General features: G+C 47.2%; 122 protein-coding genes and 1 tRNA gene (1 of these 123 cut by a window edge). 74 read left to right on the top strand and 49 right to left on the bottom strand.

Going from position 1 to position 111,714, the window contains the following annotated elements:
* Window positions 1-512 precede the first annotated feature (512 nt).
* From Q0224_RS09330 to yaaA, 3 genes are all read right to left on the bottom strand, one after another.
* Window positions 513-893: a CrcB family protein gene (locus tag Q0224_RS09330; RefSeq protein WP_297943998.1), complete on the bottom strand. Its 381-nt coding sequence runs from the start codon at window positions 891-893 to the stop codon at window positions 513-515.
* A 357-nt stretch (window positions 894-1,250) separates the two neighbouring features.
* On the bottom strand, window positions 1,251-1,982 hold the full coding sequence (locus Q0224_RS09325) for a sulfite exporter TauE/SafE family protein (protein ID WP_297944001.1): 732 nt from the start codon (window positions 1,980-1,982) through the stop codon (window positions 1,251-1,253).
* Between the two features lie 798 nt (window positions 1,983-2,780).
* Entirely contained in the window at window positions 2,781-3,512 is a 732-nt protein-coding gene (gene yaaA, locus Q0224_RS09320; protein ID WP_297950832.1) for a peroxide stress protein YaaA, read from the bottom strand.
* Between the two features lie 126 nt (window positions 3,513-3,638).
* On the opposite strand from yaaA, the gene Q0224_RS09315 reads away from it, so the two are divergent.
* The 7 genes from Q0224_RS09315 to Q0224_RS09285 all read left to right on the top strand — a co-directional run bounded on the left by Q0224_RS09315 (window position 3,639) and on the right by Q0224_RS09285 (window position 11,964).
* The gene (locus Q0224_RS09315; RefSeq protein ID WP_297950830.1) at window positions 3,639-5,321 is read left to right on the top strand and encodes an anthranilate synthase component I family protein; all 1,683 of its coding nucleotides are present in this window, start codon (window positions 3,639-3,641) and stop codon (window positions 5,319-5,321) included.
* 315 nt (window positions 5,322-5,636) lie between these two features.
* Window positions 5,637-7,250: an anthranilate phosphoribosyltransferase gene (gene trpD, locus Q0224_RS09310; protein ID WP_297950829.1), complete on the top strand. Its 1,614-nt coding sequence runs from the start codon at window positions 5,637-5,639 to the stop codon at window positions 7,248-7,250.
* Window positions 7,251-8,372 (top strand): DNA adenine methylase, encoded by a 1,122-nt coding sequence (locus Q0224_RS09305; protein WP_297950828.1) that lies wholly within the window; start codon window positions 7,251-7,253, stop codon window positions 8,370-8,372.
* Window positions 8,356-10,107, top strand: a complete 1,752-nt coding sequence (locus Q0224_RS09300) for a hypothetical protein (RefSeq protein WP_297950826.1) — start codon at window positions 8,356-8,358, stop codon at window positions 10,105-10,107. Before Q0224_RS09305 ends, Q0224_RS09300 begins: the two co-directional genes overlap by 17 nt.
* Before the next feature lie 62 nt (window positions 10,108-10,169).
* Window positions 10,170-11,018, top strand: a complete 849-nt coding sequence (locus tag Q0224_RS09295) for a hypothetical protein (RefSeq protein ID WP_297950825.1) — start codon at window positions 10,170-10,172, stop codon at window positions 11,016-11,018.
* Between the two features lie 42 nt (window positions 11,019-11,060).
* Window positions 11,061-11,381, top strand: coding sequence for a hypothetical protein (locus tag Q0224_RS09290; RefSeq protein ID WP_297950823.1), 321 nt, complete (start codon window positions 11,061-11,063; stop codon window positions 11,379-11,381).
* Between the two features lie 127 nt (window positions 11,382-11,508).
* A complete protein-coding gene (locus Q0224_RS09285) occupies window positions 11,509-11,964 on the top strand; it encodes a hypothetical protein (RefSeq protein WP_297950822.1) in 456 nt (151 codons plus the stop codon).
* 297 nt (window positions 11,965-12,261) lie between these two features.
* Here Q0224_RS09285 and yedE read toward each other — a convergent pair whose 3' ends face one another.
* From yedE to Q0224_RS09240, 9 genes are all read right to left on the bottom strand, one after another.
* Entirely contained in the window at window positions 12,262-13,323 is a 1,062-nt protein-coding gene (yedE, locus tag Q0224_RS09280; protein ID WP_297950821.1) for a YedE family putative selenium transporter, read from the bottom strand.
* 302 nt (window positions 13,324-13,625) lie between these two features.
* A complete protein-coding gene (locus tag Q0224_RS09275; protein ID WP_297950820.1) occupies window positions 13,626-14,768 on the bottom strand; it encodes a hypothetical protein in 1,143 nt (380 codons plus the stop codon).
* Between the two features lie 10 nt (window positions 14,769-14,778).
* A complete protein-coding gene (gene trpA, locus Q0224_RS09270; protein ID WP_297950819.1) occupies window positions 14,779-15,525 on the bottom strand; it encodes a tryptophan synthase subunit alpha in 747 nt (248 codons plus the stop codon).
* Window positions 15,518-16,699: a tryptophan synthase subunit beta gene (gene trpB, locus Q0224_RS09265; RefSeq protein WP_297950818.1), complete on the bottom strand. Its 1,182-nt coding sequence runs from the start codon at window positions 16,697-16,699 to the stop codon at window positions 15,518-15,520. The genes trpA and trpB overlap by 8 nt, the downstream gene beginning before the upstream one ends.
* 248 nt (window positions 16,700-16,947) lie before the next feature.
* A tRNA-Arg gene (locus tag Q0224_RS09260) sits at window positions 16,948-17,024 on the bottom strand.
* A gap of 13 nt (window positions 17,025-17,037) precedes the next feature.
* Window positions 17,038-17,418 carry a response regulator gene (locus Q0224_RS09255; RefSeq protein ID WP_005869488.1) on the bottom strand — a complete coding sequence of 127 codons (381 nt, stop codon included), beginning with the start codon at window positions 17,416-17,418 and terminating at the stop codon, window positions 17,038-17,040.
* 14 nt (window positions 17,419-17,432) lie between these two features.
* Window positions 17,433-21,986 (bottom strand): ATP-binding protein, encoded by a 4,554-nt coding sequence (locus tag Q0224_RS09250; RefSeq protein WP_297950817.1) that lies wholly within the window; start codon window positions 21,984-21,986, stop codon window positions 17,433-17,435.
* A 165-nt stretch (window positions 21,987-22,151) separates the two neighbouring features.
* Window positions 22,152-23,954: an excinuclease ABC subunit UvrC gene (gene uvrC / locus Q0224_RS09245; RefSeq protein ID WP_297950816.1), complete on the bottom strand. Its 1,803-nt coding sequence runs from the start codon at window positions 23,952-23,954 to the stop codon at window positions 22,152-22,154.
* Window positions 23,935-24,345: a hypothetical protein gene (locus tag Q0224_RS09240; RefSeq protein ID WP_297950815.1), complete on the bottom strand. Its 411-nt coding sequence runs from the start codon at window positions 24,343-24,345 to the stop codon at window positions 23,935-23,937. Before Q0224_RS09240 ends, uvrC begins: the two co-directional genes overlap by 20 nt.
* Before the next feature lie 27 nt (window positions 24,346-24,372).
* Between Q0224_RS09240 and Q0224_RS09235 the strand changes: the two genes are divergently transcribed.
* The 6 genes from Q0224_RS09235 (at window position 24,373) to Q0224_RS09210 (ending at window position 30,457) form a co-directional block, all read left to right on the top strand.
* The gene (locus Q0224_RS09235) at window positions 24,373-24,573 is read left to right on the top strand and encodes a hypothetical protein (protein ID WP_297950814.1); all 201 of its coding nucleotides are present in this window, start codon (window positions 24,373-24,375) and stop codon (window positions 24,571-24,573) included.
* 54 nt (window positions 24,574-24,627) lie between these two features.
* On the top strand, window positions 24,628-26,163 hold the full coding sequence (gene guaA, locus Q0224_RS09230) for a glutamine-hydrolyzing GMP synthase (protein ID WP_297950813.1): 1,536 nt from the start codon (window positions 24,628-24,630) through the stop codon (window positions 26,161-26,163).
* A gap of 54 nt (window positions 26,164-26,217) precedes the next feature.
* Window positions 26,218-27,936, top strand: a complete 1,719-nt coding sequence (locus tag Q0224_RS09225) for a DUF262 domain-containing protein (RefSeq protein ID WP_297950811.1) — start codon at window positions 26,218-26,220, stop codon at window positions 27,934-27,936.
* Between the two features lie 35 nt (window positions 27,937-27,971).
* A complete protein-coding gene (locus tag Q0224_RS09220) occupies window positions 27,972-28,574 on the top strand; it encodes an NAD(P)H-dependent oxidoreductase (protein WP_297950810.1) in 603 nt (200 codons plus the stop codon).
* Window positions 28,575-28,704: 130 nt separating this feature from the next.
* Window positions 28,705-28,905 (top strand): hypothetical protein, encoded by a 201-nt coding sequence (locus Q0224_RS09215; RefSeq protein WP_297950808.1) that lies wholly within the window; start codon window positions 28,705-28,707, stop codon window positions 28,903-28,905.
* 265 nt (window positions 28,906-29,170) lie between these two features.
* Window positions 29,171-30,457 (top strand): hypothetical protein, encoded by a 1,287-nt coding sequence (locus Q0224_RS09210; RefSeq protein ID WP_297950807.1) that lies wholly within the window; start codon window positions 29,171-29,173, stop codon window positions 30,455-30,457.
* A gap of 387 nt (window positions 30,458-30,844) precedes the next feature.
* Here Q0224_RS09210 and kcuS read toward each other — a convergent pair whose 3' ends face one another.
* The gene (kcuS, locus tag Q0224_RS09205; protein ID WP_297950806.1) at window positions 30,845-31,072 is read right to left on the bottom strand and encodes a KCU-star family selenoprotein; all 228 of its coding nucleotides are present in this window, start codon (window positions 31,070-31,072) and stop codon (window positions 30,845-30,847) included.
* A complete protein-coding gene (locus tag Q0224_RS09200) occupies window positions 31,059-33,128 on the bottom strand; it encodes a carbon starvation CstA family protein (RefSeq protein WP_297950805.1) in 2,070 nt (689 codons plus the stop codon). Before Q0224_RS09200 ends, kcuS begins: the two co-directional genes overlap by 14 nt.
* Before the next feature lie 558 nt (window positions 33,129-33,686).
* Here Q0224_RS09200 and Q0224_RS09195 point away from each other — a divergent pair.
* The 6 genes from Q0224_RS09195 (at window position 33,687) to Q0224_RS09170 (ending at window position 39,276) form a co-directional block, all read left to right on the top strand.
* A complete protein-coding gene (locus Q0224_RS09195) occupies window positions 33,687-34,655 on the top strand; it encodes an iron ABC transporter permease (protein WP_297950804.1) in 969 nt (322 codons plus the stop codon).
* The gene (locus tag Q0224_RS09190) at window positions 34,652-35,419 is read left to right on the top strand and encodes an ABC transporter ATP-binding protein (RefSeq protein ID WP_297950803.1); all 768 of its coding nucleotides are present in this window, start codon (window positions 34,652-34,654) and stop codon (window positions 35,417-35,419) included. The genes Q0224_RS09195 and Q0224_RS09190 overlap by 4 nt, the downstream gene beginning before the upstream one ends.
* A gap of 2 nt (window positions 35,420-35,421) precedes the next feature.
* Window positions 35,422-36,204, top strand: coding sequence for an ABC transporter substrate-binding protein (locus Q0224_RS09185; RefSeq protein ID WP_297950802.1), 783 nt, complete (start codon window positions 35,422-35,424; stop codon window positions 36,202-36,204).
* A complete protein-coding gene (locus tag Q0224_RS09180) occupies window positions 36,205-37,419 on the top strand; it encodes a radical SAM protein (protein ID WP_297950801.1) in 1,215 nt (404 codons plus the stop codon).
* Entirely contained in the window at window positions 37,416-37,919 is a 504-nt protein-coding gene (locus Q0224_RS09175) for a flavodoxin family protein (RefSeq protein ID WP_297950800.1), read from the top strand. The genes Q0224_RS09180 and Q0224_RS09175 overlap by 4 nt, the downstream gene beginning before the upstream one ends.
* 670 nt (window positions 37,920-38,589) lie before the next feature.
* Window positions 38,590-39,276, top strand: a complete 687-nt coding sequence (locus Q0224_RS09170; RefSeq protein WP_297950799.1) for a hypothetical protein — start codon at window positions 38,590-38,592, stop codon at window positions 39,274-39,276.
* Between the two features lie 445 nt (window positions 39,277-39,721).
* Here the strand turns inward: Q0224_RS09170 and Q0224_RS09165 are convergent, their stop codons facing one another.
* The 21 genes from Q0224_RS09165 to Q0224_RS09065 all read right to left on the bottom strand — a co-directional run bounded on the left by Q0224_RS09165 (window position 39,722) and on the right by Q0224_RS09065 (window position 60,042).
* Window positions 39,722-39,961: a DUF333 domain-containing protein gene (locus Q0224_RS09165; protein ID WP_177388543.1), complete on the bottom strand. Its 240-nt coding sequence runs from the start codon at window positions 39,959-39,961 to the stop codon at window positions 39,722-39,724.
* 418 nt (window positions 39,962-40,379) lie between these two features.
* Window positions 40,380-41,456, bottom strand: a complete 1,077-nt coding sequence (gene serC / locus Q0224_RS09160; RefSeq protein WP_297950798.1) for a 3-phosphoserine/phosphohydroxythreonine transaminase — start codon at window positions 41,454-41,456, stop codon at window positions 40,380-40,382.
* A 10-nt stretch (window positions 41,457-41,466) separates the two neighbouring features.
* Window positions 41,467-42,633, bottom strand: a complete 1,167-nt coding sequence (xseA, locus tag Q0224_RS09155; RefSeq protein ID WP_297950797.1) for an exodeoxyribonuclease VII large subunit — start codon at window positions 42,631-42,633, stop codon at window positions 41,467-41,469.
* Complete coding sequence (ubiE, locus tag Q0224_RS09150; RefSeq protein ID WP_297950795.1) at window positions 42,626-43,354, bottom strand: bifunctional demethylmenaquinone methyltransferase/2-methoxy-6-polyprenyl-1,4-benzoquinol methylase UbiE; 729 nt, start codon at window positions 43,352-43,354, stop codon at window positions 42,626-42,628. Before ubiE ends, xseA begins: the two co-directional genes overlap by 8 nt.
* A gap of 9 nt (window positions 43,355-43,363) precedes the next feature.
* The gene (locus Q0224_RS09145) at window positions 43,364-44,782 is read right to left on the bottom strand and encodes a CHAD domain-containing protein (RefSeq protein ID WP_297950793.1); all 1,419 of its coding nucleotides are present in this window, start codon (window positions 44,780-44,782) and stop codon (window positions 43,364-43,366) included.
* 48 nt (window positions 44,783-44,830) lie between these two features.
* Window positions 44,831-45,241: a Fur family transcriptional regulator gene (locus Q0224_RS09140; protein WP_005869540.1), complete on the bottom strand. Its 411-nt coding sequence runs from the start codon at window positions 45,239-45,241 to the stop codon at window positions 44,831-44,833.
* Window positions 45,242-45,306: 65 nt separating this feature from the next.
* A complete protein-coding gene (dxs, locus tag Q0224_RS09135) occupies window positions 45,307-47,136 on the bottom strand; it encodes a 1-deoxy-D-xylulose-5-phosphate synthase (RefSeq protein ID WP_297950791.1) in 1,830 nt (609 codons plus the stop codon).
* Window positions 47,126-48,235: a histidinol-phosphate transaminase gene (gene hisC / locus Q0224_RS09130; RefSeq protein ID WP_297950789.1), complete on the bottom strand. Its 1,110-nt coding sequence runs from the start codon at window positions 48,233-48,235 to the stop codon at window positions 47,126-47,128. Before hisC ends, dxs begins: the two co-directional genes overlap by 11 nt.
* Window positions 48,235-49,311, bottom strand: a complete 1,077-nt coding sequence (gene pheA, locus Q0224_RS09125; RefSeq protein WP_005869547.1) for a prephenate dehydratase — start codon at window positions 49,309-49,311, stop codon at window positions 48,235-48,237. The genes hisC and pheA overlap by 1 nt, the downstream gene beginning before the upstream one ends.
* Entirely contained in the window at window positions 49,295-49,729 is a 435-nt protein-coding gene (locus tag Q0224_RS09120) for a hypothetical protein (RefSeq protein WP_297950787.1), read from the bottom strand. Before Q0224_RS09120 ends, pheA begins: the two co-directional genes overlap by 17 nt.
* Window positions 49,726-51,216, bottom strand: coding sequence for a diaminopimelate decarboxylase (lysA, locus tag Q0224_RS09115; protein ID WP_297950786.1), 1,491 nt, complete (start codon window positions 51,214-51,216; stop codon window positions 49,726-49,728). Before lysA ends, Q0224_RS09120 begins: the two co-directional genes overlap by 4 nt.
* A gap of 45 nt (window positions 51,217-51,261) precedes the next feature.
* Window positions 51,262-52,308 carry an LptF/LptG family permease gene (locus tag Q0224_RS09110; RefSeq protein WP_297950785.1) on the bottom strand — a complete coding sequence of 349 codons (1,047 nt, stop codon included), beginning with the start codon at window positions 52,306-52,308 and terminating at the stop codon, window positions 51,262-51,264.
* Window positions 52,305-52,862 (bottom strand): aminoacyl-tRNA hydrolase, encoded by a 558-nt coding sequence (pth, locus tag Q0224_RS09105; protein WP_291938222.1) that lies wholly within the window; start codon window positions 52,860-52,862, stop codon window positions 52,305-52,307. The genes Q0224_RS09110 and pth overlap by 4 nt, the downstream gene beginning before the upstream one ends.
* An 8-nt stretch (window positions 52,863-52,870) precedes the next feature.
* Complete coding sequence (locus tag Q0224_RS09100; RefSeq protein WP_177388523.1) at window positions 52,871-53,407, bottom strand: 50S ribosomal protein L25/general stress protein Ctc; 537 nt, start codon at window positions 53,405-53,407, stop codon at window positions 52,871-52,873.
* 249 nt (window positions 53,408-53,656) lie between these two features.
* Entirely contained in the window at window positions 53,657-54,874 is a 1,218-nt protein-coding gene (locus tag Q0224_RS09095) for a type IV pilus twitching motility protein PilT (protein WP_005869553.1), read from the bottom strand.
* Entirely contained in the window at window positions 54,874-55,881 is a 1,008-nt protein-coding gene (locus tag Q0224_RS09090) for a transaldolase (protein ID WP_297950783.1), read from the bottom strand. Before Q0224_RS09090 ends, Q0224_RS09095 begins: the two co-directional genes overlap by 1 nt.
* Complete coding sequence (gene serB, locus Q0224_RS09085) at window positions 55,874-56,497, bottom strand: phosphoserine phosphatase SerB (protein WP_297950782.1); 624 nt, start codon at window positions 56,495-56,497, stop codon at window positions 55,874-55,876. The genes Q0224_RS09090 and serB overlap by 8 nt, the downstream gene beginning before the upstream one ends.
* A 31-nt stretch (window positions 56,498-56,528) precedes the next feature.
* The gene (locus Q0224_RS09080) at window positions 56,529-57,263 is read right to left on the bottom strand and encodes a metallophosphoesterase (protein WP_297950781.1); all 735 of its coding nucleotides are present in this window, start codon (window positions 57,261-57,263) and stop codon (window positions 56,529-56,531) included.
* 42 nt (window positions 57,264-57,305) lie between these two features.
* A complete protein-coding gene (gene argC / locus Q0224_RS09075; RefSeq protein ID WP_297950780.1) occupies window positions 57,306-58,313 on the bottom strand; it encodes an N-acetyl-gamma-glutamyl-phosphate reductase in 1,008 nt (335 codons plus the stop codon).
* Between the two features lies 1 nt (window position 58,314).
* Complete coding sequence (gene greA, locus Q0224_RS09070; protein ID WP_177388511.1) at window positions 58,315-58,806, bottom strand: transcription elongation factor GreA; 492 nt, start codon at window positions 58,804-58,806, stop codon at window positions 58,315-58,317.
* 48 nt (window positions 58,807-58,854) lie between these two features.
* Window positions 58,855-60,042, bottom strand: a complete 1,188-nt coding sequence (locus tag Q0224_RS09065) for a DUF354 domain-containing protein (RefSeq protein ID WP_297950779.1) — start codon at window positions 60,040-60,042, stop codon at window positions 58,855-58,857.
* 68 nt (window positions 60,043-60,110) lie between these two features.
* Here Q0224_RS09065 and Q0224_RS09060 point away from each other — a divergent pair, with 68 nt between their 5' ends.
* The 10 genes from Q0224_RS09060 (at window position 60,111) to Q0224_RS09015 (ending at window position 67,483) form a co-directional block, all read left to right on the top strand.
* The gene (locus Q0224_RS09060) at window positions 60,111-60,611 is read left to right on the top strand and encodes a hypothetical protein (protein ID WP_297950778.1); all 501 of its coding nucleotides are present in this window, start codon (window positions 60,111-60,113) and stop codon (window positions 60,609-60,611) included.
* Between the two features lie 387 nt (window positions 60,612-60,998).
* The gene (gene surE, locus Q0224_RS09055) at window positions 60,999-61,778 is read left to right on the top strand and encodes a 5'/3'-nucleotidase SurE (protein ID WP_297950777.1); all 780 of its coding nucleotides are present in this window, start codon (window positions 60,999-61,001) and stop codon (window positions 61,776-61,778) included.
* Complete coding sequence (locus Q0224_RS09050; RefSeq protein WP_297950776.1) at window positions 61,771-62,439, top strand: tRNA threonylcarbamoyladenosine dehydratase; 669 nt, start codon at window positions 61,771-61,773, stop codon at window positions 62,437-62,439. The genes surE and Q0224_RS09050 overlap by 8 nt, the downstream gene beginning before the upstream one ends.
* Before the next feature lie 175 nt (window positions 62,440-62,614).
* Window positions 62,615-62,794, top strand: coding sequence for a hypothetical protein (locus tag Q0224_RS09045; protein WP_297950775.1), 180 nt, complete (start codon window positions 62,615-62,617; stop codon window positions 62,792-62,794).
* A 322-nt stretch (window positions 62,795-63,116) separates the two neighbouring features.
* On the top strand, window positions 63,117-63,614 hold the full coding sequence (locus Q0224_RS09040) for a nitroreductase family protein (protein WP_297950773.1): 498 nt from the start codon (window positions 63,117-63,119) through the stop codon (window positions 63,612-63,614).
* 2 nt (window positions 63,615-63,616) lie between these two features.
* The gene (modD, locus tag Q0224_RS09035; protein ID WP_297950771.1) at window positions 63,617-64,468 is read left to right on the top strand and encodes a ModD protein; all 852 of its coding nucleotides are present in this window, start codon (window positions 63,617-63,619) and stop codon (window positions 64,466-64,468) included.
* Window positions 64,469-64,583: 115 nt separating this feature from the next.
* Entirely contained in the window at window positions 64,584-65,285 is a 702-nt protein-coding gene (modA, locus tag Q0224_RS09030) for a molybdate ABC transporter substrate-binding protein (protein ID WP_297950769.1), read from the top strand.
* Window positions 65,282-65,950 carry a molybdenum ABC transporter permease gene (locus tag Q0224_RS09025; RefSeq protein ID WP_297950767.1) on the top strand — a complete coding sequence of 223 codons (669 nt, stop codon included), beginning with the start codon at window positions 65,282-65,284 and terminating at the stop codon, window positions 65,948-65,950. Before modA ends, Q0224_RS09025 begins: the two co-directional genes overlap by 4 nt.
* A gap of 66 nt (window positions 65,951-66,016) precedes the next feature.
* On the top strand, window positions 66,017-66,562 hold the full coding sequence (locus tag Q0224_RS09020) for a superoxide dismutase family protein (protein WP_297905600.1): 546 nt from the start codon (window positions 66,017-66,019) through the stop codon (window positions 66,560-66,562).
* Window positions 66,563-66,949: 387 nt separating this feature from the next.
* Entirely contained in the window at window positions 66,950-67,483 is a 534-nt protein-coding gene (locus Q0224_RS09015) for a DUF1104 domain-containing protein (RefSeq protein WP_297950766.1), read from the top strand.
* Between the two features lie 624 nt (window positions 67,484-68,107).
* Here the strand turns inward: Q0224_RS09015 and Q0224_RS09010 are convergent.
* Together Q0224_RS09010 and Q0224_RS09005 are read right to left on the bottom strand one after the other, a co-directional pair.
* Window positions 68,108-69,181, bottom strand: coding sequence for a type I restriction endonuclease (locus Q0224_RS09010; protein ID WP_297950765.1), 1,074 nt, complete (start codon window positions 69,179-69,181; stop codon window positions 68,108-68,110).
* A 22-nt stretch (window positions 69,182-69,203) separates the two neighbouring features.
* Entirely contained in the window at window positions 69,204-69,932 is a 729-nt protein-coding gene (locus tag Q0224_RS09005) for a S24 family peptidase (protein ID WP_297950762.1), read from the bottom strand.
* 82 nt (window positions 69,933-70,014) lie between these two features.
* Between Q0224_RS09005 and Q0224_RS09000 the strand changes: the two genes are divergently transcribed.
* From Q0224_RS09000 to Q0224_RS08915, 18 genes are all read left to right on the top strand, one after another.
* The gene (locus tag Q0224_RS09000; protein WP_297950760.1) at window positions 70,015-70,197 is read left to right on the top strand and encodes a hypothetical protein; all 183 of its coding nucleotides are present in this window, start codon (window positions 70,015-70,017) and stop codon (window positions 70,195-70,197) included.
* 1 nt (window position 70,198) lies between these two features.
* Window positions 70,199-72,493: an integrase gene (locus tag Q0224_RS08995; RefSeq protein WP_297950758.1), complete on the top strand. Its 2,295-nt coding sequence runs from the start codon at window positions 70,199-70,201 to the stop codon at window positions 72,491-72,493.
* Window positions 72,494-72,553: 60 nt separating this feature from the next.
* Complete coding sequence (locus Q0224_RS08990; RefSeq protein WP_297950756.1) at window positions 72,554-73,420, top strand: AAA family ATPase; 867 nt, start codon at window positions 72,554-72,556, stop codon at window positions 73,418-73,420.
* A gap of 13 nt (window positions 73,421-73,433) precedes the next feature.
* The gene (locus tag Q0224_RS08985; RefSeq protein ID WP_297950754.1) at window positions 73,434-73,616 is read left to right on the top strand and encodes a hypothetical protein; all 183 of its coding nucleotides are present in this window, start codon (window positions 73,434-73,436) and stop codon (window positions 73,614-73,616) included.
* A 65-nt stretch (window positions 73,617-73,681) separates the two neighbouring features.
* On the top strand, window positions 73,682-73,852 hold the full coding sequence (nrdD, locus tag Q0224_RS08980) for an anaerobic ribonucleoside-triphosphate reductase (RefSeq protein WP_297950752.1): 171 nt from the start codon (window positions 73,682-73,684) through the stop codon (window positions 73,850-73,852).
* A 136-nt stretch (window positions 73,853-73,988) separates the two neighbouring features.
* Complete coding sequence (locus tag Q0224_RS08975; RefSeq protein WP_297950750.1) at window positions 73,989-74,264, top strand: sigma factor-like helix-turn-helix DNA-binding protein; 276 nt, start codon at window positions 73,989-73,991, stop codon at window positions 74,262-74,264.
* Entirely contained in the window at window positions 74,261-74,569 is a 309-nt protein-coding gene (locus Q0224_RS08970; RefSeq protein WP_297950748.1) for a hypothetical protein, read from the top strand. The genes Q0224_RS08975 and Q0224_RS08970 overlap by 4 nt, the downstream gene beginning before the upstream one ends.
* A gap of 139 nt (window positions 74,570-74,708) precedes the next feature.
* Window positions 74,709-75,017 carry a hypothetical protein gene (locus Q0224_RS08965; protein WP_005872523.1) on the top strand — a complete coding sequence of 103 codons (309 nt, stop codon included), beginning with the start codon at window positions 74,709-74,711 and terminating at the stop codon, window positions 75,015-75,017.
* Between the two features lie 19 nt (window positions 75,018-75,036).
* Window positions 75,037-75,807, top strand: coding sequence for a DUF2303 family protein (locus Q0224_RS08960; protein ID WP_297950747.1), 771 nt, complete (start codon window positions 75,037-75,039; stop codon window positions 75,805-75,807).
* A gap of 62 nt (window positions 75,808-75,869) precedes the next feature.
* The gene (locus Q0224_RS08955; RefSeq protein ID WP_297950745.1) at window positions 75,870-76,223 is read left to right on the top strand and encodes a DUF4406 domain-containing protein; all 354 of its coding nucleotides are present in this window, start codon (window positions 75,870-75,872) and stop codon (window positions 76,221-76,223) included.
* A 7-nt stretch (window positions 76,224-76,230) separates the two neighbouring features.
* Entirely contained in the window at window positions 76,231-76,383 is a 153-nt protein-coding gene (locus tag Q0224_RS08950) for a hypothetical protein (RefSeq protein WP_297950742.1), read from the top strand.
* Window positions 76,343-76,735 (top strand): hypothetical protein, encoded by a 393-nt coding sequence (locus Q0224_RS08945; protein WP_297950740.1) that lies wholly within the window; start codon window positions 76,343-76,345, stop codon window positions 76,733-76,735. The genes Q0224_RS08950 and Q0224_RS08945 overlap by 41 nt, the downstream gene beginning before the upstream one ends.
* Window positions 76,722-77,210 carry a host-nuclease inhibitor Gam family protein gene (locus Q0224_RS08940; protein WP_297950739.1) on the top strand — a complete coding sequence of 163 codons (489 nt, stop codon included), beginning with the start codon at window positions 76,722-76,724 and terminating at the stop codon, window positions 77,208-77,210. The genes Q0224_RS08945 and Q0224_RS08940 overlap by 14 nt, the downstream gene beginning before the upstream one ends.
* Before the next feature lie 12 nt (window positions 77,211-77,222).
* A complete protein-coding gene (locus Q0224_RS08935) occupies window positions 77,223-77,366 on the top strand; it encodes a hypothetical protein (RefSeq protein WP_297950738.1) in 144 nt (47 codons plus the stop codon).
* Window positions 77,367-77,657: 291 nt separating this feature from the next.
* On the top strand, window positions 77,658-78,077 hold the full coding sequence (locus Q0224_RS08930; protein ID WP_297950737.1) for a YopX family protein: 420 nt from the start codon (window positions 77,658-77,660) through the stop codon (window positions 78,075-78,077).
* Between the two features lie 96 nt (window positions 78,078-78,173).
* A complete protein-coding gene (locus tag Q0224_RS08925; protein ID WP_297950735.1) occupies window positions 78,174-78,692 on the top strand; it encodes a hypothetical protein in 519 nt (172 codons plus the stop codon).
* Window positions 78,689-78,880: a hypothetical protein gene (locus tag Q0224_RS08920; protein WP_297950734.1), complete on the top strand. Its 192-nt coding sequence runs from the start codon at window positions 78,689-78,691 to the stop codon at window positions 78,878-78,880. Before Q0224_RS08925 ends, Q0224_RS08920 begins: the two co-directional genes overlap by 4 nt.
* Before the next feature lie 51 nt (window positions 78,881-78,931).
* Window positions 78,932-79,729: a hypothetical protein gene (locus Q0224_RS08915; protein WP_297950733.1), complete on the top strand. Its 798-nt coding sequence runs from the start codon at window positions 78,932-78,934 to the stop codon at window positions 79,727-79,729.
* Between the two features lie 54 nt (window positions 79,730-79,783).
* Here the strand turns inward: Q0224_RS08915 and Q0224_RS08910 are convergent, their stop codons facing one another.
* The 5 genes from Q0224_RS08910 to Q0224_RS08890 all read right to left on the bottom strand — a co-directional run bounded on the left by Q0224_RS08910 (window position 79,784) and on the right by Q0224_RS08890 (window position 85,150).
* Window positions 79,784-80,335: a phage virion morphogenesis protein gene (locus Q0224_RS08910; RefSeq protein WP_297950732.1), complete on the bottom strand. Its 552-nt coding sequence runs from the start codon at window positions 80,333-80,335 to the stop codon at window positions 79,784-79,786.
* A gap of 114 nt (window positions 80,336-80,449) precedes the next feature.
* Window positions 80,450-81,694: a phage minor head protein gene (locus Q0224_RS08905; protein WP_297950730.1), complete on the bottom strand. Its 1,245-nt coding sequence runs from the start codon at window positions 81,692-81,694 to the stop codon at window positions 80,450-80,452.
* Entirely contained in the window at window positions 81,684-83,045 is a 1,362-nt protein-coding gene (locus Q0224_RS08900) for a DUF935 family protein (protein ID WP_297950729.1), read from the bottom strand. Before Q0224_RS08900 ends, Q0224_RS08905 begins: the two co-directional genes overlap by 11 nt.
* Before the next feature lie 129 nt (window positions 83,046-83,174).
* Window positions 83,175-84,686, bottom strand: coding sequence for a phage terminase large subunit (terL, locus tag Q0224_RS08895; RefSeq protein ID WP_297950728.1), 1,512 nt, complete (start codon window positions 84,684-84,686; stop codon window positions 83,175-83,177).
* Window positions 84,683-85,150 (bottom strand): DUF1804 family protein, encoded by a 468-nt coding sequence (locus Q0224_RS08890; RefSeq protein WP_297950726.1) that lies wholly within the window; start codon window positions 85,148-85,150, stop codon window positions 84,683-84,685. The genes terL and Q0224_RS08890 overlap by 4 nt, the downstream gene beginning before the upstream one ends.
* Window positions 85,151-85,323: 173 nt before the next feature.
* Here Q0224_RS08890 and Q0224_RS08885 point away from each other — a divergent pair, with 173 nt between their 5' ends.
* From Q0224_RS08885 to Q0224_RS08840, 10 genes are read left to right on the top strand one after another with little or no spacing between them, the layout of a single operon-like run.
* On the top strand, window positions 85,324-86,106 hold the full coding sequence (locus Q0224_RS08885; RefSeq protein WP_297950724.1) for a phage protease: 783 nt from the start codon (window positions 85,324-85,326) through the stop codon (window positions 86,104-86,106).
* Window positions 86,106-86,969 (top strand): Mu-like prophage major head subunit gpT family protein, encoded by an 864-nt coding sequence (locus Q0224_RS08880; protein WP_297950723.1) that lies wholly within the window; start codon window positions 86,106-86,108, stop codon window positions 86,967-86,969. The genes Q0224_RS08885 and Q0224_RS08880 overlap by 1 nt, the downstream gene beginning before the upstream one ends.
* 40 nt (window positions 86,970-87,009) lie before the next feature.
* Entirely contained in the window at window positions 87,010-87,315 is a 306-nt protein-coding gene (locus tag Q0224_RS08875; RefSeq protein ID WP_297950721.1) for a hypothetical protein, read from the top strand.
* Window positions 87,316-87,331: 16 nt separating this feature from the next.
* Window positions 87,332-88,060 carry a hypothetical protein gene (locus Q0224_RS08870; RefSeq protein ID WP_297950719.1) on the top strand — a complete coding sequence of 243 codons (729 nt, stop codon included), beginning with the start codon at window positions 87,332-87,334 and terminating at the stop codon, window positions 88,058-88,060.
* A 10-nt stretch (window positions 88,061-88,070) separates the two neighbouring features.
* Window positions 88,071-88,379, top strand: coding sequence for a hypothetical protein (locus tag Q0224_RS08865; protein WP_297950717.1), 309 nt, complete (start codon window positions 88,071-88,073; stop codon window positions 88,377-88,379).
* Entirely contained in the window at window positions 88,336-88,572 is a 237-nt protein-coding gene (locus Q0224_RS08860; protein ID WP_297894561.1) for a hypothetical protein, read from the top strand. The genes Q0224_RS08865 and Q0224_RS08860 overlap by 44 nt, the downstream gene beginning before the upstream one ends.
* A complete protein-coding gene (locus Q0224_RS08855; protein ID WP_297950715.1) occupies window positions 88,569-88,757 on the top strand; it encodes a hypothetical protein in 189 nt (62 codons plus the stop codon). Before Q0224_RS08860 ends, Q0224_RS08855 begins: the two co-directional genes overlap by 4 nt.
* Before the next feature lie 3 nt (window positions 88,758-88,760).
* Complete coding sequence (locus Q0224_RS08850; protein WP_297950713.1) at window positions 88,761-89,063, top strand: hypothetical protein; 303 nt, start codon at window positions 88,761-88,763, stop codon at window positions 89,061-89,063.
* Window positions 89,060-89,401 (top strand): hypothetical protein, encoded by a 342-nt coding sequence (locus Q0224_RS08845; protein ID WP_297950711.1) that lies wholly within the window; start codon window positions 89,060-89,062, stop codon window positions 89,399-89,401. Before Q0224_RS08850 ends, Q0224_RS08845 begins: the two co-directional genes overlap by 4 nt.
* An 8-nt stretch (window positions 89,402-89,409) precedes the next feature.
* Window positions 89,410-89,664 (top strand): hypothetical protein, encoded by a 255-nt coding sequence (locus Q0224_RS08840; RefSeq protein WP_297950710.1) that lies wholly within the window; start codon window positions 89,410-89,412, stop codon window positions 89,662-89,664.
* A gap of 242 nt (window positions 89,665-89,906) precedes the next feature.
* On the opposite strand, the gene Q0224_RS08835 is transcribed toward Q0224_RS08840, so the two are convergent.
* Window positions 89,907-90,200 (bottom strand): hypothetical protein, encoded by a 294-nt coding sequence (locus tag Q0224_RS08835; protein WP_297950709.1) that lies wholly within the window; start codon window positions 90,198-90,200, stop codon window positions 89,907-89,909.
* A gap of 47 nt (window positions 90,201-90,247) precedes the next feature.
* Here Q0224_RS08835 and Q0224_RS08830 point away from each other — a divergent pair, with 47 nt between their 5' ends.
* The 11 genes from Q0224_RS08830 (at window position 90,248) to Q0224_RS08780 (ending at window position 99,544) form a co-directional block, all read left to right on the top strand.
* Entirely contained in the window at window positions 90,248-93,277 is a 3,030-nt protein-coding gene (locus Q0224_RS08830) for a hypothetical protein (protein ID WP_297950708.1), read from the top strand.
* Window positions 93,274-93,642, top strand: a complete 369-nt coding sequence (locus Q0224_RS08825) for a hypothetical protein (protein WP_297950707.1) — start codon at window positions 93,274-93,276, stop codon at window positions 93,640-93,642. Before Q0224_RS08830 ends, Q0224_RS08825 begins: the two co-directional genes overlap by 4 nt.
* An 80-nt stretch (window positions 93,643-93,722) precedes the next feature.
* Entirely contained in the window at window positions 93,723-94,304 is a 582-nt protein-coding gene (locus Q0224_RS08820; RefSeq protein ID WP_297950706.1) for a hypothetical protein, read from the top strand.
* The gene (locus Q0224_RS08815) at window positions 94,297-94,644 is read left to right on the top strand and encodes a hypothetical protein (protein ID WP_297950704.1); all 348 of its coding nucleotides are present in this window, start codon (window positions 94,297-94,299) and stop codon (window positions 94,642-94,644) included. The genes Q0224_RS08820 and Q0224_RS08815 overlap by 8 nt, the downstream gene beginning before the upstream one ends.
* Entirely contained in the window at window positions 94,638-96,014 is a 1,377-nt protein-coding gene (locus Q0224_RS08810) for a hypothetical protein (RefSeq protein ID WP_297950703.1), read from the top strand. Before Q0224_RS08815 ends, Q0224_RS08810 begins: the two co-directional genes overlap by 7 nt.
* A 2-nt stretch (window positions 96,015-96,016) precedes the next feature.
* Complete coding sequence (locus tag Q0224_RS08805) at window positions 96,017-96,631, top strand: hypothetical protein (protein ID WP_297950702.1); 615 nt, start codon at window positions 96,017-96,019, stop codon at window positions 96,629-96,631.
* A 1-nt stretch (window position 96,632) separates the two neighbouring features.
* The gene (locus Q0224_RS08800; RefSeq protein ID WP_297950701.1) at window positions 96,633-97,793 is read left to right on the top strand and encodes a hypothetical protein; all 1,161 of its coding nucleotides are present in this window, start codon (window positions 96,633-96,635) and stop codon (window positions 97,791-97,793) included.
* Window positions 97,790-98,143: a hypothetical protein gene (locus Q0224_RS08795; protein WP_297950699.1), complete on the top strand. Its 354-nt coding sequence runs from the start codon at window positions 97,790-97,792 to the stop codon at window positions 98,141-98,143. Before Q0224_RS08800 ends, Q0224_RS08795 begins: the two co-directional genes overlap by 4 nt.
* Window positions 98,131-98,289, top strand: a complete 159-nt coding sequence (locus Q0224_RS08790) for a hypothetical protein (protein ID WP_297950697.1) — start codon at window positions 98,131-98,133, stop codon at window positions 98,287-98,289. Before Q0224_RS08795 ends, Q0224_RS08790 begins: the two co-directional genes overlap by 13 nt.
* A 21-nt stretch (window positions 98,290-98,310) precedes the next feature.
* The gene (locus tag Q0224_RS08785) at window positions 98,311-98,727 is read left to right on the top strand and encodes a DUF5675 family protein (protein WP_297950695.1); all 417 of its coding nucleotides are present in this window, start codon (window positions 98,311-98,313) and stop codon (window positions 98,725-98,727) included.
* 22 nt (window positions 98,728-98,749) lie between these two features.
* A complete protein-coding gene (locus Q0224_RS08780) occupies window positions 98,750-99,544 on the top strand; it encodes a DNA adenine methylase (protein ID WP_297950836.1) in 795 nt (264 codons plus the stop codon).
* A 29-nt stretch (window positions 99,545-99,573) separates the two neighbouring features.
* Here Q0224_RS08780 and Q0224_RS08775 read toward each other — a convergent pair whose 3' ends face one another.
* Window positions 99,574-99,789 (bottom strand): hypothetical protein, encoded by a 216-nt coding sequence (locus Q0224_RS08775; protein WP_297950693.1) that lies wholly within the window; start codon window positions 99,787-99,789, stop codon window positions 99,574-99,576.
* A 252-nt stretch (window positions 99,790-100,041) separates the two neighbouring features.
* Here Q0224_RS08775 and Q0224_RS08770 point away from each other — a divergent pair, with 252 nt between their 5' ends.
* The 5 genes from Q0224_RS08770 to Q0224_RS08750 all read left to right on the top strand — a co-directional run bounded on the left by Q0224_RS08770 (window position 100,042) and on the right by Q0224_RS08750 (window position 103,606).
* The gene (locus Q0224_RS08770; protein ID WP_297950649.1) at window positions 100,042-100,359 is read left to right on the top strand and encodes a hypothetical protein; all 318 of its coding nucleotides are present in this window, start codon (window positions 100,042-100,044) and stop codon (window positions 100,357-100,359) included.
* Entirely contained in the window at window positions 100,359-100,763 is a 405-nt protein-coding gene (locus Q0224_RS08765; RefSeq protein ID WP_297950648.1) for a hypothetical protein, read from the top strand. The genes Q0224_RS08770 and Q0224_RS08765 overlap by 1 nt, the downstream gene beginning before the upstream one ends.
* A gap of 1 nt (window position 100,764) precedes the next feature.
* On the top strand, window positions 100,765-101,637 hold the full coding sequence (locus tag Q0224_RS08760; RefSeq protein ID WP_297950647.1) for a site-specific integrase: 873 nt from the start codon (window positions 100,765-100,767) through the stop codon (window positions 101,635-101,637).
* 190 nt (window positions 101,638-101,827) lie between these two features.
* Window positions 101,828-102,490, top strand: coding sequence for a response regulator transcription factor (locus Q0224_RS08755; RefSeq protein WP_297950644.1), 663 nt, complete (start codon window positions 101,828-101,830; stop codon window positions 102,488-102,490).
* A gap of 18 nt (window positions 102,491-102,508) precedes the next feature.
* Window positions 102,509-103,606: a HAMP domain-containing sensor histidine kinase gene (locus Q0224_RS08750; protein ID WP_297950834.1), complete on the top strand. Its 1,098-nt coding sequence runs from the start codon at window positions 102,509-102,511 to the stop codon at window positions 103,604-103,606.
* A gap of 1,066 nt (window positions 103,607-104,672) precedes the next feature.
* Here Q0224_RS08750 and Q0224_RS08745 read toward each other — a convergent pair.
* The 4 genes from Q0224_RS08745 to Q0224_RS08730 form a co-directional block, all read right to left on the bottom strand.
* Window positions 104,673-105,269, bottom strand: a complete 597-nt coding sequence (locus tag Q0224_RS08745; protein ID WP_297950641.1) for a phosphoesterase — start codon at window positions 105,267-105,269, stop codon at window positions 104,673-104,675.
* Between the two features lie 82 nt (window positions 105,270-105,351).
* Window positions 105,352-106,845 (bottom strand): RNA ligase, encoded by a 1,494-nt coding sequence (locus tag Q0224_RS08740; RefSeq protein WP_297950639.1) that lies wholly within the window; start codon window positions 106,843-106,845, stop codon window positions 105,352-105,354.
* A gap of 553 nt (window positions 106,846-107,398) precedes the next feature.
* Window positions 107,399-108,439 carry an isoaspartyl peptidase/L-asparaginase family protein gene (locus tag Q0224_RS08735; protein WP_297950637.1) on the bottom strand — a complete coding sequence of 347 codons (1,041 nt, stop codon included), beginning with the start codon at window positions 108,437-108,439 and terminating at the stop codon, window positions 107,399-107,401.
* A gap of 455 nt (window positions 108,440-108,894) precedes the next feature.
* Window positions 108,895-109,332: a DUF417 family protein gene (locus Q0224_RS08730; RefSeq protein ID WP_297950635.1), complete on the bottom strand. Its 438-nt coding sequence runs from the start codon at window positions 109,330-109,332 to the stop codon at window positions 108,895-108,897.
* A 214-nt stretch (window positions 109,333-109,546) separates the two neighbouring features.
* Here Q0224_RS08730 and Q0224_RS08725 point away from each other — a divergent pair, with 214 nt between their 5' ends.
* The gene (locus Q0224_RS08725) at window positions 109,547-110,656 is read left to right on the top strand and encodes a PQQ-binding-like beta-propeller repeat protein (RefSeq protein WP_297950633.1); all 1,110 of its coding nucleotides are present in this window, start codon (window positions 109,547-109,549) and stop codon (window positions 110,654-110,656) included.
* 201 nt (window positions 110,657-110,857) lie between these two features.
* Here the strand turns inward: Q0224_RS08725 and Q0224_RS08720 are convergent, their stop codons facing one another.
* A protein-coding gene (locus Q0224_RS08720) for a thiamine-phosphate kinase (protein ID WP_297950631.1) crosses the window boundary here: on the bottom strand, window positions 110,858-111,714 show its 3' portion. It continues 415 nt past the right edge of the window; only the last 857 of its 1,272 coding nucleotides appear in the window; its start codon lies beyond the right edge, outside the window; the stop codon is at window positions 110,858-110,860.

Here is a 111,714-nt window from a genome sequence, read left to right as displayed (position 1 = left end):
GAGGGCGAGCAGGTCAATGAAATTTGCAGAAATGAAATTAAGAGGGCTCGCAGCCGCTTGCGATAAATCTAAGATAGTGCTGCAGGATTTGACACATAAGATCGTGATTTCGGCGCGCTTTAATTTAGCTTCTAAAATTTACGTGAGAATTTTAAAATTCTAAGCTTCAAGCTTTAAAATTTGTCCGCGGAGGTTTTAAAATTTATCTGGATTTTGCCAGCCTGCCCGACGCCGAGCACCATTATTTAGCTACAATCCCTCTTGCTCGCTTTACTTTTCGCTCGTCTTACGATTTGCTCGTCTTATAATTCCTGCTTGATATTGCACTTTGCGAAACTACTTGCTGCGCGCCCTTTCGCAAAACTGCACGGCATATGGGATTGCGCCCATCGCTCGCAGATTTTGTAGCATATGCGCGCGATAAAATTCCGTAGCGCAGGCACTTTCAATAAATTTTGATTTAAAAACACAGACGCAGAGGCGTTTAAATTTAAAGCTCATGCGCTCCACGGCTAGCCTGCAAGCGCTCTGCCCGCGAGCAGCCCAGCGTAGCAAAAAAGCATACAGGCGCATACGCTTAAGACCGCGTTTAGCACACCGATAGCAAATTCTCGCGCCAGCAATAATTGCAGCGTATCGTAGCTGAACGTAGAAAATGTCGTAAAGCCGCCCAGCGCGCCTGCGATAAAAAATACCCGCACGCTCTGCGTTAAATTTAGTGCGAGTAAAAACCCTATCAGCAGGCTTCCCAGCGCATTCACGCAAAAAGTAGCGATCGGAAACGCACTCCAAAATCCGGCGCGATCCATTGCGCGCGCGATCGCTCCACTTAGACCTACTCGCGCCATCGCGCCTACACAGCCGCCTAGCCCCGCTAAAATCAAGTTCGTCAATCCAAGTCCTTTTAAAATTTGTAAATTTTATTTCGCCATCTAACCTCCATAGGATGAAAGATGTGCGACTTCGCTATTTTAACGCGGTTAGTTAAAATTCCGCTTTTAAAATTTGCTCGCACTTTTTGAAATTTCGTTTTAAAATTTTACTAGCGCGACGAAACGCGACGTTTTACGCGCCGCCGCAAGACGGAGACCAAACACGCGCAGTGTAAGAGGACGGCAAAGCAAAAAACTACGAGACGCAAAAGGGCGACGTAGCAAAACAGCGCGAACGCTTAAATCGCGCTTATAGCAAAACCGAGGCAAGGGCAAAACTATAGCGCGACAATCGCTGCAGTGCTACTACAGCAGGCGCTACTGCAACACCTTTTTTAGCGCCAGCGCAAATAGCACGACGTAGAGGACGAGCAGCCATTTTTTCTGAGTTTCGCGCTTTGCACGGCGAGCCTGAGAGGTGCCGAAATATACGCCCAAAAGCCCGCCCACGGCTAGCAGCGCGCCGCGTTCGTAATCCACATGGCCGTTGTACGAAAGGCTCAAAAGCGCGCTAAATGAGCCGAAAACGATGAAAAATAGCCCCATGCAGACCGCTCTTTTGATATCAACGCCCAAAAATCCGACCAATACGGGCGTTAGAAATACCGCGCCGCCCACGCCCATGCTAAGCGCGATCGCGCCGATAGCAAAGCCGATGAAAAACAGCACCGCCCCGTGGGGATTTGCATTGCCGCCGCTTGCTACATTCGTGCTAAAGAGTTTAAGAAATGAGATCGCAAGCGTCAGCAGAAGACCGATCTCAAGCACGATTTCTGGCGAGTATTTTACGATGAAGCCCGATATGCTCGCGCCGCACAGCCCTCCGAGCCCCACCGCGATACCGCTATCTAGGCGGAGTCTACCCGCGCGGTAGTTCAGATATGAGCCAAAAAGCGAGACGATGAACATCTGCATCACCGAGATACCCGCGGCGGTCTTGACGTCGTATCCCAGAGCCATCATCACGGGCATTACAACCGTACCGCCGCCGATACCGAAAAAGCCCGATATGAAGCCCACGACGACGCCGACAAAGGGGAGTTCTAGCATTTTTGATCCTTAAAATTTGAAGCGAAGTTTATAGCTTTAAAATTTAAAGCTCGCTAAATTTGCGGAATTTTGGATTTGAAAGCGGAGGATTTGCGGGATTTCGAGGCAGGGAATTTTGATAGTGGGATTTCGGTTTGAAATTTATGCCCCAAATTTCGGTTTGAAATTTTATCTGGAGTCGGCTTGGCTTGAAAGTTTGCAGGCGAGATTTTAGCTCGAAATTTCAGCGCGCGATTTGCAAAATTTTAAAATTTACGGGATTTTAAGGTGTGGAATTTCGGCTTGAAATTTTATGCAAATCAGCCCGCCTGCGTTTGTTCGTATTGCGGCTTGGCAGCGGATTTTAAAATTCTGCGCCCAGACTGCGGCGGTTTAGCGTAAATTTTAGATAAAATTTCACGTTTTAATCGCAACGCAGTATTTTTTGCCGCGATTAAATTTTCGACAGGATTCTATCGCGGCGAAATTTCATACGGCAAAATTCCGCACAGTAAAAATTTAGACAAAATTTTGCGGCAAAATTTCCGCGCTCTATATTCTGAAAATTGCCGCAAAACCGGTGCAAAGTCACGACAAGATCGGCGTAAAATTTTATGCGGAGTGGGCAAACGCAAAGAGCGTAAATTTTGCTCTGAAAAATCCTTACGGTAAAATTTCGCCTGCAAATTTCTCGGGGTAAAATTGCTTTGGATGGGGCGGGACTTGAACTCGCGGCAAATTTTCCGGGCTAAATTTTACGCAAAATCCGCATTAAATCTGCAAAATTTATTGTAAATTTCTCCGAGCGGTTTTCGCGCTTTATGAAATTTCCAGCACGATCTCCTTTTTTAGCCCGATCTGTTTGATCTCGAGCACGGAAGCGCCGCTCAATCGCAGCGCAAGCACCTCAGCCTCGCTGCAAGCGCGAGCCTGTGTGATTTCGCGTAGCACCTTGCCACGCCAGGCCTTGGCGTAGTGGCTCAGCACCTTGCCGCCTTTGATGAAACTAAAACTCAAATAGTCGCGCTTCATCTCATAAAATTTTTCGTAAAATCCCGCGCGCAGATCCACGATGCACTCATCCGCCAGATACCGATCCAGCGCGGCGGAGAAGCTATCGCGATAAAATTTTGCCGCGTCTATGCCGCCGAATTTTTCGCCCTGCTTGAGTTTGTAGTTCGGCAGCGCGTCGCCACCCAGCACGGGGCCGAAAAGGTTTGAAAAAATTATCGTGTTTCGCTCCGCAAACTCCTGCGCGCCGGGGCTTAGCGACGCGTAGCCTAGGGCGCGATACGCGGTGCCCGTGTAGCGCAAAAGCGCCTTCGCGCAGCCTTTTTCAAAGATATTTTCGCGCAAAGAGGCATCCCATTTTTTCAGCCCGAAAAGCTTGCAAAGCTCCGCCTCGCTTGCTTTATCCACAAAATCCGCGTAGGCGCGCAGCATCTGCAGGCGCTTTTCGTAAAGATCTGCAAAGATGAAATTTTGCTTGCAAATGCGCGTATCGCCGCCCAACTCGCTTTTCATCTCGCTTGGGGAAAATAAAATTTTCATACGCTCTCCTTAAAATTTGCTCATTTTACTAAAATTTTGCTTGCATCAAGCCCGCCTAGGCTCGCGCCGCCCGCTCAAATTTAAGCTAAGCAGCGTATAATGGCGCTAAAAATTCCAAGGACGAAAATGCTTTTAGAAGAGCCGCTGTTTTACTACCGCGAAATTTTAAAGACGCATCCGCAAAGCTACCTCGCAGAGGACGACGCCCAGGTCATCATCGGCATCGATTGCGATTATTTCGACGGATTTAAGATGAGCTTTGAGGCACTAAAGCTTAAATTCGATGAGGTAAAAAGCGCAAAAGAAGGCGCGAGCGAGTTTAAAAACGCGAGCTTTGCAGGACTTTTCGGCGTTTTGGGCTATGACATCGTGCGCGCGTTTGAAAATATCGGCGCGCCAAAGCAGGCGCTGTATGACTTCCCGCCGTTTTTTTACGCTGACGCCGCAAATTACCTGCACTACGATAAAATCAGCAAAATTTACGATTTTTACGGCAAAGATGCCCAAATTTACGAAAGCCTGCGCGGGCTTAGCCCGCAGGCTTCGCAGCAAGTCGCCGCCGAAGCGGAAGGCGCGCCGCAGAGTGCCGCAAAAGCGGACGCCGCGATAAAAATAGGATCGAAATCGCAAGGCGCGTCTGAGCCGGAGCCTAAGAAAAAAGAGCTTAAATTTAAAATTTTAACCGATCTGGGCGCCGAGGAGTCACATTTTAGCGCGATGGTCGAGGCCGCAAAAGAAAAGATAAAAAGCGGCGACGTATTTCAGGTCGTGCTGGGCGAAATTTTAGAAGTCGGCATGAATCTGGGCAGCCTGGAGTTTTACGAGCGGCTCAAAAAGAATAATCCGAGCCCCTATATGTTTCACTTCCCGACGCCGTACGGCTGCGTCGCGGGCTCTAGCCCCGAGCTGATCATGGAGATCAAAAAGGACGAAATTTTCGTCGCTCCCATCGCGGGCACTCGCAGTAGAGGCGCGAATGCCGAGGCCGACGCGGCGCTTGAGCGCGAGCTTTTGAGCGACGAAAAGGAGCTTGCGGAGCATCGGATGCTGATCGATCTAGCTCGCAACGACATCGGTAAATTCGCCGCGCCCGCCTCAGTGCGGGTGCAAAACGCGATGCGCGTCGTGCGCTACGAAAGCGTGATGCACATCGTAAGCGAGGTTTACGGCACCAAGCCGCGCGGGGTAAGCGCGTTTGAGGTGCTCGGCACTATCTTTCCTGCGGGCACGCTAAGCGGCAGCCCGAAGATTCGCGCGATGCAGATCATAAATGAGCTGGAGCGCTACGAGCGCGGCATCTACGGCGGCGGAATCGGATTTTGGCGCTTTAACGGCGATGTGATGCAGGCGATCTTGATTCGCTCGGCGATCTTCGTAAATCGCGACGCGCAAGATTCCTGCTCGGACGGGGATTTTAAACGAAATTCCTGTTTAAATTTAGACGCTGCTTGCGGCAGTGAAAATCCCGAGACGACGGAGTTTTGCGGTGCTGCGGCGCAAAAGGGCAGCGGCGGGACGCAAAATTTAGCTCGTGCAGGCGAGCGCGACGCGAGATTAAATTTAAAAGCTCGCGCGGGCGGCAGAGCACTAAATTTAGAAAACGGGTCGAGCTTTGGCCGCGCGATACGGTTTGAGGCTGCTAAATTTAACGCGGAGAATTTCGGCTGCGAAGGGCTAAATAATCTCGTATTTATCGGTGCGGGCGCGGGTATCGTTTACGACAGCTCGCCAAAGAGCGAATACGCAGAGATCTGCAAAAAGCGCAAAAGCCCGCTCAAGGTGATCGAGGAACTATGCGAGGAAGTTTAGACGCTTTAAATTTAGCTAACCGGGGGCGCACCGCTTTTCGGTGCGAGTTTGATTCGGCTAAATTTAAAACGCGTCGCCGCTAAGACGTTAAATTTAACGGCGAGCTTCATTCGGCGCCGCAAAGCCGAGATACATATCGGCTGCAAAGCAGCGTAACGTCGCAGCTGATGTAGTAATGCCGCAGCCGCGGGCGAAATTTTAAATTTAGCCCGCAGCGGCGCTAAAACGGCGCTAAATTTAGCCGCCGCAAAGCGGTTAAATTTAAACTATTTAGAATTTTAAAGAGGCGCAAACGCCCTAAAAAAGGATAAAATTTTGATTTTAATGATAGATAATTACGACAGCTTCGTTTTTAATATTTATCAATACATTTTGGAGCTAAGCGACGAGGAGGTGCGCTACTTCCGCAACGACGAGATAACGCTGCAGCAGGTGCGCGAGCTTGCCCCGTCGCACATAATCCTAAGCCCTGGGCCAAATCACCCAAAAGACAGCGGCGTCTGCCTGGATATTTTGTGCGCGGATTTGGATGTGCCGATTTTGGGCGTGTGCCTTGGGCATCAGGCGATCGGATACGCGGCGGGTGCGCAGATAAAGCAGCTGGATGTGCCGCTGCACGGCAAGAGCTCGACGATCGAAATTTTCAATGACGGCGTGCTTTTTAGCGGGCTGCCGCGAAAATTTGAAGTGATGCGCTACCACTCGCTTTATGTGGACGAAGCTACGCTGCCGCGCGAGTTTGAAATTTTAGCAAAGAGCGAAAACGACGGCATTATAATGGCGATGAAGCACCGAAGCAAGCCTGTTTTCGGCATTCAATTTCATCCCGAGAGCTTTTTTACCCAATACGGCAAAAAGATCATCGAAAATTTCATCAATTACGGCAAAAAGATAATTTTAAAGGAGAAACTCGTGGTAAATTTCGCCCCGTTTATGTTGAAGCTACAAAAGGGCTTCCCATTAGATAGCGACGATTATGCGGTCATTTGTAAGGCGCTTTACGAGCAGGATTACGACATCGTGCAGCTTGCGGGGCTGCTCGTGCTGATCAGCGAAAAGTCGCTCTACCCAAGCAGCCTTACGGCGCTCGTGCGCAGTATATTAAAATACTCGATCACCTACGACGATCCGAGCCCGATGTTTGACATCGTAGGCACGGGCGGCGATAGGCTAAAGACGATCAATATCTCCACGACCGTGGCCTTTATCGCGGCAAGCTTCGGCGTGCGCGTCGCCAAGCACGGTAACCGCGCGATTACCAGCAGATCGGGCAGCTCCGATGCGCTGGACGCTCTGGGCGTGCCGCTACTTAGCGATCTGGCGCAGATTAGAGCGCTGTTAGATCGCACGGGGCTAGCGTTTTTTCACGCGCCGTTTTTTCACAAGATCACTGCCGAGGTCAAAGAGGTTCGCAACCGCCTAAAAATCGGTACCGTCTTTAATATAATGGGGCCGCTGCTAAATCCAAATTTAAGCCTCAGCAATCAGATCGTGGGCAATTATCTGGAGGAAGTAAACGGACTCATCGCCGAAACGCTGATGATTTTGGGGCGCAAGCACGCTCTGGTGGTGCACGGCATGGACGGCATGGACGAGATCAGCCTATGTGACGAAACGCTAATCCACGAGGTCAAGGATGGCAAAATTTTAGAATACCGCGTAAATCCCGAGCAGTTCGGCTTTAAACGCGCATTTCACGGCGATATAGAAGGCGGCGACGGCGAGGCTAACGCCGAAGCTTTAAAACAAATTTTAAAAGGCGAGCTTAGCGGGCCGAAATTTGACATCGTCGTGCTAAACGCGATGTTTGCGCTATACTGCGCCGATGTCGTGTCAAGTCCTGCGGAGGCTAAGCCGCTCATTTTAGAGGCGATCAGATCGGGCAAGACGTGGAAATTTTACGAAAACTACGTGAGGGCGAGAGCTTAGATGGCTAGCGGCGAAAAGAGGGAGTTTTTAAGCGAGCAGCTCATCAGCTATCTGGGCAACAAGCGCTCGCTGCTAGCGCCGATAGAGCGTGCGATCTGCGAGATTAAGGCGGAGCTTGGGCAGAGCAAGATCAGCTTCGCGGACGTCTTTAGCGGCAGCGGCATCGTCGCGCGACTGGCTAAAGCGCACTCAAACCTCGTTATCGCAAATGACCTAGAGAGCTACTCGCGCGCGATAAACTCCTGCTATCTTTCAAATTTTAGCGACGAGCTGTGGCGAGACTTGAGCGAGCTGCACGCTGAAATTTTAAGAAATTTTACGCCGAAGGAGAGCTTTTTTAGCGAGCTGTACGCGCCGAAGGACGACCTGGATATCAAGGCGGGCGAGCGCGCTTTTTACACGCGCCGAAACACCCTGATTTTGGGCGGGCTTTGCGAGCAGATTAGCAAAATCCCGCAAAAATTTCGCGATTTTTTTACAGCGCCGCTGCTTAGCGAGGCGAGCATCCACTCAAACACGGGCGGCGTTTTTAAGGGCTTTTACAAGGACAAAGCGGGCGTGGGAAAGTTCGGCGGCAGCGGCGAAAACGCGCTAGCCCGTATAATGGGCGAAATTTCTCTGCGCCTGCCAGTGCTTTCAAATTTTGCCTGCGAAAGCGCGGTTTTTCAAGAGGACGCCGCGCGCTTTTCGCAGAGTACGCGCGAGCGCTTTTCGCAGCTTGACGTCGCGTATTTCGACCCCCCTTACAATCAGCATCCCTACGGCTCGAACTATTTCATGCTAAATTTGATCACGGATTTTATAAACGAGGGTAAGAGCCCAAATGCTGCGGAGCTTAGCAGGGTTTCTGGGATCCCCGCAGACTGGAACCGCTCGGCGTATAATAAAAAATCAAGTGCTGCGGAGGAATTTTTCGCGCTGCTGGCGGAATTTCCGGCGAAATTTTTAATAATCTCTTTTAATTCCGAGGGCTTCATTTCGAAGGCGGAATTTTTAAAAAACCTCGCACACATCGGCTCCGTGCGCACGATAGAGATCCGCTATCCGACTTACCGCGCGAGCAGAAATTTAAACGCGCGCGAGCTTTACGTGACTGAATTTTTATATGTCGTACAGAAGTAAGATCAAAATTTGCGGCATCAAAAGCGCCGCCGAAGCTCGCGCGGTGCTGGCGTGCAGCTCGGCTTTATGCGCAAATTTAGAGTGCACGGACGGCGCCAAAAATTTACCGCAATCGGGTAGTGAGAGCTTAATAAAAAATTCTAATTTTTGCGGCGAAAATTCTGAGCGGAATTTTAATTCGGATGCCGAGAATTTTACGCGAAATTTCAATTCTGACGGCCAAAATTTTGCACAAAATTTTAATCAGGACGGCGAAAATTTCACCTACCGCGCACAAAATCATGCAAATTTTACGTCCGAGCAAAATTCCGATTGCGATAAAAATTTCGGCGGCAGTTCGCGAAATCTGGGCGATGGCTCGGGCGTGCGCGTGGAGTTTTTAGGCGTGATATTCGTATCAAGCTCCAAGCGCCGCGTGAGTATAGAGACAGGGCGCGAGATCGCACGCATCGCGCACGAAAACGGCGCAAAGTGCGTCGGAGTTTTTGCTTTGAGCTCCGAAAAACACAGCGTCGCCTCGTGCGAATGTAAAAATTTTAGCGGCAAAACTTGCGGCAGCAATAGCGGCTTAGAATTTTATGAAAACGAGCGCGAGGATTTGAGCGTAAATTTAAACGCAAGCCGCACCGCGTCTGCTTCTGTAAAAGATCTAAATTTTGAAATTTTAGACGCGGAAGCTTTAGACGAGGAGCAAATTTTAAAAATTTGCAGCCTTTGCGAGCTAGACTGCGCTCAGATTTATGGACACATAAGCGCGGATTTCAAAGCGCGCCTCAACGCAGCAGGCATAGAGGCGTGGCAGGTGCTAAGCATTGGCGCTGAGATTCCGCCACTTAAGGGTTTGAGCTGCGACCGGATCTTATTTGACGCCAAAGGAGCGAGCCTGGGCGGTAACGGCGTGAGCTTCGACTGGGATCTGTTACGACGCGTAGGGCTTGGCTACGAAGGGCAATACGACGCGACGCGTGATGAAAAATACTGCGCGGGCAGCACGATTCAAAGCATAGGCGACACAAAATGTGACTCGGCTAGCGGGCGCTGCGATACGCAAAATAACGCAGTAAGTGGCGAAAAAAAATGCTATGTAGCGGGCACCGCTCAAAGCTCAAACGGCGCAAGGAGCCATCTTAAACACAGCGCGATCTGTAACAGATATAGCGAGGGGAATTTAAAGCGCGACAAAAACAACGGCTACAACAATTCCTGCGTGGAGCATAGCGAAAACGGAAATTTAAATCTCGAGAAAGCAAGCAACATGTGCTGTGCCTCTAATAGCAATGAAGCGAGCGAGCGCGCACATGATATTGTTCGATCGAGCAATACGAAACAAGAAGCGAGCGCCGATCGTCGCGCCGCAAAGAATGACGATGAGTGCAAATTTAGCGCGTGTGCTACCGCGCGGCTGAGTGGTGTAAGACCCGCAAGCGAAGGCGTCAATGATCAAGGCGCAAGCGACTATAAGGCGGGCGCGCCAAATATTTCAAATGACGGCGGCGAAGTAGGCAAGCTGGATGCCACAAAAGATGATAGCGCGAATAAGCATGACGCTTCTGCTAAAAACGGCACGATCTCTTTCATTCTTGCTGGTGGTATCGGTGCGCAAAATATCCTTGAAGCGCTCGTGCTGCGTCCTTACGCAATCGATCTAAACAGCCGCATGGAGGACGCGCGAGGCATTAAAGATCCACAAAAGATAAGCGAAATTTTGCAAATTTTAAAAAATGCGCAAGGCTGATCTCTGCGTGCAAACTCGCGCGATAGTTATATCTAAATCAAGCGCGTATAAGGAGGAACCAAATGCGTAAGGACGAAATTGCTAGGTTTGGCATAAGCAAAACGCGGTATGATAAAAATATAAAGGATTTCTTACAAGATAAAAATTGCGATAAGCGAAATTTGGCGGGCGGCGGGCTAAAATTTACGAGCGATGGCAGGCAAAATTCTATAAATGCCAGCGAGCAAAATTTTACGAATGTCGTTGAACAAAAATCGCAAATCGATCTCTCTTGTGCCACTGATACACCTTTGCAAAATTTTAAAACTCAAGCAAGGGATTACGACAAAGAGCCGATAATCATAAAAGATAATTCAATAGAGATGATTAAATTTTATTCGCCATTTCTGTATTTTCTTAATTTCATAGATTTTGGAACAAGGCAAGACTCGCCAAGATCCGTTAAACGCTGGCTAGAACTTTCGGATAAATTTGGCACCTGCTATATAAAATTTAAAAATTCAGTTATCGAATATTATTCAGAGAAAAAGAGGGCGACTCTATACTCTATAAATTTATCCGAAATAATTGCAATAAAACGCACCTTTGGACCGTCTACTTTAAAAATGACGGAAAAAGGTAAAATTTCAACATTTTTTGTCGCGTTCGGGTGGATAATCTTTTTATCTTTGGTAGTAACTTTTAAAAATAAAATTTCTTATGGAATTTTAATTGTGCCGATCTCCTTATTTTTGGCGTTTGCGCCCTTAATCATATTTAGATTTAAGAAAAATTTGGGATTTGATATAGGAAACGACAGCCTTATTTTTATGAGCAACGGTAATTATATCGAAGCAAGCATACTAACAAGTAAAGAATACGGGGAGCTAAAAGCCTATTTTCTATTGAAAACGGGAAAAAAATTTAGATAAAATCCCGCCACAAATTTTTGTGTAGGCTATAAAGAATAAAAGATGGATAGAAAACAGAGGCTTGAGAAGCCAAATAAAATTTTAAATGAACGGCGTCAAAATTTAGAGCGGGGTTCAGGGCGGAATTTTGATGCCGAAAATTCTGACAGTAAGAATTCTAAATTTGAAAAACTCACAGATGACTCTACGATAAATACAAACGAAAAGCCTAATAAATTTGAACAAAATTCGAGTTGCACTCGTGATTACAATAAAGAGCCTTTAGCGCTCAAAGATAGGACTAGTTTTTATATAGTTCTTGCTACGGCATGCACGCTTGCGATTATGATTTTTATGTATTTCATACGAACCCAATCAAACTAGATATAATCAGCTTTTTATAGTATTTCCATTTTTCGGATTGCCTATCATAATGGAATATTTTACAAATTTTTACAATAAGAAATTTGTAAAATTTTATAATGATCGAGTTGCTTATTATACAAATAAAATGCCCGAAAAAACTATATTCTTAGATGATCTTAAGGATGTAAAAAGAGCCTATTTTGCAAGAGATAATGAGTGGCTTAGGAGGCAAGGCGCTTTTTATAGATTTTTCTTAAAATTTGATCCGTATGCTACGATAATCGCTTTTTTATTGATCTGCATATTGGTATTAGCTATCGGCGTAAGAAAATATATAGAAACAGGTAGTTCCAAAGTAATTTTTATATTAATATTGACGTTTTTGTTTTTATTCATCTCAAAATTTATGTATTTTTTGGTTTTTAAATTTCAACTTAGACGTATATTCTACGATAATATAATAATCCGAGGCAAGGATAAAGATATCGCCTTTACGATAGAAACTATGGACGACTACGTCAGGATAAAAGAATTTTTTATAAAGAGAAAAGGTATTGATTTGGATAAGACTCAGCGCCACGTATGGCTGGATTTTAATTAGCAATTAAAGAGCTTTAGATGAAAAAGTCTCAAATGGCGAAGCCTTTAAATTTTTAAAATTTAAAGGCGCGACTCTTAAAAATTGATCGTAATCTTTCTTGCGCGGAATCTATTTTATCATTTGCTTTATCGCGTTATGAATACGGCTGCAAATTTTTAAATTCCATCTCTAGCTGCTTGCGCCAATCTTGCAGCGAGCGCTCTGCGCTAGCGGCGTATTTCTTTATAAGTACGCCGCCAGAGCTTGACTAGATACACCGCCTCTGTATAGATTGATCTCTGAGATTAAATATCAGCCTTAAGCGGCGCGTCTTTGAAAAATCCCCACGTAAAGCGCGAAAACAAAACCGATCGCGACCGCGTAAGGAGCGAACTCGGTGATACCTTTGGCCGAACTTGCAAGCAAGAAATTATGCGCGATCGCGGCGCCCGCCGCCATGCCGATGACGAATATGCCCGAGCTTAAATTTCCCGTCCCGGCCTGCACCAGATGCTTGCCCGGGCAGCCCTCGCTAAGGCTGAAGCAAAGTCCTGCGAGCACCATGCCTAAGAAATTCCAAACGAAATCGTTATGAGCGATAGGCTGGCCGTCAAAGCCGAGCTTATATTGACCAAACGCGATATTTGCGATACTTGCAAACACGATGACGCTTAGCACGCCCCAAAACATCGAGAAATCGCCGCGGAAAATTCTACCGAACGCGCCGACGCTGCAAAATTTGCTTCTATGCATCACCGCGCCCACGATAATGCCCGCAGCCAGCGAGATGCCTACCGCAGCATGTTGCGCGCCGGGGCCTTTAGAGGAGATAAAAAGCGCGCCGCCCTCGCCCGTTTTGAGTCCGAAAACCAAGGCCGCAAGCAGCGCAGCGCCCAGTAGCACGGGCAAAATTCCGATCGCGCCGCTAAGCCTTGCCTCTTTACTCGCCTCATAGCCGCGCTTTTTAAGCAAAAACCCAATGAGTACGCCGCAAATCAGACCCGCTAACCCGGCTAACGCGGTCAAATCGCCGCCGCCTAGGCGCAAAAACGCGCGCCACGGACATCCCAAAAACACAAGGCAGCCGATCATCGCAAAAATTCCTAGGAAAAATTTCGCAAACGGCGAGCTGCCGGTAACCGGCGCAAACTCGCGCGTCCAAAGCACGCTTGCTAAAAAGCCGCCGAATACGAGCCCTATGATCTCAGGGCGGATGTATTGCACCGCGCTAGCTCGGTGAAAGCCCAGCGCGCCCGTGGTATCGCGCAAAAAGCAAGCAACGCAAACGCCCATATTGCCCGGGTTTCCCAAATGCACCAGCGTCGCACCCAGCACGCCTAGCACGGCGCCTGCGATGATGTACCATTTAACGTTATTCATGAAAAAGTCCTGAAATAATCTAGATCGACCGATCTCTTAGGCACGATTTTATCCTTTGTAAAATAAAAAGCAAATAAATTCCGATCTAAATTTTAAAAAGTAAGAATCCTATCCATACTTAAAAATGACTAAAAATAGAATTTAAAAAGTAGTTAAGACGGGGTTCGGACATACGAAGCCAGTCTTAACTATAGAATTTTACTTAAATATAAATAAACCAGCCTTAATTTCTCGCACGAAGTCGGAAATTCTATTTTTACATACGGCCACAAAGCCCGCAAGTTGCGAAATTTCTCGTCTCATCAATCGATAGCGTTGGAGCTTTTTAGTACCACTAGATGTTTTTTGCCCGCGAAGCTTAACACTACGGCAGCATTATTTTCGTCGATTTCGCGCACCAGCTCTACTCGCACGTCGCTAGGTCTTGCGGTATCCGAGCTAAGCAGCTCATTTTCTAAAATGCTTCTAAATGCCGAAACCTTGGGCTCTTTTGCATCCGATCTTTCCTTTGCTCCCTCGCGAAATTCCATCGTGCCACTCTCGGCAGGTCTTACTTTAAGCGGCGAAATTTTATCCTCTGCTCTTATATTCTCGGCGCTCTCAGAGCTTTCGTCCGCCTCCGTAGCTTCCGAACGCTCGGCACGCGCAACCTCATCGTAAAATTTATCGCGCATGCTCTCTTCGCTCACGTTCTCGCCTCTTAAAAAATCTGCACCATCTACGTTTTTTGAGTCGTTAGAATTTTTTAAATTTAAAGCGGAGGCCTCATCTTTTTTCGCAAACTCTTGCGCGTCAGAATAATTTGGGTTCTTTGATCCGCTCTGATTTTTAAAAGAGGAGTCGTTTAAAATTTCATCTATGCCCGCTTCGTCCACGTCGGCCTCCTCTATGCTAGCGTCGTCTTCAAAAACCCGCCATGTCTCGTCGATACTTTTTTGCGGCTTGTGTGATAAAAATTTTCGCACGCCGACGAAAGCCGCAGCCGCAAGTAGTAGCGCTACGATTATCGGCATCACGGAAACCCCGCTGCTACCGCTTTGCGCCGTCTCACTCGCCTCGCTCTTTACGCTCATCTTGCTCTGATCGAAAGCGGGGTTTTTTACGCGCAAAATGAGCTTTAAATTGCCGTCTTGAGTAAGAGCATCGACCGATAGATCGGCTCCGGTGGGGAAATTGATCTCGATATCCTTGCCTTTGGGCGCTATCGTAAAGCTTTTTAAGACCTTTTGATTGGTGCGCATTTCGTTGAATTTCTCATCGCCGCCAAGCCCTTTTAAAATAAGACTCATCGACTGCCCGTCGACGCGGCGCACGATGTCCGGCTTGTATGCGGAGTCAAACGCCAAGGCGATGTCTACGCTATCGTCGTGGTTGAAAAGATCGTATTGCATCAGATTGGCGCCGAGGCAAAAATTTGCGATTAAAATCAAAAATATCTTTTTCATGCTTTTTCCGTTAGTTAAAAAGTTCGGCGATCTTATTTTGCAGCTCGCGCCCGCCGTAGTTAGCGCATAAATTTACGATCGCAGTGCCGATGATAGCGCCGTCTGCGTATTCTTTCGTAGCGCGAACATCGCCGGCAGTGCGGATACCAAAGCCGATCGCTACGGGCAGATCGCTCATCTTTTTAAGATCTGCGACCATATTTTTAAGGCGCGAGATCGGAGTTTGCTTGCTTCCGGTCACGCCGATAGCGCCCACGCCGTAGATGAAGCCTCGTGCGCGGCTCAAAACTCGCGTGGCGCGGTGCTCGCTCGTAACGCTAATAAGCGGGATGAGCGCGATACCGAACTCTTCGCAAAGCGCGAAAATTTCCTCATTTTCCTCATACGGCAGATCGGGGATTATTATTCCGCTGATGCCGTAGCGCGCCGCCTGTGCTACAAACTCGCGCACGCCGTAGGCAAAGATCACGTTGTAATAGACCAAAAACACGAGCGGCTTGCGCGTTTGCACCTCTTTTAAAATTTCAAATACCTTCTCCGCGTTTACGCCGTTTTGCACCGCGGAAAAGCTCGCCTTAAAAATTTCGGGACCGTCTGCGAGCGGATCGGAATACGGGATGCCGATCTCAAGCAGATCGATCGCGCTTTCGTCTAAATTTGACAAAAACTCCTTCGTGTGCGCGGGGCTCGGATATCCCGCCACGATATAGCCGATGTTCGCCTTTTTGCCCGCAAAGGCCGCTTTGATCTTATCCATAAATCGTTCCTTTTTTGTAATTCATCACGGTATCCATATCCTTATCGCCCCTGCCGCTTACGTTTACGACGATCGTTTTTTTGCCTTTTAACTGCGGGCAGAGCTTTTCCAAATACGCTAACGCGTGCGCGCTTTCGATCGCGGGGATGATACCTTCGAGCCTGCAGAGCAGTTTAAGTGCCGTGATGCACTCATCGTCGGTTACCGCTTCGTATCGCACGCGACCCGTCTCATGCAGATGCGCGTGCTCTGGACCTACGCCGGGATAATCAAGCCCCGCCGAGATGCTGTGTACGGGCTCGATCATGCCGAATTTATCCTGCAGTACGATCGTTTTCATACCGTGGATGATGCCCGCGCGCCCGTTGGTAATGGTCGCTGCATGATAAGGGGTATGCGCACCCAAGCCGCCCGCCTCGATACCCAAAAGCTGCACGCTAGGATCGTCCACGAACGCGCTAAAAATTCCTATCGCATTGCTTCCGCCTCCTACGCAGGCCAGGACATAATCGGCCTTGATCCCCTTGCTCGCAAGCTGCGATTTGGTCTCGGTGCCGATGACGCTTTGAAAATCCCTAACCATCTTAGGATACGGATGCGGTCCGACCGCCGAGCCGATGACGTAAAATACGCTCTCGATCTCATTCACCCACGCCTGAATCGCCGCGGTGGTCGCCTCTTTGAGCGTTTTAAGACCGGTGCCGATTTTGATTAAATTTGCACCCAAAAGCTGCATCCTAAAGGCGTTGAGCTGCTGGCGCGCAGCGTCGGTCTCGCCCATATACACGTCGCATTCAAGCCCAAATAGCGCCGCTGCCGTCGCCGTCGCCACGCCGTGCTGGCCTGCGCCGGTTTCTGCGATGACCTTTTTTTTACCCATTTTTTTGGCTAGTAGCGCCTGCGCAAGGGCATTGTTGATTTTATGAGCGCCCGTGTGGTTAAGATCCTCGCGCTTTAGATAAATTTTATGCCCATAGTGCTCGCTAAGGCGCGCAGCGTGATATAGCGGCGTCGGACGCCCCGCATATTCGCACAGCAAGTAGCCCAGCTCATCTTTGAATTCCTTCGTCTGCGCTATGGTGTTGTACGCATCCTCCAACTCCTCGAGCGCAAACATTGCCGTCTCCGGCACGAACTGCCCGCCAAAACTCCCGAAATACGCCTTTTTATTCATCCTATCTCCTCGCATTAAATCGTAGGATTATATAAAATTTCGCGTTAAATTTCGCTTTTTTGACGGCACCTTTTGCGACGCTATTTTAAAATTTATTGGATATGCAGCCGCAAAAACGCGCGGCGCAAGATGGTAAATTTTAAAATTTACAATTCAAGGTTTCACGGACTACAAGCAAATTTTATAACGTGACCCTATATGGAATATGAGGGCTTAAATTTGAAAGCAAAATATCTCAAAAAGAGCAATGGTGTCCCCGACAGGATTCGAACCTGTGGCCTCAAAATTAGGAATTTTGCGCTCTATCCTACTGAGCTACGAGGACAAAAATCGGCAATTTAATCGCCGATAATATTCATAACGTCGTCTAGTTTTTTGTGAAGATCTTTGTCATTGATGGGCTTTGTCATAAAGTCATAAGCACCTTTATTTAAAGCCTCTCGTTTAGCGGTCTCGTCCGTCGTAAGGACAATGACGGGGATATGAGCTATACTTTCTCTAGCGTGAAGATTATCTAAAAATTCCAGCCCATTCATCACAGGCATTACGATATCTAATAAAATCAAATCAACGGGCTGAACTTCGAGTACGGCAAGAGCGTCCAAACCATTTTTGGCTTGGAGTATGGTTTGGAATTTGCCGTATTTTTTTAGCATAACTTCAAGTAGCTTTAAATTTATAGCGTCGTCATCAACCGTTAAAACTTTCAAATCTCTCATTTAAGACCTCATCCTTATATATATTTTTGTGCGAGTTTCTCAAGACCCGACTTGGTAATATTGTAACTAGCGACTTCGCTAAATAGTGGATTTTCATCGTTGTCGTTAGAAAACAGAACTAGCTTGGTCGCAGATGCTTTTCGGCGCAAGCTCTCTAACGCCGCTAAGTCTAGCCCCGCTAGCTTTTTATCAATCAAAACAAGCTTATAGCTGCCCGTAGCCGCCATAGAAATAAGCTGATCGAAATTGCCCGCAATTTCTACGTCTTTATACTGGTGTTTTAATATGCTGGCAAAAATTTTACTTTCCATAATGTTTGCCTTGCATATAAGTATATCTTTTGTCGGCACTCGCGCACCCTTAGCTTTCACTACGTCATCGGAAACTATGCTTTTTTTAGGAACTAGCTTCATTATCGTCTTTGGCACTTTGACAGTTTTAATGACCGTCTTAGGCACCTGGCGTTTGACAAGCTTTTTAACCAGCTTCTTTGTAGTTCCACCGGCGGGCGCTGCATCAGATCGTTTATCGCCGATAAAATTATCTAGCATTTGAGCTAAGATATCCTTTTTGATCGGCTTGGTGCAGTATTCGTCAAGTCCTGCTGCCATAAATTTCTCTCTATCGCCCTTTAGCGCATTGGCAGTAACAGCCACGATCGGGATGTGGCGGAGATTATTCTCATGCTCGTATTGCTTGATCTGCTTTGTGGATTCGATACCGTCCATAACAGGCATCGAAATATCCATAAATATGAGATCATAGTCGTTATTGGCTTTTCTGGCTTCCAGCGCCAAAAGTCCGTTTTCGACTATCGTCAAATTCATATTAAAGCTATTTAACGTATGCTTCATAAGCTTTTGATTGATCTCATTATCCTCCGCAATAAGGATTTTGGCGTTATATTTTCTATTGACCAAAGGTACATTTTCATCGGCAGGATTTCGCTCTACCGGCACTTCAACCTCTTCTTCGACTTCGACATCCTCTTCGACCATAATAGTTTCTTCCTGTTGCTCGTCTTCGTATACGGTGACGGGCACCTCGACCATCTCCTCTTCCTCAGGCTGCGGGATAACTACCGGTTCGACTTTTACGCTAACAGGCTCAATCTCGGGCTCTTCGACATGGACATTTTGAGTAGTAGGCTCCACCTTCGGAATATCTACAGGCTCCGGCTCAATACTCGGCTCTTCGGCAGGAATATTTTGAACCGCTGGTTCTACTACTGGCGTTACCGGTTCAGGCTCGATATTTGAAGGTCCCTGTTTAACCTCTTCAAGTTTTGGCTCGATAGGCTTTAGTTCAGGCTCAATTGCTACCGGCTCTGGCTCAACAGCGATAGGTTCTGGTTCAATTATCTTTTCAGCTATACTTTCAGGTTCTGAAAGTTTAACATTTGAAATTTCATCTTCATGAGCAGAAACACTTGAAGTATCAGGCTTCGAAGCTTTAGCGATAGGAATTTCAGGCTCGGTTTTAATGGCTACCGGAATTTCTTCTTCTATGCTTGGAATTTCAACCTTTTTGGCAGGCTCTTGCACCTTGGCGCTCGGTTTGATATCCGAAAGATCAATATCTATATCAGGAATTTCAATCTCAGCCTTAGGCGTCTCAACCTTAGCCTTTGGAATTTCTACTTTCGCAGGCTCAGCCTTTACTTCTTCTTCCTCTTTCTTAATCTTAGGAAGCTCTATTTCGATATCGGAAAGATCAATGCTAGGAGTTTCGGCTTTAGGAGCCTGGGTCTGAGTCGCATGTGTTTTGAGCCCCACAAAATCATCAGGGATTTCCAAAGATATAGGCTCATCGATATCGGCCTGGGCATCCTTTGTGCTTGAAGGCTCTACCTTTGGCTTTTCTGTGTGCGGGATTACTATTTCAGGAATATCAATATCTATCTTTGGCGATTCAGGCTCTATCTTTTCAATCTTAATATCACTCATAGGCTCGATGTCTATAGGCTTAATGACCGGTTCTTCTGCTTTAGAAGCTTCTTTTTTGAGCTCTTGAGCGATACTAGGCTTACTAACAGTTTCATCTTTATGCGTAGAATGAGCCTCGGCATCATGCGTACGTCTTCTGCTTTGCAAGATAGCGCGTAGCTCGTCTGCCGACGAAGTAGTAGCATGTCGTAATTCATCGAGCTTATTGATGATAGGTCTTTCTTTTACTACCGGTTCCTCCATAATCATTTCATCAGCGACAATAGGCTTTTCTACCTCGGCATCCAGCTTAATCTCATGCGTCTGTGGAGCAAAATCCGATCTACTTAGAGCAATTCCGGATTTTGAAATTTTATCTAGCGTCTTAACGAATTTAGTTAAGTTAAAAGGCTCTGTAAGGGTAAAAATTTTAGAATTTGAAATACTAATACTTTGAAGCTCTTTTGGCTTAAGAGTCAAAATCGTAGGCATACTCAATATATCGCTAACCTCGCCGTAATTCTTAAATCTAGTGATAAGGGCGTCATATTTGTTATTATTTTGCGCTGAGCGGAACTGCGCGTTCGTATTAAATATCGAAATTTTACCGCCTAGCTTGCTGATGTAGTTTTTAACGATATCATTATACATCGTATCGGCGCTATCGGCTAAAAGCGCAAAATTTAGCCCTTTGATACTTTCAAATACTGCGTCTGCATCGGTCTTTTGCGTCTCTTTAAAAGCAAGAGTGAAATAAAATCTAGTACCCTTTCCTACGGTAGATTTAACCTGAAGCTTACCGCCCATCATCGCTACGTATTTTGACGAAATCGTAAGTCCAAGACCTGTTCCGCCGTATTTGCGCGTGATTGTAGAGTCAGCTTGAGAGAAGGCGTTAAATACATTTGCGAGCTTATCTTCAGAAATTCCAATGCCGGTATCTTCTACGCTAAACGTTACGATCGCCTCTCCTGGAGCTTTGCTAGGCTCCCTTAAAATTTCAACTACGATAGTGCCGTGCTCAGGCGTAAATTTAACAGCATTTGACATGAGGTTGATAAGAACCTCTTTGATCTTCGTAATATCGCCGTATAGATGATGCACTAGTGTAGGATCGATGTAGAGCAGGATGTCGATATTCTTTTCGGCAGCCTTGGCAACGTAAATTTCAACCGCACTTTCGAAATCTTGAATAGGGTTAAATAAGATATCCTCAAGCTCGACCTTATTACTTTCGATCTTGGAGACATCCAAAATGTTATTAATGATCGTTAGAAGGTTTTCGGACGATTTTTCGATGGTATCAACGTAATCGCGCTTCTCCTCGTCCAAATCGGTATTTTTAAGAAGCTCCGTAAAGCCGATGATGCCGTTAAGTGGCGTCCTGATCTCGTGAGACATATTAGCTAAAAAGATCGATTTTGCCTTGTTGGCATCCTCCGCAGCGCCCTTTTGATACGCAATCAGATCGAGCGCATCCTCGATAAGCGAATATGCCTTGTTAACACCCTCGCTAGTCCTAACGTCGATATGCTCGTGCTGATTCGTCAAATCGCCGATTCGGCTAAGCACGTTGCCGAGGTCGGTAACGTTCTGTCTTAAACGTCTTGTAATACCCAAGGCAAAAACGACCAAAATAGCCGCTAAAACCCATATACCAAGAGCGATAAATAGGTTTCTTAGCCTTTGCGCTAGGTAAGTATCGGCATGCGTCGCAAGCTCAGCATTGATCTTTTCAGAAATTTCGCTTAGTTTTTTATATTTAAGTGTAGTAGAGGCAAACCACTCTTGAAAAGGCACGCTATAATGTCCCTCGTCCGCTTCTTGCTGTAATGTGGCTGAAATTTTAGCAGTTTCTCTTAATGCGTTTTGAAATTCCTCTCCGTCTAGAATCTTTAAAATCGCGGCTCTAGCATCAGATTCCGGCAAGAAGTAGTAATTAGGGAGCGAACTAGATAGGTTGAAGCTAGCCCAAGTCCTTAGCTGCGCCTGATTCATCGCCTTGCTACCGATAATGTATTCGATAATATAGTCACGCTCCGATGCGGTGGCATCCATCGCCTCATAAGTATTAAGCAACGAAACCGTCCAAACGGTAATATTTGAGCTTACAAGACCCTCTCTTAGCACTCGTTGGATTGTTTTTACATCATCATCGAATTTTTGAAAATATGAGCTGAAAAGCTCACCGAAGCTTTTGCTTTGAGCATCGACATCCCTTCTTACCTGCGGAAGTTTGTCTAATAAACCGTCTATATCGGTCTCGGCAGCCAAAAGCTCGTCATTACCGGTGCCGTAAGCGAAAATATCAAAAATAGTCTTTTTTATGACGTTTTCACTGATATTTTTGCTTTCTTTATACTTTGCAAGCGCATCGTCGGTTTTTTTGCGTTGGCCCGATAGAAGGGTTCCCATACCGGGGTTTCCCTCGCTACCCAAAAACGCCGAAGTGATACCGCGCTCTTTATCTACCTGCTCTACTAACGCCGCGAGGTTGCTATTTTTAGCAATTTGCTGCTGCAAAATTCCCACTCTGGCGTAATCCTGCAAAGAGATAAACAAGAAATATGATGCAAACGCGAAAATCAAAAGTAACGGGATACCGCTAACAAGTCTCAAAGCACTTGTAGTATTTAAATTCATACAAAATCCTTCAAAGCGCAGCTTACGCGACGTTAAATTTTATTCAACCGGAGAAACGAAGTCGCTTCCGTCACGCTAGGCGGAGACGATTTAGCCGTCCTGCAAAGTTAATGGGTGATTTTACTAAACAAATCTTTAAATATAGCTTTTTGCGTTAGGTTTTCGTTAATGATTGTTTAAAATTTTTTCGGCGGTTTGGATATTCGTAAGCGATCTGATCTCATCGAAGCTCGCCGCATAAATGCTCTCAAAATCGCCGTAAAAGTCCAAAAGCTTCTTCAGGCTTCCCTTGCTAACGCCCAAGCTTAGCAGCTTTGAGCTTTGCAGATCGAGTTTGCGTTTGCTCTTTTGGTGAAACGAGATCGCAAAGCGGTGCGCCTCATCGCGCAGACGCTGAAAAAACTGCAATTTTTTATCGTCCGTCGGCAGCGAAAAGATCCTGTCCTTAGTGCAAATTTTATCTTTCGCAGCTCCTTTTGCGCGGTGAGCTTTAGCGTCAATTTTCTCTTTAGAGATAGCGATTATATCGACGTTTGCTCCGACGCTTGAAATTATTTCCTCCGCCAAGTTTAGCAGAGCCGTTCCGCCGTCGATGAGCCACAGATCGGGCGCTGCAAGCTCGTCAAATTTAAGCGCGCGGCTAGTTAAATATTCGCGCATCTGATCGTAGTCGTTATTTGAGCTAAGGTGCTTGTGGCGGTAGTTTTGCTTGTTAAACTCGCCGTCTTGAAAGCTTATCATAGCTCCCACGGCCGCGGCGCCGAACATATGCGAATTATCGAAAACTTCGATATTTACCGGCAAATTCGTAAGATTAAAATAATCCTTCAGCTCCTGCAAAAACGCGTAATCGTGTGTTTTTAGATGCTTTTTGATATTGATCTCGCAGTTTTGGTATGCGATCTCGCAAATTTTACGCTTCTCGCCGATTTTCGGCGCGTAAATTTTAAAGGCTCTTTCGTGCCGCTTGGATAAAATTTCGCATACCAGATCCGCATCGTCAAACTCGTCGTAAACGTAAATTTTAGCGCATGCCACGGGAGCCGCGGCAGGAAAGGCGCTTAAGATCATCTGCTTGTAGGCGTTTGCGATATCATCGGCGCTTGGGGCTTTGCAGTTGATTATATGCGAGCTTGAGGCTGAAATTTTACCCTCGCGTATGCTAAAATGCACGGCGCAGACGAGCCCGTCGCGTGCGGCAATCGCAAAGACCTCAAAATCATCGAGCTTTGCCAGATCGACCTCAACCTTTACGTTCATCTGTTTTAAAATTTCGATCTTATCGCGAATCTGTGCGGCTTCCTCGAAATTTTCGCTCTGCGCAAGCCGTGCCATCCGCTCCTGAAGCTGCGGCACCATCTTTTGCGGATTTTTTAGGGCGGCAAGCGCGCTTTGTACGATACGCGCGTAATCCTGCTTTGAAATTTTATCCTCGCACGGAGCGGCGCAACGCCCGATCTGGTGGAACAAACAGGCCTTTTTGCCCTTGACGCAATTTTTCTTCTGCACGAGCGGAAACTGCATGTAAAGCGTCTGTAAAATTTCCTTTGCGCCGTGAAAATAGGGGCCGAAGTATCTGATGTTTCTGCCCTTTATGATCTTTCGCGTGATCTCAAAGCGCGGAAAGTCGTCGTCTAAATTTACATATATATAAGGATAGGTCTTATCGTCGCGCAGCAGGATGTTGTACTTGGGCTTAAGCTGCTTGATGAAGGAATTTTCCAGTATCAGCGCGTCGCTCTCGCTGGGCGTTACGATGTATTCTAAATGCACAGCCTCGCTTATCATCTTGGCGATGCGCGCGCTTAGGCGGGGGCTCGGCGCGAGAGCGGGCGTGAAAGAAAAGTAGCTTTTGACGCGATTTTTTAAAATTTTTGCCTTGCCGACGTATAGCAGCTTGCCCGCGGCGTCGAAATATTGATACACGCCGGGTCTGACAGGCAGGCTCTTAATCTCCTCTATTAGCAAGGATTAACCCTCTTATCTCTTCAAAAATTTTATAAATTTGCGAATCTTGGATTTTGTTTTCAAACTCCCCTTTTGCGCGCTCTGAAGATAAAATTTTGCCGTCCCGGCGCAAATGAGCTTTATAAATTTGCGCCCTTCTTCTGCTCATCACTCTATCTGCTACGAAAAATTTTATCTCTCGCACGCCGCAAAGCTCCGCCGTCTCTCTAGCAGCTACGAAGCGCTTTAATACGTCTTTTATTAAATTTATATTACTATCGCGTTTTAGTTCGCAAAGCCCCGCCGGGTGTTTTGCGGCTATCATCAAAATGCCATCTTTGACGTAGATGAAAGCGATCAGCCTTTGCCAACTAAGCGGCAAAATCGCTAAAAACTCGCCTCTTTCTCGCATCTTGGCATATAAAGGATCTTTTCTGATATGAGCTATTATTTCTCTTGCATTTTCCATAAGCGGATTTTAGCATTTTTTATCTTAGTTTTGCTTAGCGGCTGCGGATACAAAGCACCGCCGTTTTATTCGGACGCAGATGAGCGAACCGCGAACGCAGAGGCATCCGCCGCAGATGGCAACAATACAAACGACACGAAAGGCGGCGTTAGAATTTTACGCGATAAATAGCCTACTTTTAGCTTTGCTTTGTTATACTTTTAAAAATTTTTACAAAGGAATTTCATGCAAACGGCAGACATTTTAGTGCTGGACTTCGGCTCTCAATACACCCAGCTGATCGCTAGGCGCTTGCGCGAACAAGGCGTTTACACCGAGCTGATCGCATACGACGCATCGATCGATAAGATAAAAGCCAAAAACCCTAAAGGCCTTATTTTAAGCGGCGGACCCGCTAGCGTTTACGCCAAGGATGCGTATTTTTGCGACGATGAAATTTTTGAGCTTGGAATTCCAATTTTAGGCATCTGCTACGGTATGCAGCTCATCGCGCATAAATTTGGCGCCAGCGTCGTGCCTGCGGGTAAAAAAGAGTATGGCAAAGCCTCTTTGAAGCTGCTTCGAGCAACCAGGCTTTTTGACGGCGTTAAGGATAATTCAACCGTCTGGATGAGCCATTCGGACAAGGTCGAGAGCCTGCCCGAGGGCTTTGAGGTGATGGCGAGCTCGGATGAGAGCGAGTGGTGCGTATTCGGCGACGAGATCCGTAAAATTTACGCGCTACAGTTTCACCCCGAAGTCTGCCACAGCGAGTTCGGAGATAGAATTTTAAAAAATTTCGCCAAGGAAATCTGCGGACTAAGTAGCACGTGGAATATGGGTAGCTTCGCCAAAGAGCAGATGATCAAAATAAAAGAGCGCGTAGGCAGCGCCAAAGTGCTTTGCGCGGTAAGTGGCGGCGTGGATAGTTCGGTCGTAGCGGCGCTTTTGGCGCATGCGGTGCCACAGAGCCTAATAGCGGTTTTTGTCGATAACGGACTGCTCCGCACGGGCGAGCGCAAGGCGGTAGAGGAGATGTTTAGGCTCAAACTCGGCGTGAGCTTAGACGTGATCGATGCTAGCGAGCTATTTTTAAGCAGGCTAAAAGGGGTGGTCAATCCTGAGCAAAAACGCAAAATCATCGGCGCTACCTTCATTGAGGTTTTCAGCAAAGAAGCGGCAAAACACAAAAACGTAAAATTTCTAGCCCAGGGTACGCTCTATACCGACATCATCGAAAGCTCCGTCGCAGGCTCAAGCAAAACGATCAAAAGCCATCACAACGTAGGCGGCCTGCCTAAGGATATGAAATTTGAACTGATTGAGCCTCTGCGCGAAATTTTTAAAGACGAGGTGCGCCAGCTGGGACTTGAACTAGGCCTTTCGCGCGAAGTCGTTTTCCGCCATCCATTCCCCGGCCCGGGTCTTGCGATCCGCATAATGGGCGAGGTAAATACGCCAAGCCTTGAGCTACTACGCAAAGCCGACGTGATCCTGCGCGACGAGCTAAAATCAAGCGGCTGGTACAACAAAACGTGGCAGGCATTTTGCGTGCTGCTAAACGTGCACTCCGTAGGCGTCATGGGCGATAACCGCACCTACGAAAACGCCGTGTGCATACGCGTAGTGGACGCCAGCGACGGCATGACGGCTAGCTTCTCGCGCCTGCCTTACGACCTGCTAGAAAACGTCTCTCGCCGCATCATAAACGAAGTGGACGGCATCAACCGCGTAGTTTACGACATCTCGAGCAAACCGCCTGCAACGATAGAGTGGGAGTAGTGGTAAAAATATCGGCATGCAACAGCATTTGAGCATTGTTAGAAAGGTATAATCATGAATTTTTCTCCACAAGATATGGATGTAAAAACACTGTTTAAAACTTACCCAACTTTTAGGATACCTGTTTTTCAAAGGGATTATTCTTGGGATAAGCAGTTCTATAAAAGATTCATAGACGATATTATTAACGGCATAAGGTTAGTAGATAATAGTTTATTTAATAATGTATACTTTATTGGAACTATGGTTTTTTCCGGAAATTCTAATGAAAACAGTATAGATGTAGTTGACGGTCAACAAAGATTAACCGTAATCACAATATTGTTGTCAGTAATTTCAAATAAATTAATGGAATGTGGAAAGGAAGGTTTATCTGATGCAACCTTTAGATATGTCAAAGATATTAATGATAATAACGAGCCTATAAGGCATTTGATCAGTGATACGTCATACCCGTATTTTGATTGTTATGTGCAATCTAAAGAAAAAACCAATATCCCGACAATAGAAACAGAGGAAGAAGAAAACATAAAGCAAACTTACGATTTTTTTAATGTATATTTATCGTACGAGAAATTAAAAGAACAAAATTTGGTCTTTAAAGATTTTGACTATGTGGAGATTTTACTAGCAGTTAGAAATCAAATTCTTGAGTCAAAACTTATCGCTATAGTAACCAGTGATAAAGATAGTGCATATATGATTTTTGAAATTTTAAATGCTAAAGGTAAAAATCTTGCAAGTATAGATCTCATTAAAAACATAGTTTTTGAAAAGTTGCACAATGATAAAAATGGAGGAATTGGCTATGCAGAAAGTGTTTGGGAAGGAGTTAAAAAAACTTTAAGAGACAGGGACAGCTCAATAGGTTTAGCAACCTTTTATAGGCATTATTGGATATCTAAATTTAAAAAAGAAACAAACAATAAGCTTTATGATTCATTTAAGTATTATATAAAAAAAGATGAATACCTTGATTTTTTAAAAGATTTAGAAAAAGAGTCAAAGATTTATATTAGTATTGTTAATCCAAAAATAGAAGATTACAGTAATAGGCAAGAATATAAATGGTTGGTTCAAAGTCTACAATCTTTTGGAAGTACATTCAATGTGGTTCAAAGCAGAATTATATTATTAGCACTACTAGATATAAAAAATAAGGAGCTAATTTCGACTCCAAGTTTTAAAAAAGCAATCCAATATCTAGAGAATTTTATTTTTGCCTATACAAACATATCAAAGAAGCAGGCCAATATATATGAAGCCAATTTTTCTAAATTGGCAATCAAGTTAAGGAGAACACAAAGTAAAAGCGATACAAATACGATTCTTAACGAATTACTCTACGATACTTTTAATTCTAAATTGCCAAAGTATGAGGAATTTGAAGAGGGCTTTATTAAGTTGGCATATAGTGGAAAAAAGAATTTGCCAACAAATATGTTGGCAAAATATGTTTTAAAAAAACTTAATCAATACTTTGAGAAAAAGGATTTTTTCTGTGACGATGCTTCTGTAGAACACGTTATTAATGAAAAATCAGAAGATAATGATACTTGCCTGATTGGTAACCTAATTTGTTTAGAGACTCGACTAAATAATGATGCTAGTGATTTAAAATATATTGAAAAAAAGGAAGTTTATAATAAATCAAAATATGAGCAAGTTAAAACTTTTATTTCAAAATATTCAGATTTTGATATTGAAGTAGCTAAAGTTCGTTCTAAAAAAATGGCTAGAGAGTATTATGATTTTATTATTTGCAATAATTGATTAGGGAATTTAAGAAAACAAGGACTGAAATTATTATGAAACAAATCTGCATCATTTTAGCGCATCCTTACGAGAGAAGTCTAAATGCGGCTATTGCAAACGCAGCGGCAGAAAAGCTGCAAAATAGCGGCTACGAGGTTAAATTTCACGATCTATATAAGGAGAAATTTAACCCAATCCTTAGCGGCACCGAGCTCGTGAGCGACGAAAGCGACGACGAGCTGTTAAAAGCGCATCAAAAAGATATCGCAAACACCCACGGCATCGTGATTGTCCATCCGAACTGGTGGGGCGAGCCGCCCGCCATCCTCAAGGGCTGGATTGACCGTGTGCTAAGGCAGAGAGTAGCCTACGATTTTGCGCCGGGCGATAACGGCGGCGGGCTTCCGATAGGGCTTTTAAAGGCTAAAGCCGCCGTAGTTTTCAACACCTCCAACACCCCCGAGGCCAGAGAAAACGAGATATTCGGCGATCCGCTGGAAAGAATTTGGAAAAACTGCATTTTTGATTTTTGCGGCGTGAAAACCTTTGAGCGGCTGATGTTTAGAGTGGTCGCAGATAGCGACGAGGTCGAGCGAAAGGTCTGGTTAGAGCAGGTAGCGCAGACGCTGGATAGGTACTTTCCGAAGCAATCGTAATTGCTCTAAATTTAAAAATGCGCTATCCGCAAAATCCGAACGGCATAGAATTTGACTGCCTATTTAAACAGATGCGCGCCGAATTCGCTCGCACATTTGGCGCAAAATCTATGAAATTTAGGAGGTAATCATGCTTAGATTAATCGCTGCGATAGCGATTTTAGCGGCTCTCATATACTTCGTCATGGGAGGCGGCGGCAAAAAGACGATCAAGGATTACAAAAATTTCAGCCGCGAGGAGCTGGAGACTTTATGCCTCGAAAAGAACGATAAAATCGCCTGCCAGCGTATCGCCGTGGACTATATCAAAGAAAATAAACCGAAAAAATGATCTAAATTTGCGAGGCTAATTTTGCGGTTTCGCTCAAACAGCGCGCGGTTAAATTTCTTTCTAGCCCGGTCCAAACGCTGCGCGGATAAATTTGCCTGCAAAGCACGGCTGAAATGCCAATTAAATCGGTACCGAGCGCCGCGCAAATAGCGTAAATTTAAAAGCAATAATTCAAGTATTAGCATGCGCGCTGAAAAACCGCTAGCCAAAATTAAAAGCGATAAATCGCGCTGTGTTCTTTGCGCACAAACAAAAGGAGCGACGGATGAAAATTTTATGGCAAAGCAGGCTTCAAAACAGGCTTCGAGATATCGGCGAAAATATCCTGATAAAGGGCGATCGCGCATTTTACGTAGGCGATAACGACGAACAAAAGCAGATGAAGCTTAGAAAATTCTCGCTCGCAAGCGGCGAGCAGCTAGCCGGCGCGCCTTTCCGCGATTTTACCCGTGCCGCGACCTTTGACGATGACGGCCGCACGCTCGTAGTTCTGGGCTTTGTAGACACGATTTATAAATTTAACGCCGCGGATCTCGCGCTCATCTCAAAGCACAAGAAGGGCGTGCTAAAATACGGCAATTTTATCGCGCTAAGTAGCAAGGGCGGCGATAAAAAGGCTATTACGGCGACCGATGACACGCTTTTTATTTACGATTTTGTGTCGCAGACGAGCACGCGAAAGCGATTAAAGGGCTGCGTAGCGATTTTTAAGCAAGATGAGCTAAATTTCTTGATTTTTACGCGCTCGGGTCAAATTTACCGCCTAAATTTGAGCGGTTGCGAGCTTAAAATCATCGCTAAAACTTGCCCTATGACGCAGGTGCAGCGCGCAAGCGGCGGATATTGCATTCGCGTGGGCGAAGCAGGCGAAAACGGCGAAATAGAGGGTGCTAACGAGCTTGTTTTTACGGACGCGAATTTTAACGTTAAATTCTGCGTGAAGCTCGATTTCGATTTCGATAAATTCGAGCTTGCGGCGGATGGACCGGACGGCTGGCGCGGATACTTTATAAACGAGCCGAATGAGCTGAGGGTTCTTGATCTGCGTAGCGAGGCGGGCGGCTTTGAGCACAGCAAAACGGGCGATCTCGAGAGCGGCGAGCACGACGGCTCGGACAAATTTGCGTACGATAAAGCCGAGGAATTTAGATGTGACGAAGCGGACGAATTTAATCGCGGCGGCTCGGGCGAATTTACGCAGGTCAAGGCGAGCAAATCCAGATGCGAAGCGACGGATAAATTTGAGTACGACGAGCCCTTTAAATTTAAACTCGGCGAGCAGGTCCAATACCTCGCGGCAAAGTCCGTGTTGGCGCATAAATTTAAACAAAAGGGTGCGAGAATTTTAGGCGTCGTTACGGCTGCTTCTTGCCGGGCTGCGAGCACAAAATACGAAGCGGAGCAAAAGGACGCATTTGCCGAGCAAAATTTAGCGCCCGAAGGCAGCGAAAAAGAAGGGCATACGCAGCCGCATACCCACACATGCAAAGTACTGGTAGATAATGCTTACGACGAGGATGCGGAGCAAATTCTAACCTGCTATGAGATCTAAGCCATTGTCCAAGCACACCCATATTCCTGATTTAAAATTTACAGCTGTGATTTCGCGCCTTTAATTAAGGCAGGTTTGTTAAAAATTTTGCAAAAATTTTATATAGAATTCTACCAAGACGCGGCAAATACCCGTTTAAAAATTCTACGACATGCAGGCGAGACCATTGCAAAAAATCGCGGCTAGCGATAAGTATGGCGCGACGGCAAGGACAATCTCAACGCCTTGGCTACGAGCAAATTTAAAGCGCAATCTCAAAGAGGTACGCGCGAAATTTTATCCCTAGCAGCGGGCTAAATTTCATGACTCGCGCGCCCGCACCCTATCAAATTTAAAATTTCAGATCAACGACGATTTGTACGGCGCGACCGCGCCCTTTCGCCGCTATCAGCACTTGACGTTTTTCGCCTTGCTGTCTTGCATCGCGCGGAAAAATTCCGCCCTGCTTAGCGGGATTTCGTCCGGATGAGCGCTTCTGAAATGGCGCAGATAGCCCTCGTAATCGCCAAGCCCGATGAGCGGCGCAAGTGCGGCATCCGCGCGCGCCAAAAGCCTCGCCACGGCCTTCGGAGCTGCGAGCGGGTTAAATTTAAACTTTTTCTTAAACGCCTGCATCTACGTACTCGCTTTCTGCCAGTTTGAAATACCCCTCGTTCGCGCCGCCTTTTGAAATTTTAAGGCACATCCTTATCGTTTGGGCGATGACTATGATCGTGACTACGACGAAAAGAGCACATAGCACGGCGTCGATGACGTTATTTCTGATGATAGCCTGCGCCTTTTCGATCGCCGCGGGATCGCTCAGGCTAGCGAGCTTGGCGGCGGTATTTTGCGCGATAGCCACGTGGCTTACCGCGTCGTGCACGCGCTCGCCGTTAGCCGGCATCAACTTCAAGATCGCCGCATAAAGCGTGGTTATAAGCACCCAGATCGCAGGAGCGATCGTAACGAAAGCGTATTTTTGTTTGCCCATTTTAAAAAGCACCACCGTAGCGAGCAGAAGCGCGATGCCCGCGAGCATCTGATTGGACGCGCCGAAAAGCGGCCACAGCGTGTAAATCCCGCCCATAGGATCGGTAACGCCGCTGTAGAGCAGATAGCCCCAGCCCGCCACGCAGATCACCGTCGCGATGATGCCGTAGAGAAAATTTTTAGTATCGGAAAACGGCTTATAGACGTTGCCTAAAATTTCTTGCACCATAAAGCGCCCCGTGCGCGTGCCTGCATCGACTGCGGTCAGAATAAACAGCGCCTCAAATAGAATCGCGAAATGGTACCAAAACGCCATCAGCTCCTTGCCGCCGATGATCTGGTGCAGAAGCATCGTTAGCCCCATTGCAAAGGTAGGAGCGCCGCCCGTGCGGCTCATCATCGTGGTTTCGCCGACGTTTGAAGCCAAGGCGCCGATCTGCTCGGGCGTAATGCTAAATCCGATAGAATTTATGTACGCCGCGGCGCTTACCGCGTCTTTGCCCAGTACCGCAGCTGGCGAGTTGATAGCGAAGTATTCGCCCGGGCTTAGTATGCACGCAGCCACAAGCGCCATTACGCCCACAAGGCTCTCCATAAGCATCGAGCCATAGCCGATGAAAAGAGTGTGGGTTTCGCGCTCGAGCATCTTCGGCGTCGTGCCGCTAGAGATCAGCGCATGAAAGCCCGAGATCGCGCCGCATGCGATCGTGATAAACAAAAACGGAAATATCGGACCTGCAAAAACAGGACCCGTGCCGTCGATAAATTTCGTCGTAGCGGGCATTTTAAGCTCGGGCGCGACAAAGATTATCACAACCGCCATGCCGATGATGACGCCGAGCTTAAGGAAGGTACTTAGATAATCGCGCGGCGCCAGCAGCAGCCACACGGGCAAGATCGCCGCGATAAAGCCGTAGCCGATCGTAAGAAGCGCGAGCGTCTCGCCCTTTAGCGAAAAAACGTCGTGCCAGTACGGATCGATCGAGACGTAATGCCCGCCCCAAAGCGCAAGCATCAGCAAAACAAAGCCGATGATCGATGCCTCGCTGACCTTGCCCGGGCGCAAAAACCTCATGTAAATTCCCATAAATATGGCGATCGGTATCGTCATCGCGATCGTAAAAAGCCCCCACGGCGAGTTTGCAAGCGCCTTTACGACGACCATCGCCAAAATCGCCACGATGATCAGCATGATGAAAAAAATCCCGATCATCGCGATGCCGCCCGTGAGCTTGCCCATCTCGTCTTTTATCATCTCGCCGAGGCTCTTGCCACCGCGTCGCGTGGAGAGCACGAGCACGATGAAATCATGCACCGCGCCTGCGAGCACGACGCCTACCAAAAGCCAAATAGTGCCGGGCAGATAGCCCATCTGTGCGGCCACTACGGGACCTACGAGCGGTCCAGCGCCTGCAATAGCGGCGAAATGGTGGCCGAAAAGGACGTATTTGTTTGTAGGGACGTAATCTCGTCCGTCGTTTCGGATCACTGCAGGAGTTGCGCGGCGATCGTCCAGCTCGAATACGCGATACGCGATAAAGCGCCCGTAGAAGGTGTATCCGATCAGATAGATGCACGCGCTGGCCACTACGAGCCAGACGGCACTGATGCTCTCGCCTTTATTTAGCGCAAGTACGCCGAAACACCACGCTCCTATGACGGCGACCGCCGCCCAAAGGATCTTTTGCCAAAATTTCATGCTCACTCCTTAAAGCTTAGCGAGCGGCTTTGGCGCAATTCGTCGTTTAACAAAACGGCTTGCGGCTTTAAAGCTGGGCTCGTTAAATAAAATTTAGTGCGTATTTTATCGGCGTTTTTATAATTTAAAGCTGAATCGTGAAATTAAAAAGAGCTCTTTCGGCGTTTAAATTTAACGCCTAAATTTTGAATTTCAAATTTAAATAGGCGGCTTGGAGACGCGCGAAATTTTAATATTTAATCGCCCTAAATTTAACTCCGCAGCTCTTAGCCGTTACGGAATTTATCGCGGTTTAAGAAATCAAGCGATAAAATCCCATGATAACGATTTTAATTTCTTAATAAAAATCGCGAATACTTTTAGGAGGAAATTTATGCCGAATCAGGTGTGCGGCTACGTACTTTTTCGCGCTGATATCAAAAGCTATGCAAGCTTCAAAAATAATTGCGCCAGCCGCGAGAATTTCATAAATTCCGCATGCATAAATTCCCGACGCCGCTTAAATTTTAAAAATATCCGCCGCAACGAAATCTGCGCGTATAGTTCGCCTGGTGGGCTATGAGCTTTAAATTTTATCTCTTTTTAATCGTAGCTTTCATATTGCTTGCTTTAGTGGCCGTAAGTAGCGGCGGAGCGAGCATTTCGCTAGGCGACATCGCGAAATTTTTTACCTTCGGCGAGTTGGACGAAACCAAGGAGCTCATCTTGCTACAAATGCGCCTGCCGCGCCTCGTGCTTGGAATTTTAATAGGTGCGCTGCTGGCAACTTCGGGGGTGGTGGTGCAAAGCGTATTTTTAAACCCGCTTGCGGATCCCTACATCATCGGCATCGCCTCGGCAGCGACCTTCGGCGCGGTCATAGCCTATCTGCTGGGGCTTAGCGACGTTTTTTACGGAATTTTCGCATTTTTGGCCGCCAGCGGGCTTTCACTCGTAATCTTTAAGCTCGCAGCCCATACTCGCTCGATCTCTACGCTACTGATCGTAGGTATCGCCGTGTCGTCGTTTTTGGGCGCATTCACCTCCTTTGCGGTCTATCTAATCGGGGAGGATAGCTTTAGGATTACGGCGTGGATGATGGGCTATCTAGGCGGGGCGAATTGGTATAAGATCGCGCTTTTACTGCCGCCGCTTATGTTTTGCATGGCGTATTTTTATGCGAAGCGCCACGAGCTAAATATCATCTTAAATGGCGACGAGGAGGCGAAATCGCTGGGGCTCAACGTCGAGAAGTCCAAAAAGAGCCTGCTCATCGTCTCCTCGCTCATCATCGGCTTTTCGGTCGCATTTACGGGGATGATAGGCTTCGTGGGGCTCATCATTCCGCACACGCTTCGCATGGCGCTTCATACGGCGAGCAACGCCGTGCTGATCCCCGCTAGCGCGCTTACCGGCGGAGTTTTTTTGGTTTTTTGCGACGTAATCGCTAAAAACGCCCTCTCGCCGGTAGAAATTCCGATCGGCGTGGTGACCTCCTTTTTCGGCGCGCCCTTTTTTCTATACCTCGCGTTTAGGAAGCATGCATGAAAATTTCGGCGCTAAACTTCAGCTATGGCAAGCGGGCGATCTTGCGAGGCATAGAGTTAAATTTAAAGCGGGGTAAATTTTACGGGATTTTGGGTCCTAACGGCTGCGGCAAAAGCACCTTGCTAAAAAACATATTGCAAATTTTAAAGCCCGCAAGCGGGATTATCGAAATAAACGGCAAAAAAGCAAGCGAATACGGTCTAAAAGAGCTTGCCGCGCTCATCGGCTTCGTGCCGCAAAAAACAGCCCTCGCAGCCGCGCTAAACGTGAATGAAATTTTACTTGCGGGCAGATTTTGCCGCCTAAAAAGCGCATTTAGCGGCTACGATGCGAGCGACCGCGACAAAGTAGAGCGAATCGCCGAGCTTTTGGACGTGAAGAAATTTTTAAATCGCAGCGCGTTTGAGCTAAGCGGCGGCGAGTTCGGGCGCGTGCTGCTTGCCAGAGCGCTCGTAAGCGAGCCTGAAATTTTACTGCTCGATGAGCCCACGGGCGCGCTTGATATAAACTACGCGATCGAGGCGATGAGGATCTGCGAAAATTTAACCAAAACACTAAATTTAACGAGCGTCATCGTGCTGCACGATTTAAATTTAGCCTCGCTATTTTGCGATGAAATTTTGATGCTAAAAGATGGCGCAGTGAGGTATCGCGGTAGCGCGAGCGAGCTTTTTACGCCGCAGATCATAAAAGAAATTTACGGCTTTGACGCCCTGATAGTCGAAAATTTGGGAACCAAATTTATCTTACCGCAAAAGGAGTAAATATGAAAAAAATTTTTATAACTTTGCTTTCGGCGAGTTTTGCGCTCGCCAAAGGCCTGGTAGTGCTCGATCCCGCCGCAGTCGAGATCATCTATGCTTTAGGCGCACAGGATCAGATCGCTGCGATCTCAACTACCTCGATGAGCAAGATCCGCCCGGAGGCAGAAACCGCGAAACTACCGAGCGTAGGCACCTACGTAAAGCCGAATATGGAAAAGATCGTCGAGCTCAAGCCCGATCTGGTCATCACGAGCTTTCACTCCGCAGGCGTTAGCGATAATCTGCAAAAACTGGGGCTTAAGAGCCTTGCGATGGATGCAAACTCCACCGCAGATATCTGCAAAAACGTAAAAACCATCGCGACTATCGTAAAAAAAGAGAGCGAGGCGGATAAAATTTGCGCGCGGATGGATGGAATTTTTGCAGACAAACCCGCTCTTCGCGGTAAAAAAGTAGCGCTATTTTTCGGCTCAAACGCCACTATGGCCTTTAACGACAAGACCCTAGTAGGCGATATCTTCGCTCGTCTCGGCGCCAAAAACATCGCAGACGGCCTAAAAGGCAGCACGCCTTCGGTATCTGCCGAATATATCCTCGAGCAAAACCCCGATATAATCGTCGTCGTGGGCGGCGAGACGGAGGATTTTTTAAAAGCAAATCCGATCCTTAAAAATACCAAAGCCGTAAAATCGGGCAAAATTTTAAAAGCTCCGACGCTCATCTTGCGGGGCAGCCCGCAGATCGGCGAGACGGTGGATGAAATTTACGCGGAGGCAACGAAATAGATGTTTAAAGAACGCATTAAATCCCACCATCGCTCCAAGCTTTTCGAGAGCGTCTCCGCAAGCGAAAACGAGCTGTTCGATGCGCTAGAGCAGCCCGCGAAAGACAGCGATTGCGTGATCTATCTGCATGTGCCCTTTTGCGACAACATCTGCTCGTTTTGTTCGATGATGCGCTCCAAACTCGGCGACGAGCTGGACGAATACGCTAAATTTCTGGTCCGCCAGATCAAAGACTACGGCGAGATGCCCTACTTCGATACCAAAAGCGTCAAAAGTATCTACTTCGGCGGCGGCACGCCGAGCGTATTTAGCGAAGCTCACTTCGAAAAGGTTCTGGGCGCGCTGCATAAAAATTTTAAGATCGCGGACGACTGCGAGATCAGCATAGAGACCACGCTGCATAATCTAGATACGCAAAAAGCACTCGCTCTGCAAAGCTTCGGCGTAAATCGCTTTAGTATCGGCATGCAGACCTTCAGCAGACAGGGGCGCGCGCTTTTAAACCGCGTGCATAAGCCCGCTCGCGCAATCGAGCGACTGAAGGATCTTAGAGAAAAATTTGACGGCATGCTCTGCTGCGACATTATCTACAACTTCCCGGGCGAAAGCGTGGAGGAAGCGCTAGAGGACGCGCGCTACGTAGATGAACTAGGTCTAGATAGCGCCAGCTTTTACTCGTTGATGTTTTTCGATGGCTCGGAGCTATCCAAAAAGATCGACAAATCCTACTACGATCTAGAGATCGATAAGAAGCTGCATCATGCCTTTGCAGAGGCGCTGCTGCAAAGCGGGAATTTCGAGGTTTTGGAGCTTACTAAGCTTGCTCGCAAAGGTCGCGATAACTACGGCTACATCAAGCTAAGCCACAAGGGCACGGATATCCTGCCTATCGGCAACGGCGCGGGCGGACACGTAGCGGGCTTCGGAATTTACGGCGTTTCGGGACATAAGATGATCTCGCGAATCGATGAGCGCGAGGCAAAATATAGCGTGCTAAACAATCTGTTTCAATACCCGATCGTAAATTTAAACGAGCTAAAAGAAGCGCTAAGCGCGAATATTTACGACGAAGTAGTACAAAAGCTGAAAGAATTTCAAAGCTGGGGGCTTTTGGAGCTTAAGGATGAAAAATCGGTCTTGAACTTGGACGGAATTTTTTGGGGCAACAACATCAACGAAGAGATAGCAAACATTATGAAAAAGGATTTTGTATGAAAAAAATCGTGCTTTACACCTCGCAAACGGGTAACACGAAAAAAGTGGGCGACGCGATCGCCGAGCAACTAGGCTGCGAGAGCCTAAATTTCCGCGACTTTGAAGGCGAGGTCAATGACTACGACTTTATAGCCTTGGGGTTTTACGTCGATAAGGGCGAGGCCGAGGCGAAATTTACGCGCTTTTTACGCAAAATTCACGACAAGAAACTGGGCGTTTTCATGACGCTTGGCGCGGAGCCGGACGGCGAACATTCGCGTAAGTGTTTGGATACCTTTGAAGAGGGGCTTAAGGCAAACGGCAACGAGATCGTAAGGGAGTTTGCCTGCCAGGGCGCGATCGATCCGAATCTGCTTGAAACGATGCGCAAAATGGCCTCTAGCGGCAACTCGCCCCATCCTATCACTCCCGAGCGACTTGCGCGCTGGGCAGAGGCTGCGAAACACCCCGACGAGAAGGATTTGGCGGATGCGAAGGCGGCATTTGCGGGGATAGAATAAATTTTAAAACAAGCCGCGCAAACCGCTGCGCGGCGCGAACAAAATTAAATCATTACCCGTCCCCCTCCCGCGATTTACGCGATTTAAAATTTATCTTTGCTAAATTTGAACGACAAATTCCATTCCTACAAGCAAATTTGCCGCCGCAGGCGCAGGTCTTGCTCTAGAATTTAAACGATAAAATTTCATTTCGCGCGCAACGGATCAAATAATGCCGCCGACCTTGCGCCGCTAATGCGCGCTCTGAGCGCGAAAAAGCCAGCTTTTGCGAGCGACCGGCCTGCAAGCGCTGCGAGCGCCGCCGTCATCCAATACACCGCTAGTCGCCTTACAACGGCCTGAGCGCAAAAAATCCGCTTCTGCGAGCAAGTAGGCTGCGAGTGCTGCGGTCGCGATCATCGGCTATCACCCGTCGTCACGTGCCGTAGGTGCCGCTGTCCGCCGCCATCCTCCCGCCGCGCAACAACCCATCCGCCGCTAACCACCTACACGACAACTTGTCGCCGCTCATCGCCCTGTCGCTTTATCGCAGTACCGAATCCAAACCGAACCGCTAAATTTTAAATTCCATAAAAGTCTCATCGCACATAAATTTTAATTCGGCAAATGCGCAAAATTTAGGTAAAATTCCACCCAAACGCTTTGACGGTCAAAATTTAAAGGGGCGAAAATGACGAATTTCGAGTACGCTAGTCGCATTAATGAGGCTGCAGGGCTAGATTTAAGCTTAGATTGCAAAGAGATCGATCTACAGGATAAGCTTTACGGGCTTTTTCAGTGCTTTATGCCTGACGGTGTGGGCGCGCGGGCGGTGTTTGCGCCGCTGCAAAACGGCGAAGCGCTACAAGCGCGCATAATGCCAATCTACACAGTCACGGCGCAGCGGACGCAAGAGGCGTTCGATCAGGGCATGGCGCCCGGGTATTTTTGCCCGCCGCAGGATCCGAAATTTAACGACGAAGCGCTTAAGAGCCTAGCTTTAGCGTACGTTCGAAATTTAAAAATTTTTGCCGAGTTTCTCGGCGATGACGAGCTTTTAAAGATGCTTGAGCAGATAAAATCCACTCGCGTGCAGGAAGGTTTTGATTTCACGCATAGTAAAGACGAGCTTGCGGACGCCGTCTATGAGGCGATCACGGAGTGGATGATAGATTCGCCGAAACTCGATGCGAAGCTATGGGTGCTCGGCGAGGCGTACTATTCGATCAACTGCGACTACCTGCTCTCGGCGTACTTGCAGTATCCAAACTACGCGCAAAGGCCGCAGGAGGACTTTCTAAAGCCGTACTTCGAGCTATATCTAGCGGGACGGCAGATCACGTTTGAGTGTGGCGAGGTCGTGGTTTTCACTCGCTAAATTTACGCAGGCAAGGAAGCGAATGAACGCTCGTAAGCAGTTAAAATTTTAGCTTTTTAAACAATAAAGTGAGCTACACCTACAAATGGCTAAAATTTAAGCTCAGCAACTATGGGCACAAATGCTTATCGCATATCCAAAAAATCTGCCTCCTAATCAAGCAATCTAGTAGGTTTCCTGCGCGTCGCGTCAAATCACTTAAAATGTTTCTGCTTTGTATAGCCGCCGCTTTCAGCACCTTGCTAGAGCAAAATCTCCACACATCGTTTATGTTTGGATAATTGAATTCCTTCCATCACTCTGCTGCCCTCACTTTGTATGAGGTACCCAAATAATTTACTTGCGCTAATGCTTGCTAGTTAGAATTTATCTGAATTTTAAATAGGAATTTTGACGCAGAATTTTATGGAATTTCGCTGCTGCAAATTTCGCAAGCGATAAAATTCTATCGATTTACGCTCTTAAATTTACTCAAATCACCGCCTGTTTTATAAAATTCTTCAGCGTCAATCATAGTGCCGTCAGGCAGCTTACAAACGGTGTAATCCACGCCGTTGCCGTCTTTACGGACGATCAGCTCGCCGCCATTTTTGATACAAAAATCCCCAGCAGCGCTAGCCTCTGCGCTCACCGAAGCGAAAGCGCCCACCGCAAGCGCTACTGCAAAAAATCTCTTAAAACTCATTTAAATCCTTTCGTTTAATTTTGCCTGTTTTTAGGGTTAAGCTTAAATTTAGACGCCAGATACGCTAAACCTGCGCCTACATAAATAAACCGCCTTCCATCCTCGAACACCGATAATAGCGTTTTAAATGTTAAATCCTACCTAATAAATCCCAGCAGCGCCAAGTCCGCTCGCCGCTGCAAAATCAAAGCCATCAGACTTCATCCAATGCAAAATTTAACATCATAAAATTTTGTCTTCAATAAAATTCTAGCAGCAAAATCCAAGCCGCATCAAAGCTATTTCTGCCGTAAAATACCAGCTATAAAAGCGAGGGCTATGGCAAACACTAGCTCATCAGCGGCAAGGCAAGCGCGGATCCTAAACAATCTCGTCTATAAGCGCGAGCTGCGTTCAAATCCTTTAAATTTAACCGCCGCTAGCCGTTTTTGCGCGCAAACTCGCTCATAAAAGCGACTAGTTTTTCTACGTCCTCGTAGTTTATCGCGTTGTAGATCGAGGCGCGGATGCCGCCTAAAACGCGGTGTCCTTTAAGCCCGATCATTCCCTCCGCCTCCGCCTGCGCGACGAAAACCGGCTCAAGCGCGGCGTCTGCGATATTAAAGCTCACGTTCATCAGGCTGCGGCTGTCCTTTTGCGCGTGACCGCGGTAGAAGCCGCTGCTAGCATCGATCGCGCCATAAAGTAGCGCCGCTTTGCGCTTGTTGCGCTCGTGCATCACCGCGAGCCCGCCGATTTCGTCCTTGATCCAGCCGAGCATTAAATTTAACATGTAAATTCCAAAGGTATTTGGAGTATTACTCATCGAGTCCGCGTCCGCCTGCGTCTTGTAGCGCAGGATCATCGGCGTTTTAGGGTTCGCGCGATCCAGCAGATCCTTACGGATCGCTACCATCGTAACGCCCGCGGGACCGCCGTTTTTCTGAATGCCGCCGTAAAACATCCCCACGCTGCTAAGATCCACGGGGCGCGAAAACAGATCGCTCGAGCTATCGACCACGAGCGGGCAGGCGCACTGCGGCAGCTGCGGATACTGCGTGCCGTAGATAGTGTTGTTCGAGCAGATGTAGCCGTAGTCGGCGTCATCAGAAAATTTAACCTCGGGGATGCGGTCGAATTTGCTATCCTCGCTGCTTGCGACCACGCGGTAGTTTATGCCGAGCACGCCCGCTTCCTTGATCGCTTTGCTTGTCCAGTTACCCGTGTTGGCGTATTCTGCGACGCCGCCTGCGTATAGGTTCATCGGCACCTGCGCGAACTGAAGGCTCGCACCGCCTTGTAAAAACAAAATCGTAAAATCGTCCGAAAAGCCATAGAGATCGCGCACGCGGCTCATCGCGCTATGCAAAACTTCCTCGAAAATTTTAGTGCGGTGCGAGATCTCCATTATCGAAAATCCGCGCCCCGCGTAGTTTAGCAGCTCCTCTTGCGCCTGCTTTAGCACGCCCAGCGGGATGGTGCTAGGTCCTGCGCTAAAATTTATTACTCTATCCATTTTGCCTCCTTTAGATGATTTTTGCGTTTTTGCTGAGCTGCTGCGAGCAAAGGACGAACTCATCGCCCGCGGCAAGCTCGCCCAAGCTCACCGTTTTGCCGCCTTTTTGGATTTGAACGAGGTCTTTGGTGATCTCAAAAAATTTCGCCTTTTGCGCCAAAAGCTCATCCTTAGCGCTTAGCGTATGCTCTGCGGCGCTTAGCTTGGAGCCGATAAAATTTTTAAATTTAAGCTCGAAATTTAAAAGCCCCGCGAGCGAGCCTGAAATTTTTGGCTCGATAGATTTTGATCTAAGCTCCAGAGCTGCGAGGCTCAGTGCGTTTTGCGCGGATGAAATTTTATCTTTTATCAGCCTATCAAGTGCGTCGCTTATGCCGTCTAGGCTCTGAAAGATCGCGCAAATATCAGGCAGCAGGTCGATCATCGCGGCGGTGGGCGTGAGGCTTCGGTGATCGGCTACGAAATCGCTGATGCTAAAATCGATCTCGTGCCCGACCGCCGAGATGACGGGCGTTTTGGCCGCGTAGATCGCGCGCGCCAGAGCCTCGTCGTTGAAGCACCACAGATCCTCGCGCGAGCCGCCGCCGCGAGCGATGACGATCGCATCGTACCCCTTCGCGTCTGCTGTACGCAATGCGCTTATGATCGAAGCAGGCGCGCCTTCGCCTTGCACTAGTGCGTTATACAGATCGATCTTGCAAAGCGCGAAGCGGCCCTGCGCCGTGCGAAGCATATCCGCCTGCGCCGCTGAGCCCGCGCTCGTGATGATCGCGATGCTTTGGGCAAATTTCGGAAGCTGTTTTTTGTGCACGGCATCGAAGAGCCCCTCTTTGCTAAGCCTTTCTTTTAGCGCGGCAAACGCCGCTTCCAGCTCGCCCTCGCCGCTTTTGCGGATATTTGAGACCTGGATCTGATACGAGCCCGTGGGGGCGTATAGCGAGACTTTGCCGCTTACGATGAGTTTATCGCCGACGGAGGGGATAAAATTTATCCGCGCGGCGTTAAATTTAAACATCGCGCAATCGATCGCCGCGCTCGCGTCTTTGATCGTAAAATACCAGTGCCCGCTCGTGCTTTGAATTCTAAACTTAGATATCTCGCCCTCGACCTCGACGAAGCTAAAACTCGTCTCCAAAAGTGCCTTGGCTTGGGCGTTTAGCTCGCTTACGCTAAGCATCGTCGCTCTTCCGCGCGATTTTCTCCGCTATGAAAAGTGTGCTGACGTCGAAGCTGAAGCCCTTTTCCACGCGTAGCTCAAAGCCCGTGTTTTTGAGCTTTTCGCTAAAGCTCGCGGCGTCTAGGAAGCTGCAGATGGAGCTTGGCAGATACTCGTAGGCTTCTTTGTTTTTCGAGATAAAGGCGCCGATTTTGGGTAAAATTTTACTCACGTAAAAATCTCTGATTTTAAACGCGAGCCCGCCGCTTGCGGCTTTGGTAAATTCCAAAACCACGAGCGAGCCGCCCGGTTTGATGATGCGATTAAACTCCGCAAGCGCCGCGTCCAGCTCCACGACGTTTCTTATGCCATAGCTGATGCTTAAAATATCCACGCTCGCGTCATCCATCGTCGTGGCGCCAGCGGTCGCTTTGATAAACTCGCAGCTAGGGAATTTTTGCCTAGCTACTTCAAGCATACCTTCGCTAGGATCGATCCCCACGATCCGCTCGATCTGCACGCCGTGCTGCGCCGCGCCGTCGCGCCACGAGCTTATCATATCGCCCGTGCCGCACGCGACGTCGGCGATACTCACGAGCTTTCCTTTAAGCTTTTCAAGCGTCAGCTCGACCGCCTTTTTGCGCCACGAAACGTCTACGCCGAAGCTGATGGCGCGGTTTGCCAGATCGTAGGTAGGCGCGATCTGATCGAACATCTTTATGATTTTTTCCTGTTTTTGCACGGGTATTCCTTATTCGTATGCTTTGATTTTACGCAGCGATCTTTTCAGCGCGCGCAAAAGAGCCTCTTTTTCATTTAAAATTTTTTCCTCCAGCTCGGCGCGGCGGTCGTTTAGCCGGGCGTCCAGAGCCAGCAGATACGCAAACGCGACGCCGCTTTTATCGCTTGCTTTTTGATAGATCGCGATGAAATTTTGCCACACGCTGATATCTTGCAGCGCGCCGAAATCCTCGCAGGCGGCCTTGGTGCGTTTAAATAGCCCCCTGACGCAGCCTTCATCAAAGCTTCTTGCAAAAATTTCAAGCGCGTATCGCAGCCTCTTTAGCCCTATGCGCGCGTCGTGAAATGCTTGCAGAGACGAGCCTTGCTGTAAATTTTTTAGCTCCGCGCGCAAGCTTTTAATCAGCTTGCAAAGGCGGGCAGAGGCGAACTTTTTTGAAATTTTTTCATATTCGCTGCGCGCGTAGATGCCGTCCGCGCCGCTTAAAAAGCCGCTAATAGCGCCGTTTAAATCTGCAAATTCCGCGCTAGAAAGAAATTCCAAAATTTTATCCTCAGAGCGCTTTGTGATAAGATTTAGCTGTTGCAAAAAGCCTGCAGGCGCGTCATCGGCTTTTAAAAACTCCGCAAAAACGTGAAGGTCTCGCAGCTGATTGGTGCGGCTCATAAATCCTGCGAGTAGTTTTAAAATTTCATCCTTTTTTTCGGCTTCGAAAAGCGGCGAGGATAGCTTCAAAACGGCTCTAAATTTACGGATCTGTACGCGCAGCTCGTGAAGAGCTTCGGGGGCGAGGTTTTTTTGATACTCGCCCTTTGCGGCGCACGCCCTCGTCCACGCTAGCTCAAGCGCCAAACGCGCGAGCTTAACGCTGTCCGCATAGGGCGGCGCGAAAAATTTAACTCGGCCAAATTTTTCAAAAACGCTGCGGGCGTGCGCGAAATCAAGCGAGCGCGGCGGGATGCCGTAGCGCGCCAGATAGCGGCTTTTGTAGCGATAATCGTCGGTGATCTCACAAAAATCGCTGCTACCGAAGGTTTTTGCAAAATCAAAATTTGCGCTTGCCGCCTCGCTTTGAAATTTCGCTCGTAAAATCACGAGCGTGCTTAGCTCGCCGCCGTAAAGCTCTAACCAAAACTCCGCCTCGTCGTTAGCAAAGCCGTAGCGGTTTTTTTGCACGATGCGAGCGATCCTGCTTTTTAAAGCCTCTTTGAAATCATCTTTTGAAATTTTAAAATTTAGAGTTTGTCTGTCGAGATCCTCTTTTTTGTGGTGCAAAGAGCACTCGTCATTTTGGCGGATGTAGTAAATTTCGGGGTAGAACGAAGTATAAAACCAAGCGATCTTTACTTTGCGACATTTCAGCCCCGCGCGCTCTAGCGTCCGCAGAATCAAATCGTCGCTCAATAAAAATTTACGCTTAGTTTGCATACCCGCTCCAAAAATAAAGTGGGTAATGATAGCAGAAAATTCTTTAAACTATCTACACTTTTCGCAGTCTTCGACCGTAGCCGTGATATTTAGCTTGCGGATGAAATTGCCAGCTTTGCGCTCGATGTTTTTCAAAACGTCCTTATTAAAGGCATCATCCATGAAAAGATCCGTGACGTTGCCGCATTTTTCGCATACGACGTGGATGTGCGGCATCTGATAGATGTCGTAGCGACTCTTTTTATTCGGCGCATTGACCTCGACTACGACCCCTTCGTCGAGCAGGGTGTTTAAATTTTTATAAACCGTCGCCAGCGAAATGGATGGATAGTCCTCTTTGATCCCCTCGTATAGGTCATCTATGCTTGGATGTTCGTGGCGATCGAGCACCTTTAGGATGCACAATCTTTGAGGAGTTGCTTTCAAACCGCAAGTTTTGAGTAGTTCTACGTGGCTCATTTTTGTCCTTCAAAAAATTTTAAAGTGATATTATCAAATTTTACTTTAAACAAAGTTGATATTAACTAATACTTTTTATCACTTAATATTCGCTCGGTTAGAGTTTGGATATCCAAGCCCAAGCTGTGCTCCACGTCAGCAGTCTTGCCGTGCGGTAAAAAGATATCAGCAAATTCGAAGCTCACGATCTTTACGTCCGAAATTTCATTTTCTTGCAAAAATGCGCTTAAAATTTCACCGACGCCGCCCTTTTTGGCGTTGTCGCTAAAGACGTACCAATTTTTATCTTTGCGAGCTAGGCTTCGCAAAAACTCGGCGTCCAAAGGCTTTGCAAAGACTAGATCTACGACATCCACCTCTATCTGCCCCTCCAGCGCCTCAGCCGTTTTATACGCTCTACCAGAGCCGTTTCCGTAGCCGATGAACGCTACTCGCGCGCTATCGCTGCGCTTCAGAAACACCGATTTTGCAAGCTCTACCGCAGGCGTATCGATTTCGCAGTCCAAAATAAAGCTTCCGCGCGGATAGCGTATCGCCAAAACCCCCTTATGCGCGTAGGAGTACTCGATGATTCGTTTAAAGCTCGCCTCGTCCCGCGGCGCGCACATGCTGACGTTCGGAATCGCATTTAAGAAGCTCACGTCAAAGACCCCCTCGTGCGTCTCGCCGTCCTCGCCCACGATGCCCGCGCGATCCATCGCAAGGACTAAATTTAAATTCATAATCGCCGCGTCGTGAACGATCTGATCGAACGCGCGCTGCATGAAGGTCGAATATATCGTAACGTACGGCTTAAAGCCCTCGCGCGCCATCGCAGCCATCGAGCTTAGCGCGTGAGGCTCGGCGATCGCGACATCCCAGAAGCGGTGCGGGAATTTCTCGATCAGCTTATCCATGCCGGTGCCGCTTGGCATCGCGGCGGTCACGCCCACGACGTTTTCATGCTTAGCGGCTAAGCTTAAAAGCGCCTCGGCATAAATTTGCGTGGCGCTTTTGGCGGCGGATTTTTTCTTAAATTCTCCGCTTTGAATGTCGAAAGGCCCTACGCCGTGCCAACTCTCCAAATAGCCCTCGGCCTTGTCGTAGCCTTTGCCTTTGATCGTTTGAGCGTGCACGACGACGGGTTTGCGCGCGCTTTTTGCCGTCTTTAGCGCCGATATTAGATCCTCTAAATTATGCCCGTCCACGGGACCGATGTAATCAAGCCCAAGCTCCTCAAAATACATCCCAGGTATAATGAGCTTTAAGGAATTTTCAAAGCGCTTTGCCATGTAAGTAGCGCTTTGCGGAGCGTGGGAGAGCAGCTCTCTTACGTGGGATTTAAATTTTTGATAGGTCTCGCCCGCCATCGCTTGGCTTAAGTATTTGCTAAAGGCGCCGATCGGCTTGCTGATGCTCATTTTGTTGTCGTTTAGGATGATGATGCAGGGCAGGCGCAGATCGCCGAGCTCGTTCATCGCCTCATAGGTCATGCCGCCGCTCATTGATCCGTCGCCGATGAGTACGACCGGCACGCGATCTTCGCGCTTTAGACTGATCGCTTTTGCAGCGCCCACGGCTAAAGAGATCGACGTCGAGGCGTGTCCTGCGACGAAGTAATCAAATTTACTCTCGCTAGGCTTTGTGTAGCCGCTGATACCGCCGAACTGCCTAAGCGAGCCGAACTCCTCCCAGCGATCCGTCAAAAGCTTGTGCGCGTAGCTTTGATGGCTTACGTCGAAGATAAACGGATCGCTCGCGGCGTCGAATACGTAGTGCATCGCCACGATGAGCTCGACTGCGCCCATGTTTGAGCTTAGATGGCCGCCGTTTTTGCTCACGACTTCGATTATGCGCGCCCTGATCTGCGTGCAGAGCTCTCGTAGCTCCTCCAGGCTTTTATTTTTAATATCCACTCAAAATCTCTCCCAAAGCGCCCAAGACGCGATCGTTTTGCTCAGGCATGCCGATCGTGATACGCACGGCGTTTAGCCCGTAGCTTTTTAAATTTCGAATTATGATGCCGCGGCGCAGAAGCTGCTCGCAAAGCTCGCTGCTATCTATCGGCGGGCTAAGTTTGAACGTGATGAAATTTGCGTAGCTAGGGCTAAATTCCAAATTTCGCTCTCGCGCAAAATCCTCGAAGCGGCTCATCTGCGTGGCGTTGTTTTGTAGGCTCTTTTGCACGAAAGCCTCGTCTTTTAGCGCCGCGATCGCTGCTGCAAGGCTAAGCGTCGTGATATTAAAAGGCGGTCGCAGCTTATAAAGCGCGCTTATGATTTGCCGCGGCGCGATGCCGTAGCCTACGCGCATACCGCCCAGGCCGTAGACCTTCGAGAAGGTGCCTAGATAGAGCACGTTTTTAAAATTTTGAATTAAAAGCTTAGGATCAAGCCTCTTGCGTTCATCTTTAAACGCCGCAAATTCGTTGTACGCAGCATCGATCACCAAAAGCGTGTCCTCATCCACGCTGCTGGCGAACCTATACACTGCCTCCGCATCCAAGCACTCGCCAAGCGGGTTATTCGGCACGCACAAAAAGATGACCGAAATTTCATCCCTGTGCGCGTTATAAATTTTTAAAAGCTCGGCTAGATCGTGCTCCTGCGCGCTCGTTTTGTAAACCTTAGCCTCGCAGTGGCTTGCGTAGATGCCGTACATCGCGAAAGTGACGCCCGCTTGCAGTATCGCGCGGCGCGAATTGAGCTTGGCGTGCAGCGCAAACTCGATGATCTGATCGCTGCCCGCGCCGATGATGATATTTTGCGGCTCTACGCCGAATTTCGAGGCGAGCGCGTCCTTTAGCTCATACATCGAATCATCGGGGTAAAGATGTGCGCGTGCCGCGTTTTGTGCGATCGCCTCCTGCACCGCCTCGCTCGTGCCGAAAGGATTTTCGTTGCTGGCAAGCTTTAACACGTCCTGCTCGCGGATACCAAACTCCCGCACCACAAGCTCGATCGGCTTGCCTGCTTCGTAATTGCTTAGATTTTCTACAAATTCGTTAAATTTCATCACTCCCCTCCGTTTATATAGCTTCCCAACCAGGTGATTTCGTGGCCGTTTTTCTGCGCGTTTTGCAGCACGCGCGCCACGCGCTCGTCGTCGATGTGCCCCTCAAAATCGACATAAAAGACGCATTTAAAATCCCTAAGCTTAACAGGGCGGCTTTCCAATTTGGTTAAATTTATTCCCTCGTTGCGAAACATCTGCAAAAAGTCCACAAGCCCGCCCGGGCGGTCGTCGGTTTTGGCTAGGATGCTCGTTTTGTTGCGGTCGCTCTTCTGGTTTTTAAAGTCGCTCAGCACGAAAAAGCGCGTACGATTGGCGGAGTTGTCCTCGATCTTTTGAAACATCATCGGCACGCCGTAAAGATCGGCGGCGATCTTGGAGCAGATTGCGGCGGAGTGCGGCGTGGCAGCCGCCATCTGCGCAGCAAGCGCGGTAGATTTGGTCGCGGTAAATTTAACGCCGCTAAGGCCGTGATCGTCTAAAAATTTAAGGCACTGATTGTATCCCTGCGGATGCGAGAATATCTGATCCACCGTGCTTACGTCGTCGCAGTGGCTCGCAAAGCAGTGGTGGATATCCATATAAATTTCGGCGACGATCTTGACGCCCTCGTATTTTCGCAAACAATCAAGCGTCGCTCCCACCGCGCCTTCGGTGTTATTTTCGATCGGCACGACGCCGTATTTGGCCTCGCCGCTATCAAGCTCCTTAAAGACCGCCTCGATATTTGAGAGCGGCAGATAGGAGCTTACCGCGCCGAAGCGGCTCTTGGCGGCTTGGTGCGAATAAGTGCCGAAAGGCCCTAAAAACGCGACGATCTGCGGCTTTTCTAAATTTCGCGAAACCGAGAAAATTTCAAAAAATATCGCCTCGATCGCCTCTTTGCTTAAATTTCGCGCCTTTCCGCCGTCCAGCCTGCTGATGATCGAACGTTCGCGCTCCGGGCGGTAGATCGCGCTGCCCGCGGTCTGCTTCAGCTCGCCGATCTTTTTGACAAACCCCATGCGCTCGTCGATAAGGCGCAAAATTTCATCATCCAGCCTGTCGATACAAACGCGCAGATCATCGATATTTTGCATCACAACCCTCCTTTTGCTCGCCCCCAAATTTCGGTTTTAGAAATTTCATGCCGCCGTTCTTGCCGCAGGCTTTGAAATTCTTACCGCGCGATCTTAAAATTTCATCGCTTGCGATTACCGCGCCGCAACTTTTGCACGCTAAGAAGGCGCGATAAAATTCGTCGCAGCGAGATCTGAAATTTAAAGGGGCGCGGTTAAAATTTAAAGCGGGGCTTCGTTTTGACGTGAAATTTAGAGGCGCATTTTGTTCGGATTTGAAATTTAAAGCGCGGGTGCATTTAGGCTCGGAATTTAAAGCGGCGGTGCGTTTAAAATTTAGGGCCGCGCTCGTTGCGGCATTAAAATTTAAAGCCTCTGCGCGCTCGGATTTGAAATTTAAAACCGCACCCTGTTTTAGACGGCTCGTCGCGCGGATCATACGAAATCCTTTTCGAGTGCGATTAGCTCATCAAAGCTTTCGCGCTTTCTAATCAGGCGGTCTTGTCCGTCGTAAACCGCGATCTCGGCGGCGCGGCAGCGGGTGTTGTAGTTGCTCGACATCGAAAAGCCGTAGGCGCCGGCGCTTTTGATCGCGAGCAGATCGCCGCTTTGCAGGCTAGGCAAGCTAACCCCTTTGGCTAGGAAGTCGCCGCTTTCGCAGATCGGCCCCACGACATCGCAGAGGCTTAAGCTCTCTGCAGAGCTTTGCGGCGCAGAATTATCCACGGCGGAGCTTAGATTAGAGGAATTATGTGGCGCGAGATTTCCTTGCAAGCTTTGTGAAACGCCGTTTTGCGGCGTAGAATTTTGCGGTGCGAAATCCTCTGAAGCGGACTTAGCCTCGATGCCGAAAGCTTTGCTATGCGTGGAATTCTGCGCCGTGAAATTCTCGGCTAAATCTTGCGTAATGCCGCTTTGCTGAGAGGAATTTCGTGCCGTAGAATTCTCGGTGTCGTTTTGGCTCGCGCAGCTTTCGCAGGCAAAATTCTGCTCGCTTAGAAGCTCGATTTTATGGTGCGCGCCGTAGAGGCTCGGGCGTATGAGATCGTTCATCGCGCCGTCAACGATGACGAAGCGCTTGCCGCAGTTTTGTTTTTCGTAAAGCACGCGGGTAAGAAATACTCCCGCAGCCCCTGTGATGAAGCGCCCCGGCTCGCACACTATCGTGACGTCTAGCCCGCTTAGGCTGCGCAAAATCCCCTGCGCGTAGTCGTAGAGCACGATCTGTTTTTCATCCTCGTAGCGGATGCCGATGCCGCCGCCCACGTCGAAAAATTTTATATCGATCTCAAGAGCTCGCAGCTCGCGCAGCAGATCGCTTACGATCTTTGCGGCGTCGCAGATCGGCGCGATCTCCGTGAGTTGGCTGCCGATGTGAAAGTGGATACCGACGGGATTTAAAAATTTGCTCTTTTTGGCGTAGATATACATCTTGCGCGCGGTCTCGATACTGACGCCGAATTTGTTCTCATTTAGCCCTGTGGAGATGTAGGGGTGGGTCTTAGCATCAACGTTCGGATTTACGCGGATGCTTATGCGAGCGGATTTATTTAGATTTTGCGCGATCCGCTCCAGGCACAGCATCTCGGCTTCGCTTTCTAAATTTATCAGCAAGATGTCCGACCTTAGCGCAAATTCTAGCTCGCCGTCTTGCTTGCCGACGCCAGAGAATATGATCTTATAGCTCTTTGCGCCGATATACAGAGCGCGGCGTAGCTCGCCGATGCTGACGCAGTCAAAGCCGCTGCCCAGATCCGATAGAAATTTTAAAATACTTAAATTCGAGCTTGCTTTAATCGCGAAACAAACGAGCGACTTGCGCGCTGCAAAGGCCTCTTTGAGCGCTATGAAATTCTTTTGTATCTCGTTAAAATCGTAAACGTATAAAGGAGTGCCGTATTTGCAGGCTAAGCTTGAATAATCCATAGAATTTCCACCGATAAATTTTGCGCCATTCTAACAAATCAAGGCTTAACGATGCTTAAAAACCAAAAATGCTGCAAAGCCTAATAACGCTGTTATGGGCACGATAATGCCAAGTTCTGGGATGATGACGCCGTTGAGAGAAAACCTAATTAACACGAAAAGCACGCCCCAAGCGCATAGCGTAGCGATAAAAAATCCAAAGCTTAGTAGTGCAAGATTAAAAAATCGTCCCGTAACGGGCAGGTAATAATACAGCACCAATACTGCCAAAGGCGCAAACAATGGAAAAAATATCATATTATAAAGGCTTGCTTTTATGGTGGAGATATTCACGCCTTGATGCGAAAAGGTGCGGATCGAACGCAAAGCATCCCTGATCGAATATACATTACTCGTATCATAAACGCTTGCAATTGAGCTTGGATCAAAGCCCTTAAGCGCCTCGCTCTGCGCGCTAAGCTTACTTTTTAATCCACTTCCTCCAAGTTTAAGCTGTGCGGGTAAAGTCGTGGTATTTACGTCGCGCAGATGCCAAATTTTACCTGCGTATTCGCCAGAACTTGCATGCGAGCGCGAAGCAACGGAGTTATCACCCATATCAAAGATCGTTATATCATTTGCGTTTTTGCCGTTTAGAGCTTTGATGTAGATATATTTACCCTCAAATTTCAAAAACATATCTCCCCCCGTAGGCGATAAATCGGTTAAATTCTTTTGAAATTTTAGCGCGTATGCAAACGGGGTGGAATTTAAAGCTATAAAGCCTGCAGTAATCGCAAGTGCGATCAAAAATGGAGGGATTATCAGAGCATTTTTGCTAACCCCAAGCGCATAAAAGCTCACCAGCTCGTTGCTACGGATCATATTAAAGCCCATCAAAATAAGCGCAAAAATAAGACTTAGCGGCAGCGTGTAGCTAAGCGCGACCGCTGCGGTTAGAGCGATATACAAAAGAGCGGTATTCGCGCTTGAGGGAAAATCTTTGAGATTTGTAAGCACATCGATGCCTACGTAAAAGCATTCAAGGGCTATTAGAAGTATAAAAAAATACTTCAGATAGGAAAGAGCCGCGTATTTTACGTATAACTTCACACCCTAGCCTTTTTAATCGTAAATTTTTGCGCGATCTGCTCTATATCCGAGCAAATGAGCTCCTCTACCGCGCGCGCGACATAGGGTAAAATTTCACTCAGCTTCTCGCGCTCGCTTTCGTTAAAATTTCCGAGTACGAAATTTGCCGCGTCCTGCCCCTGCTGTTTTTTACCCACGCCGATACGCACGCGCTCGTAATCCGCGCCGATTAGCGCGTCGATCGATTTGATCCCGTTGTGCCCGCCGCTACTGCCGCCTTTTTTAAATTTAACGGCGCCCAGATCCAAATCTATATCGTCGTGCACCACAATGATGCGCTCGGGCTTGTAAAAATCATTCACCGCCTTTACGGAGTTGCCGCTTAAGTTCATAAAAGTTTGGGGTTTTAAAAGAAGAAGCGAGCCCTTTTTAAAAAGCTCGCCTTGGAATTTAGACGAGCCGAGCTCGCTAAAGCCGCCCGTCTTTAAAATTTCGTCGATTAGCATAAAACCGACATTGTGTCTGGTATCTGCGTATTTCTGAGCAGGATTCCCAAGTCCTGCGATCAGTATCATAGGCGCCCCTATTTAGCCGAAGTAACTCCGACTACCGCCACCGAGCCGTCTAAAATGATGCTGACGCCCTCTTTTACCGGAATGTCTCGGATCAAAAGCGAATCGCCTACGTCAAGATCGCTCACATCGAGCGTAAAATCGTTTGGTAGATCTTTTCCTGCGCATTTTACGGCTATACGACGCTTGGATTGCACCAAAATACCTTTGTTTTTTAGCCCTTTAGCGACGCCAGTTACCTTAACCGGCACTAAATATTTGCTTACCACGTCATCCTGAACTACGCGTAAATCTACGTGGGTTAGGGTATTTGTGACGGGGTGCTTTTGGTATTCTTGCACGATGACGCGATATGTCTTACCACCCACGCTAACCTCGAAAGGAAGATCTTCTTTTGCGCGCATGGCTTTGATAAAGTCGTTTACCTTAAACGCTGCGTTAATATTTTCAAATCCTTTCGCATAAATATTAGCGATTAGATAACCATCTCGTTTTAGGGATTTTGAAGCCCTTTTACCGATACTATCTCTAACGATACCTTCTAACATTAGGTTTCCTTTGTGAAAAAATGAAGCGTGATAATAGCTAAATGTTGCTTTAAATCTATTTAAGCGCCACGATGAAATTTAGAAGTAAAATCGCACGGAATTTAGCCGATTAAAATTTACGCTAAATCCTGCAAGTCACGGCATATTTGTACACAAAATGACAGACGAATAGAATTCTGCCTGCGCGGCGGCAGGCAGAATTCTTTAAAATTCCAAATTGCAAGAATTTGGAATTTTAAAATTTATGACTTAGCGGATCTCTTTTAGCTGTACGACTTCGCCTGCGAGCATCTCTTCGGCGCTCTCTCCGGATTCTGCTGCCAAATCCCTTTTTTTGGCAAGGTCCACGTTTTTGATCTGTAGATCGAGGTCGTTTCGCTTAGAGGCCTTATCCAGCGCCTCCTCGCGGGTGATGACACCGTCTCTGTAAAGATCAAGCAGGTGCTGATCGAAGGTCTGCATACCGTAGGTATTGCGACCGTCGGCGATCGCGTCAGGAATTTCATCGTCACGCGCATCAAGTATCATATCCTTAATACGGGTGTTTTTGCGTAAAATTTCAACGACGGCTACGCGCTTGCCCTCGATAGTACGAGCAAGGCGCTGAGAGATGACCGCCTCTAGGACGGACGCTAGCGTCATTCGGATACGCTCCTGCTCAGCCTGCTCAAACATCGCGATGATTCGGTTTACCGTCTCTTTTGCGTCAATAGTATGCACCGTCGAAAACACTAAGTGGCCCGTTTCTGCGGCGTGAAGTGCGGTCTCGATCGTCTCCAAATCGCGCATCTCGCCCACGAATATTACGTCGGGATCTTCTCGCAGCGCAGCGCGAAGCGAATCTGCGAAGTTATTGCAGTCCTCACCGATAGCGCGCTGATTGATGATGCATTTATCGTCTTTAAATACGAACTCGACGGGATCCTCGATCGTAACGACGTGGCTAGTTCTTTGTCTATTTATGCGATTGATCATGCTTGCGATCGTTGTCGTCTTTCCGCTTCCCGTAGGTCCGGTAAGCAGCACGACGCCGCGCATAGCCGTGTCGCAAATATCTTTGATCGAAGGCGGCAGACCTAGATCGTCGATCTCTGGAATTTTAACCGGGATCGTTCGGAAAACCGCGCTGATACCGTCGATTTGAAAGAAAATATTAACGCGGAAGCGATAATCTTCGTTTAGCTTATATGTAAAATCTACGCTCTTTTTCTCGATAAGCTCCGGAAAGCGCGTGATGAGAAGCTCCTTAGCTAGTGTCATCGCGTCTTCTTTTAGAAATGGCGTTTTGCTAAATTTTACTAGCTCGCCGTGGATGCGCCCTCTGATGACCGCGCCTGATTTTATATGAAGGTCACTACCGCCGTTTTGGATTAGAAATTCCAGATATTTATTTAGCCTATCTCGCTGCTTAAAATCCAGCGTAGAAGCGTCAACTTGATACTGCGAATAATCTATAGAACCCGCCATCATTTCTCCTTTTTAAGTGTTTTTATTATCTCTTTAAATGCCTCTTCAAAAGCCGCTAGTCCGTCATCCAGCAGCTTTTTATACGCCTTTTTCATATCGATCTTCGCCTCCGCTACGCGAGCGAAAAATTCCTCTATCTGCGCGTCGCTGGGCGGCATTTTGGGCTTTTGATCGCCGCTTATAAAAGCCTCTATCGTCTCAAGCGGCGCGGTGTTTACGCAGCCCGGATACATCAGCTCGCTTACGTAGTAATCCTTCGGCAGATCGTCTCCTTTTACGCCCGTGCTCGCAAACAGCGGCTTTACGTAGTTTAAATTTTCTTTAGCGATGATATTGTAGCATTTTGAAGCGTTCATCGTGCCGATTTTGCCGGTAGGAAGACCCGCTGCGGCCATTTTTTCATCCAATAACCTATCGAAGCGGCTAACGAAGATGCTAATTACGGTTTTTGGTAAATTTGCTTTCGGGAAATAGCGACGAAAGCCCGCGATTCCCTCTTTTATCGCCTCTATACATTTTACGGTCTGCTCCGGCGAAAAAACCAAGGTCGCGTTTACGCTGATCCCCTTTTTTAGCAGATCGTGCATCGCTTCGTAGCCAGCCTTGGTCGCGGGGATTTTTATCATTACGTTTGGCATGCCGATCGTGCCGTATAGGTGTTTGCCCTCGCGATACATCGCCTCGGCGTCGTCTGCAAAGTACGGATCGACTTCGATACTCACAAAGCCGTCATCGCCGTTAATGAAATTTTTAAGCAGGCTCTCCGCCGCGCTTCTGATGTCTGCGGTGGCTAAAATTTCATACAGCTTTTTAGGCTCTTTTTTTCTAAATTCCTCTTTAGCTGCATCGTATGCGGGGGAGCTTAGGATCGCGTTTTTAAAGATCGCAGGATTGGAAGTCGCGCCGTTAATTATCCCTTTTTTGATCAGCTCGTCGAAATCTTTATCGATAAAATCGCGCTCCAAAAAGTCGCACCAAAGGCTGAAATTTAGGGCTTTATCATACATATTTCATAATCTCCTTCAAATCCTTTTTTTCAATGCAGACGCTCGCCTCGCTTTTTAAAATTTCATTCGCGCAAAAAGCAATTTTAAGTCCCGCCTCGCGAAACATCGAAACGTCGTTCGCGCCGTCTCCCACGCACATTACCTCGCTTGCTTTTAAGCCCATCAGCGATTTAAGCTGCGCAAGCAGCGCGCCTTTTGAGTATCCAAACATCATCTCGCCGCCGAAAAGCCCAGTTAAAATTCCGTTTTTTTCATGCAGATAGTTCGCAAAGCTCGCGTCAAAGTCTAGCTTTTTCTGCGCGGCGTCGGTAGCGAGATGAAATCCGCCGCTAAAGACGATCACCTTTATGCCTTTATTTTTCAGATACGCGATGATCTCGCTAGCGCCGCAAACAAAAGGCAAGCTCTCCGCGATAGCTTTAGCATCGCTAAGCTTCATCCCCTTTATCAGCGCCACGCGCTCGCTAAGGCTCTCGAAAAAATCAAGCTCGCCCGCCATCGCCCGCTTCGTAATTTCGCTAACTTGTCTCTGCGTGCCCATTTTAGCGGCGAAAAAACCTATCGTTTCGCCGTCCATCAGCGTAGAATCAAAGTCGAAAACACAAAGCTTTATCATAAATATCCTCGCAAAAATTTAGGAATTATAGCTAATTTAAGTTTAAGTTTTTTGGAATTAGCATAAATTTTTCGCTTTTTGCGACCTCGTAAATTTTGCTCCTGACCCCGAACGAGCACAAATTTATATATTTTTTCTCGCCGAAATATAAAATTTCATCTTGATGATAGTGCCCTTCGATGATTAAATTTGCCGTGTAAAAATCGATCTTTGGCGCGATTATATCCTTAAAATCGGGCATTTTTTTGTATAGATTTTTCCCTTCTTGCGATTTTAAGATCATCTTTGAAATTTTAAATTTTAAAGCGCGATCGAGCAGGTCCATAAATTTTAAAAAAACTCTGTTTCGCAGCGAAAGCAGCGCAAACTGCGTCAGGTACGGCAAAAACAGATCGCCGTGCGCGATCTGCACCGCCTCACCGCTCTCGCTCATAAATTTAACGGGCTGGGCGGCATTTGGATAAACTTTTGCGCGGGGAAAAATTTCGCGCAGATTAAAATCGTGGTTGCCCTCGAAGTAAAAAATTTCACATTTTCGCGACAGCTCGTTTATTAGCGCGATCTCCTCTTCGTAGAAGCGCTGCACGTAGGTCGTGTTTGCCAAAAAATCAAACATGTCGCCCATCATAAAAATTTGAGGCGGCAGGCTTTGCGTGGAACACAGCGCGCGCAAGAATTTCAAAAATTGCGGCCTGCTCGCGCCCGCGTGCGCATCGCCGATAAAGATCGCGCCGGGTTTTATCGTCTGAATTTGATCATTTTGCATCTAGGCTCCGGCGCGTGGCGGCTTTTGCAAAAAGCTCATCGCTTAAATTCCGTGCGCGATGCGCGGCAGCGCCGTGGCTTCGGCAAATCCGCACATTAAATTTGCGTTTGCGATCGCCTGTGACGAAGCTCCGCGCAAAAGATTATCGATCGCCGAGTTAATCCAAATTTTATCGCCCGCAGTTTTTACAAAAATATCGCAAAAGTGCGTCCCTACGACGTTTTTTATACTCACGGGTTCGCTTCGGACGCGCACGAAAGGCTCATTTGCGTAAAACTCCCGCAGCACCGCCTCTGCGTCCACGCTCTTTTGCAGTACGCCAAACGCGCTAACTAGCATTCCGCGCGTGATAGGCAGCAAATTCGGCACGAAAATCGTGCTAAATTCGCCGCCTTTTAAAATTTGTAGCTGCTCTTTGATCTCGTCTGCATGGCGATGCGAGATCGGCGAGTAGGCATTTGCGTTTTCGTTTACGCTTACGAAATGGCTGCTCGTTTTAAGGGTCTTGCCCGCGCCGCTTACTCCGCTTTTTGCGTCGATAAATACGCCGAGGGCGGGATCTAGTAGCCGCACAAACGGCGCGAGCGCCAAAATAGAGCAGGTGGGATAGCAGCCTGGATTTGCGGTAAGTCGCGCCGTGCGGATCTTTTCGCGATTTAGCTCGGGCAGTCCGTAAACGGCGTGGGCTAAATTACGGGGGTCTAAATGCGTGGTGTAATTTTTCTCGTAAAGCTCGCGGCTTAGGCGGTAATCAGCCGATAGATCGACTACCTTGACGCTTTTAAATTTTAAAATTTCGCGGGCAAATTCCATCGCTTTTCCATGCGGCAACGCCAAAAAAATAAGATCGCATCTTTGCGCTGCAACGCGAGCGTCTGCGGCTTCTACGCGCATCTCAAACACGCCGCGCAGCTGCGGAAAAATCTCGCTTATCTCACCCTGCGTCGAAGCACCCAAATATGAAATTTCAAAGCCCGGGTGGGAAAGTAGAGCCTTAATCAGCTCAAGCCCGGTATAGCCGCTAACGCCGATGATGCCTACTTTTTTCACGCTAATTCTCAAATTTGATCGGCTTGTATTCGACGCTTAGAATTTCTACGTCGCGCGTGCCTGATGGCAGCTGAAGCACCACCTCATCGCCCTCTGCTTTGCCTAAAAGCTGGCGCGCGAGCGGCGTATTGATATTGATGAGCTTGCGCGAGATGTCCGCCTCGCTAAGCCCTACGATCGTGTAAACCTCCTCCCGCTCGGTCTCCACGTCCATAAAGGTAACGGTGGAGCCGAATTTTACGCGATCGTGCTCGTAGGTCGAGGGATCGATTATCTTTGAGCGAGAGACGATGTCGCTAAGCTCGGCGATGCGCGAGAGCAAAAACGCCTGCTCTTCGCGCGCTGCGTGGTACTCGGCGTTTTCTTTCAGATCGCCGTGTCCGCGCGCGATGTCGATCTGCTGCACGATGTGAGGCAGCTTCACGCTCTGAAGCTCTTTGAGCTCGGAGGTGATCTTTTCATATCCGTAAAGCGTCATTGGTTCGGTCGTCATAATCTTCCTTTCTTTTTATCAAATTATATAAGCTTTAGCCTTAAAATTTTAGCTCGCAGCCTGCGTTAAAATTTTTGCTACATTTTCGCTGGAACCGAATTTCAGATAATCTCGCAGCTTTTCGCTCGCAAGTTTAAATTTAGCGGCGTCGCAGCGCTCGTATGCGGCGAGTAGGTTTTGCGTGCTTACTTCGCCTTGCAAAAGCTCCTCGTGCAGAGGTTCCTCGCCCAAAAAATCAAAAATAATATTCGCAAGCCCCACGTGCTTTAGCTTTACGAGCTTTCGCGCGAGCCAAACGTCAAACGCGCGAGCCTTGTAGCACAGCACGAACGGAGTGCCGATGAGCGCCGCTTCAAGCGTCGCCGTACCCGAGCAGATGAAGGCGAAATCGCAATCCTTAAGCGTGGCAGGAGTATCTTTTGCGATGCTAAAGCCGTCCAGAGGCCCGTAAATTTCATCTCTTTGATCCATCAGATGCGGCGGGATTATTAAGGTTCGCTCGCTATTTTCAAATTTAGGCGCAAGTGCTCTAAAAATCGGCATCAGCCTTGAAATTTCAGCCCTACGCGAGCCCGGCATAAAGGCGATCTTGCCTTGCTTTTCGTAGCTTTTCTTTTGGAGTTTTATCTCATCAAGCAGCGGATGCCCCACGAAAGAGTACTTTGCGGTTTTGGCGCTTTGGCTGCTTTGGCGCGCGGCATCCTCTTTCGGTGCAGCGTCTTTATCTTTTGTTTCTTGTAGTGCAATGTCTTTGCCCTCCGCTTCTTGCGGCACAGCGCCTTTATCTTCCTCGCAATCCGCGCCGAAAAATTTTGCCTCAAAAGGCCAGATTGAGAGCAGATTATCGCAAAACGCCTTCAGCTTCTCCGCTCTGTGCGGCTTCCATGCCCAAACCTGCGGCAGGATATAATATGAAATTTCCGCGCGCGTGCCGCTATTTTTGATCGCGCGAGCTAGCGGTAGATTAAACGCGGGCGAGTCAATCAAAAGCACGCGATCGCACTCCGCCGCAAGCCGCGTCATCTGCGCTACCGCGCGCTTGGCTTTTAAAATCAGCGGCAGAATTTCTATAAAACCCATCGCCGAAAATTCGCTGCTTTTGTATATCGGCGAACCCAGCTTTTCATCGAAAATTCCGCAAATCTCGCAAGCGGGATCGAGCCTTTTAAGATGCACTAGAACCTCTTTAAAATGCAGGTTCGCAGAGGGTTCTAGACAAGAGATTAAATATTTCAAATTTAGCCTTTTAAATTTTTGTTAATTATAGCAAAATGTGCTAAAATTAAGCCGACAAAGGATTTAAGATGAGAAATTTTAAAATTTTAGCGCTATGCGGCGCGTTCGTGATGTTGCTAGGCGGTTGCGGCGCGGCTAAATATCAAAAGCGTCAAGTCACCGAGGATCCCGCAGTAACTGCACGCTTTGAGGCGCTTAGTAAGCTAGGCTCGCCCGCACTCGTCGCTAAAGCCGCAGCTAGCGAGATCGCAGCAGACGTAGGCAGCGCCAAGCCCCATGTTAAGGTCGCGCAGTTTGCCTTCCTCGAAGAAATTAGCGCACAAGGAAGCGATCTGATCTATGCCTACTCGCTAAGCCCTGGCTGGGCGAGCTTGAAAAGCTCCGATCGGCAAAAATATCTCAAATTGCTAGCCAAAGATATTACCGAAAATGACTGCAACGCACCTAGTACGCGAGCCTTATTGCGAAGCGGAGTGCGCGAAGTGCACCGGTTTTTCTACGATTATCCAAGCTCGCACCTACTTGATTCGCAGGTAAGCGAGGAGATATGCCGCAAAGCAGGGTTATAGATAGTCTCGCATAATTTTATGCCGCGGATTTACATCGGCACAAAAGCGAAATTTTATGGTGTAAAATCTGCGATAATTTAAAAGGCGGAATTTGTGGCGAGTTGCGGAGTGCGGTCGCAAAATTTAATTTAAGAAATTTCGAAAGTGAAATTTAGGCGATGAAATTGCATAGCAGGCTATAAAATTTGTAGCGTAAAGGCGGAATTTTTCTATGAATTTTGCGATTTAAGTTCGCATGGAATTTTATTGAAAAATTTGGGGCGACGGAATTTTATGCCACGCAAGCTAAATAGCAATTTTTGCATAGTAAAGAATTAAGCGCTAAAATTTTACAGACAGAATTCCGCTCTGATAGGTCTGTCATGAAATTTTAGCTAAAGAGAGAATATGAAAGAAATTTTAATCACCAACGACGACGGATTCGAAGCGCGCGGGCTTTTAGAACTTGCAAGCGCGCTAAGATCGGTCGCAAACGTCACCATCGTGGCGCCGAGCTCGGAGAAATCGGCATGCTCGCACTCGCTTACTCTTACGCGTCCGCTTAGATTTATCAAGCTTGACGACGGATTTTTCAAACTCGATGACGCTACGCCCGCAGACTGCGTGTATTTGGCGCTCCGCGCGCTGTATAACCGCAAGCCCGATCTGGTGATAAGCGGCATAAATCACGGCGCCAACGTCGCGGAGGACGTGACCTATTCTGGCACCTGTGGAGGCGCGATGGAGGGGGTCTTGCAAGGCATTCCCGCGCTTGCGGTGAGCCAGTTTTACGTCGCGGACTCGCTGCAGCGATACGGATTTGATCTTGCATGCGAGCTCACGGTTGATCTAGTGGAAAAAATCTTTAAAAACGGCTTTCCGCTGCCGCCGAAGCAGTTTTTAAATTTAAACGTTCCTGCCGTTTCAAAGCAAGATTTTAAGGGACTTTCGGTTGCGCCCTGCGGCGAGAAGCTCTACGATACCGACGCGCAGCTAAACCGCAATCCGCGTGGAATTGAGTATTATTGGCTCGGCAAATCCACGCTCAGTTTTGATGCGAGCAAAAACGAAAACAGCGATATTTCCGTGCTTTTTGAGGGGCGGGCGACGTTAAGTCCGATCAAGCTAAATTTGACCGCGCACGAGCAGATAAGCGCGCTAGAAAGGTGGATGAAAAACAATGAGTGAGGTCGTAGTAGACCGCTTTTCGCGCTCGCGCCTGCTTTTCGGCGAGGATTTTACAAAACTTCAAAGCGCTAAAATTTTAATCTGCGGCGGCGGCGGCGTGGGCGGAGCGGCGATAGAGGCGCTGTACCGCAGCGGCGCGGTGAATCTAAGCGTGATCGATTGCGATCGCTTCGAGATCACTAATCAAAACCGCCAGCTTGGAAGCGAGTGCCTAGGCGAGCTAAAATGCGAGGTTTTCGCGCGCAAATTTAAAGGCGTGACGCCGATCGCCGCTAGGATCGATGAGGAATTTTTATCGGAATTTGATCTGGCAAAATTTGATTTCGTAATCGATGCGATCGATGACGTGGGCGCTAAGATAGCTCTTGCGCTGCGCTGTAGCGAGGCTGGCGCGGGCTTCATAAGCTCGATGGGCGGCGCAAAGAGGCTTGATCCCGCTAAAATCGAAATCCGCTCAATCTGGCAGACGCAGGGCGATCCACTCGCGCGCAAGATCAGATATGAGCTGCGAAAGCGCGGCTTTGCGGGCGATTTTGACGTCGTTTGCTCAAGCGAGCCGCCGCGCGTCAAATCGATGGGCAGCTTCATGGGCGTGACCGCGAGCTTCGGGCTTTTCATCGCAAGCTACGTCGTGCGCAGACTGATAGGCGAGCAGGTTTAACGCTTAAATTTCATAGCGCTTAGGCGCATGGCTCCGCCTAGTCGTGCTTGGCGGTTAAATTTTAGATATTTTGAGCTTTTGATCTGAGCGCGCTTTGCATGCGGTACAGCGCGGCAAGTGTTTTGCGGACGCGCGCGGTTAAAATTCAAAAGCGGCGAAAGAGGAATTTTACCGGATGACGAAGATAAAATTTGCTCGGCGCGAAGGTGAAATTTCATTGCTGCGAAGGATAAAATTTTATCCGCAAAGCTCGACGCAGACTCTGCGCGAGATGAAATTTAAGGACCGTGCAAGCTACACGCGCATGCCGATGTATACGGCGCACTATTTTAGCGAGTGCCAGATAGCGGTCTAGGATTAAAATTTAAATGGGCGGGTCGCGAGCTTGCTCGTGAGCGAAATTTAAGCAAGCCAAGTTTACGCAAATGTTCTTTGCGGCGGATTTTCGCAGCAGCGCGATTTGAAATTTTATCGCAGTTTCGCGCGCTTTTTGATGCAAAAAGAGGCGCGCTCAGGCAAGCAAAACCAAATTAGCGCGCATCAGCCGCCGTGCAGCGCCTAAATAAGCGTAAAGCGTAAGCAAGGCTCAAGCAAACGCAGCGGAAGCTTACTTCTAAATTCCATTTTTTACCGCTCGCAAAAAGCGGAATTTAGAAATTTAATTTAAAGGAGCAGCGATGAATGAAATTTTTACACGCACGAGTGTGCGGAATTTTACTGAAAAAATGCCGAGCGACGATCAGATCGAGCTCGTGCTAAAAGCCGCAATGCAAGCCCCTAGCGCAGGCAACCAGCGCTCATGGGAATTTTACGTAGTGCGCGATCGCACCGCGCTTGCACTACTTAGCAGCGTAGGCACCTACGGCGGCTGCACGAAGGACGCGCCGCTTGCGATCGTGGTCTGCACGCGCAAAAGCGGCTTAAAATTCCAGCCCTACGCTCGCTACGACTGCGCTTGTGCGGCAGAAAATCTCTGGCTAGCGGCGCACCATTTGGGGCTTGGCACCACGTGGCTGGGCGTAGCGCCCGATATTTACGCGATGGAGCGCGTAAGAGAAATTTTGGATCTGCCTGGGCATTTGGAGGCGTTTTGCATTATGCCTTTGGGCTTTCCGTCTCGCGTCACAAAGGCGCACTCGCGCTTTGAGCCCGCTAAAATTCACTTCGTAGGCTAGATATGTTTATTTCGCAGAGTAAAATCGACGATCTTATCGCTAGCGACGGCGCGTTTTTGGACCTTACGACCGAGCTTTTGCAAGACTTTGTGGATCTAAACGCGCCCGCGCGACTTTCGATCGTAACGAGGCAGGATCTGATCTTTAGCGGTGGAGGAATCGCGCGCGAGGTAGCGGCGCGCTTTGGTTGCGAGACGCAGCGGCTAGCGCGCGAGGGAAGCGCATTTTGCGCAGGGGGTGAAATTTTTAGCGCGCGGGGGAGCTTCGAGAGCCTGCATAAAGCTTGGAAGATCGTTCAGATCGTGTTTGAGTACTCCTGCAAAATTTCAACCTACGCGCACGAGATGGTTGCGCTGATGCGAGAGGCTAATCCGCGCTGCGTGCTGGGTGCGACGCGCAAGAGCTTTCCTTTTGCGAAGGAGCTTTGCGTAAATGCGCTGATCGCGGGCGGCGGAACGATGCACCGCTTGGGGCTGCACGACAGCGTCCTGTTTTTTTCAAACCACATCCGCGCGTTTGCGAGCTTTGGCGAGTTTTGCGCGCAGATCGCTAAATTTAAAGAGCGCGCGCCCGAGCGAAAGATAATGATCGAAGTGGCGAGCGAGCGCGAATTTAGCGAGCTCTTAAAATACGCGCCGGATGCGATAATGTGCGATAAGATGAGCCCGGGCGAGCTTAGAGCCTGCGTTTTGAGGCGAGATGAGACGGCGCCGCAGATTAAAATTTGCGCTGCGGGCGGCATAAATAAAAATAACTGCGCCGAGTTTGCGGCTACCGGCGCGGACGTGCTCGTAAGCTCGGCAGTTTGGAATCAGGGCGTGTGTGATCTAGGCGGAAAGATAGAATTTATCTAAATATTAAATTTTAAATTTAAGGCGCGGCGTGCTAAGCCAAGGGATAAAAAGCGCGATTTATTAATAAATAAGAGTATATTTTGTAGAATTCTTAAAATTTCAAAAAAGGATTTTCATGAAAAAAATTGCATTTATTTTAGCGCTTGCGGCAAGCGTTTCGTTCTGCGCGGATCAGCTGATAATCGCAGCCGGCGGCGGATACAAAAAGCCCGTCTCGGCCGTGATCGAAAATTTGAAAAAAGAGGGCATGGACGTGGCGGGATCGTTTGCCAACCTCGGCCAGCTCGTCATTCAATCGCGCGAGAATAAAATTTCATTCATCGTGGGCGACGAGGCATTTTTGAAAAAAAGCGATCTAAATATCACGAAATTTGAACGCGTCGGGCGCGGCACGCTAGTTTTGGTGACGCCGAAAAATATTAAAATAAACGATGTCAGCGAGATCGCAAAATTTGATAAAATCGCGATGCCTGATCCTAAAAAGGCGATTTATGGCATCAGAACGAACGAGTTTTTACAAAACGCCAAGATGGACGGAGTAAAAGATAAAATTTTAGCCGTCGCGGGCGTGCCGCAGGTGGTCGCATACGTCATCAACGGCGAGGTGCAGGCGGGCTTTATCAACAGCACCGAAGCGGTCGCCAAAAAAGATGAGTTCGGCTCGATCATATACATCGACGAGAGCCTCTACAGCCCCGCATTTATCGGCATCGCAATGCTTAGCGCGTGCAGCGAGCAGGCGCTTTGCGAAAAGGTGATGGAGGAGTTTAAATCGAACCGCTCAAAAGAGATTTTTTCAAAATTCGGTCTTAAATGAGCGACATCGCTTGGATCGCGCATCCTCTGATACTAAGCGCTAAAGCCCTGTTTTGCAGCTTTTTGCTGCTGATTTCAATAGGGCTAGCAATTTCGTATTTTTTAGCTTTCAGTAAAGCCAAATTTAAAAAGATCGTCGAAATTTTGGTAATTTTTCCGCTCATCTTCCCGCCGATCGCGACGGGATTTTTGCTTCTTTACATCTTCGGAAAGAGCGGATTTATCGGCTCTGCATTAAATTTAGACATCGTTTTTAACTTCTCTTCATTGGTAATCGCCGCATTTTTGGTGGGGCTGCCGCTGTTTGTAAAGCCGGTATGCGCGAGCTTTGAGCTCTTTCCGAAGAGCTTAATCGAAGCCGCGCAAATTTTAGGCAAAAACAGAGCTCAAATTTTCCTCTTCGTCATCCTTCCAAGTTCGCTTAAAACGCTCGGCTCCGCGCTCATTTTAGCGCTCTCGCGCGGGCTTGGCGAAGTGGGTATCACGCTGATGCTAGGCGGAAACATCGTGGGTAAAACCGACACGTTAGGCCTTGCAATCTACAATGCCGTGTATGACGGAGAGAACGAGCGGGCGCTGATTTTAAGCCTTTTGCTCGTGATTTTCAGCTTGATTTTATTTTATGCGATAAATCTTTTGGATAAAAAGCGAAATTTCTCTAATTGAAAAAAATTATTTTTTAAGTATTTTTTTGATAGAATTGCAAACGCATTTTATTTTAAAGGATTTATCATGAAGAAATTTCTAATTTCATCAATTTTAGTCGCAAGCGCCTTAATCGCTCACGAGCACGGCGATATGCAAAATTTCGACCCTAAGACCGGCAAGCACCTCGTCATTGCGATGGAGCAACTAGGCGAGAAGGGCAACGTAACCGTCGGCGAGGTCGTAGCGGTCGAGACGAACTACGGCGTGGCGTTTTTCCCGAATTTAAAGGGTCTTACTAGCGGCGTGCACGGCTTTCACGTGCATCAAAACGCCGACTGCGGCGCGACTGAGAAGGGCTTAGGCATGAAAGCTGGCGGCCACTGGGATCCGAGCGATACCAAAAAGCACTCGTTTGCTTGGGACGATAGCGGCCACAAGGGCGATCTGCCTGCGCTTTTCGTTGATGCAGAGGGCAATGCGGTCTATCCGGTGCTAGCTCCGAAGATCAAAAGCTTAGATGAGCTAAAGGGTCACTCGCTAATGGTTCACGTAGGCGGCGATAACCACAGTGACCATCCAAAGCCTCTTGGCGGCGGCGGCGCTAGAATGGTCTGCGGCGTTATAAAATAGGCTTCGTTGCGGATGAAATTAATCATCCGCAATCTCTAAATTTAGCAGCCCTACGGTTAAAATTTACGCGATGAAATTTCGCCGTTCGCAGCGCCGAGATACGCCCGCTTTGCCGTTAAATTTACGCACGGCGGGCTTTGATACAACTTATGCAGCGCGAAATTTACGCTAAATTTACCCGCTGCGCCCTCTCCCGCTTAAATTTTAAAATTTAACTCCGTTTGCGCTCATTACGCCCTGTTTTTGCCGTAGCAGCGCAAAATTTTCCAAATTTAAATCAAGACTCTAAATTTACGGCTCCGAGCTATTTTGGCGGTGTGAGCTTCATTTAACTTTTTCTTCACGACTTTTTCCTACAATCACGCTAACTTTCACAAAGGAGAGAGAATGAAAAAGATTGTTTTAGCAAGCGTTTTAGTCGCGGGCGTGCTGTTCGCCGCAGATTTTAGCTCAAGCACCCCAGAGCAGATCAATGCCGCAGTCGCGGGCGCCGACGCCAAGAGCTTAAGCGAAGCGGCGTTTGAGATCGACAAGCGCGCAGGCGAGCTAAGAGCGCAGGCAAGGGATCTCAAGCGCGGATTTAAGACGGAGTTTAAAAAGAAGCTGGACGCTATGAGCGTCGAGGATCGCGAGAAATTCCTAGACGAGTTTAGAAAAAACTATAACGCCCAGGCGGGCAAGCTAAGCGTCGAGCAAGCAGATAGGCTCGATATCGAGCTTAAAGACCGCGGCAATTTCGGCAAATTTAAAAGGCCCGCTCGCGGGTTTGGTCCGCACAGATCGCAGGCTGCTCCGGGAGAGTGCGGTCATATGCCGCATAAAGGGATGGGCGACGGCGCGGGTCCGGCAATGCCGCCAAGGGGCGAGATGCCGTGTAATCAAAGCGCAGACGCCGCTCCGTGCCCTATGGCGCAGCAATAGCCGCCCGCGCGCAAGCTACGTAGTTCCGCGCGAGATTTGCGCGGAATTTTGTTTTACCAAATCGCGGCGTAGAAATTTTAAAATTTAGCTTTGAAGCTTATGCGAGCCGATGAAATTTCGCAAAATTTTATCGGCGCAGGCGAGGTTTTGAAATTCCGCGCGGCGAAATTTTAGGACGTGAAATTTTAAAATTTCGTAGCGGCGGAATTTTAAAGCCCAGCGTTTTGCCTGTAAATTTTAAAATTCCGCGGCGCGTAAATTTTATATCGTAAAATTTTAGCCTCTTGCGCCGCTCGCCGCACTTCGTAAATTAATTACTAGGCGAGCAATCTAAATTTACGAAGCGTGCCTTAGAGCCAAGACGCGCCGTTTTAGCCAAGATAAAATTTTGCCCTGAAATTTTGCAATTAAATTTTACGTGGAATTTCACAGGGTATAATTTTGTAAAGTTTTGTCAGAAGTCAAAGTGAGAAAAAATTTGAGCTGGTCGCCTAAAGATAGGGATTAGGAGCAAATTTATTCAAAATCAAAGTGGCAAAATTCGATTTAAATTTTTTGACAAAAACCTTACGAAATTTTACACCGCTTTTAACACCCGTTTAAATGGGCATTAAAAGCATTTTATCATTCCGCGCTCTCTGCGCCCTGCACTCTTTTGAGCGTGGCGATAAGATTATCTCTAAATTTATAAATATCTTCGAGCTTTTCGAGTGGATATCTAGTCTCTTGTTTCTCTATTTCGTGAATGCCAATGTATTTCTTCGCCGTATTAAAATGCAATCTAGCTATCCATTTGCGGTTATTATCATCAAAGAGTACTCCAAAATAGCTTTGAGTATCTCTTGCATAAATTTTATCGAGCTCCACATGTTCGCCTAGTATTGATTTGATGATAAAAAAGCCTTGCAGCTCATCTTGCGTAGTTACGATCTTAGCTTCATCATTACTACTTTCTTCATCCTCGTCCGTGATATTTGCCGTTAAGCCCGCACGTACGGAATTTATCTTTTTTGAGGCTAGATCGGTCACTATCTCGCTCAGAGCGGTTTTTGTATAGCTCTTAAAGTCCTCTAGCACACTTCCGGTTATGCGTGTTCCTTGCGGAAGTATTCTGCAGGCAAACATCCTAGCCAAATCATCGCTAGGCTTGGCGGTTTCTTCCTCGAATATCTTTTTTATCTCAAGTATGCGGCGCTGCTTATTCGCCATCTCCAGTATCGAGCTGATATTTAGATCGCTTTTTGTAAAGCGCTCAAGAGCCTTTACGTCGCGCTTATTGAGCTCGTCGAGGTTGACGATGAGAAACGGGCTGTCATCGAGCTTGTTTTCTTTGTTGATGTCGGAATAAAATCGGTATTCTATGCCATTTGTTAGCAGTGCAAATTTAGCGTCAGTAACGCCGAAATATCGATATAGCTGGCTTGAGTGCTTATTTAAAACCTCGGTATGCTTTTTAACTTCTACGATGATGAGCGGCTTGCCCTCATACATTATGGCGTAATCTACCTTTTCGCCCTTTTTTATGCCTACGTCCGCGGTAAATTCAGGCACTATGACGTTAGGGTCAAATATATCGTAGCCTAAAATTTGAAAAAACGGCATCACAAACGAGTGTTTCGTGGCCTCTTCGGTTTGCACGGAGTCTTTGATGCTCGCTATCCTAGTGCTTAGGCGCTGTAGATCCTCGTATAAATCCATAAATTCTCCTTTTTAGTTGATTTCATATCACGCAGCGTAGGACCTTGCCGACGATATATACTTGCAAATCGCTATCTGGTCCTATCTCGTAGCTATCGTATTCTTTATTAACGCTTTTGATGTGCAGTACACCGTCAGGGCTCTTTTGTAGCAGCTTCACCATAAAATGGTCGCAGTAGTTGACGATATATAGCCCATCGCCTTCAAATTTCGCCGTGACGTCCACAATCACCCAGCTATCGGGGTAAAGCATCGGCACCATGGAGTAGCCCTCTACCGGCATGCAGCGGATTCTATTTGTATTTTTAGGGCATACCTTAAAAAGCATCCGAGAGAAAGGCACCAATACATCGGTGTCGTAGATCTCTATGCCGTTTATATCGACGCTCTCGCCTGCACCTACGGACGAGCTAAGCTTGCGGATAAAAATTTGATCCGTCTCGGTTTCTTTAAGGTTTGAAGTTTTGGGGGACAAAATTTTTGTATTGAGGGACACTTCTTCTTTAAATTGGATGGTGGATAGAGGGACAGGTTGGGGGACACCTAGTTTTATTCCTTGCTGCGTTAGAGCATCAATATCCAAATTTAATCCCTTAGCAATTTTTTTTATAACATTGGTGGTTAAATTTTCATCGTTTGATTTTTCATATCTTTGTATCGTTTTATCAGATACTCCCGCTAAATTTGCTAACTCTTGTTGAGTTAAATTTCTTTCTTCCCTAAAAAAGCGAATTTTTTGTCCTATTCCCATACTCTACCCCTTGACAAACAGACAAAATTGTCGTATAATTTCGACATCGATACCAAAATTATATCAAAGGAAGCTTAAAGAAATGATGGATTTAATCGGCAATGTTAAAAAAGGCGGCGTAGCTGAGCAGGTTCAGGTAAAGACCGGCAAAACGCTAAGAAGATTTTGCCGAGAAAATAAGTTAAGCTACGACAGCATTTTAAACGGATACTTCTCTAAAAAAGCCAAAAATACCTTCAAAAAACTAGGTGTGAAAGTAGCCTAAAATGTGGGTAAATTCAAAACGCGCGGCTGAAATTTTGAGCGTAAAATACGATACTATCAAAAAAGCCACTCAAAGAGCTGAGAGGGTAGGCAAAAAATTTTGCATTATTAACGGACAAAATTGTCTGTTTAATAGGATTAGCGGGAATATAGGTGGTGCGGGTGGCAAAACCCTTCAAATTTGGATTGATGATAATTTGATAAATGATAAAAATAGCGAAATTTCGCAGGCGGACAATGCTTCCGCGGTAAATTTGGTTAATACTACCGCCTCCGTCCGTCCGCTAAATTTCACTAAAGGAGAAGATGATGCTCAAGGACTTTATTGTAGATCTAACTACAGAGGAGATCAAGCACAGGATGGAGAGCTTGACGGCTTATGTGAGGGAGTTTGCAATGCTTTTAGGGGACGAGGAAAAGAGCAAAAAGCTAACGCAAATATGCTTGGAAATAATAGACTTGTCGCTCGAGATAGAAAGGGTAATAAAGGGGTTTTAAATGGAGATAGCGGCGCGAGCGCGGCAAGCCTCCCGGCTATCGCTACTTGCTCGGATAAAAAGCGCAAAGCCGCTTTTGAAAAATACGACGTAATCAAGGCGTGGGAAGATGCAAAAGGCAAGATAAGTGAGGCTGCTTTTCTGGAGTATATCAACGCGAAAAAGATATGCTGCGTAAAGGTAACCGCAAATAAGCTCTACGACTGGCAGCGTAAATTTAAAAGAGGCGGGCTGGATGCGCTAGTGGACGAGCGGGATAATAATAAGACCCTAAAGCTTGACGCGCTAGGTCTTGCGCCGCTTTGCGTGGAACTGATACTCGCATGCAGCGGTATGGGCAAGGTAGATATAACAAACATCTATAAGGTGCTAAATTACCATGCGGCGAAAAACTCTCTCATAAACTTCGAGGATTTTCAAGGCAAAAAAGACGAGATTGTAAGCTATGAGGTAGTAAATCGCTTCGTAAACAACTACCTAAACAAAAATAAGCTCGTAAAAAACATCATCCTTTACGGCGAGGATGGAGCGGTCGGTCGCGGCTTGCCGGCTCTTGGTATCAGCAACTACGCCGTAAGCACGATAAACGAAGTCGTGGAGATAGATGGCAGCCCACTGGATCTAATCTGCAACGCTAGCGAGCTTTGCGAGCTAATCGGCTGGCAAAACGTCAGCACTGTCTTTAAAGACAAAGACGAATTTCAAAACTATGTAAAAGAGTGGCAAAAGCGTTACACCATCATTGCCCTAATCGATACGTATAGCGGAGTAGCGACTTTTCACATCAGCGATAGTGAAAATTCTCTCTGCATCGCTAGAGCCGTCGCCAAATATATCGTGCGCTACGGCAAGCCAAAGGTAATCAAGGGCGATAACGGCAAGGCGTTTAAGAGCGAATATATGAAAGAGGTTTTAGGCGCGCTTGAGATCGAGTATAAAGCCGTGCGCGCCTATAGTGGCTGGCTAAAGCCCTATGTAGAGCGAAATTTTAGAGCCCTGCAGCATAGCTTTAGCGCAAATTTGGCGGGCTTCATCGGACACAATATCTCGCAGCGCCAAGCTATAGAGTTTTTTCGCTCTAAAAAAGAGCGCCGCCTAAAAAGAGGCTACAAGACGAATCTAACGATGCTAAAAAACCTAAGCGAGGTGCAAGAGCTAATGGATATGTATGCGGAAAAATTTCTAAACACCCGCTACCTTGAGCGCCTTGATACTACCTGCGCAGCTGCGTATAGCGCAAAGATAAGCGACGCCGTGTATATGGACGCTCTAAGCATCAGCGCGCGTCTTGGCGGACGAGAGCTGAAACACGTGCATAAAAAAGGCATCAGCCTAGATGGTGTGAAGTTTTATAGCGTGGAGATGTATGGGCTTGAGCGCGTATGGGTCAGCAAAAACGTCAATAATATAAATGAGTGCTTTTTGTGGAGCGAGGATAACAAATTTATCGGCGTTGCTTCTACGCTTGATTTGGATGAGGGAGTAAGCGCCGAGGAGGCCAAAAGCGCGCAAAAGCTATTTAATAAGCGCCTAAAGGAGACCAAAAAGCAGATGGACGCTGCATCGATCGCACACCGAGCGGATTTTGAGCAGATAGTGCGCATGGTAGAAGCTAAGCCCGCCGCAATGCCTAAGCCACAAGCGGCAAATAACGAAAGCAGGCTAATAGATGCTGCGCTAAAAGGGGCTAAAAGCCTGAACTCTAGCGTAGCTTTGAGCGATGAAATTTTGAGCGCGCAAGCTGCGCAGCGCAAAGCGGAGCGCAAGATAAAGAGCTTTGAGGAAGTAGTCTGCGGATAAGGCGCTTTTAAAGGGCATAAAATGTCTTTTAAAAGCCCCTTTATGGGCAAAGGAGAAAATATGCAAGAGATTATATCTAAGCTAAACGAATTCTTAGAGGGCGGAAGCGTGAGTATGAGCGCGCTTGCGCGGGCTTTGGGCATTAGCCCGGGAGCGATCAGCCAATTTCGAGCGGGCAAATACAAGGGCGATAATGCGGCGATCGCAGCCAAGATAGGCGCCTATATCGATGCGAGCGCCAAAAAAGCAAAAGAGTTTGCCACCTCGCCCGCGCGAGATGAAATTTTTAACTCGCGGGACTACAAGATGGCGAATTTCGTCATCTCCGAAGCCGTAGGCGAGCGCGAGATAGCTTTGCTTTACGGCACCGCAGGTAGCGGCAAGAGCACGATACTACGCGACTTTGCCGCCAAAAATCCTAACGCGGTGCTAATTGAAGCTACTTGCCACACCAACGCTAACGCTTTGCTTGGCGAGCTATGCGAGGCGCTAAGGCTGGAAGCCGCAGGCAGCGCGAATGCCAAATTAAAAGCGATTTCAAGCTTCTTAAAAACCGCCGATAAGGTGCTGCTAATCGACGAAGCCGAGCATCTGCCGCTCAGGGCGCTTGAGGATCTACGCAGAATTTACGATTTTTCGAGTACTCCGCTAATTCTAGCAGGCACGGAGATTTTGCTAAAGAATTTAGTGGGGCGCAATAAGGAGCTTAGGCAGCTATATAGCCGCATTTGCGGCAAATGGGCTATGCAGGGGCTCAGCAAAGAGGAGAGCGATGCTTTTTACGGCACGGGGATCTTCGCTCACGCCAAAGGTAACTTCCGCGCGTCCGAAAAGTTGCACAAAAAGTCGGTCCGCCTAGCGGCTCTTAACGGCTGCGCCGTGGGCGAGGAGATCATAGCCCAAGCCTGCGGCATGGTGATTTTATAAGGAGGAATAAGAGATGAAAGCGTATAAGGGTATGAAAATGAGCGATCTAAAAGCTTGCAAGGATGAGATCATAATCGCGCGCTCATTCATTCTATTTAAGACCCCGCGGGGCTGGATTGCAAAGAGAAGACACCGCGAGAGCATAGTGGTACCGATCCCACACTTCCGCCGCGGATTCGGCACTATTTGGAGCTAAGGCTTTGATTTTAAATGGCGCCCCCACGCGGGCGTCTTATAAAGTTAAATTTAAAAGGAGTGGATATGAAATTTCCTAAAGAGCTTGAAGCAAAACGCACCAAGTGCATAGTATACACCCGTGTGATGGGCTACTTGCGCCCGGTAGAGAGCTTCAATATTGGCAAAGTAGGCGAGCACAAGCAGCGCGTACTCTTCGAAGAGAAGAAAGATGTCGCTAGCACTAAGCAAGCGTGAAGGCGCAAGAGCTCGCCGAAATTTTAAAATTTTGCTTGCAAAATTTCTGAAACTTCAGGTGGGTGCAGGGAGCGTAGCTCCCGCTCGCAGGGCAGGCTTAGCTCGCCCGAGAAGTTAAAACAAAAGGAAGTGTGAAATGCAAAGAATTCAGAGCTACCGTACGGACAAGGTATGCGCCGAGCGGGTGAGGATGCTAAAGGGCGATGCGGACGTAGCTTACCGCGAGCTTGCGGCAATGCTAGGCATCAGCGTCGAACGCGTCGCGATGATAGAGCGCACGGCGCTTGCGAAGCTTAGGCACCCGAAAAATCGCAAGAAGTGGATGGAGATATTTGAAACCATCGCCGAACTTGAGCGCTGCGAAGCTCAAAGGCTCGGTAGCGGCTGGAGCCTGAAAGGAACGAAGAGTTGAAGCTTAAGGATTTGATAAATCTAAGCGCACAGGATTATAGCGCCGCAGCTCTGCGCGAATTACACGCAAAGATGAGCGCCGCCGTGCCTGATATGGTAAGCGTAGGTCTTCGCTCGGTGCGTCGCGACGAAATAAGAGGCGGGTTGCTCGTAAAGGGCTGGGCATTTTATGTGAGCTTTTGCTACGGGGATAAAAAGCCTTGTGCCGAAATCGCGAGCTTTGGTAGGCTTCACATCTGCGCCGATGAGACGATGGCGGCAGATCCGTATATAGAAAAGATTTTAAGGCATTTAAAAGAGCCTTAATAACGCCCAAAGCTTTTAATGGAGTTTTTAAATTTAAAAACTCCATTAAGCGCTTAATGAGCTCAAAGTGCGGCAGAGGAGTTATATCAATAGCTCAAGGTGGGCAAAGCCCTAAAAAATCAAAAGAAAGGTCGAAGAAATGACGATAGTAAATAGCGATATAGATGTCTTAGTTGACGCCTTGCGAAGCTTAGGTGCAGGAGCGCTTTTAGGCGCAGCCGCAGAAAATTTAAAAGAAGCCATAAGAGCGGTGCAGATCACGGGGAAAACAGCCGGGGTAACGATAAAGATAAGTGTGAAATCCGATCCCAATTCCGAGGGTGAGGTGCTGGTTTTTGGAACTACTAGCGCTAGCCTTCCAAAAGAGCCCGTAAAAGCTAGATTTTATGTCTCAAACGAGCTACTTCCGGTGCGAAATGCGCCTAACCAGCTCGTAATGAAAATGTAAATTTTAAAAAGGATAGAAAATGCAAGAGGAAGAAAACAAATATGTGGTGCCGAGCGTTTCGGTGGACGAGGCTAAAAGAGCGATAATAGTTCACAAAAGCTACGATATTGACCAGAAGCTACTCAAAGAGCCGTTAAGAAATAGCTACACCATAAATGCTTTAGATGTAGATAGCTTCGTTGATCTAGTCAATGAATATAAAGAGCCTAGCTCAAAGCTATTTTTCGACGATAAAAGCATAAAGTGCATCGTCGATTTTAATTCTAAAGATAAGGCTGAGTTTTGTGAAAAGCGCATAAATCTGGGCTTAGGCGTTACGCCGTTTTTCTACACATTTAACAAAAACGTAGGCGAAACCCTAGGTCAGCGCGAGTTTGTATTTTTGTTAAAGAGCTTGTTTATGTTTATTTCAGACATAGACGGCAAGCCAAACGACAATATGGATGTAATCGAGCTAGCAGAGAGCCTGCAAGCGGTCAAGAAATTTGACAGCGTGCAGAAAAATACGAGTTCAAAAATCAGCCTGGACGTAGAGATCAAATCGGGTGCGAAAGAGACCATCCAGATCCCGAAGACGATCACTTTTACATTACCGGTTTACGAGGCCGATACGGAGATCAGAGGCGAATTTAAATGCGAGCTTTTTGTAAGCATCGATGAGGAGAAATTCGGACTCAAGCTGGTGTGCTATACGGCCGAGGCCTCAAAGCGAGAGGTGCTAAATAAGATAGTATCAAAGATCAGCGAGCGCTGCGAGGGGGTGAAAGCTTTTAAAGCTAGCGTAAATTGATTTTACAGAGCCCTTTTTCAAGGGCTCGATAAAGTTAAATTTAAAAGGAAGGAGAGAAAAATATGGACAAACGAACGGTAAGGCTGGTATTTGTAAGCTCGCCGTATGCAAGTATCCCGTGCAAGCATGAGCGAGATCGCGACTACTATGCCCGCAAGCTTGCCGAGCAGGCCTGCGCCATCGTGCGCGCCAACGGCTACGAGCCTATATCGCCCGTGCTTGCATGGATGGGGGTGTATAGCGAGCTGGAGCGCGAGCAAATAATGAAAAATTGCGAGGAGCTCCTCTCGGTATGCAGCTACTACTACTTTTTTGCCTGCGAAGGCAGCGAAAATAGCAAGGGCATGGCATACGAGCGAGAGCTTGCAAGGCAGCTCGGCGTGAGGGAGCTGAAATTTAGTCTTTTTGACGAGTGAGGAGAGCATGGTGCGGATCGTAAGAAAAGGGAAATCAAGCCTTCCGATCTGCTTACGATACGGCTACGTCATAAAATACAGCCTAGCCAAAAAACTTAAAATTTTAGAAAGGAAAATATATGGAAGCAACAAAAAAGCTCATATGCCGCATGGTAAATGAAGCAGAACTCAGCCACGGCTACGCTAGCGCTAGAGTAGAGCCACCATACGATGATGATCCTATGCTTGCAGTAGCACAGGCGGCGGCAGATGCCACTATAGAGACGGCTGGTAAAATCCTAAATAGTCTCAAAGCAGAGGAAGAAGAGACGATTAGTGAACTTGAAAAATTCGTGAAAGGCGAGATAGCGGAAATCAAGGCGGACGAGCGATATCATTACGAGCCCGCGGATGTCTTTTCGAATGCTCCGCTAGCGCTCATTCAAATGCAAATGAGCGGTTCGATGCACGCCTATAAAGCCATACTAGAAAAAATCAAAAATTTAAAAGGAGAAAAAGATGCAGATAAATAGTTTTGCAGATGTCGATAACGCGCTAAAGCGAGTATGTGAGCTTGAGGTAGCTTTGACCGATATAAACGGAGAGATAACGCTAAAGTGCAACGAGATCAAGGACGCACAAAAAGCCCGGGTCGAGAAGCTTGATAGCGAAAAGAAATATATCGAAGCCCAAATCACGGCATTTTGCGAGAGCAATAAGGCAGAGTTTGCCGAAAAGCGCAGCAAGGATTTCACCTTCGGCAAGATCGGATACAAACTAAGCAAGAGCGTAAGCTTGCCGCGTATCAAAGAAAAGGTCGAAAAGCTCATCAAAGCGCTAAAGAGCTATAAGCTTGATGATTGCATATCCTACGAGGAGACTATAAACAAAGACGCGATCTGCGAGCTTGATGACGCAAGCCTCGTTAAACTCGGTCTAAAGCGCACGGTAAAGGATAACTTTCGCATCGAGACCAAGATAGAGAATTTGCAAAGCGCAAATGTCTAAAAAGGATAGTGGATGAAAAACGACTCGCTAACTTCAAAAGAGAGCATGTTTCAAATATACTGGAGCAAATTTAAAGGCTCAAGAGATAATAAAAATAGGCTTTTGCCTAGATACGTAAGAAGAATCAAGTTAAGAGACTTCATTAAAGGGCTTTAAGCCCTTTAAAATACGTTTAATTCGGTGTTAAGCGTATTTTAAAAGGTTTAAATTTAAGGATGAATAAATGACTACCAACGAAATAAAAGACGCCGCTATTTTCGTTATGGCGTATTCTTTTTTAAAAATGGGTGGCGAAGCAAAGACAGGGAACAACCGAAAGGAGACACATTAATGAATATAGATCTCAAACATATTTTAGTAGCCCTTATGTGTGCTGCTGTGCTGTTTGGTAGCTTGATAACAATAGCTATTGGGATATTGCTTTTGTAAAATTTGAAAGGGTAAACAATGAGAGATCTTAAATTTAGGGCGTTTTTGCGTTCCAATCAAAGATTGCCGAATGGAATAACGTTAGGATATGAGAAATATCCAAAAGGGATATACGAGGTGATGGAACTAAATTTTGCAAATGAAACAGCTACGCTATGGAGCGAAAAAGAGCAAACCTGCTTCGAGGTTTCTTTCCGCAAAATCGAGCTAATGCAATATACAGGCGTAAATGACAAAAACGGCAAAGAAATTTATACGGGCTTTTTTATTAAATGGGGATTGCGTATCTATAAAATTTGCTTTGATTGTGGATTCTATATGCACGATCTGAGCAGGATAAACCCGGAGTATCCAATTACAAAAGAATTCAAAGAAGCTCCAGAAGAGTTTGAGATCGTCGGCAACATCTACGAGAACCCAAATTTGGAGATTAAATAATGCAGCTCTTTTTAATATTCACAAGCACGATATTTATCGCGCTTAGCTTCACGGCGATCGTAGCGCTTGTGTTGCTAAAAAGCTAAAGGACAAGCGATGACCAAATCCCAAGAGATCTACCGTAAGCAGCTTCTAACCCGCATTCACACCGCCTCACTATACAAGCAAATAAAGGCGGCGGATGCGTGGGAGGATTGGCTTGGCTTCCGCTTCGGCGTCTATAGCTGCAAGGAGCTAAGCATAAGCGAGCTTGAGCGCGCGCTTGATATTTTATGCGGCCGCGCAGAGGACGGAACGGACTTCAAGCCCGACATATTGGGGAGAAATTTGATCTATAACGCGAGCGCGAATAGGATGCGCACAACGAAGCGAAGCGACAAAGACGCGAAGCCCGCCGCCAAAAAAATAAGCCCGTCGCAGTTTGCTCGCATAAGCGCGCTTGCCGCCCACCTTGGTATGGACGAGCGGGGACTTTTGGGCTTTACGATGCGACAATGTAAAATTTTGCTTGGCAGGAAGGAGCAGCTCGCCAAACTCAGCGCGGCAAATGCAAGCAAGCTAATCACCGGACTAAGCAAGATCGCGCAATTCCGCGCCAGCAAAGGGCAAGTATGATCTGCCCGAAGTGTGCCTACGAAAAAACCTGCGTCATAGCCACGATCAAAAGCACTACGGTGCAGCGTTGGCGCAAATGTCCGAAATGCGGCACCAGCTTTTGCACAATAGAAATTCTCAAGACCGACGAAGAGCTGAATCGATACGCCAAAGAAGCTCTGAAAGAAAAATTAGACCGCCCCGAATAACCAAATATCTAAAAAGTTTGCTATAATTTATGAAAACAATGGGGCATAAATATGGTAAATCAAAACGTTTTAGCGATGATAGTTTGGCTTATCATTATATTCTTTATAGCTAGGACGATTATCAAAAAAAGCAAAGATGGCTCGCCCTCGATAAGAAATACCACTAAAATAGGCATAAATATAACTACTCCAATAAAGCAATTTGACAAAATCAATATTATTAGTGAGATGGAACATCTTTATCTAGAGAGTTTGCAACCGTGCCTATACGATGATTTTAAAAAGCTTGATAAATTTGAAAAACTTACAAAATTTACGATTAAGCTTTTAGATATTGAAACGATTGAATTAGTTCTTAAAAATTATTTATTGAGCGATATTCGATATTCTGCGCTCAATAAAGAAAAGCGAGCTTATATTAAGAGGTTCGGCTATAATTCATATACTTTATATGAGGCGACGTGGCATTATAGTAGATTGGCATATAACGTAGCCTTATACTTCACCCAAATTTATTGCAATAACAGTAAATTTTGGACTTTTAAGGTGCCTAATACGGAAAATAAAAATCACAAGCTTCATAAGAAATTTTTAAAAGCAAACGATGAGTTTTTTAGCATATACTATCCACCGAATTTTTGGATGGATGATTCGCAAGTAAGGGCATTATCAGATGATTTTTTAGGTATAACTGACGACTATGAAGAATTGCAACGCGACATAAAGCCGACATTACACAGAGACTTCGATTTTAATGTTCCAAAATATATATTAGAGAACATTTTACCAAAAGACAAACTTGATTTTTTAATAAAATATGCGCAAACAAATAACCTTATGATATTTTAATTTGATAGCACCTCTAATATTAGCTTGTATTGTAATTTTTATAACGCCCCCTCTTTACTTTACCGCCTTTTCTATTTCACGGATTAGATAGCTTTCTATATCATTTTGCAACGAGGGCAGCAGCGCTCCGCTTTTATCTATCGGCAGAAACGGACGAGCAGGGATATAGATGCCTCGGCCCCAGCCGTTATGTGAGCCGAATTGATGCGTTAGCCCATAAGGAAATCCATCGCGCGAGCTATTATTGCTTATCGTTACGCTGGTTTCGCTTGCCTCGACATTCCATCGATCCGCTAAATTTCCGCTTAGACGCAAAATTTTCTTGCTGCCACCGGCGCCGAATTTTGCTAAAAATACGCGGTTACGCGCCCTTGCGCCTCCTCGCGTGCCGCTTTTTCTCATATACGCTATGGCGGTATTTGCGCTAAGAGGTGCCCACGCCTGTCCGAATGGGCTACGCTCTCGCTCGAAGCTTAGCTCTATTCGTAACCTTACCTTTTCGCCGATACTTGCTAGCTTGCTTTTCATCTGCGCTCCGCTTAGGCTATTCTGCAGCGCCGTAAGCTTGGCCTCTATCTCATCCATACCTGTGATTTTTATTGACATTTTTCCGCCTCGGTGGTATAATCGTTTTTAAAGTAGCAAGAGATGCCCTCAGATTTGGCAGAGGGATACTCGCGAAAGCGACTATAAATGACTTGGGTTCGATGCCCGGCCTTGCTACTTTAACCTTATATATCTCTTTTCATCTTTCAGCACGCTTCGGTAGTTTCTAGATGGCATCTTACTAATCGTCGCTATAAAGTTATCCGTTTTAAATTTTTTGAGCGTATAATCTAAATGGATTACCGCATAATTTATCATCCCGTCGCTTTGTGAGCTTTTGTAAAAATACAATAAAACCCTCTCTTTCCTATCATAAAACACATGCTTCGCCCTATCCAGCACACCTACGATCGCTTTAATCTCGTCCGCATTCGGCTCTTTTGCCTTTGGCTTACTATCGCGCGTGATATGAGAGATAGCATTTTGATAGATCGCGATGCTTTCGGCTTGCGGCAGGGTATCCAAGTTTTTTAATGCGGCTTTGATTTTAGGTTTTAACACACCTACTTGAGCGATCTGATAAGTCTTATCTTTGATGATATTGCCCGCAAGTACGGCATCTACCATCGCGTTAAGCCCTTTTTGCCAGACGTAAAGATCGCGCTTATGCGAAAAGTCATTTAAATCATCTTTTACCGCCTTTTTAAGGCTCTTTGAATTCGCGCGGCTTTTGCTAAATTTCGCGAGCTTTTCCGTTAAAATTTCATCTAAATTATCCGTCTTGCCGACGTTATATGCCCAGTCGGGATGGATTTTAGTGGGCGGGATATCCTCCGCTATGCTCCAGCCCTCTCGCCGCAGATCGTCGTCATCTACCGCCTGCACCTTGCAGCGACAGTTCCAGCCGTTCGGCGGATAGCCCTTATCCCAAAACGGATGGGTTTTCGGCAGGATCAGCCCGTGCAGCGCGCGGTGGCTCGCCCTGGTGCGATCATCCAGCACCGCGACATAACGAAAATACGGCAGATCCGAGCTCATCTGACTTTGGTAGCGCGCAGCGGCATAGGCTACTCGCATATTAGTGTTATAGATATTCCGTAGCCTGCGATCGCCTACGTAAATTTGCTTTTGCTCGCCCGTTTTTGGATCGGTTACGACTACGTCTCCGAGCCAGCCTTTGCGCGCTAGGGTGTCTTTGATACCGCGCTTCCATTCATCAAATCCTTGCCCCTTTTGCGCGGCAAGAGCTAAGCTATCTTGAATATCTTTCAGAAGGTCGAGCCTCGTGATCTTGGCAACCGTAAAGACGCGATGATGCGCCTCGTGCATAATCTCGTCATAATCGAAATGAAGTTCCGCCCGTTTCTTTTTGATATATTGTACGACCTGCTGCGGCGGATCGAAAAAGCTAATATTCATCGTCATCCGCGCCTAAAATTTCAGCATTCGCTATAACCCGAAATAGCTCATCCTCCAGCGCATTAAGCTTAAAACCTAGCGGATTTTTTGCAAGTATCTCATAAGCCTGCTCGTAGGTTTGGGCTTTATCTACCACACTTTTAACGTATGATGAAATTTGCGAGCTTGCGGCGCTAAAATCGTGCTGCGCGGTTTGCCTCTCTATCTCTGTAAGATATTTGCCCTGTTTTGTCGCATTCGCAGAATTTTTTTCTGCGTCCGTCTGTGCGGCTGGCTTACCTTCCGTATTTTTCGGCGCGCTTTTTGCGCTCGGAGGCAGGTCAAACTCCTTTGCCATATCTTCAGGGCTCATTCGGTATCCCATATCGTGCAAAATTTGAAGCATCTGTGCGCGCTGGAGCAGATCCACATCCTTTTCGATTTGAATGTTTAGATTTGCCCTTTTGCCAAGACGCGCATATATTCGCTCGACTAAGCGGCTTGCGAATTTCACGTCCGCAGCGACTATCTCGGCGCGGTTTTGCTCGTGGGTTTTGCTCATTGCGTAGCTGCCGCTTTGTGCGGTGTTTGCGTTGGAACTAAGCACCGAGCCGTTTATTACTTTGGCTATCTCGGCGTCGCAATAGCGCACAAACTCCATAAAGTCGGCTTGGCTTCCTCTACCCTCAAGCACTTTGATAATGTCGTTCGGACCTAGCACCGCGTAACTGCCGCTTTTGATACCCTCAAGCGCTTCAGCCATTTGTGTGATGACGTTTTCGTCTCCGCTTGAGCTATTGCCGATAAGCGGCGGCACGCCTAAGAATTCCACAAATTTAAGATAATGGCTAAGCACGAAATGTTTAGCAAACACCAGCCACAAAATTTTAAGTAGCGCCGGATCTTCCTGCCTCACTACTATAAAAAACGGCTCTTTGGCTTCAATATCGCGTGAGCCTATCCGCAGATAAGGCTTGTTTTCTACGATATTAATATATATTCTATCTACTACGTCAAATTTTATATTTGCGTCCTCGTCCGCATACACTTCTAAAACGCTAAGACCGAAAATCCTAGCGCTCACCGCAGCCTTTATGATTTGCTCGATATTTTCGTTTTGATCCTCGCCTAGATCGTGGGTAAAAAATTTATTCTCTACCGAGCTTAAACGCTTTTCTATTTCAGCCCCTACGGCGCTATCCTTATCCATTATGAGCGAAAATGCAGGGAATAGATAATTCTGCTGTTTAGTAAGCAGTGCGGCGCGGATCTTAGAGGGGCTTAGCTCTACATATCCTGCTACGTCGGTCTTGGAATAAGCCCCCTTGGGTCTTAAAAGCTTAATGAGCGATCTTAAATCTTGTTTTTTCATCCATCATCCTTAAATTTCATTTGCGTGCGTTTTAAGCGCTTTTAGCCTCTTGGGCGGTAAATCACACGTCCAAAAATATTTAAACGCTTTTAAACGGCTTTTAAAAGCGTTTAAACGGCATTGTTCTTATCAGCTTTGCAACATATCTTTTATCATATCGCGTTTGCGTTTCCGCTCTTTTATTATCTGCCTAGCCCTTGCATAATCAAACGCCGGTACCTTTGCGATGCGCCATGCCATCTCTAGCGCATCCAGCCCGTCATCATGCGCGCTTTTAGGGTAGGTATCAAGCTCGTCTATGAAAACGAGCGAGTTTTTATCGCTTAGGATCACGCCGTTATTTATAGGCGGGGTTAGGCTATCGATACGAAGCTGCTTAGGCACGCTATTTTTAAGCTCTATGATAGGCAGATAAAGCCCTAATTCGCGGGCTTTTTTGTCGAGCATATCCTTAAAAAACTCCTGAAACTGAATAGTTTCGATCGCGATTTTAAGCGGGCGGTTAAGTCGTAAAATTTCAAGCGCCGCTGCTATGATACGATCCATCATAAGCTCGGGCTTTACTTTTGCCATCTTAACGCTTGCATAAAATTTGCCCTCATAAGCCCCAAGCGTAGCTACGGCGAAATAATCGCCCTTGCTTTTTCCTAATGCGGGGTCAATCCCCATATAATAGGCGTCGCAAAGAGGCATCTGCTCGAAAGTTTGATATCCGCTAAAGCTTGCCTCCTCTTTACTTAGCGGCTCGTTTTGATACTCGCTCATAAAGGCGCTTTTGGAGCTTAGAAACTCCTGTTTTATGCGCTCTTTATCCAGCCTGCTATCATCTAGCAGCAGCTCTTTCATATCCCACTTTTGCTCATCTACGTTTGCGGGAAAAGCGCGCACTAGCGGATAGGATAGAGTTTTGAAATCCGCTCTTGCTTCGATGCGAAAGAGCAGGCTATCATAATGCAGCGTAGTACCGACTACTACGATATTATAAGCGTTATCGCCGCGGGCTGGCAGCTTCATAATAGCCTTTTCAAACCACTCATAAAGTTTGTCGCGCTGCGCTTTCGTTTTGACGTTTTCGTCGTTTTCCAGATCGTCGCAAATGATAAGATCCGGACGAAATCCTCGCCAGTTTTCGCCGCGGATCTTTTTGCCTGCGCCGTAAGCGGAAATTTTAAACGCCTGCTTACCGCTATAAAATACGATCTCCTCCTCCGTCCATTTATCGCCCTTGCTGATACCAAAATCTCTAATCAAAAGTTCGTTTTCCTCAAGCTCATTTTTTATGAACTCGATCGTCTTTTTAGAGAGATTAATCGTCGCGCTAATGATTACGCAGTTTCGCTTTCGCGCAGTTACCGCAGTATTAAAAAGCACCCAAAGCCTTGAAATCAAGGTAGTTTTGGCAGCTCCTCTGTAAGCTTTAAAGAGCAGATGCCTATTTTTCGTGCTTAGCTTCGCCTCATTTTTATAAAAATCTGCTCGAAATTTAGAAGTTTCGGGCAGGCGTACGTGAGCGCTAAAATAGATCCGTACGCACTCTTTAAAGCTTGCGCGCGCAGTCTTTATCCTGCCGTCTCTTTGCGGATCGATGGCGCGCCTTAGGGATTTGAGCTTGATGCGCAGTGCTTCGATATCTTCATTCATTGCTTAAGCACCCGTCTTAAAATTTCATCCGCATTCGCAGCTAAAAACTCTGTCACGGCATCGCATTTTTTCTTCATGGCAAGATCAGCAATCTCATTTATCGCGCGACTTGCGGCGTCTAGTATTTGAGCCTTTATATCCGTTTTAAGCGGGGCTTTAAGGCTATAATAGGTTTGCGTATAGTTTTTTAAAATTTCGAGTCTCTCCTGCGGCGGCAGCTCTTGCATCTGTGAAAACGCCCGCTCGAAGCTTTCTATCAGCGCGAGAATAAAACCTTGCTCGCTTTTGATGGTATTACTCTGCTCTCTGTTTTTCGCAAGCGCTAGCTCATCCCAGTCCTCGCCCGTGGCTTTTGCTCTAGCCTTGGCGGCATAGATACTTTGGCGACTTACGCCGCAAGCAGTAGCGATGTCGGTGATTGAGTAGCCTTTGATAAACATATCGCGTGCAGTTTTAACGTCCAAGGCTTACCTCCTTAAATTTGCGCGTCGTCTCACTTTGCTATGCGCGACGATTTTATTTTTATCTCGCATTTTAGCCCGAATTTTTTTCCGTTTCACTCTTGATAGCCCCTAAATAGAGTGATTTTAACGGCGTTTGTCCGTATAATACCGCCAAATTTCGAGACGGAGGCAGTATGAGACAAGGCATAAATAGCGTTTTAGAGCTAAATTTTAAGCAGGACGAAAAGGTAAAGGTTTCGCCGGTCGGCGAAGTGATAGGTCTTGACGGGCGAGCGTTTCGGATTGACGGCGCCGCACTGATAGCCTCCATAGAAAAAAACGCCCTTGATATCGCCCTTGATGAAAACCACAGCTTCGGCGCAGCTTTAGGGTGGTTTGATAAGGATAGTTTCGAGCTTAGAGATGGCGGGATTTACGCTAGCCTAAGCCTAAATAAAACGGGTGAGGAGCTTATCGGCTCGCGGGCATATCGATACCTAAGCCCCGTTTTTGATATGGGCGAGAATAGACGGGTGATCGGGCTTGATAGCGTAGGACTTGTAAATCGCCCAAATTTGCTAAATAATGCAATCAACTCAAAAGGAGAGGAAGAGATGAATAAAGAAATTTCGGAGCTTTCGGCGAAGATAGACGCCATGGGCAAGCAAATAGAGGAGCTTTGCGCAAATTTTGCCGCTCGCGACAAAGCGGAGGATACGGCGGCTCAAAAAAGCGAAGCAAACGCGAAAGAGAGTACTGCCGCAGAAAGCGAAGCGAATGCAAAAGAAAACAACGCGATAGAGGAAAAGATCACGGCGCTAGACGGACAGGTGCAAAAGCTTAGCTCCCTTTTGGGCGCGTTTTTCGGCAAAAAGGAGCTTCAAAAAAATAGCGCGTCCTCCCTAAGCGACGAGCAGAAAAAGGTGGCCTCTCTTTTAGGGCTTAGCGAAGAGGAATATGCAAAGGGGATTAAATAATGGCAAATTTTGAAGAGACATCGATCGGCTTTAAGGCGGTCTTTCAAAAGACCTTCAACGATACCAAAAGCGAGGCGGATGTTCTTGCTATGCGCATAGACAGCAACGATCTAAGCGAGAAATATGTTTGGCTGGGTAACTTTCCGATGATGAAAGAGTGGGTCGGCGATAGAGATATCAAAAAGTTCAAGGATTATGGCTATGCGCTAGAAAATCAGCCTTTTGAAGCGAGCGTTACGGTGCCGAATACTCATCTTGAATATGACAAGGTCGGGCTCTATAAGCCTGCGATCGAGCAGATGGCGTTCAACGCGAAAAAATTCGGCGGCGCGCTGGTAGCGAAGATCCTTGCGACTGCAGCCGATCCCGCAAAGGGTAAATGCTACGACGGCAAGGCGTTTTTTGCCGCCGACCATGCATCTGGTAGCGATACCTATGCAAATAGCGGCACCGGCGCGCTGGATACGGCGCATCTTTTAGCTGCGGAGGCCTATATGATCAGCATCAAAGGCGACACCGGGCAAGCCCTGGGCGTAAGTCCGACGCATCTAATCTGCGGTCCTAAAAACCTTGCCGCAGCAATTACTGCGGTAAATAAGGAGCATTTAACCGCAGGCGAAACAAACCCTACTTTTAAACGCTACAGCTTGCTCGTTTTGCCGGAGATCGCGGGCACTGAGTGGTATTTGATGGATCTAGGCAAACCGGTGCGCCCTTTTGTGCTTCAAGTTGCAAAAGATGGCGTCTTTGAGAGCAGCGACGATCATAAATTTATGAAGGACGCTGCACTATTTGGCTGCAAAAGCTTTATGAATGCAGGATACGCGTTATGGCAACTTGCCTATATGTCCACGGGAAAATAAGGAGATAAGATGCATTATTGTGCGGAGGATTTTTTAGAAGATGGACGAGGAATTTCTAAGCAGAGCGAGGCAGAGTCTATTCAACAAGGCGGAAGTGAGCGAAGCTCTAGCGAAGCGAGCGATGGAGGAAGCCAGAGCGCTGAGCAAGAAAAAGGCGATTCCGAAACCCTCGCTAATGGATCTGGCGATGTTTCGACTCAAGCTACTACTGAAAATAGAGCCGACGCAGCTGGATCAGATACTGGCAAACGAAGCTCTAAAAGAAGCGGCAGCGATAAAAAATGACGACGGCAGCGGCGGGATAATCAAAAGCGGGCAGCGCAAGAGCGAGCTAAATCAAATTTAAAACAAAGGAGAAAAATATGGCTAGCAGTAGCGATTACGTAACCCTTGGCGGCGGTAAACTCTATATCGACGTCTATAAAGAGGGCAAGCCTACGGGTAGATTTGAATACTTCGGGCTCAGCTCGGAGGTAAGCATAAAGACCGAGCTTGAGAAGCTAGAGCATACCAACACTGAGGGGGCAACGCAGGCGATAGATAAGACTATCGTAAAAAGCCAAAGTGCGAGTATGAGCTTTAAAAGTGATGAAATTTCGATAAAGAATTTAGCCAGAGCCTATTTTGGCGAAACGTCGCAAAGCGGCAAGACGGCAAGCGTTAAAATTACCGACGCGAAAGCGGGCGAAATCGTCGATCTAGGAGCCGTAGGCGGCAATCTTAGTGCCACCGTAGGCGGAGGCGGCACCGCTCCAAAAAAGGATGAGGACTATAAGTATCACGCAAATAGCGGTATAGTCGAATTTCTAAAAGATATTTCCGGAGAGGTTACTTTGGCGCTGAGCGCCGGTATCCAAAAGGAGAAGATGAGCGCCTTTAAAAACAGCAAACTGGAGTGCGCGCTTATGTTTATCGGCGAGGCGGCGACGGGAAGCGCGATGAAGGCGACTTTTTATAAATGCTCCTTAAGAGCGGACGGAGATTTTGCACTTAAAGGCGATGATTGGCTTTCTATCAGTTTCAGCGTCGATATTCTCAAAGACGAAACCCGTGCGGCTGGGAATCAATTCTTTGAAATTTGCGCTCTTTAAGGAGAGGGTCATGCCTTTTTTGAACGTGCGGGCTTTGGGTTACGCTCTAATTGCGGTCTGCGTGCTAAGCACAGCATGGATTACGAAGCTGAAATTTGAAATTTCGTCTCTTAATAATGCCTACGCTTCAAAGCAGGCGGAAGCTCAAAGCTGCGCGGCAAGCCTAAGCTTACAAAATGCGGCGATAAAGTCGCTGCAGATTAAAGCAAGCGGGCTGAATGAGGATAAAATCAAGAGCGTCTCAAAAATTTATATAAAGGACAAAGGCTGTGAGAGTGAGCTTAGAGCGTATAAAATGCTTTTTAATAGCGCTTTTTAGCGTCTTTGCTCTTGGCGGCTGCGGGGCAAAAGAGCCGCAGATAAAGCAGGTATTCATCCCCGTAAAATGCAACCTAAAAATGCCGCTACGCCCCGCCGAAAGCTCGGATTTCGAGGCGCACAAGGCGCTAATGGCATATTTTCTAAAGTGCGAACAGATCGCAAAAGATTGCACGCAGGGAGCGAATGAATGAGACCCGTTCTGCTCTATCTACTGCGCGCGGTGCTTTTAGTAATTTTTAATTTAGAGCTTTTTACGTTACTTGAGCTTTTTATCCGCAATACGAATGCGCTATTTTTGGCGTGGTCGTGCTGTATAGGCATTAGCGGGGCGCTTACGGCGTCTCCTGGGCGCTTGAGCCCACACGGCAAAGTATGAGAAATGGAGTATCTTGCTTATGTCTGTGCCGTCGGCGTCGCAGGCAGCATAGTAGCATGGTTTAGACAGCCTTCCGTAACCGAAAAATCGCCGGCGGTAGCGCTACGTTCGTTTTTTACAAGGCTTTGCGATGGATGTTTTAGCGCCTATATCATTTATGAGATCGCATTTTTTTATGCCAAGGATATGCGCCTTAGCCTTGCGATTTGCGGGATAGGAGCGTTTAAGGGAAGCGGGGTTTTAGATATAGCAATAAACTTTTTTAAAGAAAAATTTACGCTAAGAGACGATGAGGAGCCAAAATGAAAGAGACGCTGGAGTATTTAAAATCTAAGCTAAATCTTACGGCGGTAGCGAATACGGCGCTTATAGATCAAAACGGCGATTATCTGATTTTTAGCGGCTTTGAGCGTATCAGTGCGAACGAAACTAGCCTGAAGTTTCAAATCATTTTAGCGCGCAACACTTTAGATTGCGAAATTTACGGAATTTTAGATGAGATTATGGCGCTTAGCGACAAGCTTTTAAAAGATGAGGCCGCAAGCCGCGCCGTCATTTTAAAAAGTGCCGAAACGCGTTTTATAAGCGAAAGCCTATACGCCTACATTTTTGATCTAAATTTCCCTATAAAACGAGTTAAATAGGAGTGAAAATGGATCTGTTTAAGAAAAAGACGTTGAAAAACGGCATTACGATTAGAGAATTATCCATAGGGCTGATTTATAAAATTCAATCGGGCATCATCAAAAACGACGATATAGCCGAAATTTTAAAGCAGTGCTGCGATCTTAGCGCAGATAAGATTGAAAACCTAGGCTATAGCGCCGCAAATGAGCTTTATGAGGAAATTTTGCGCCTAACCTACGGCGATCTTACCGCAAGCGGCGAGGGCGGTAAAAAAAAATAACCTTTTGGATCTGCTACCTGCTAGAGCACGGCTTAGCTAGGGCGTGGGAGCTTCCTTTCAGCTTTGCAAAAGAGGCGGTAGAGGGCTTTTCGCAGATAGAGGGACAAAGGCTTAAAGAAATTTCTGCGGCGGTTAGAATTGCGCGCTTCGCGGACGATCGGGCATTTAAAAAATTTATAAGCGAGGGAAAAAGTGAAAGAAGCGGTATCGAAAGGCTTAAAGAGTTTGCTAAAACCTGATTTTTACGCGCACCGCGTAAATCTTATCCCGCTTTTTTGCGACAGCTCGCGCACAAAAGGCTCATCTTTAGGCGAAATCCTAACTTCGGCTCGCTTTTCGCGGCTAAATTTATCTATATTCTTAAATATAAAAGCTAGCTCCGGGCGGCTTAAGCGCTTTTGTGCTTCGATTTTTGCGGCAATCTTTTGCGCCTTTTTGCGCGCAAAATACTCTTTTATCTGCACCGCCATTGCAAAGCACATTAAAAAACCGAATAGGCTTTCGCCCCGATTTTCGTCAAATCCAAATAGATCCATAGCCGCTCCTTTTAGCGGCATATTATATCAAAATTTAAGAGGATAGTATGGACGATCTAAAAATAAAAATAGGCGTCGAAGCGGACGCTAGCGGTGCGGAAAAGGTCAAAAAGGGGCTATCGGACGTAGAGACTGCCGCGCAAAAGGCGAGCAAAAGCACGGGCGCGTTAAAAAGCGCGATAGACGGGATCAAATCCGACGCGTTTGCGAATCTTACGATCTCGCTGCGCGGGCTTAGCTCGGTTATATCTAGCGCTACTCAGGGCGTTAGAGAGTTTATCGCCGCCGGGCTTGAGAATAATACCACCGTAGAAAATTTAAACGCTAGATTAAGAAGCCTGATAAACGTCGCAGAAAAAAGCGGCAAGCTAGATCCTTTCGAGAAATGGAAGCTTAGCGGACAAAAGGCGAGCGCGGCTCTTGAGGAGCTTAAAAAGCTCGATAGCGAGCTTGATTTCAGCTCCAGCGATCTAGCCGCGATGTTTACGAGCTTTTATTCTACCGCTAGCTCAAATATGAGCCTAGAAAAGGCTCTCGCGCTATTTCGAAATATCTCATACGCAGCCCAAAGCTCGGGGGCTGACGTAAACTCGCTAAAAGCGACGCTAGATAGCGTGGGCGCAGGCATTATCCAAACAAATACGGACTTCGGACGATTTTTAAAATCCTTGGGGCTTCAAACCGAAAGTCTAAAGGCGGCAATAGAAAACGGCTCGTTTTTCGACGTGATGAACGAAAAGCTTAAAATTTTCGGCGAGCAGGCTTCCTTTAGCGCTCCGAAATTTGAAGCCCTGGTAAGCTCCTATAAAGCAAGTATGGCGGAGCTACAAGGAGAGGCTACTAAGCCTTTGTTTGAGGGGCTTAAAAACTCTTTTGCAGAAATAAATGAGTATCTCTCAAATGATGCGACGCTTAGGCAGGCCTTAGCGAGCTTCGGCGAGGGTATAAATGAGATCGCAAGCGGTATTTTCAACAAAGATACCTTCGAAGCTGCCGCTAATGCCGCGGCGCTGCTTGCAAACTCCATAGGCTCGCTTATAAAAGCAGCCTCCGCTTTAAGCGATATAGCTATGCCTGATTGGCTTGCCGGAGAAAAGGATGCAGGAGTTTTTTCTACCGCGGCAAAGGGGCTCGGGGAACTCGCCGAGGCTTTCAATAGCATATTTTATATCCCCGCAAATCTTAAATTTGACCTACCTTCCTATATGCTTAAAGCGACGCAAAATACCAATGATTTTCGCAACAGCTTAGCGAATTTAGGCGTAGAATTAGAAAAGACGGGCAATGTATGGAACCTAGGCAAAAATGAAAATTTAAGCACGGAAGCTGCCGCAAAAGGGATAGCCGCCGCAGATGAAGCGCTTAGAGGGCTTAGAGCAAGCCTTGAGGGACTAAAAGAGGTAAGGCTTGATAAGGTTGTAGAAGCGGACGCAAAAAATCAGATTGAACTGCAGATCAATCAAATAGAGAGACTTAAGCAGGGTCTTACCTCTATGGTGGATGCGCGCGAGGCTGCAAATAACGCGATTATAAATGACAATAAAAGGGTTTTAAACGAGTTTTTAAAAGATGCCGATGCGCGTATAAAAAGTCATGACCGCACTATCGCAACGCTGCTTGCAAAGGAGCAAAGCTATAACTCGCAGCTAGAAAAGATGGCGCAGCAGCGGGTGGGCATAGAGGAGAAATACGCCCACAGCCGTGAGAGCTTGGAATTTAGCGCTGCAGAAAAAATCCGCCTAGCCAATCAAGCGGGGATGAGCGAAGAGGCGAAATTCAACGATGACCGCTTGGCCCTATCCCGCTCACTTAGCGCAGCCAAAGAAGCGCTCAATAATAAAGATCTGGAAAGCTTCAAGCGCTATGCCGATCAAGCAGCGAAAATCAACGATAGCCTAGGAGCGCAAAAGAGCCTAGGAAGCGGCAAAAATGCGCAGACTATCAATAGAGCCGCGGATTATAAAAATACGGTAAATGAAATTTTGGCGCTAAATCTAAGCGCAAACGAGATGCAAAAGAACGCCGATCTTGCTGCTCATGACGCCAAGATGGCAAATATTGCCGCCGAAAAAGCGGCGGTAGAGGCTAGCTTGCAGAGTGAAAAAGCACTCTACAACGAGCTAATTGCACTAAAACAAAGAGCTGCAGAGGGCAAGATAGATTTTAGCGCCGAGGGGTTTGAGGAAGTAAAAACCAAAATCGCCGAGCTTAAAGGCGCAATGAACGGAGGAGCTAGCATCAAAATAACCGCGGACGACGCGGCGGCTCAGGAAGCGAAAAAGAGCCTGCAAGCTCCAAGCTCAAGCATCCATACGATCGATCCGGACGCCAAGGCGGCGCAAAAGACGATCGAGGCACTTAAAAGGCCCACATCATCGGTTCATACGATCCATGTCAAAACCATAGGCGGAGGTAAAATTAAAGGCACAAATGCCGCAGCTTTCGCTAGCGGCGGAGCGGTGGAACTTTTTAGGCGATATAGCGGCAAGATCGCCGGACATGATGCCGCAGGCAGGGATGATGTGCCTGCGCTACTAAGCAGAGGTGAGTTTATCCAAAACGTCAGAGCCGTAGACTACTACGGTGCTAAATTTTTTGCAAGGCTAAACGCTAGGGCGATCCCAAAAGAGAAGCTAGCTCGCTTCGCTAGCGGCGGGCTTGTATTAGCTCGCCAAAACAGCGAGTTTATGCAAAGAATAGATATGAGCATAAGCTCCGCAGACGTTAGGAGGCTAGCCAATAGGCTCTCCGATAAATTTTATGAGATGATCGACAAAAAGCTTTTTAGAAACGGGCTTGACGCCGTTAGGTCATGGAATAAGCAATATCCGGGATTTTTTAAGATTAAAGGGAACGATTATTTTACAAACTTCCGCGCTCTTGCCGAGGATCTATTATCCAGAGCGAAGCAGGGTCTAAACATAGAGGGTTATGCCGCCGAGTTTATAAAGCCGAATGCCGCTGCTGCTAAAAACGTAAATTTAAACTTCAATCTAGGCGGGGCGAGCTACAAAGCTCAAACCGACGAAGATACCGCAGCAGCGCTTCAAAGGTATCTAAAAGGAGCCGGAGTATGAGATTAAAAGCCGTAGAAAACGTAAAACTCGACGAGCCTTTGTTTTTACAAGACGAGTTTAGAAATTATTCGCTAACCGCGGCAAGTGAGACCGCTATAAGCGGAGCGGAGATAGTATTTTTAAGGGAGCGCAAAAACAGAGCCCTCGTATTTTCCAGTGATGAGATCGCATGGCAAAGCAAAGCCTGCATAGATGCCCTAATCGCTCTAGCTGAAAGCTCTGCTGATAACGAGCTTGTGCTGCTAACTGATACGGGGCAAATCAGAGCAAGGTTTGATTATACGGATGCTGCGGTGAGCGCAGAGCCGCTCTTTAAAAGCGCAGAGCCGCTCTTTTATCTGACGCTTAAATTCAAAGAGGTTTAAAAATTTTGAGAAGTGAAATTTTCAAAAACGGCGGGGGCTTCCTAGCTCGCCCGAGAAATTAAAATATAAAGGAGTCAAAAATGGCGGGAATTGAATTTTATAAGGACAAAGAGTGCACGCAAAGAGTAGGAACGGGAGATAACTTACTTCCAAGTCCTAGAATTTCGATCTTTACCCCCTCGACTAAAACCGACGAAATGACGATTTATGCAAAGATTACGGATCTTGCCGCTACCTTTTATCCGCACGTAACGCTACTTTATGATAAGCGTAAGATTGAATATCTAGGCTTAAACGCTGGGGGCGTTGATATGAAAATATTTGAGGTTACAAGCGAAGGCAAGGATGCGCTGGAGCTTAGCCCGATAAGCGGCTCTGCACCGCTTGTCGTTGGTGAGTGCTATGCTTTTTCCGGCTCGCAAAATCCCCTTCGGGTAGATAGGATAGAGGGAAACAAAATAAAATTTACCGATGAGGAAGATCTCTCATATATCAAAAAGGGGGAGTTTGCTTTTAAGCTACTTCCTTTGGTTGCGGACAAAGCTACGGCGAGCGAAGCGGTACATGCCGTTAAGCTCGTTAGGCGAGTCAGTTTTGCCGATGTCTCAAAGGGTGTTAGCCTTAGATACTATATAGCGGCATATTGGAGCGGTAATGCATAAGTTGGATCTAAACTATAAGGTAGAAATCTCGCAAGACCGCGTATATACGAGCTATATTGAAAGATATACGGATATAAGGCCTGAGATATATATACCAAAAGGGGTCATTCGCCAAGGTAGCGTTGCCGCGAATTTTCATCTAGCTACCAACGGCGATAAGAAAGGAAGTGCGCAATACGACTTTAAACTAGCCGTATATAAGGCAAAAATTTATAGCTCTAAAATCGAGGAAAGCTTTATTTTAAAGTCCGATATTCACTCAAAAACGCTTGCTTTTTGCTGGAGAAATAGAGCTTACCGCCCCACTTCTTTGATTTATAAAAGGGTGGAGCAATGGTAGTAGAATACGGCTTTAAGGTCTTTGCTTTCAGAGATGGCATAAAAAGCGAGCTTCGTGGCATCAGTGAGCTTAGCATTTGTAGCGAGGAAGGCGAGCTGCAAGCGACGGCATCTTTGAAAATCGCCTCATCCTCTCTATCCGCCCCGATAGATGAAATTTTAATCAGCTGCTCGCATTTCAAAGATTGCCTTTTTGAGGTGAGCGAAGTTTTAAGCATAGATGCAAATTTTAAAAAGCTTGTCGCTAAAACCCCGCTTCGTTTGCCGCAAAATATATCCAGCCTAAAGGATCTCGCCTCTCTTACAGATAAAGTAAGCTTTCTTTGCGATGCACCACAAGATACGCCGCTAACGGGGCTTTCGTATTCGGATGCATCGTCGCTAGCCGGAGCACTAGAGGGCATAGGGCTTAGCTTTTGGGCGAACGATCTAGGAATTTTCATAAGCGATAAATTTTATATCGCTAAACCCGCCGTGAGCGCGGCGGAGTTTAACGAGGATAATATAATAGATTTTAATCTTAGCCTTAGCGCACCGCAAAACATCGATACGATAATTTTTAACGATAAAAACGAGGATATCTATTCCGAAGCCGGGCTTACTGCGGTAATCGATCCCGATCCCCATCCGGTAACCCCGAGGGAGGTTTTAAGATATAAGGACGACGAAAATGGCGATGTTTACGTAATCTCTCCGCTTCGCGCGGTAGGTAAAATTTTCGCAACCCCCGCTTGGGAGGCGAAAGATATTGGTCTAAACGTGCCCGATGCCTCATTTTTTGCCGATTATCGCGCGGTGGAGGAGTTTGAGCTAAGCGAGGATATCTGCGTAAAGCTTACGGGCTTTGTTAAAAGACTAATAGCTGTAAGCCTTGACGGAACGCCGCTGCAATTTAGCAAGCAAACGGCGCAAGAGCAGCACGGCAATATCTATAAAGATAATGTGCTTTGCTTCGAGGGCCCTTTAAGCGGAACGCTAAAGGTAGCTTATGAAAGCAATATCTATCTTTTCGTATGCCCTGCTCGCGACCTACCCTCTGCATTAAGCATCAAAGCGGAGTATAAAAATTTGCAAATAGATCATTTGCATAAATACGAGATTACGAAGTTTTATCCTAAAGGCTATACCCATACCTTTAGCCTGATGCGTGATTTTGACGTAGATAGTGCGCTTATCGCGCACGCCAGCTTTAAGCTCGGCACGCAAAGCTTTAGTGCCGATCCTTTCGGGGAGGTGGAGATTAAATTTAGCGATTACGGAGCTTATAAGCTAGAGCTATATTTAGACGGAAAGTTAGAGAAAACAATGAATATCGGCTATTTCGCAAACGAATTTAGCTGCGATTTCAATGAAATTAAAGAGAAGGATTAAAGATGGCTGAAACATTTGACGTAATGATGTATAAAGATGCCGCCTGCGAAAAGGCGTTGAAGCTAAATTCAGAAGATCGGAATTTAGATTTTAGCCTAAGCTCTAGTATTTTTAATGGACGTACGAAAGGCGGTGCCATAGGTCCTAGAGGGCGCTTCATCGTCTGGGCGAAAGCAATAAATCCCGTAGCTAGGGTATATTGTGCCGTGATAGGTGGTAGAGACTATTCGACCTTACTGAATTTTGATGAGGACGCCTTTCAAGGCAGGATCAATATATTAGAGGGGGGAAAGCTAGGCGAAAAAGATATAACTATACTACTTGGGCTAGTAAAGTATTCATCTTCGCCCGATGCACAAAATCCCTCCATAACGCTTTATAGCTTCAAAACTCCGCTATTTTTTGTCAATAATAGAGGCAGTGAGGCATATCGCCTTGAAGCCGTAGATAGTGCTGGCAATCTTACCTTTTCAGGCGAAAAACCTTCCGAAAAAGAGGAAATTTTTTGGCTGAAAGATATAGGAGATTGCAACTCGCCTACACCCATTAGCGTAGAGCTTACTGACAGTCGCGGCGATATTTATAAAAACATGAGTATTTTGCTGATGTGGGGCTAAGATGGAGTTTATAGCAGACGAAAGCAATGGCGGATATAGGGGGCAGACCAAAGAGTGGATCAAGCTTGAACTCATTAATGGCGCGGTTAGCAGGAAATACTATAAGGCACTGCAAGGTGCATATCTCGTGCCTCTAGGCGGCAAAAAGCCCGGACATAATAAAAAACCAGTAGGGCAGAGCTATGACGCCTATTCTTTAGGAGAATACCGCTATTATTTAGACACAGGAGGTTGGTGGCCGATAAAAAACTACGAAGATATTGTCGAGTTCGTATCTATCGCAACAGACGCAGGCGGTCGCAGGCAGTATCACGATACCTACGATCCAAGGCCTGACAACCTCGTAATTATCTGCGATGACGGATATAAGATCCGCATAAAGGAGATATTTCGCTTTATCTTAAGCAAAGAGGATTTCTTCTTAATCCCAAATGGCGACGGAAGTACGACTAGACTCTCGCCTTTTCTTGATTTCGCAAAGAGGGGAACAGGTAGCGATTACTTTAAAGCTATAAAAAGCATGCTTCAAACCGATAGGGTCTTTTTCTGCCAAAATCCACAAGGCAAAAGCGATAATTTCATTAAAAGAGCCTTCGGCTTCGAGCGAGCCAAGCGTGCGCTAAAAAAGAAATTTTTAGCTATGGTTGGCCTGCACTCCCTTTTAGGGGATAAAGCCTTGGAACACCCTGCGCTTCCAGGTTATACGACGGCACTTAGCCTACTAATTAAAAAAGGCAATAAACTGCGGATGGAAATATATTATATCGGGCTAGAAACGCGCGGCGATGTGGGCTTTGCTCGCAAGGTGCGTGAATATACCTACAAAGAGGAGATCACTCTAAAAGACGAGCTAACCGAAATCGTATTATGGGCGGATGATAGGACCATAAATTATTACGAAAGGTGGTGGGGCATAGGGATCTTTTCGCAAAGCAGAATCCCTAAGAAAAAAACTATAGAAAGCCTTATGTACCAGGAATTTGTCAGGTTGCAAGCGCCTAGTCGGTATAAAAATATCCGCGAGAAACTGGATGCGGATCTGTTTTTGAACGATTATAACGCTCCTGCATACGTCTATAATATGACTGGCGCACGTTGGCAAGGAGATGATTTAGAGGCATTAAAAAAGTGGTATTGGTATTCTTGGAAGGAGGAGAAATGACACAGATCAAAGGGAGTGAGAAAAAAAGCGCCGGGGGAGCAGTGAAGTTTATATTTGATCGAAGTGACGAGCTGCACGGTCAAATAAAGCTCGATTTGGATCAGGACGAGCGCGTCATAGAGGCTTATGCCCGCAGGTATTTTTTGGACCACGGCGCGCGCGTAAGCGAGGTTAGCCTGCGTGCTCCGCTTCAAAGCGTGCGCACAGGCGATATCATAAAGATAGATATGCCCCGTTATAGCGTGCCTGCAGCACCCGGAGAGGATAGATTTATCGTCACGGCGGTAGAGACTCGCGTCACGGCTAGCGGCGCATTCGTAAATATAACGGCAAAAAGGTGGGATTTTTAGTGGGACTAAAGCAGACGATAAAAAATATGATACGCGCGCAAATAAAAAGCGACACGCCGAAGCAAGGTAGCGGATATAAGGTGCTAGTGCGCAAAACTGGCGAGGCGATAAAAAAAGTCAAATTTATAAACAAATTTAGCTTTTAAATCAAAATTTAAGGAGGATTTATGGTCTTAGAAATCGTTAGGTTCAAGGAAATTGATGATATGACGCTAGGGCGCTTCATATTACGCGATGAGGGGCGAGAGGTGCTAAAGGGATATACCTGCGAGCCTGCGGGCCCCGATACCACGCAGAGCGGCATGGATAGACGCATACCGCAAGGAAGGTATAAGATAGCCTGGCACGATAGCCCAAAATTTAGAGTTCGTCTGCCGCTGCTATATAACGAGCAGGTACCTAAAAGCCGCTGCATCTTGATCCATTCGGGCAATACCGGGCGTAATACCGAGGGTTGCGTGCTACTGGGCAACTCTTTGGGCGCGCGCGGAGTGAAAGACTCTCGTGCGGCTTTGAGCGCACTACTTGCCGCCGTAAAAGAGCAAGAATTCGCAGTACAGATAACAAATCAGATAGGAGAATAAATGAGTTTTTCAAATAATATGAATAACACCCCAAAAAAAATGGGGGGGGGGGGGAAAATTTAAACCCCTTCATGCTCCCTTTGCCTGGGTGGGCGGCAAGAGCAAGCTAGCGGCGCAGATCATACCTCTAATGGCTCCACATCAAAAATATATTGAGGTATTCGGCGGGGCCCTATCGGTTTTTTACCGAAAGAAGCCAAGTAAAATTGAAATTTTAAACGATATAAACGGCGACCTCATAAACCTACACCGAATAATCCAAACTAGACCGCAGAGCTTAAACTCGTATCTTAACGGGCTCTTAAGAAGCAGGGAGATATTTTACGCAATCAAACAAGGGAAGCTTAAACCGCGCAATAAGACAGAAGCGGCGGCGTTTTTCTACTTCCAAATTGCGGCAAGCTTTGGCGCAAAGGGTGAGCACTTCGCTATGCCAAAAGGTCGCGGCGCTAAGAATACATATAGGGATTTTAGCGTTTATTCGCGTAGGCTTAGACGCGCTACGATCGAAAATTTAAGTTACGAGAAGCTTATAAAAGAGTATGATAGCAAGGATAGCCTCTTTTACTTAGATCCGCCGTACGTCGGCACCGAAAATTATTACAAAACGGCAGGCGGATTTAGTAGGCAAGATCACCAAGCTTTGGCTGAAATTTTACGAGGTATCAAAGGCAAATTTATGCTTAGCTACAACGATTGCGAGCTAATACGAGAGCTTTATAAAGGTTTCAATCTTAAGGAGTTAAAGATCAGCTACAGCCTTAATAATGCCGCAACGCGAAAGAGCAGCAGCGAGCTTTTGATTATGAATTATTGAGGATTAAAGGCTTTTTAAACGGCCTTTAATCACTTTATTTTTTCGACCCTAAGCACCTGTTCTTTTATAATTTCATAGCTCTTGGCCTTTTCATAATTTTCTATCCAGCTGTCCACCCATTTCGGCGTTTCTCCTTTGGAGTTCCAATTTACTACGCCGTTATAAACCGCACCCACCATGGCCGCAAACTCCTTTTTGCTCAAACCTAGCTCCGCGAGCTTAGCTTCAAATACTTTTATGTTCATAGTATTCCTTTTTAAATTTTTCGGTATTTTAACATATAATTCATAAATTTATAATTTTTAATCAAAAAAATACAATAAAAATGTATTATACTCTTGACAATAGTTAAAAAATAATGTATAATCACGGCATAAAAGATATAAAAAAGTGTAGTTACTTGATTATATCAGGGGTGCGGCGAGACCCAATGAAAAAAACAATCTCACCGCAAGTTGCTCCCAAAGGAGCCTTTATTATACCATAAAGGATAAAAAATGAAAAGCTACTACAACAAAGGCGAAGCAAACGCGATCCTCTCCGGCATCGCAAGATGGCGAAACGGCGTACACGGTGCCATAGACACCACTGGAACTTTCCCGTCAAACACTACGCTAGAGAGGATCGAAGTATTCATCAATACTATCCTCTCCGCAGAGGACAGAGAGGCTATAAGACTAAACGATACTGACAAAAAGGTTTTTTCATGGTTCGTGTACAACCTAAAGAGCGCTGAAAAGCGGGCGGAGTATCAACGCGCGCTCGATATGGATGTCGATATCAATGCGCTTGAGCGTGTAATAAGGGGTAAATAATGGAAAATCTAGCTTTATTATCGGACGCAGAATTGCTTGAGCTCGTCACCCAAGCAAAGGCTATCATAGAGAGCCGCAAAGCGGACAAACAGTTTATTGTCGAGACGTTTGAGAGTATAGACCCTAGAAAAAACGGTCACGCATATATGGCTCGCCTCAGCTTTACGGACGGCAAAGTTCAAAGAGAGTTTATCGATTGCAACGGCAAGAACTGGGATAGCAAACACAAGTATTATGACACCTCTTTTACCTTCAGAGCAAAAGAAGGCGACAAATTTGAGGCTAGGCTTGATGACGGCAGCTGGAAAAGCGATAGCAAGGTTTGGTATATGGTCGTCAAAAATGAGAGCGGCGAGCTGGAGCTGAAACGTTTCGGGTCGCTCAAGGCAGTGCAAGAGGCGTGATATGACCCTCACAACTATAGCCCGAGACTATCTCGAAGATCTCGGGCAGATAAATTTTGAACAGGGCCGCAAGCAAAAGTTCGCGTTCTCACATACGAAATATCTGCCGAAAGATGCCGCCTGCATCAAGAAAGTGGATATTCAAAAGTGGCTGGCGGGGCTTGAGGAAGGTCTAGCCCCGAGCACTATCAAGCGCGTCGTGCTGTGCTGGCGTAGAGCCTGCGAGCAAGCAGTAGAAGCCGGAAAGCTTGCAAAAAATCCATTTCTGCGCGCGAAATATCCAAAGATCCCGCGCAGCAAAACAGATCCATTCTCGGCGGAGGAGGTGGATCTGATGCTTTCAAAGGCTAGCGGGCGGCTTGAGAGCTTTCTTGCTTTTGCGTTCTATACGGGGGCTAGATGCTGCGAAATTTTGGCTCTGCGCTGGGATGATATAGATATGGAGGCTATGAGTATATCGATCAGCAAAAGCCTCACGGACGGGCTTGTTAAACCTCGCACCAAAACCGGAGAGGATAGGATCGTGCCTATATTTACGCCGCTGCTGCCATACATCGCCCGGCTTAAAGAGGATCGGGATTGCGAGTGGGTCTTTTCGGAAAGGGGAGATCATCTTTTCGGCTCTACGTCGCTTTTCGGCAACGGCAGGTGGCGTAAATTTCTAGCTGAATGCGGTATCCCATACCGAAGCGCCAGACACACCCGCCACACATTCGCAACCCATATGGTAGAGCGCGCGGTAAGGGGCGAAATCCCACTGAAATGGGTATCTCAAATCCTCGGTCACGCAAATTTGGATATGACGATCAAGGTGTATGCCCGGTTTCTACAAAACGAACATATGAAAATCGATCGCTCGATAAATCTATACTAAATTCTTTTTTAAACTCAAATATATTAAACTTTTAAAGGGTATTTAAAAAGCCGTTTTAAAATAAAAATTTACGTTTCAAATCAAAGTGGAAAACCGCCGAATTTACTCCACTTTGATTTTAAGCGTAAATTTGCTTTGATTTGAAAAGCGGTTTTACAAATTTCAAAAATTCTATGCAAGGAGGCGGGCCATGGCAAGAGTTTTGATCGTCGAGGACGAGGGGATGCTGCTAGACATGATGTGTACCTACATGCGCGGCGCGGGGCACGAAGTAAGCGGCAGCAAAAGCTACGACGAGGCGCTCTCTTTAGCGTACGAAAAGAGCTTCGATCTGTGGATCTTCGACGTCAAAATCATCGGCTGCAACGGCTTTGCGCTGCTTCGCGAGCTGCGCGAGGCCGGGTGCGGAGCACCGTGCATTTTCACGACGTCGCTAAATACTCTGCAAGACGTCGAAAGCGGCTTTGGAAGCGGCTGCGACGACTACCTCAAAAAGCCTTTCGAGCTAAAAGAGCTGGCTCTGCGCGCGGATAATCTACTAAAGCGCACCTTCGTCCACAACGCCGCCAGACGCGAAAATATCGGCGGAGGTTTTAGCTTTGATATGGCTCAGCACGCGCTTTATCGCGACGGAAGAGCCGTGCCGATGCCGCAGAAGCAGGCGCGGCTTCTTGCTCTGCTTCTAAAAAACCGCGATAAATTCCTTAGCAAAGATGAAATTTTCGCCGCGCTATGGGACTACGACGAAAGTCCGAGCAAGCTTAGCCTGCGCGTTTATATCGCGGAGCTGCGAAAAATTTTGGGTAAGGATCGCATCATAAACGCTTCCAAGCTCGGCTACAAATATCTCTAGGAGCGCGCCGTGTCCAAAATGCGTCAAATTCTACCTATTTTTTTGCTCTACACGCTTACTAGCGTCCTGTTTTTGGCGCTGGTAAGCAGCGTATTTTACGAGCGGGAGAAGTTTTTTATCGCGGATCGCGATGCCTTTGCGATCAGAGATTTCAAGCACGGCTTAGAGGCCAAGCTCGCGCGCGGCGGGCGCCTAAACGAGGGTGATTTCGACGCCATGCAGGCATACGCGGCGGATCTGAATAGCAGCGATGAGATCGCGCGGGATTTCGAGCCGAAGGATGATGCGCCGCGCGTGTATATGGAGGGGGCCAGCAGGATCGAGCAGTTTAATCTCACCGCCAATGACGGCATGGAGTATTACATAGCGATCAAAACGGAGGCGCTTGAGGGCAAGCTCGCGGCGCTGAAGCTTAAAATTTTAGCTGCGAGCACGCTTGTTTTGGCGCTTATTTTGCTGATCGCGTATTTTATCATCCGCCTTTCGCTGCGCCCGCTTTACGAAAAGATCGAGTTTTTAAATGGCTTCATCCGCGACACGACGCACGAGATAAAAACCCCGCTTAGCGTGATTTTGATGAGTATCGAGCTTTTTGATACCGATGCGAAAAAATATCTGGGCAATATCAAGGCGGGCGCAAATACGATAAACGCGCTGTTTGAGGATCTAACCGCGCTAAGCTTAAACAAAAGCGGCAGCGGGCGGGAGGTAAATTTAGGCGAGCTGCTGCAAAGCCGCATAGAGTATTTCGGCGTCTCTGCGGAGCAAAAGTGCATAAGCTTAAGCGCCGATCTGCGTCCGGTAGCCTTTTGCGCGGATGAGTTTAAGCTGCGAAAGATCATCGATAATCTGCTTGACAATGCGATAAAATATTGTAATGAGCTCGGCTGCGTCGATGTGAGCCTAAGCGAGCGCTCGCTTCGCATTAAAAACAGCGGCGCGGGCATCGCACGGCAAAATCTGCCGCATATTTTCGAGCTTTACACCCGCTTTGATCAGCGCAACGGCGGCTTTGGCATCGGGCTTTTTATCGTGAAAAAATACTGCGATGAGCTCGGGCTTAAAATTTCGTGCAGAAGCGAGCCGGGAGAGACGGAGTTTCGGCTGGAATTTTAACTTTACCCAAATGAAATTCTGCGCGAACGAAATTTTAGCAGGCGGGCTTGCTAGGCTTAACCGCGTGGGTTTAAATTTAGCTAGCGATTCTGTCCGCAAAATTTGCGCCAGATTATAATTTGACGGTAGAATTTACGCATGCAATTCGGTCGCGTCCATAAAATTTTGCCCGTCGGTTTGCAGAATACGCAGCGTAAAATTCTACGGAATTTCGTGAAATTATGTATGAACTCAGGCAAGATTGCGGCGGCTAGGGATAAAATTTGCAGCAGCTTAGATAAAATCGCACGCGACAATTGACTAAATTCCGCGAAATTTCGTCCGCGCACCGGTTGGGTTCGCCCTTGCTCTGTTGCTTCATACACGCCGTATTCATAGCTAGTGCAAAAGGCGGTATCGTTTTGGATTTTGGTACCAAAAGAGAACATACCCTGCTTCTCATTCTTGCCGCTCGGTGCGTCGGCGTGGATTACGCGCGAGTAAATTTAAAATTTAGCTCCGCCCCGTCACGCCGAAGCGAAGCTTTATTAAAACGATTGGAGCAGCTATTTTAGGCGCGTAATCGTCTTTTAAATACGCACCGATCTTTTAAAGCGTGCGGCAAATTTTAAAATTTGCGCGTAGACAAAAGGGCAAAATTTGAGCGGTGAAGCTAGGTTTTATCGCTTTTAAATTTGACTTCGTCTTTCATATAAAATCAAATTCTGGGATTTTTGAATAAGCTATTAAATTTAACCAAATTCGCCCCCGCCTGAGTCAAAATAGGCGGGGCAAATTTGATCGTTTCTCACCGAGTACTTCCCTGTTTCCGCGCTATCTGCTAAAATCAATCATTTCTCGCCTAGCGGCAGTAGACGATCGGTTTGTCTCCAAGCCTTGCTTCGCCGTGATACATGCCAAGCTTATCTTTCGTCCACGAAAAGCCCGTGTGTCCGTGCTTGTCGATAAAGATGCTGCCGCCGCCGCCGAGCGCTTTGCCTATCCTCGTATTATGCGGGTGCTTTTGTAATATATTGCGGCAGACTACGCTTAAATCAATGCTGCGGCTGTCCGTGTTTAGCCCGGATCACGAATATCTTGCCGCGATTTGCCTTTGCCCTAAAATTTGCACGATCTCATCTAAGCTTAAAATTTTGCCGTGCGAGTCAAAGCCTACGTTTAGTATGCGACCCTCTAGGCTGGAAGCGCGGTCGTGCAAGTGTCCGTGAAGCATAAAAGAGCCTTTCGAGGCGTGGTTATGCTCCTCTATGGGATAGTGAAACATACAGATGCTCATACCGGTTTTGCCGTCCTTCATCGCGCCCGCGCCGCCGTCAAAATTTAGCTCCTTATAGTGCAGGATATCGCTAAAGATAGGATTTCCGTCGTCTTTTAGCTCGCGTAGCAGCGCTTCTTTGTTTTGGCTGATGAGCGTATCGTGGTTGCCTAAAATCAGCACATGCGAGCCGTTTAGCCTGCGCGCAACGCTTTTTAGATCCTTTAATTTATTACAAAATGCAAAATCGCCCAGATCATAAACCGTATCCTCCGGCCCCACTACGGCATTCCAGAGCTCTATTAGCTTTTCGTTCATCTCGCTTACGTCGTTAAAATCCCTAAATTTAGGGCAGTATTTCATAATATTGGCGTGATAAAAATGCAAATCGGAGGTAAAAAATATCATCATTTTTCCTTTAAGCTTTAATCGCCGCATCAAATTTGAGCTTTACGTAAATTTACGTGGCGTCAAATATTCGCGCTAATCGTTAAATTTTTTCTAAAAATTCTTTTATAAAGCCTAGCTTGCCTTGCTCGTCAAGGGATCTGAATTCACGCTCGTTTGCTTTGATGTGATCGACTAAAGGGTGAAATTCCTCATCGAGCTTGGTTTTATCCAGTTTGCCGGAAAGCGCCTCGTTTTTACTGCGAGCGAAAAATTTATTCACGAGATAATAAGGCGTTTTCATCTTAAAGCAAAAATCGTTTTGGCTTGGGATATACACCATAAAGCCCTCAAATTTTGCTTCTTTGACTATATTTTTAAGCTCCGCAAAGCTCGTTTTTAGATACTGCTCGCCCTCTTTATAAAAAGGTCTTTTTAGCGCGCCAGCGGTGCTTGCAGCGATTTTATCCAGCTCAAATTCGCTCTCTTGCGCGCCGGTTTTAGCGTCGATAAGTCCGATAAAGGTCTCTCCAGGCTCCTCTTCTACGATGTGCGGGTCGCTCTCGTCGGTGATCTCAAATAAAAAAGTTTTATTTGGATAGCGTTTGAAAATCTCTTCGAATTTACAGCAGTGCTCGCGCGCCATCTGTGCAAATCTACTATCGGTCGATCCCGTCGTGGAGTAGATGACGCGGCGGTTAAAGCTCGCGTCGCTTTCGTGGGCATCTACGTAGGTGCAACACCCCAAAAAGCCGTTTACCTTTCGCACGGCAAGCACGGGCGTATCGTCTGTGATGTCGATAGGATAAAGGCTTTTGTGCGAGGTAAATTCCGAGTAGTTATAGACCTTTTTAAACGGACGCACGATGATATTTAGATTCTCGTCCATTATGAGCCCGCGCATCTCAAGCAACGCCTTATCCCAATCGGCTTTGAAAAAGACGCGTTTTGAGTATTTGTAGGTGCGAAGCTCGGGATAAAGCTCGCTTTGACGCGCGCTCCAGAGCCTTTTATCTTGCGTGGCGGCGATATATTTTTTCGTTACGTAGGTGTTTTGCACCGTATCAAAGGGCAGATCGCGCCTGTTTAGAGCCGCCGCGTCTTTGATCTTTTGCGCTACGCTTTCGCTCATAGGATTGATGGGCGGGATCAAAATTTCGCCCTCTATTTTGTTATTTGCGACCTTGATAAACATCGCTATTACCGTATCTTCATCGACGCCGTGCTCGGAGGCGAAGAAATTTTGCATTCTAAAGCATTCGAAAATAAATCCATTCTGGGCGGCTTGCTCTTTTAGGCTTAGCAGCTCTTTGGTGCGCGCGCTCACGTTGCTAAGCACGATAAGAACGTCTCTATCTTTGTTTTCCAGGGCAAATTTATACGCCTGCTTTATCTCGCGGGCGACCTTGTGCTTCGCATCCTCCAAAAGCTTCGGCGACCAAGTATAAACCCCCGCCTCATCGGTTAGAAACATATCGTTTTCCAGATGATAAATTTGCGCCTGCGGGTATTCGTTTTTAAATTCTTTAATCTTCTCTTTTGCGAAAGTCGTTTTACCAGAGCCCGCATGTCCGCGAACGACTATAAATTTTCTCATTTTACCGCCTTGATTTTATGTGGCGATATTCTACCTGAAATTTGAGCGCTTTGGTATCAAGAAATATGGATTTTGGTAAAATTCAATTTACAGAGCAGATTTTTGCCGCTTAGCTCGCGCAGTTTTGAGACGCGAATGAGACGGCGCAGCACCCGTATCTACAAGGGCTTGCTGTCGATGCGCTTTTTGGCGCGAAATTGAGCGAGGATAAAATTTGCGGCGAAGCCGCCCAGCGACTTAAATTTAAACCTCAAATCTCAAATTTACAGAAGGATCAAATTTAATCTCTTTATGGGCTTATCGAAGCATAAAATTTTATTGTTTTGACTGATTTGAATACGAGAAAAAGATAGCCATATATGTTGGGTTTAAAATTTTAAATAAATAGAAATTTGCGCTTTGCCAAGGTTTTGAAATTAAAATTTGACCGAATTTAGCCTTGCCGAAGCGCTTGATCAACGAAGGCGCCAAATTTGATAGACGCGCGATAAAAAGCGTATTTATCCTCGCTATTTGATTTAAATTTAGCCCCGCAAAGGGGCTAAATTTACGCTTATTTCTCTCCTAACGGCCAGTAAACGATCGGCTTAGCTCCGAGTCTTGCTTCACCGTGATACATACCGAGCTTGTCTTTCGTCCACGCAAAGCCCGTGTGTCCGTGCTTGTCGATCGAGATGATGCCGCCGCTGCCGCCGAGCGCTTTGACCTCTTGTACCGCTTCTTCGGCGGCCTTTTGCACGTCGGAGGTTTTGTATTTATACAGAGCAGAGACCTCGTGCGCGGCGTTTACGCGCATGTAGATGTCGCCCGTGCCGGTGCAAGAAACCGCCACAGAGTCGTTATCGGCGTAGGTTCCAGAGCCGATTATCGGGCTATCGCCGATGCGGCCGGTCATTTTGTTGGTCATGCCGCCCGTGCTGGTAGCCGCGGCTAGGTTGCCGTTTTTATCCAGCGCGATCGCGCCCACGGTGCCTAGATACGGACGCTCGTGTAAATTTAGCGACGTCTTTTTCGCCTTTTCGCTATCAAGTAGCAGCTTTTGCTTCTCTTTGGCTTTTTGCAGTGCGTCGTATCTAAACTGCGTGAAAAAATACTTCTGATCGACCATCTCTAGGCCGTTTTCTTTGGCGAGCTTGTCGGCTCCCTCGCCGGCGACTAGCGTATGCCACGTCTTATCCATCACGAGCCTGGCGCCTAGGATAGGGTTTTTGATATGCCGCGCCATCGCGACTGCGCCCGCTTTTTTGGTCGAGCCGTCCATGATCGAGGCGTCGAGCTCGTTAAATCCGTCGGCTGTAAATACCGCACCCTTGCCCGCGTTGAAATTCGGATCGTCCTCAAGCACCATAATGGCTGCCGTTACGGCATCCATCGCGGTGCCGCCCCGTTCAAGCACGGCTTGACCCGCCAAAAGCGCCTTTTTCATCGGCTCCTCGCGGATTTTAAATTCCTCCTTGGTTAGATCAAGCCCGCTGGTGCCGCCGTGAATGACGATAACGGGGGAAAATTTCTCCTGCGCATTCGCAGCCGTTAGCCCGAGTAGAGCCAAACTCGCCGCCATAAAAACGGCCTTTGAGAGTGAAAAGTGCTTCATATCTCATCCTTTCGAAAAAATTGGAGAATTTCTAAGAAATGATATAACTTTGCACTTTTCGTTTCGCTTAATCAAATGCGAATTCGGCTGGATCTGAATCTAATGCTTTGAGCTTAGGATTAAGCTTTCGCCGTCAAATTTAACGTGGTTTAATTTATGGCATAATCTGATAGGTCGATTTAAATTTTATAATTTTGAGTTTGAGCGTTAGTAAAATTTAATTACCTCAGCTCGATAAATTTCAACCGCGCGTCATAAAATTTTAGCGCGGCCGTATTTTAAAGGGTGCTATGCGAGCGAGCGAGCTCAAGCGCAAAGCGCAAAACGCATAAATGCTAGCAAGGCGGGCTCTCGATCTAAGAGTTTGAAAAAAGCTTCAAATCAAAACACCTCAAACTCGCCGTGCGCGATCATTTAGTGTTGCGTCGGAACCGACGCCAGTATGTTTTGACGGCTCAATCGCAGCTTTTTTCTCCGCGGCAAAGGCGCGCCAGGTCGTATTTTAGCAGCACCAAGCCAAGGCCTAGCAAGAAAAGGTCTTTAAAGATGAAGCCGTCGATCTTGCCCAACTGCGGCAGTAGGCTGAGCGTGCTCAGCGCCATGGCGATCACGATGAGATCGCCCACGATGCCCGCCTTCGGCTTGAAAAAGCCCGCGATGAGCGAGAGATAGCCCACGGTCTCCACCACGCCCAAAAAATAGCTCGCGCCGGTGTCCCCGAGCGCTGAGGGCAAAAACGAAAGCCACGTCTGCGAAAAAAGCGGCTTTAAAGCATCCACCTCAAACTCAAACCACTTGTAGTTGCCCATCACGGCAAGCACGATGATAACGGAAAGTCTGGCGAATATAATATCCGCGTCGCCTGCGACAAATTTTTTTACGATCTCCCTCATACGGCTCCTTTGTAAATTTTGTAGCGGTATGATAGCGAGCTTGCGTGTAGGCTATGTGAAGGGACAAAATTTCAAATTTCAAATTCCAAATTCCGCGGCTCCGCAAAATTTGAAATTCCATGCCACGCGCCGTAAAATTTTAGCGTGCATACAAAATTTTAAAATTCGCGCCTAAATTTGAGCTATAATCGCTTCAAATTTCAAGGAGCCGCAAATGCTAAAATCATATCCTCTTGCGATGCAGGGCGTGGAGTTTCGCGGACACGGCGTGACGGACATTTACGAGATGGGCGAGCGGATTGCCTTCGTCCACTTTGCCTTTGCAGCCCCTAGCGAACAAAATATCGCCGCGAAGCTAACGCCCAGCTACGTGCTACTAGATACATTTTCGCGCGATTTTAGCGAGCACAAAAGATCGGTGCTCGCTTACGAGCAGCGCGAAATTTTCTCTGCCGCCTCCGCGCTTTGTTACCCGCAGGACGGTCACTTCGTGCTAAATACGAGATACTACGAGGGCTTCGTCGATTCGCCCGCAAAGCTCATCAAAATACAAGATGGCGAAATGAGCGAGCTAGACACCGCTCCATCGCCGCCCATAAAACAAATTTACAACGATGCGCAAACCTACGAATTTGATGGCTTTTGCGTGCGGATGAGTTCGCCCTTTATGATGGAGTGTAGAGCCTCGCAAGGCGGGCCAAATTTAAACGGCGCGATAACTGATTTAAGCGGCACGCCAAATTCTAGCGGCTTGGCGGACGAAAATTTAAAAAATTTCTCCGAAAATAGCGGCGCGGCGGCTGTTTGCAAAGAAAGCAAAAGCGATCCGCGCGATGAAACTAGCGAGGCAAAAGATAAAATTTCAAACGGTAGCAAACAAACCCGCAAAAAAGCGGCTGCAAAAGGCAAAATTCTTTGGCGACTGAAGCTAGGCGCGTATCTATATACGCCTGTTTGCCTGCGCGGCGGAGCGACATCGCATTTTAGCGAGCAAGACAAGCGGCATGGTCGCGAGACACTGTATTTCGGCACCGCGGGCAAGGGCGGGCACCTATACGCCGTAGACGCGGCAAGCGGCGAGGTGATCTTTAAGCTTGATACCGGCGGTACCGAACATTTCGCGTGGTGCGAGGATAAAATTTTACTCGCAGATCGCCGCGGCAAGCCCGTTTTGATTAGCGCGGACGACGGCTTGATCTTAGAAGAGGTGGAATTCGGCGAGTTTCAATTTGGCTCGGATCAGATCATGCTCGCTAGCGGTGGTCGCCTCTACGCCGTGGCAAACGACGGAGCCGCGATGTACGCGGTCTGCGCGGATTTATAAAATTCAACCGCAAGGCTTGGGGCACTGCCCGCTTTGGCTATGAAATTTACCTAGTTCGGCGGGGCGCGGTCATGAGCCAAAAGCGTCCGATTTCAAATCACCGCAGCCGCGCTCGCTAAGTAAAATTTATTCGCCAGCCGCGTCGTTTCGGACTAAAATTCAAACTCTGCGCCTTAAAATTTAAAGCGAGCTCAGCAAATTTCAAGGCACGAAGTGGTGCGAGCTGCCGCGAAATTCCATAGAGCTTTGTGGCGTGCGCGGGCAAACTTCGGCGATGATATTGATCGAGACGCCCGTTTTAGCGGCAATCGCGTAGATTTTGGGCAAAAATTTCGGCGCGAAGCTGAACAAAATCTCGTACTCCTCGCCGCTTTGCAACGCAGCCTCGCTAGGACGGGCGATCCAGCGCGCACCCACGCCGCTAGCCTCCAGCAGGCGGGGCAAGTCCTGCGCGAGCCCGTCGCTAATGTCCATCGCCGCGCTGATGAGCTTCGCCGCCTTGTAAAAAAACTTATCGCGCAAACCAGGCCTAACGAAGCGCGAATTCTTTGAAATTTTTGCGCGCAGATCCTCGCGCAAGCGATATGAGCCACTACCCGGCACAGGATTTTCGCCTGCAGAGCTCTGCGACGTAGAATTTTCGCATGCGAGGCTTTCCGACGTAGGGCTCTTGCGATCGTCTCCGCTCTGCGACACGAAATTTTGCGCCGAAATTTTGGCGTCCAGGCTCGGCGGCTCGACGTACGCAGGCAAAATTTTATCGTCCAGACTTTGCGGCTCAAGGTCCAAAATTTGCATTGCCGAATTTTCGGCGTCTAGGCTCTGCGGCTTGACATACGCAGGTGAAATTTTATCGTCCGGGCTTCGCACCTCATCGCCAGGATTTTGTGCCATCGAAGTATCGGCGTTTAGACCCTGTGGCGCGGTGATTGAGCTTTGTACCGACGAAATTTTATCGTTTCGGTTTTGCGTCTGCGAGCTAGCAAGCGAAATTTCATCTCTTAAAAGCACCGCCAGATCGCGCCCGACGCTACCTAGCTCGCCCGTATGCGCGATGA

The organism is uncultured Campylobacter sp. (assembly GCF_938002845.1).
GTDB lineage: Bacteria > Campylobacterota > Campylobacteria > Campylobacterales > Campylobacteraceae > Campylobacter_B.
This window is presented reverse-complemented; position numbering and strand designations above follow the sequence as displayed.

Coding starts and splice junctions, on each gene's coding strand:
- Q0224_RS08810 (WP_297950703.1), top strand. CDS start 94,638: ATGGTAGTAGAATACGGCTTTAAGGTCTTTGCTTTCAGAGATGGCATA.
- Q0224_RS09305 (WP_297950828.1), top strand. CDS start 7,251: ATGGCTAGCGGCGAAAAGAGGGAGTTTTTAAGCGAGCAGCTCATCAGC.
- Q0224_RS09255 (WP_005869488.1), bottom strand. CDS start 17,418: ATGAGAGATTTGAAAGTTTTAACGGTTGATGACGACGCTATAAATTTA.
- Q0224_RS09015 (WP_297950766.1), top strand. CDS start 66,950: ATGAAAAAGATTGTTTTAGCAAGCGTTTTAGTCGCGGGCGTGCTGTTC.
- Q0224_RS08760 (WP_297950647.1), top strand. CDS start 100,765: ATGACCCTCACAACTATAGCCCGAGACTATCTCGAAGATCTCGGGCAG.
- Q0224_RS08885 (WP_297950724.1), top strand. CDS start 85,324: ATGAGACAAGGCATAAATAGCGTTTTAGAGCTAAATTTTAAGCAGGAC.
- surE (WP_297950777.1), top strand. CDS start 60,999: ATGAAAGAAATTTTAATCACCAACGACGACGGATTCGAAGCGCGCGGG.
- Q0224_RS09275 (WP_297950820.1), bottom strand. CDS start 14,768: ATGAAAAAGATATTTTTGATTTTAATCGCAAATTTTTGCCTCGGCGCC.
- Q0224_RS08730 (WP_297950635.1), bottom strand. CDS start 109,332: ATGAGGGAGATCGTAAAAAAATTTGTCGCAGGCGACGCGGATATTATA.
- Q0224_RS08910 (WP_297950732.1), bottom strand. CDS start 80,335: ATGTCAATAAAAATCACAGGTATGGATGAGATAGAGGCCAAGCTTACG.
- serB (WP_297950782.1), bottom strand. CDS start 56,497: ATGATAAAGCTTTGTGTTTTCGACTTTGATTCTACGCTGATGGACGGC.
- Q0224_RS08905 (WP_297950730.1), bottom strand. CDS start 81,694: ATGAATATTAGCTTTTTCGATCCGCCGCAGCAGGTCGTACAATATATC.
- Q0224_RS09095 (WP_005869553.1), bottom strand. CDS start 54,874: ATGGCGGGTTCTATAGATTATTCGCAGTATCAAGTTGACGCTTCTACG.
- Q0224_RS09170 (WP_297950799.1), top strand. CDS start 38,590: ATGACGAATTTCGAGTACGCTAGTCGCATTAATGAGGCTGCAGGGCTA.
- Q0224_RS08880 (WP_297950723.1), top strand. CDS start 86,106: ATGGCAAATTTTGAAGAGACATCGATCGGCTTTAAGGCGGTCTTTCAA.
- Q0224_RS08725 (WP_297950633.1), top strand. CDS start 109,547: ATGCTAAAATCATATCCTCTTGCGATGCAGGGCGTGGAGTTTCGCGGA.
- Q0224_RS08815 (WP_297950704.1), top strand. CDS start 94,297: ATGCATAAGTTGGATCTAAACTATAAGGTAGAAATCTCGCAAGACCGC.
- Q0224_RS08755 (WP_297950644.1), top strand. CDS start 101,828: ATGGCAAGAGTTTTGATCGTCGAGGACGAGGGGATGCTGCTAGACATG.
- Q0224_RS08950 (WP_297950742.1), top strand. CDS start 76,231: ATGGTGCGGATCGTAAGAAAAGGGAAATCAAGCCTTCCGATCTGCTTA.
- Q0224_RS08925 (WP_297950735.1), top strand. CDS start 78,174: ATGACCAAATCCCAAGAGATCTACCGTAAGCAGCTTCTAACCCGCATT.
- Q0224_RS08930 (WP_297950737.1), top strand. CDS start 77,658: ATGAGAGATCTTAAATTTAGGGCGTTTTTGCGTTCCAATCAAAGATTG.
- Q0224_RS09250 (WP_297950817.1), bottom strand. CDS start 21,986: ATGAATTTAAATACTACAAGTGCTTTGAGACTTGTTAGCGGTATCCCG.
- Q0224_RS08820 (WP_297950706.1), top strand. CDS start 93,723: ATGGCGGGAATTGAATTTTATAAGGACAAAGAGTGCACGCAAAGAGTA.
- Q0224_RS08915 (WP_297950733.1), top strand. CDS start 78,932: ATGGTAAATCAAAACGTTTTAGCGATGATAGTTTGGCTTATCATTATA.
- Q0224_RS09215 (WP_297950808.1), top strand. CDS start 28,705: ATGCTTAGATTAATCGCTGCGATAGCGATTTTAGCGGCTCTCATATAC.
- lysA (WP_297950786.1), bottom strand. CDS start 51,216: ATGGATTATTCAAGCTTAGCCTGCAAATACGGCACTCCTTTATACGTT.
- modD (WP_297950771.1), top strand. CDS start 63,617: ATGTTTATTTCGCAGAGTAAAATCGACGATCTTATCGCTAGCGACGGC.
- Q0224_RS08990 (WP_297950756.1), top strand. CDS start 72,554: ATGCAAGAGATTATATCTAAGCTAAACGAATTCTTAGAGGGCGGAAGC.
- Q0224_RS08840 (WP_297950710.1), top strand. CDS start 89,410: ATGGATCTGTTTAAGAAAAAGACGTTGAAAAACGGCATTACGATTAGA.
- Q0224_RS09010 (WP_297950765.1), bottom strand. CDS start 69,181: ATGGATTTATACGAGGATCTACAGCGCCTAAGCACTAGGATAGCGAGC.
- pheA (WP_005869547.1), bottom strand. CDS start 49,311: ATGCAAAATATCGATGATCTGCGCGTTTGTATCGACAGGCTGGATGAT.
- Q0224_RS09040 (WP_297950773.1), top strand. CDS start 63,117: ATGAATGAAATTTTTACACGCACGAGTGTGCGGAATTTTACTGAAAAA.
- hisC (WP_297950789.1), bottom strand. CDS start 48,235: ATGAAATTTAACGAATTTGTAGAAAATCTAAGCAATTACGAAGCAGGC.
- Q0224_RS09325 (WP_297944001.1), bottom strand. CDS start 1,982: ATGCTAGAACTCCCCTTTGTCGGCGTCGTCGTGGGCTTCATATCGGGC.
- Q0224_RS08875 (WP_297950721.1), top strand. CDS start 87,010: ATGGACGAGGAATTTCTAAGCAGAGCGAGGCAGAGTCTATTCAACAAG.
- Q0224_RS08800 (WP_297950701.1), top strand. CDS start 96,633: ATGGAGTTTATAGCAGACGAAAGCAATGGCGGATATAGGGGGCAGACC.
- Q0224_RS08940 (WP_297950739.1), top strand. CDS start 76,722: ATGCAGATAAATAGTTTTGCAGATGTCGATAACGCGCTAAAGCGAGTA.
- Q0224_RS09200 (WP_297950805.1), bottom strand. CDS start 33,128: ATGAAATTTTGGCAAAAGATCCTTTGGGCGGCGGTCGCCGTCATAGGA.
- yedE (WP_297950821.1), bottom strand. CDS start 13,323: ATGAATAACGTTAAATGGTACATCATCGCAGGCGCCGTGCTAGGCGTG.
- Q0224_RS09300 (WP_297950826.1), top strand. CDS start 8,356: ATGTCGTACAGAAGTAAGATCAAAATTTGCGGCATCAAAAGCGCCGCC.
- Q0224_RS08850 (WP_297950713.1), top strand. CDS start 88,761: ATGGAGTATCTTGCTTATGTCTGTGCCGTCGGCGTCGCAGGCAGCATA.
- Q0224_RS08960 (WP_297950747.1), top strand. CDS start 75,037: ATGCAAGAGGAAGAAAACAAATATGTGGTGCCGAGCGTTTCGGTGGAC.
- Q0224_RS09225 (WP_297950811.1), top strand. CDS start 26,218: ATGAATTTTTCTCCACAAGATATGGATGTAAAAACACTGTTTAAAACT.
- pth (WP_291938222.1), bottom strand. CDS start 52,862: ATGATACTGATCGCAGGACTTGGGAATCCTGCTCAGAAATACGCAGAT.
- yaaA (WP_297950832.1), bottom strand. CDS start 3,512: ATGAAAATTTTATTTTCCCCAAGCGAGATGAAAAGCGAGTTGGGCGGC.
- Q0224_RS09020 (WP_297905600.1), top strand. CDS start 66,017: ATGAAGAAATTTCTAATTTCATCAATTTTAGTCGCAAGCGCCTTAATC.
- Q0224_RS09000 (WP_297950760.1), top strand. CDS start 70,015: ATGATGGATTTAATCGGCAATGTTAAAAAAGGCGGCGTAGCTGAGCAG.
- Q0224_RS09050 (WP_297950776.1), top strand. CDS start 61,771: ATGAGTGAGGTCGTAGTAGACCGCTTTTCGCGCTCGCGCCTGCTTTTC.
- Q0224_RS09045 (WP_297950775.1), top strand. CDS start 62,615: ATGACGAAGATAAAATTTGCTCGGCGCGAAGGTGAAATTTCATTGCTG.
- Q0224_RS08845 (WP_297950711.1), top strand. CDS start 89,060: ATGAAAGAGACGCTGGAGTATTTAAAATCTAAGCTAAATCTTACGGCG.
- Q0224_RS09210 (WP_297950807.1), top strand. CDS start 29,171: ATGAAAATTTTATGGCAAAGCAGGCTTCAAAACAGGCTTCGAGATATC.
- Q0224_RS08975 (WP_297950750.1), top strand. CDS start 73,989: ATGCAAAGAATTCAGAGCTACCGTACGGACAAGGTATGCGCCGAGCGG.
- Q0224_RS09090 (WP_297950783.1), bottom strand. CDS start 55,881: ATGTATGATAAAGCCCTAAATTTCAGCCTTTGGTGCGACTTTTTGGAG.
- Q0224_RS08935 (WP_297950738.1), top strand. CDS start 77,223: ATGAAAAACGACTCGCTAACTTCAAAAGAGAGCATGTTTCAAATATAC.
- Q0224_RS08750 (WP_297950834.1), top strand. CDS start 102,509: ATGCGTCAAATTCTACCTATTTTTTTGCTCTACACGCTTACTAGCGTC.
- Q0224_RS09295 (WP_297950825.1), top strand. CDS start 10,170: ATGCGTAAGGACGAAATTGCTAGGTTTGGCATAAGCAAAACGCGGTAT.
- Q0224_RS09220 (WP_297950810.1), top strand. CDS start 27,972: ATGAAACAAATCTGCATCATTTTAGCGCATCCTTACGAGAGAAGTCTA.
- Q0224_RS09140 (WP_005869540.1), bottom strand. CDS start 45,241: ATGAGCCACGTAGAACTACTCAAAACTTGCGGTTTGAAAGCAACTCCT.
- Q0224_RS08900 (WP_297950729.1), bottom strand. CDS start 83,045: ATGAAAAAACAAGATTTAAGATCGCTCATTAAGCTTTTAAGACCCAAG.
- Q0224_RS09290 (WP_297950823.1), top strand. CDS start 11,061: ATGGATAGAAAACAGAGGCTTGAGAAGCCAAATAAAATTTTAAATGAA.
- Q0224_RS08785 (WP_297950695.1), top strand. CDS start 98,311: ATGGTCTTAGAAATCGTTAGGTTCAAGGAAATTGATGATATGACGCTA.
- Q0224_RS09005 (WP_297950762.1), bottom strand. CDS start 69,932: ATGGGAATAGGACAAAAAATTCGCTTTTTTAGGGAAGAAAGAAATTTA.
- Q0224_RS09080 (WP_297950781.1), bottom strand. CDS start 57,263: ATGCAAAATGATCAAATTCAGACGATAAAACCCGGCGCGATCTTTATC.
- Q0224_RS08920 (WP_297950734.1), top strand. CDS start 78,689: ATGATCTGCCCGAAGTGTGCCTACGAAAAAACCTGCGTCATAGCCACG.
- Q0224_RS09235 (WP_297950814.1), top strand. CDS start 24,373: ATGAGCTATTATTTCTCTTGCATTTTCCATAAGCGGATTTTAGCATTT.
- modA (WP_297950769.1), top strand. CDS start 64,584: ATGAAAAAAATTGCATTTATTTTAGCGCTTGCGGCAAGCGTTTCGTTC.
- Q0224_RS09240 (WP_297950815.1), bottom strand. CDS start 24,345: ATGCGAGAAAGAGGCGAGTTTTTAGCGATTTTGCCGCTTAGTTGGCAA.
- Q0224_RS09165 (WP_177388543.1), bottom strand. CDS start 39,961: ATGAGTTTTAAGAGATTTTTTGCAGTAGCGCTTGCGGTGGGCGCTTTC.
- Q0224_RS08765 (WP_297950648.1), top strand. CDS start 100,359: ATGGAAAATCTAGCTTTATTATCGGACGCAGAATTGCTTGAGCTCGTC.
- trpB (WP_297950818.1), bottom strand. CDS start 16,699: ATGAATAAAAAGGCGTATTTCGGGAGTTTTGGCGGGCAGTTCGTGCCG.
- Q0224_RS09120 (WP_297950787.1), bottom strand. CDS start 49,729: ATGATCCGCGCGACGAGCCGTCTAAAACAGGGTGCGGTTTTAAATTTC.
- kcuS (WP_297950806.1), bottom strand. CDS start 31,072: ATGCAGGCGTTTAAGAAAAAGTTTAAATTTAACCCGCTCGCAGCTCCG.
- xseA (WP_297950797.1), bottom strand. CDS start 42,633: ATGCTTAGCGTAAGCGAGCTAAACGCCCAAGCCAAGGCACTTTTGGAG.
- Q0224_RS08830 (WP_297950708.1), top strand. CDS start 90,248: ATGGACGATCTAAAAATAAAAATAGGCGTCGAAGCGGACGCTAGCGGT.
- Q0224_RS08805 (WP_297950702.1), top strand. CDS start 96,017: ATGGCTGAAACATTTGACGTAATGATGTATAAAGATGCCGCCTGCGAA.
- Q0224_RS09100 (WP_177388523.1), bottom strand. CDS start 53,407: ATGTTAGAAGGTATCGTTAGAGATAGTATCGGTAAAAGGGCTTCAAAA.
- Q0224_RS09195 (WP_297950804.1), top strand. CDS start 33,687: ATGAGCTTTAAATTTTATCTCTTTTTAATCGTAGCTTTCATATTGCTT.
- nrdD (WP_297950752.1), top strand. CDS start 73,682: ATGAAATTTCCTAAAGAGCTTGAAGCAAAACGCACCAAGTGCATAGTA.
- Q0224_RS08795 (WP_297950699.1), top strand. CDS start 97,790: ATGACACAGATCAAAGGGAGTGAGAAAAAAAGCGCCGGGGGAGCAGTG.
- Q0224_RS08835 (WP_297950709.1), bottom strand. CDS start 90,200: ATGGATCTATTTGGATTTGACGAAAATCGGGGCGAAAGCCTATTCGGT.
- Q0224_RS08995 (WP_297950758.1), top strand. CDS start 70,199: ATGTGGGTAAATTCAAAACGCGCGGCTGAAATTTTGAGCGTAAAATAC.
- Q0224_RS08985 (WP_297950754.1), top strand. CDS start 73,434: ATGAAAGCGTATAAGGGTATGAAAATGAGCGATCTAAAAGCTTGCAAG.
- Q0224_RS08870 (WP_297950719.1), top strand. CDS start 87,332: ATGGCTAGCAGTAGCGATTACGTAACCCTTGGCGGCGGTAAACTCTAT.
- Q0224_RS09060 (WP_297950778.1), top strand. CDS start 60,111: ATGAGAAATTTTAAAATTTTAGCGCTATGCGGCGCGTTCGTGATGTTG.
- terL (WP_297950728.1), bottom strand. CDS start 84,686: ATGAATGAAGATATCGAAGCACTGCGCATCAAGCTCAAATCCCTAAGG.
- Q0224_RS09315 (WP_297950830.1), top strand. CDS start 3,639: ATGCTTTTAGAAGAGCCGCTGTTTTACTACCGCGAAATTTTAAAGACG.
- Q0224_RS08745 (WP_297950641.1), bottom strand. CDS start 105,269: ATGATATTTTTTACCTCCGATTTGCATTTTTATCACGCCAATATTATG.
- Q0224_RS09190 (WP_297950803.1), top strand. CDS start 34,652: ATGAAAATTTCGGCGCTAAACTTCAGCTATGGCAAGCGGGCGATCTTG.
- Q0224_RS08770 (WP_297950649.1), top strand. CDS start 100,042: ATGAAAAGCTACTACAACAAAGGCGAAGCAAACGCGATCCTCTCCGGC.
- Q0224_RS09180 (WP_297950801.1), top strand. CDS start 36,205: ATGTTTAAAGAACGCATTAAATCCCACCATCGCTCCAAGCTTTTCGAG.
- Q0224_RS08955 (WP_297950745.1), top strand. CDS start 75,870: ATGGACAAACGAACGGTAAGGCTGGTATTTGTAAGCTCGCCGTATGCA.
- trpA (WP_297950819.1), bottom strand. CDS start 15,525: ATGGATAAGATCAAAGCGGCCTTTGCGGGCAAAAAGGCGAACATCGGC.
- Q0224_RS09185 (WP_297950802.1), top strand. CDS start 35,422: ATGAAAAAAATTTTTATAACTTTGCTTTCGGCGAGTTTTGCGCTCGCC.
- guaA (WP_297950813.1), top strand. CDS start 24,628: ATGCAAACGGCAGACATTTTAGTGCTGGACTTCGGCTCTCAATACACC.
- Q0224_RS08740 (WP_297950639.1), bottom strand. CDS start 106,845: ATGAGAAAATTTATAGTCGTTCGCGGACATGCGGGCTCTGGTAAAACG.
- Q0224_RS08965 (WP_005872523.1), top strand. CDS start 74,709: ATGACGATAGTAAATAGCGATATAGATGTCTTAGTTGACGCCTTGCGA.
- Q0224_RS09175 (WP_297950800.1), top strand. CDS start 37,416: ATGAAAAAAATCGTGCTTTACACCTCGCAAACGGGTAACACGAAAAAA.
- Q0224_RS08775 (WP_297950693.1), bottom strand. CDS start 99,789: ATGAACATAAAAGTATTTGAAGCTAAGCTCGCGGAGCTAGGTTTGAGC.
- Q0224_RS09145 (WP_297950793.1), bottom strand. CDS start 44,782: ATGCAAACTAAGCGTAAATTTTTATTGAGCGACGATTTGATTCTGCGG.
- greA (WP_177388511.1), bottom strand. CDS start 58,806: ATGACGACCGAACCAATGACGCTTTACGGATATGAAAAGATCACCTCC.
- Q0224_RS08945 (WP_297950740.1), top strand. CDS start 76,343: ATGGAAGCAACAAAAAAGCTCATATGCCGCATGGTAAATGAAGCAGAA.
- serC (WP_297950798.1), bottom strand. CDS start 41,456: ATGGATAGAGTAATAAATTTTAGCGCAGGACCTAGCACCATCCCGCTG.
- Q0224_RS08735 (WP_297950637.1), bottom strand. CDS start 108,439: ATGAAGCACTTTTCACTCTCAAAGGCCGTTTTTATGGCGGCGAGTTTG.
- Q0224_RS09025 (WP_297950767.1), top strand. CDS start 65,282: ATGAGCGACATCGCTTGGATCGCGCATCCTCTGATACTAAGCGCTAAA.
- Q0224_RS08825 (WP_297950707.1), top strand. CDS start 93,274: ATGAGATTAAAAGCCGTAGAAAACGTAAAACTCGACGAGCCTTTGTTT.
- Q0224_RS08855 (WP_297950715.1), top strand. CDS start 88,569: ATGAGACCCGTTCTGCTCTATCTACTGCGCGCGGTGCTTTTAGTAATT.
- Q0224_RS09285 (WP_297950822.1), top strand. CDS start 11,509: ATGCCCGAAAAAACTATATTCTTAGATGATCTTAAGGATGTAAAAAGA.
- Q0224_RS08865 (WP_297950717.1), top strand. CDS start 88,071: ATGCCTTTTTTGAACGTGCGGGCTTTGGGTTACGCTCTAATTGCGGTC.